General features: G+C 64.6%; 103 protein-coding genes and 1 tRNA gene (1 of these 104 only partly in view). 55 read left to right on the top strand and 49 right to left on the bottom strand.

The genetic code is table 11. From position 1 onward, the window contains the following. Together sufU and RY1_RS02275 are read left to right on the top strand one after the other, a co-directional pair. Positions 1-38: the end of a Fe-S cluster assembly sulfur transfer protein SufU gene (gene sufU / locus RY1_RS02280; protein WP_072801869.1), read on the top strand. 442 nt of this gene lie to the left of the window's left edge; 38 of the gene's 480 nt are visible here — the last part of the coding sequence; its start codon lies beyond the left edge, outside the window; its stop codon occupies positions 36-38. Beyond that, on the top strand, positions 35-418 hold the full coding sequence (locus RY1_RS02275) for a metal-sulfur cluster assembly factor (protein WP_072801868.1): 384 nt from the start codon (positions 35-37) through the stop codon (positions 416-418). The genes sufU and RY1_RS02275 overlap by 4 nt, the downstream gene beginning before the upstream one ends. 14 nt (positions 419-432) lie before the next feature. Here RY1_RS02275 and ku read toward each other — a convergent pair whose 3' ends face one another. The 3 genes from ku to RY1_RS02260 are packed head-to-tail and all read right to left on the bottom strand — an operon-like array spanning position 433 to position 3,393. After that, positions 433-1,431 carry a non-homologous end joining protein Ku gene (ku, locus tag RY1_RS02270; RefSeq protein ID WP_072801867.1) on the bottom strand — a complete coding sequence of 333 codons (999 nt, stop codon included), beginning with the start codon at positions 1,429-1,431 and terminating at the stop codon, positions 433-435. Between the two features lie 52 nt (positions 1,432-1,483). Beyond that, the gene (locus RY1_RS02265; protein WP_072801866.1) at positions 1,484-2,608 is read right to left on the bottom strand and encodes a lycopene cyclase family protein; all 1,125 of its coding nucleotides are present in this window, start codon (positions 2,606-2,608) and stop codon (positions 1,484-1,486) included. Further along, entirely contained in the window at positions 2,605-3,393 is a 789-nt protein-coding gene (locus RY1_RS02260) for an SDR family oxidoreductase (protein WP_072801865.1), read from the bottom strand. Before RY1_RS02260 ends, RY1_RS02265 begins: the two co-directional genes overlap by 4 nt. A 156-nt stretch (positions 3,394-3,549) precedes the next feature. Between RY1_RS02260 and RY1_RS02255 the strand changes: the two genes are divergently transcribed. Together RY1_RS02255 and RY1_RS02250 are read left to right on the top strand one after the other, a co-directional pair. Next, positions 3,550-5,181: an ABC-F family ATP-binding cassette domain-containing protein gene (locus tag RY1_RS02255; RefSeq protein ID WP_072801864.1), complete on the top strand. Its 1,632-nt coding sequence runs from the start codon at positions 3,550-3,552 to the stop codon at positions 5,179-5,181. A 218-nt stretch (positions 5,182-5,399) separates the two neighbouring features. Further along, positions 5,400-5,627, top strand: a complete 228-nt coding sequence (locus tag RY1_RS02250) for a helix-turn-helix domain-containing protein (protein WP_072802257.1) — start codon at positions 5,400-5,402, stop codon at positions 5,625-5,627. On the opposite strand, the gene RY1_RS02245 is transcribed toward RY1_RS02250, so the two are convergent. Both RY1_RS02245 and acnA read right to left on the bottom strand, forming a co-directional pair. Beyond that, positions 5,624-6,199, bottom strand: coding sequence for a TetR/AcrR family transcriptional regulator (locus tag RY1_RS02245; protein ID WP_072801863.1), 576 nt, complete (start codon positions 6,197-6,199; stop codon positions 5,624-5,626). The two genes, RY1_RS02250 and RY1_RS02245, sit on opposite strands and share 4 nt — an antisense overlap. A gap of 145 nt (positions 6,200-6,344) precedes the next feature. Further along, positions 6,345-9,149 carry an aconitate hydratase AcnA gene (gene acnA / locus RY1_RS02240; protein ID WP_072801862.1) on the bottom strand — a complete coding sequence of 935 codons (2,805 nt, stop codon included), beginning with the start codon at positions 9,147-9,149 and terminating at the stop codon, positions 6,345-6,347. Positions 9,150-9,497: 348 nt separating this feature from the next. Between acnA and RY1_RS02235 the strand changes: the two genes are divergently transcribed. The 8 genes from RY1_RS02235 (at position 9,498) to RY1_RS02200 (ending at position 18,184) form a co-directional block, all read left to right on the top strand. After that, positions 9,498-10,037 (top strand): Rv1476 family membrane protein, encoded by a 540-nt coding sequence (locus tag RY1_RS02235; RefSeq protein ID WP_072801861.1) that lies wholly within the window; start codon positions 9,498-9,500, stop codon positions 10,035-10,037. 473 nt (positions 10,038-10,510) lie between these two features. Further along, positions 10,511-11,977 carry an NlpC/P60 family protein gene (locus RY1_RS02230; protein ID WP_174565322.1) on the top strand — a complete coding sequence of 489 codons (1,467 nt, stop codon included), beginning with the start codon at positions 10,511-10,513 and terminating at the stop codon, positions 11,975-11,977. Between the two features lie 223 nt (positions 11,978-12,200). Continuing rightward, entirely contained in the window at positions 12,201-13,349 is a 1,149-nt protein-coding gene (locus tag RY1_RS02225) for an AAA family ATPase (RefSeq protein WP_072802256.1), read from the top strand. Next, positions 13,346-14,338, top strand: a complete 993-nt coding sequence (locus RY1_RS02220) for a DUF58 domain-containing protein (protein ID WP_072801859.1) — start codon at positions 13,346-13,348, stop codon at positions 14,336-14,338. Before RY1_RS02225 ends, RY1_RS02220 begins: the two co-directional genes overlap by 4 nt. Beyond that, a complete protein-coding gene (locus RY1_RS02215; protein ID WP_072801858.1) occupies positions 14,335-15,327 on the top strand; it encodes a VWA domain-containing protein in 993 nt (330 codons plus the stop codon). The genes RY1_RS02220 and RY1_RS02215 overlap by 4 nt, the downstream gene beginning before the upstream one ends. A 66-nt stretch (positions 15,328-15,393) precedes the next feature. Continuing rightward, on the top strand, positions 15,394-16,116 hold the full coding sequence (fabG1, locus tag RY1_RS02210) for a 3-oxoacyl-ACP reductase FabG1 (RefSeq protein ID WP_072801857.1): 723 nt from the start codon (positions 15,394-15,396) through the stop codon (positions 16,114-16,116). Between the two features lie 47 nt (positions 16,117-16,163). Then, positions 16,164-16,988 (top strand): NADH-dependent enoyl-ACP reductase InhA, encoded by an 825-nt coding sequence (gene inhA, locus RY1_RS02205; protein ID WP_072801856.1) that lies wholly within the window; start codon positions 16,164-16,166, stop codon positions 16,986-16,988. A gap of 131 nt (positions 16,989-17,119) precedes the next feature. Continuing rightward, a complete protein-coding gene (locus RY1_RS02200; RefSeq protein WP_072802254.1) occupies positions 17,120-18,184 on the top strand; it encodes a ferrochelatase in 1,065 nt (354 codons plus the stop codon). 12 nt (positions 18,185-18,196) lie between these two features. Here the strand turns inward: RY1_RS02200 and RY1_RS02195 are convergent, their stop codons facing one another. After that, the gene (locus tag RY1_RS02195) at positions 18,197-19,018 is read right to left on the bottom strand and encodes an Rv1486c family protein (protein WP_072801855.1); all 822 of its coding nucleotides are present in this window, start codon (positions 19,016-19,018) and stop codon (positions 18,197-18,199) included. A gap of 75 nt (positions 19,019-19,093) precedes the next feature. On the opposite strand from RY1_RS02195, the gene RY1_RS02190 reads away from it, so the two are divergent. The 3 genes from RY1_RS02190 to RY1_RS02180 are packed head-to-tail and all read left to right on the top strand — an operon-like array spanning position 19,094 to position 21,586. After that, positions 19,094-19,903, top strand: coding sequence for a DUF3097 domain-containing protein (locus RY1_RS02190; RefSeq protein ID WP_072802255.1), 810 nt, complete (start codon positions 19,094-19,096; stop codon positions 19,901-19,903). Between the two features lie 41 nt (positions 19,904-19,944). Then, positions 19,945-20,376, top strand: coding sequence for an NfeD family protein (locus RY1_RS02185; protein ID WP_072802253.1), 432 nt, complete (start codon positions 19,945-19,947; stop codon positions 20,374-20,376). Between the two features lie 4 nt (positions 20,377-20,380). Next, positions 20,381-21,586 carry an SPFH domain-containing protein gene (locus tag RY1_RS02180; RefSeq protein WP_072801854.1) on the top strand — a complete coding sequence of 402 codons (1,206 nt, stop codon included), beginning with the start codon at positions 20,381-20,383 and terminating at the stop codon, positions 21,584-21,586. Positions 21,587-21,600: 14 nt separating this feature from the next. On the opposite strand, the gene RY1_RS02175 is transcribed toward RY1_RS02180, so the two are convergent. The 3 genes from RY1_RS02175 to RY1_RS02165 are packed head-to-tail and all read right to left on the bottom strand — an operon-like array spanning position 21,601 to position 23,539. Next, positions 21,601-22,119 (bottom strand): hypothetical protein, encoded by a 519-nt coding sequence (locus RY1_RS02175; protein ID WP_072801853.1) that lies wholly within the window; start codon positions 22,117-22,119, stop codon positions 21,601-21,603. Then, on the bottom strand, positions 22,116-22,730 hold the full coding sequence (locus tag RY1_RS02170) for a hypothetical protein (protein ID WP_072801852.1): 615 nt from the start codon (positions 22,728-22,730) through the stop codon (positions 22,116-22,118). The genes RY1_RS02175 and RY1_RS02170 overlap by 4 nt, the downstream gene beginning before the upstream one ends. A gap of 59 nt (positions 22,731-22,789) precedes the next feature. Continuing rightward, entirely contained in the window at positions 22,790-23,539 is a 750-nt protein-coding gene (locus RY1_RS02165) for a TVP38/TMEM64 family protein (protein WP_174565299.1), read from the bottom strand. Between the two features lie 167 nt (positions 23,540-23,706). Between RY1_RS02165 and RY1_RS02160 the strand changes: the two genes are divergently transcribed. Genes RY1_RS02160 through meaB form a run of 3 tightly spaced genes read left to right on the top strand, consistent with a single transcriptional unit; the run spans position 23,707 to position 28,840 of the window. Continuing rightward, on the top strand, positions 23,707-25,566 hold the full coding sequence (locus RY1_RS02160) for a methylmalonyl-CoA mutase family protein (protein WP_072801851.1): 1,860 nt from the start codon (positions 23,707-23,709) through the stop codon (positions 25,564-25,566). Between the two features lie 2 nt (positions 25,567-25,568). After that, the gene (gene scpA / locus RY1_RS02155) at positions 25,569-27,839 is read left to right on the top strand and encodes a methylmalonyl-CoA mutase (RefSeq protein WP_072801850.1); all 2,271 of its coding nucleotides are present in this window, start codon (positions 25,569-25,571) and stop codon (positions 27,837-27,839) included. A gap of 2 nt (positions 27,840-27,841) precedes the next feature. Then, a complete protein-coding gene (meaB, locus tag RY1_RS02150) occupies positions 27,842-28,840 on the top strand; it encodes a methylmalonyl Co-A mutase-associated GTPase MeaB (RefSeq protein ID WP_072801849.1) in 999 nt (332 codons plus the stop codon). A gap of 7 nt (positions 28,841-28,847) precedes the next feature. On the opposite strand, the gene RY1_RS02145 is transcribed toward meaB, so the two are convergent. After that, positions 28,848-29,873 carry a nucleoside hydrolase gene (locus tag RY1_RS02145; RefSeq protein ID WP_072801848.1) on the bottom strand — a complete coding sequence of 342 codons (1,026 nt, stop codon included), beginning with the start codon at positions 29,871-29,873 and terminating at the stop codon, positions 28,848-28,850. 263 nt (positions 29,874-30,136) lie between these two features. On the opposite strand from RY1_RS02145, the gene proP reads away from it, so the two are divergent. Beyond that, positions 30,137-31,654, top strand: coding sequence for a glycine betaine/L-proline transporter ProP (gene proP, locus RY1_RS02140; protein ID WP_245819462.1), 1,518 nt, complete (start codon positions 30,137-30,139; stop codon positions 31,652-31,654). 27 nt (positions 31,655-31,681) lie between these two features. Here proP and RY1_RS02135 read toward each other — a convergent pair whose 3' ends face one another. From RY1_RS02135 to RY1_RS02115, 5 genes are all read right to left on the bottom strand, one after another. Continuing rightward, on the bottom strand, positions 31,682-32,920 hold the full coding sequence (locus RY1_RS02135) for a saccharopine dehydrogenase family protein (protein ID WP_072801847.1): 1,239 nt from the start codon (positions 32,918-32,920) through the stop codon (positions 31,682-31,684). A 57-nt stretch (positions 32,921-32,977) separates the two neighbouring features. Then, a complete protein-coding gene (locus RY1_RS02130) occupies positions 32,978-33,355 on the bottom strand; it encodes a DUF2784 domain-containing protein (RefSeq protein WP_072801846.1) in 378 nt (125 codons plus the stop codon). A 16-nt stretch (positions 33,356-33,371) separates the two neighbouring features. Then, positions 33,372-34,868, bottom strand: a complete 1,497-nt coding sequence (locus RY1_RS02125) for a glutamate-cysteine ligase family protein (RefSeq protein ID WP_072801845.1) — start codon at positions 34,866-34,868, stop codon at positions 33,372-33,374. A gap of 91 nt (positions 34,869-34,959) precedes the next feature. Then, positions 34,960-36,435: an SDR family oxidoreductase gene (locus RY1_RS02120; RefSeq protein ID WP_084727132.1), complete on the bottom strand. Its 1,476-nt coding sequence runs from the start codon at positions 36,433-36,435 to the stop codon at positions 34,960-34,962. A 154-nt stretch (positions 36,436-36,589) separates the two neighbouring features. Next, positions 36,590-36,678 (bottom strand) — tRNA-Leu (locus RY1_RS02115). 146 nt (positions 36,679-36,824) lie between these two features. On the opposite strand from RY1_RS02115, the gene RY1_RS02110 reads away from it, so the two are divergent. Then, positions 36,825-38,189, top strand: coding sequence for a M20/M25/M40 family metallo-hydrolase (locus RY1_RS02110; protein ID WP_371829430.1), 1,365 nt, complete (start codon positions 36,825-36,827; stop codon positions 38,187-38,189). Between the two features lie 31 nt (positions 38,190-38,220). Beyond that, the gene (locus RY1_RS02105) at positions 38,221-38,748 is read left to right on the top strand and encodes a YbhB/YbcL family Raf kinase inhibitor-like protein (RefSeq protein ID WP_072801844.1); all 528 of its coding nucleotides are present in this window, start codon (positions 38,221-38,223) and stop codon (positions 38,746-38,748) included. A 47-nt stretch (positions 38,749-38,795) separates the two neighbouring features. On the opposite strand, the gene RY1_RS02100 is transcribed toward RY1_RS02105, so the two are convergent. Genes RY1_RS02100 through RY1_RS02090 form a run of 3 tightly spaced genes read right to left on the bottom strand, consistent with a single transcriptional unit; the run spans position 38,796 to position 41,225 of the window. Further along, positions 38,796-39,863, bottom strand: coding sequence for a quinone-dependent dihydroorotate dehydrogenase (locus RY1_RS02100; protein ID WP_072802249.1), 1,068 nt, complete (start codon positions 39,861-39,863; stop codon positions 38,796-38,798). A 27-nt stretch (positions 39,864-39,890) separates the two neighbouring features. Next, positions 39,891-40,139 (bottom strand): DUF5703 family protein, encoded by a 249-nt coding sequence (locus tag RY1_RS02095; protein ID WP_072801843.1) that lies wholly within the window; start codon positions 40,137-40,139, stop codon positions 39,891-39,893. Between the two features lie 54 nt (positions 40,140-40,193). Continuing rightward, the gene (locus RY1_RS02090; protein WP_072801842.1) at positions 40,194-41,225 is read right to left on the bottom strand and encodes a YncE family protein; all 1,032 of its coding nucleotides are present in this window, start codon (positions 41,223-41,225) and stop codon (positions 40,194-40,196) included. A gap of 172 nt (positions 41,226-41,397) precedes the next feature. Here RY1_RS02090 and RY1_RS02085 point away from each other — a divergent pair, with 172 nt between their 5' ends. Beyond that, positions 41,398-41,790: a hypothetical protein gene (locus tag RY1_RS02085; RefSeq protein WP_072802248.1), complete on the top strand. Its 393-nt coding sequence runs from the start codon at positions 41,398-41,400 to the stop codon at positions 41,788-41,790. Here RY1_RS02085 and RY1_RS02080 read toward each other — a convergent pair. The 4 genes from RY1_RS02080 to RY1_RS02065 all read right to left on the bottom strand — a co-directional run bounded on the left by RY1_RS02080 (position 41,787) and on the right by RY1_RS02065 (position 45,652). Continuing rightward, positions 41,787-42,626: a heme ABC transporter ATP-binding protein gene (locus tag RY1_RS02080; protein ID WP_072801841.1), complete on the bottom strand. Its 840-nt coding sequence runs from the start codon at positions 42,624-42,626 to the stop codon at positions 41,787-41,789. The two genes, RY1_RS02085 and RY1_RS02080, sit on opposite strands and share 4 nt — an antisense overlap. Further along, on the bottom strand, positions 42,623-43,672 hold the full coding sequence (locus RY1_RS02075; protein WP_072801840.1) for a FecCD family ABC transporter permease: 1,050 nt from the start codon (positions 43,670-43,672) through the stop codon (positions 42,623-42,625). The genes RY1_RS02080 and RY1_RS02075 overlap by 4 nt, the downstream gene beginning before the upstream one ends. Next, positions 43,669-44,643, bottom strand: coding sequence for a heme/hemin ABC transporter substrate-binding protein (locus RY1_RS02070; protein ID WP_072802247.1), 975 nt, complete (start codon positions 44,641-44,643; stop codon positions 43,669-43,671). The genes RY1_RS02075 and RY1_RS02070 overlap by 4 nt, the downstream gene beginning before the upstream one ends. 76 nt (positions 44,644-44,719) lie before the next feature. Next, entirely contained in the window at positions 44,720-45,652 is a 933-nt protein-coding gene (locus RY1_RS02065) for an aldo/keto reductase (protein ID WP_072801839.1), read from the bottom strand. A gap of 231 nt (positions 45,653-45,883) precedes the next feature. On the opposite strand from RY1_RS02065, the gene RY1_RS02060 reads away from it, so the two are divergent. From RY1_RS02060 to mshC, 5 genes are all read left to right on the top strand, one after another. Beyond that, positions 45,884-46,726 carry an undecaprenyl-diphosphate phosphatase gene (locus tag RY1_RS02060; protein ID WP_174565321.1) on the top strand — a complete coding sequence of 281 codons (843 nt, stop codon included), beginning with the start codon at positions 45,884-45,886 and terminating at the stop codon, positions 46,724-46,726. 40 nt (positions 46,727-46,766) lie between these two features. Then, a complete protein-coding gene (locus RY1_RS02055) occupies positions 46,767-47,492 on the top strand; it encodes a histidine phosphatase family protein (protein ID WP_072801838.1) in 726 nt (241 codons plus the stop codon). 77 nt (positions 47,493-47,569) lie between these two features. Next, the gene (locus RY1_RS02050) at positions 47,570-48,163 is read left to right on the top strand and encodes a DUF3090 domain-containing protein (protein WP_072801837.1); all 594 of its coding nucleotides are present in this window, start codon (positions 47,570-47,572) and stop codon (positions 48,161-48,163) included. Between the two features lie 35 nt (positions 48,164-48,198). Continuing rightward, positions 48,199-49,053 carry an SCO1664 family protein gene (locus tag RY1_RS02045; RefSeq protein ID WP_072801836.1) on the top strand — a complete coding sequence of 285 codons (855 nt, stop codon included), beginning with the start codon at positions 48,199-48,201 and terminating at the stop codon, positions 49,051-49,053. 24 nt (positions 49,054-49,077) lie between these two features. Further along, the gene (gene mshC, locus RY1_RS02040) at positions 49,078-50,319 is read left to right on the top strand and encodes a cysteine--1-D-myo-inosityl 2-amino-2-deoxy-alpha-D-glucopyranoside ligase (RefSeq protein WP_072801835.1); all 1,242 of its coding nucleotides are present in this window, start codon (positions 49,078-49,080) and stop codon (positions 50,317-50,319) included. Here the strand turns inward: mshC and RY1_RS02035 are convergent. The 5 genes from RY1_RS02035 to RY1_RS02015 form a co-directional block, all read right to left on the bottom strand. Further along, positions 50,296-51,555, bottom strand: coding sequence for a DUF2399 domain-containing protein (locus RY1_RS02035; protein WP_245819461.1), 1,260 nt, complete (start codon positions 51,553-51,555; stop codon positions 50,296-50,298). The genes mshC and RY1_RS02035 overlap by 24 nt on opposite strands. Further along, a complete protein-coding gene (locus tag RY1_RS02030; protein ID WP_072801833.1) occupies positions 51,545-55,807 on the bottom strand; it encodes a TIGR02680 family protein in 4,263 nt (1,420 codons plus the stop codon). Before RY1_RS02030 ends, RY1_RS02035 begins: the two co-directional genes overlap by 11 nt. Then, positions 55,808-57,205 (bottom strand): DUF2398 family protein, encoded by a 1,398-nt coding sequence (locus RY1_RS02025; RefSeq protein ID WP_072801832.1) that lies wholly within the window; start codon positions 57,203-57,205, stop codon positions 55,808-55,810. Next, the gene (locus RY1_RS02020; RefSeq protein WP_072801831.1) at positions 57,202-58,716 is read right to left on the bottom strand and encodes a TIGR02677 family protein; all 1,515 of its coding nucleotides are present in this window, start codon (positions 58,714-58,716) and stop codon (positions 57,202-57,204) included. The genes RY1_RS02025 and RY1_RS02020 overlap by 4 nt, the downstream gene beginning before the upstream one ends. Before the next feature lie 93 nt (positions 58,717-58,809). Further along, positions 58,810-59,046 carry a hypothetical protein gene (locus tag RY1_RS02015; RefSeq protein ID WP_072802245.1) on the bottom strand — a complete coding sequence of 79 codons (237 nt, stop codon included), beginning with the start codon at positions 59,044-59,046 and terminating at the stop codon, positions 58,810-58,812. A gap of 124 nt (positions 59,047-59,170) precedes the next feature. Between RY1_RS02015 and RY1_RS02010 the strand changes: the two genes are divergently transcribed. Next, positions 59,171-59,701, top strand: coding sequence for an NUDIX hydrolase (locus RY1_RS02010; RefSeq protein WP_169914545.1), 531 nt, complete (start codon positions 59,171-59,173; stop codon positions 59,699-59,701). A 15-nt stretch (positions 59,702-59,716) separates the two neighbouring features. On the opposite strand, the gene RY1_RS02005 is transcribed toward RY1_RS02010, so the two are convergent. The 5 genes from RY1_RS02005 to RY1_RS01985 form a co-directional block, all read right to left on the bottom strand. After that, positions 59,717-60,016, bottom strand: coding sequence for a Rieske (2Fe-2S) protein (locus RY1_RS02005; RefSeq protein ID WP_072801829.1), 300 nt, complete (start codon positions 60,014-60,016; stop codon positions 59,717-59,719). Then, the gene (nirB, locus tag RY1_RS02000; protein WP_072801828.1) at positions 60,013-62,502 is read right to left on the bottom strand and encodes a nitrite reductase large subunit NirB; all 2,490 of its coding nucleotides are present in this window, start codon (positions 62,500-62,502) and stop codon (positions 60,013-60,015) included. Before nirB ends, RY1_RS02005 begins: the two co-directional genes overlap by 4 nt. Beyond that, positions 62,502-62,849 carry a molybdopterin oxidoreductase gene (locus RY1_RS01995; protein WP_072801827.1) on the bottom strand — a complete coding sequence of 116 codons (348 nt, stop codon included), beginning with the start codon at positions 62,847-62,849 and terminating at the stop codon, positions 62,502-62,504. The genes nirB and RY1_RS01995 overlap by 1 nt, the downstream gene beginning before the upstream one ends. Before the next feature lie 90 nt (positions 62,850-62,939). After that, complete coding sequence (locus tag RY1_RS01990) at positions 62,940-64,103, bottom strand: MFS transporter (RefSeq protein ID WP_072801826.1); 1,164 nt, start codon at positions 64,101-64,103, stop codon at positions 62,940-62,942. Beyond that, positions 64,100-65,014, bottom strand: a complete 915-nt coding sequence (locus RY1_RS01985) for a PAC2 family protein (RefSeq protein WP_072802244.1) — start codon at positions 65,012-65,014, stop codon at positions 64,100-64,102. The genes RY1_RS01990 and RY1_RS01985 overlap by 4 nt, the downstream gene beginning before the upstream one ends. Positions 65,015-65,210: 196 nt before the next feature. Here RY1_RS01985 and metH point away from each other — a divergent pair, with 196 nt between their 5' ends. Genes metH through hisG form a run of 4 tightly spaced genes read left to right on the top strand, consistent with a single transcriptional unit; the run spans position 65,211 to position 70,690 of the window. Continuing rightward, a complete protein-coding gene (gene metH, locus RY1_RS01980) occupies positions 65,211-68,780 on the top strand; it encodes a methionine synthase (protein ID WP_072801825.1) in 3,570 nt (1,189 codons plus the stop codon). A 37-nt stretch (positions 68,781-68,817) separates the two neighbouring features. After that, entirely contained in the window at positions 68,818-69,510 is a 693-nt protein-coding gene (locus tag RY1_RS01975) for an HAD family hydrolase (protein ID WP_072801824.1), read from the top strand. After that, positions 69,507-69,788 (top strand): phosphoribosyl-ATP diphosphatase, encoded by a 282-nt coding sequence (locus RY1_RS01970; RefSeq protein ID WP_139279696.1) that lies wholly within the window; start codon positions 69,507-69,509, stop codon positions 69,786-69,788. Before RY1_RS01975 ends, RY1_RS01970 begins: the two co-directional genes overlap by 4 nt. Positions 69,789-69,838: 50 nt before the next feature. After that, positions 69,839-70,690 (top strand): ATP phosphoribosyltransferase, encoded by an 852-nt coding sequence (hisG, locus tag RY1_RS01965; RefSeq protein ID WP_072801823.1) that lies wholly within the window; start codon positions 69,839-69,841, stop codon positions 70,688-70,690. Between the two features lie 21 nt (positions 70,691-70,711). Here the strand turns inward: hisG and RY1_RS01960 are convergent, their stop codons facing one another. Both RY1_RS01960 and RY1_RS01955 read right to left on the bottom strand, forming a co-directional pair. Next, the gene (locus RY1_RS01960) at positions 70,712-71,545 is read right to left on the bottom strand and encodes a thioesterase family protein (protein ID WP_072801822.1); all 834 of its coding nucleotides are present in this window, start codon (positions 71,543-71,545) and stop codon (positions 70,712-70,714) included. Continuing rightward, positions 71,542-72,396 carry a RecB family exonuclease gene (locus tag RY1_RS01955; RefSeq protein WP_072801821.1) on the bottom strand — a complete coding sequence of 285 codons (855 nt, stop codon included), beginning with the start codon at positions 72,394-72,396 and terminating at the stop codon, positions 71,542-71,544. The genes RY1_RS01960 and RY1_RS01955 overlap by 4 nt, the downstream gene beginning before the upstream one ends. A 230-nt stretch (positions 72,397-72,626) precedes the next feature. Here RY1_RS01955 and RY1_RS01950 point away from each other — a divergent pair, with 230 nt between their 5' ends. Then, positions 72,627-73,490, top strand: coding sequence for a tRNA (adenine-N1)-methyltransferase (locus tag RY1_RS01950; protein WP_072802242.1), 864 nt, complete (start codon positions 72,627-72,629; stop codon positions 73,488-73,490). 44 nt (positions 73,491-73,534) lie between these two features. On the opposite strand, the gene RY1_RS01945 is transcribed toward RY1_RS01950, so the two are convergent. Next, positions 73,535-74,026 (bottom strand): WKL family lipoprotein, encoded by a 492-nt coding sequence (locus tag RY1_RS01945; protein ID WP_072801820.1) that lies wholly within the window; start codon positions 74,024-74,026, stop codon positions 73,535-73,537. Positions 74,027-74,211: 185 nt separating this feature from the next. On the opposite strand from RY1_RS01945, the gene arc reads away from it, so the two are divergent. From arc to prcA, 5 genes are all read left to right on the top strand, one after another. Continuing rightward, complete coding sequence (arc, locus tag RY1_RS01940) at positions 74,212-75,984, top strand: proteasome ATPase (protein WP_072801819.1); 1,773 nt, start codon at positions 74,212-74,214, stop codon at positions 75,982-75,984. A gap of 127 nt (positions 75,985-76,111) precedes the next feature. Continuing rightward, entirely contained in the window at positions 76,112-77,611 is a 1,500-nt protein-coding gene (dop, locus tag RY1_RS01935; protein ID WP_072801818.1) for a depupylase/deamidase Dop, read from the top strand. Between the two features lie 96 nt (positions 77,612-77,707). Further along, a complete protein-coding gene (locus RY1_RS01930) occupies positions 77,708-77,902 on the top strand; it encodes a ubiquitin-like protein Pup (RefSeq protein WP_072801817.1) in 195 nt (64 codons plus the stop codon). Continuing rightward, positions 77,899-78,774, top strand: coding sequence for a proteasome subunit beta (gene prcB, locus RY1_RS01925; RefSeq protein ID WP_072801816.1), 876 nt, complete (start codon positions 77,899-77,901; stop codon positions 78,772-78,774). The genes RY1_RS01930 and prcB overlap by 4 nt, the downstream gene beginning before the upstream one ends. Further along, positions 78,771-79,493 carry a proteasome subunit alpha gene (gene prcA / locus RY1_RS01920; RefSeq protein ID WP_072801815.1) on the top strand — a complete coding sequence of 241 codons (723 nt, stop codon included), beginning with the start codon at positions 78,771-78,773 and terminating at the stop codon, positions 79,491-79,493. Before prcB ends, prcA begins: the two co-directional genes overlap by 4 nt. A 28-nt stretch (positions 79,494-79,521) precedes the next feature. Here prcA and RY1_RS01915 read toward each other — a convergent pair whose 3' ends face one another. Further along, complete coding sequence (locus RY1_RS01915; protein ID WP_072802241.1) at positions 79,522-80,934, bottom strand: bifunctional phosphatase PAP2/diacylglycerol kinase family protein; 1,413 nt, start codon at positions 80,932-80,934, stop codon at positions 79,522-79,524. Between the two features lie 143 nt (positions 80,935-81,077). Here RY1_RS01915 and pafA point away from each other — a divergent pair, with 143 nt between their 5' ends. From pafA to RY1_RS01880, 7 genes are all read left to right on the top strand, one after another. Beyond that, positions 81,078-82,436 (top strand): Pup--protein ligase, encoded by a 1,359-nt coding sequence (gene pafA, locus RY1_RS01910; RefSeq protein ID WP_174565298.1) that lies wholly within the window; start codon positions 81,078-81,080, stop codon positions 82,434-82,436. Positions 82,437-82,467: 31 nt separating this feature from the next. Further along, positions 82,468-83,457, top strand: a complete 990-nt coding sequence (locus tag RY1_RS01905) for a helix-turn-helix transcriptional regulator (protein WP_072801813.1) — start codon at positions 82,468-82,470, stop codon at positions 83,455-83,457. Beyond that, positions 83,454-84,422 carry a helix-turn-helix transcriptional regulator gene (locus tag RY1_RS01900; RefSeq protein WP_072801812.1) on the top strand — a complete coding sequence of 323 codons (969 nt, stop codon included), beginning with the start codon at positions 83,454-83,456 and terminating at the stop codon, positions 84,420-84,422. The genes RY1_RS01905 and RY1_RS01900 overlap by 4 nt, the downstream gene beginning before the upstream one ends. A 120-nt stretch (positions 84,423-84,542) precedes the next feature. Next, on the top strand, positions 84,543-84,800 hold the full coding sequence (gene tatA / locus RY1_RS01895; RefSeq protein ID WP_072801811.1) for a Sec-independent protein translocase subunit TatA: 258 nt from the start codon (positions 84,543-84,545) through the stop codon (positions 84,798-84,800). A gap of 68 nt (positions 84,801-84,868) precedes the next feature. Continuing rightward, positions 84,869-85,813 carry a twin-arginine translocase subunit TatC gene (gene tatC / locus RY1_RS01890; protein WP_072801810.1) on the top strand — a complete coding sequence of 315 codons (945 nt, stop codon included), beginning with the start codon at positions 84,869-84,871 and terminating at the stop codon, positions 85,811-85,813. Between the two features lie 9 nt (positions 85,814-85,822). Then, complete coding sequence (locus tag RY1_RS01885) at positions 85,823-88,552, top strand: DEAD/DEAH box helicase (RefSeq protein ID WP_072801809.1); 2,730 nt, start codon at positions 85,823-85,825, stop codon at positions 88,550-88,552. Positions 88,553-88,606: 54 nt separating this feature from the next. Beyond that, positions 88,607-89,443 carry a DUF4333 domain-containing protein gene (locus tag RY1_RS01880; RefSeq protein WP_072802240.1) on the top strand — a complete coding sequence of 279 codons (837 nt, stop codon included), beginning with the start codon at positions 88,607-88,609 and terminating at the stop codon, positions 89,441-89,443. 23 nt (positions 89,444-89,466) lie between these two features. On the opposite strand, the gene RY1_RS01875 is transcribed toward RY1_RS01880, so the two are convergent. Then, on the bottom strand, positions 89,467-90,441 hold the full coding sequence (locus RY1_RS01875; protein ID WP_072801808.1) for a 5'-3' exonuclease: 975 nt from the start codon (positions 90,439-90,441) through the stop codon (positions 89,467-89,469). Positions 90,442-90,468: 27 nt separating this feature from the next. On the opposite strand from RY1_RS01875, the gene RY1_RS01870 reads away from it, so the two are divergent. Beyond that, on the top strand, positions 90,469-91,614 hold the full coding sequence (locus RY1_RS01870) for a M24 family metallopeptidase (protein ID WP_072801807.1): 1,146 nt from the start codon (positions 90,469-90,471) through the stop codon (positions 91,612-91,614). A 2-nt stretch (positions 91,615-91,616) separates the two neighbouring features. Here RY1_RS01870 and RY1_RS01865 read toward each other — a convergent pair whose 3' ends face one another. After that, positions 91,617-92,030 carry a TIGR03618 family F420-dependent PPOX class oxidoreductase gene (locus RY1_RS01865; protein ID WP_072802239.1) on the bottom strand — a complete coding sequence of 138 codons (414 nt, stop codon included), beginning with the start codon at positions 92,028-92,030 and terminating at the stop codon, positions 91,617-91,619. Between the two features lie 31 nt (positions 92,031-92,061). On the opposite strand from RY1_RS01865, the gene dprE2 reads away from it, so the two are divergent. From dprE2 to RY1_RS01850, 3 genes are read left to right on the top strand one after another with little or no spacing between them, the layout of a single operon-like run. Continuing rightward, on the top strand, positions 92,062-92,814 hold the full coding sequence (gene dprE2 / locus RY1_RS01860; RefSeq protein ID WP_281249936.1) for a decaprenylphospho-beta-D-erythro-pentofuranosid-2-ulose 2-reductase: 753 nt from the start codon (positions 92,062-92,064) through the stop codon (positions 92,812-92,814). Next, a complete protein-coding gene (cbiE, locus tag RY1_RS30415; RefSeq protein ID WP_072802238.1) occupies positions 92,814-94,031 on the top strand; it encodes a precorrin-6y C5,15-methyltransferase (decarboxylating) subunit CbiE in 1,218 nt (405 codons plus the stop codon). Before dprE2 ends, cbiE begins: the two co-directional genes overlap by 1 nt. After that, positions 94,028-94,774, top strand: a complete 747-nt coding sequence (locus RY1_RS01850; protein ID WP_245819460.1) for a cobalt-precorrin-6A reductase — start codon at positions 94,028-94,030, stop codon at positions 94,772-94,774. Before cbiE ends, RY1_RS01850 begins: the two co-directional genes overlap by 4 nt. Positions 94,775-94,798: 24 nt before the next feature. On the opposite strand, the gene cobJ is transcribed toward RY1_RS01850, so the two are convergent. Genes cobJ through cobG form a run of 3 tightly spaced genes read right to left on the bottom strand, consistent with a single transcriptional unit; the run spans position 94,799 to position 98,080 of the window. Continuing rightward, positions 94,799-96,292: a precorrin-3B C(17)-methyltransferase gene (gene cobJ / locus RY1_RS01845; RefSeq protein WP_072801804.1), complete on the bottom strand. Its 1,494-nt coding sequence runs from the start codon at positions 96,290-96,292 to the stop codon at positions 94,799-94,801. After that, the gene (locus tag RY1_RS01840) at positions 96,289-96,915 is read right to left on the bottom strand and encodes a precorrin-8X methylmutase (protein ID WP_072801803.1); all 627 of its coding nucleotides are present in this window, start codon (positions 96,913-96,915) and stop codon (positions 96,289-96,291) included. Before RY1_RS01840 ends, cobJ begins: the two co-directional genes overlap by 4 nt. A 31-nt stretch (positions 96,916-96,946) precedes the next feature. After that, positions 96,947-98,080: a precorrin-3B synthase gene (gene cobG / locus RY1_RS01835; RefSeq protein ID WP_072801802.1), complete on the bottom strand. Its 1,134-nt coding sequence runs from the start codon at positions 98,078-98,080 to the stop codon at positions 96,947-96,949. 289 nt (positions 98,081-98,369) lie between these two features. Between cobG and cobN the strand changes: the two genes are divergently transcribed. Further along, positions 98,370-102,080, top strand: a complete 3,711-nt coding sequence (gene cobN, locus RY1_RS01830) for a cobaltochelatase subunit CobN (protein WP_072801801.1) — start codon at positions 98,370-98,372, stop codon at positions 102,078-102,080. A gap of 26 nt (positions 102,081-102,106) precedes the next feature. Beyond that, positions 102,107-102,484 (top strand): PPOX class F420-dependent oxidoreductase, encoded by a 378-nt coding sequence (locus RY1_RS01825; protein ID WP_072801800.1) that lies wholly within the window; start codon positions 102,107-102,109, stop codon positions 102,482-102,484. Here the strand turns inward: RY1_RS01825 and RY1_RS01820 are convergent. Continuing rightward, positions 102,471-103,286: a helix-turn-helix domain-containing protein gene (locus RY1_RS01820; RefSeq protein WP_072801799.1), complete on the bottom strand. Its 816-nt coding sequence runs from the start codon at positions 103,284-103,286 to the stop codon at positions 102,471-102,473. The two genes, RY1_RS01825 and RY1_RS01820, sit on opposite strands and share 14 nt — an antisense overlap. A 114-nt stretch (positions 103,287-103,400) precedes the next feature. Here RY1_RS01820 and RY1_RS01815 point away from each other — a divergent pair, with 114 nt between their 5' ends. Further along, positions 103,401-104,408 carry an iron-siderophore ABC transporter substrate-binding protein gene (locus tag RY1_RS01815; RefSeq protein WP_072801798.1) on the top strand — a complete coding sequence of 336 codons (1,008 nt, stop codon included), beginning with the start codon at positions 103,401-103,403 and terminating at the stop codon, positions 104,406-104,408. Between the two features lie 31 nt (positions 104,409-104,439). Next, positions 104,440-106,059 (top strand): amidohydrolase, encoded by a 1,620-nt coding sequence (locus RY1_RS01810; RefSeq protein ID WP_072801797.1) that lies wholly within the window; start codon positions 104,440-104,442, stop codon positions 106,057-106,059. On the opposite strand, the gene RY1_RS01805 is transcribed toward RY1_RS01810, so the two are convergent. Beyond that, on the bottom strand, positions 106,051-106,668 hold the full coding sequence (locus RY1_RS01805; RefSeq protein ID WP_072802237.1) for a TIGR03086 family metal-binding protein: 618 nt from the start codon (positions 106,666-106,668) through the stop codon (positions 106,051-106,053). The genes RY1_RS01810 and RY1_RS01805 overlap by 9 nt on opposite strands. Positions 106,669-106,761: 93 nt before the next feature. Between RY1_RS01805 and RY1_RS01800 the strand changes: the two genes are divergently transcribed. After that, positions 106,762-107,733 carry a helix-turn-helix transcriptional regulator gene (locus RY1_RS01800; protein ID WP_072801796.1) on the top strand — a complete coding sequence of 324 codons (972 nt, stop codon included), beginning with the start codon at positions 106,762-106,764 and terminating at the stop codon, positions 107,731-107,733. Here the strand turns inward: RY1_RS01800 and RY1_RS01795 are convergent. The 3 genes from RY1_RS01795 to RY1_RS01785 form a co-directional block, all read right to left on the bottom strand. Continuing rightward, entirely contained in the window at positions 107,687-108,136 is a 450-nt protein-coding gene (locus tag RY1_RS01795) for a helix-turn-helix transcriptional regulator (RefSeq protein ID WP_072801795.1), read from the bottom strand. The genes RY1_RS01800 and RY1_RS01795 overlap by 47 nt on opposite strands. Next, a complete protein-coding gene (locus RY1_RS01790; RefSeq protein WP_072801794.1) occupies positions 108,133-110,517 on the bottom strand; it encodes an ATP-binding cassette domain-containing protein in 2,385 nt (794 codons plus the stop codon). Before RY1_RS01790 ends, RY1_RS01795 begins: the two co-directional genes overlap by 4 nt. A 125-nt stretch (positions 110,518-110,642) precedes the next feature. Then, on the bottom strand, positions 110,643-111,053 hold the full coding sequence (locus RY1_RS01785; protein ID WP_072802236.1) for a VOC family protein: 411 nt from the start codon (positions 111,051-111,053) through the stop codon (positions 110,643-110,645). Positions 111,054-111,229: 176 nt separating this feature from the next. Here RY1_RS01785 and RY1_RS01780 point away from each other — a divergent pair, with 176 nt between their 5' ends. Then, positions 111,230-111,655, top strand: coding sequence for a VOC family protein (locus RY1_RS01780; protein WP_072801793.1), 426 nt, complete (start codon positions 111,230-111,232; stop codon positions 111,653-111,655). A gap of 16 nt (positions 111,656-111,671) precedes the next feature. Here the strand turns inward: RY1_RS01780 and RY1_RS01775 are convergent, their stop codons facing one another. From RY1_RS01775 to RY1_RS01765, 3 genes are read right to left on the bottom strand one after another with little or no spacing between them, the layout of a single operon-like run. Beyond that, on the bottom strand, positions 111,672-113,033 hold the full coding sequence (locus RY1_RS01775) for a metallopeptidase TldD-related protein (RefSeq protein ID WP_072801792.1): 1,362 nt from the start codon (positions 113,031-113,033) through the stop codon (positions 111,672-111,674). Next, positions 113,030-114,586 carry a TldD/PmbA family protein gene (locus RY1_RS01770; protein ID WP_072801791.1) on the bottom strand — a complete coding sequence of 519 codons (1,557 nt, stop codon included), beginning with the start codon at positions 114,584-114,586 and terminating at the stop codon, positions 113,030-113,032. Before RY1_RS01770 ends, RY1_RS01775 begins: the two co-directional genes overlap by 4 nt. Continuing rightward, on the bottom strand, positions 114,568-115,335 hold the full coding sequence (locus RY1_RS01765; protein ID WP_072801790.1) for a TSUP family transporter: 768 nt from the start codon (positions 115,333-115,335) through the stop codon (positions 114,568-114,570). Before RY1_RS01765 ends, RY1_RS01770 begins: the two co-directional genes overlap by 19 nt. Positions 115,336-115,343 lie beyond the last annotated feature (8 nt).

Raw genomic sequence — 115,343 nt, 5'->3', positions numbered from 1 at the left:
CCGTAGAGACCGCACGATCCGGAGGACTACAAGCATGACCGAAACACCCGTGACAGAGACACCGGCAGCCGAGTCGGCGCCAGTCTCGCTCACTGCCGACGAGATCAAGGTGCTCGAAGATCTCGAGGAGGCGATGCGTGACGTCGTCGACCCCGAGTTGGGGATCAACGTCGTCGACCTGGGTCTGGTGTACGACATCAAGATCGACGCCGACGACATCGTCACGATCGACATGACTCTGACGTCGGCGGCATGCCCGTTGACCGACGTGATCGAGGACCAGGCACGGGGCGCTCTGGTGCGCAGCGGTCTGGCGTCGGATCTGAAGATCAACTGGGTCTGGATGCCGCCATGGGGTCCCGACAAGATCACCGACGACGGACGTGAACAGCTGAGGGCTCTCGGCTTCACCGTCTGAGTCACACGCCCGAGTCACGCACCTTTGCGGGCTCGGGCGCCTTCGTCTGCTGTCTTCTCCGCAGGGGTACTCTTCGCGGCGGCCTTCTTGGCCGCGGCCTTTTTCGCGGGTGCCTTCTTCGCTGCGGCCTTTTTCGCAGGAGCCTTCTTCGCCGCGGATTCAGAAGTCGCCGATCCTGACGCCCCTGATCCTGACGACCCTGATCCTGACGGCGAGCTCTTGGCGTTCTTGCCCGCAGCTTCCACGCTGCGCTGCAGCGCAGCGACCAGATCGACGACCTCGGCGTCCTCGCCCTCGTCCGACGTCGCGTCCTCGGTCTGGATGACCTTCTCGCCGCCGTTGGCGATGGTGTCGTCGATCAGTTTGCGGAGTTCGATCTGATAGTCGTCGGTGTACTCGGTCGGATCGAAGTCCGAGGACATGCTCTCGACCAGTGACGTCGCCATCTTGACTTCCTGCGGACGCGCCTCGGGGGCGTCGTCGAGCGACGGGAACTCTGCGGCTCGAACCTCGTCCGGCCACAGCAGTGTCTGGATGACCAAGGTGTCGTCTCGCACTCGCAGCGCCGCAAGGCGGGTTTTCTGACGCAACGTGAAGTGAACCAGCGCCGTGCGCTCCGTCTCGAGAAGCGTTTGGCGCAGAAGAACGTAGGCCTTCGGCGACGACGAGTCCGGTTCGAGAAAGTAGCTCTTGTCGTACAGGATGGGGTCGATCTGGTCGGTAGGCACGAATTCGAGTACTGGAATCTCGTGCTTCTCCGCAGCGGGCAGCTTGTCGAAGTCCTCGTCCGTCAGCACGACCCTCTCCCCGTCGGGAGAGTCGTATGCCTTGTCGATGTCGGCGAACTGTACCGACTTACCGCATTCGGAGCAGATGCGGTCGTACTTGATCCGGCCGCCGTCCTTGGCGTGCACCTGGTGGAACCGGATGTCGTGGGTCTCTGTCGCCGAGTAGACCTTCACTGGGACGTTGACCAGCCCGAAGGCGATCGATCCCTTCCAAATGGAACGCATGGGGTTCATGATTGCCGAGAAACGTCCGATCTGTCGAGCGTAAGCCGATATTTCAGATGCCGACCACTGTTCTGGCGATCGCGAGACGCGCGGCCGTGGGCAGCGTCGGGAACATTCGAGTCATCGCCGATACCGTTCCTCGCAGGTCGCCCCTGCCCGAGAGGTACGACGTCTGCAGTGACACCGGAAGTTCGAAGAAGCTCGCGAAGAAGTGTGGGATCTGCTCGCTGTCGAGGTTGAGTGCAGTCCTGAGACCGAGGTTGCGCAGGCGCTGTACCGCCCACACGGACAGCGGCGACGACGAGTTGCCGTCCGCGAGTCCGGCGACGAGGAGATCCGTGGTTGCCAGGGATGCCGCGACGCTGTACCCGGTGGCGGGGTGCATCAGATGCGAGCGGGCGCCGAATCTTACGATTCCGCGATCGCCCCTCGTCCTGGCCGGCGGCTGGACCGCGAACTTCACCCTCTCGACAGGCTCCTGTCCGGTCGGAACAAGGCCTCTGCTGCGCAGCCTGGCGACGAGCCGGGGACGCAGCACCGACGGTTCGAGCGCCGGAGATCCGACCAAGCAGGTCTCCTCAAGGAGGATTCGGTCGTCGCCGAGTGGGACCGCGTACAGAAAGCTGGGGATATCGCCGCGCTCGGCTCCATTGTCCGTGCGCCAATCCATGAACCATGCACCGACGCCTTCGAGCAAGAACTCGCCTACGTCCCGTTCCACGATCACACCGAACGCCGTCTGTTCCGCAAGTCCGGTAAGCCCTGTCGACCCGCGGGCGTCGACGACCGAGCGGCCCCGTATCGACCTGCCGTCGGTCAGGGTCACCACGTCCCGTCGAACTGTCGATGCGGTGGCCGCAAGGACTCTCGCGTTGCCCACGGTGAGGACCGCCTGGAGTGCTGCGGTGTCGAGCACGCAGTACATGCGATCGATGGATTGGCGCCGAGTGGTCCAGACAGCGGGGTGGGCAGTGGACGCTGCGACGACCGAAGGAGGGAGCCACCCGGGCAGCTCGTCGCTCCAGGCAGAATACGTCGGCGTCCAGTGCCGGTCCGGGTGTGGGTCGACGGCGATGACATCGAGCCCGGCCGCGGATGCACGATGCGCGATCGCGCGTCCGGCAGGACCCAATCCGACGACGACGACATCGGCGGACAGTCCGGCGGAGTGGTTCACAGCCCGCCGGTTGCGAGCAATCCGCCGTCCACCCGGATCGTCTCTCCGGTGATCCACGAGGACTTGTCCGATGCGAGAAATCCGATGAGCGATGCGACATCCTCCGGTGTACCGAGTCGCTTCATCGGATATGCCGCCGACGCCGCATCCTCGCCTCCAGCAACGAGTGCCTCGGCGAACTTGGTCTTGACGACGCCAGGGGCGACAGCGTTGACACGGATGGACGGCCCGAGCTGCCAGGCGAGCTCCTCGGTCAATCGAATCAGCGCTGCCTTGGAGGCACCGTAGGCGGCGATGACGCCGGTGGATCTGATGCCGGCGACACTCGCGAGGTTGATCACGACGCCGCCGTGCTCTCCCATCCACGCCTTGAACGCTTCCTGGACGAACCCGAGGGTGGCGACGACGTTGGTGTCGAAGATCTTTTTGACGCCGTCGAGATCGGCTTCCATCAGCGAGCCGTACACAGGGTTGATGCCCGTGTTGTTGATCAGGATGTCGAGCGAACCGAACTCGGCGATCGTCCGTGCAACGGCGTCACGACGCGAATCCGCGTCCCCCGCGTTGCCGGGGATCGTCAGTACCTCGGCTCCGGAACCTGCGCCCGAGCGCAGATCGCGGGCGGCGTCGGCGAGCGGCTCCGGCTTGCGCGCGGTGATGGCAACCTTGGCGCCACGGGCCAGGAACTCGGCGGCAACAGCCTTTCCGATGCCTCTGCTGGCTCCTGTGACGAGTGCAACTCGACCGGTCAAATCCTTGTCCTGCGCGGGGTTCTCGGAGGTCATGAGCCAGACGTTACCGGTGTCGCCGCGCTCGGTGGCAGGAGCACTCTCCGCGAGAGGTTAAAATAAGTGGTTGCTCGAGCCGTACCCGAGCATCATTCACCACGTAGCCGACCCGGCTCGTCACGAAACCTGTACGCAATCGCTAGGAGCTCATGCGTGATCACCGCCACCGACTTGGAAGTTCGTGCCGGTGTCCGCACGTTGCTCTCTGCCCCCGGCCCTGCTCTCCGCGTGCAAGCAGGCGATCGAATCGGGCTGGTCGGCCGTAACGGAGCAGGCAAGACCACGACACTGCGCATCCTGGCGGGGGAGGGCGAGCCGTACGCCGGACATGTGGTGCGAACGGGTGACCTCGGCTACCTGCCGCAGGATCCGAAGGAAGGCGATCTCGACATCCTCGCCAAGGATCGAGTGCTCTCTGCGCGCGGGCTCGACACGCTGCTGAACAAGATGGAGAAGCAGCAGGCCCTGATGGCGGAGGTCGCCGACGAGGATCGTCTCGACCGAGCTGTCCGCAAGTACGGCGAGCTCGAGGAGCGGTTCGCGTCGCTCGGTGGTTACGAAGCCGAGAGCGAGGCTGCACGTATCTCGAACAGCCTCGGTCTGCCGGATCGAATTCTCGGCCAGGCGCTGCGGACGCTGTCCGGTGGGCAACGCCGCCGCGTCGAGTTGGCTCGCATCCTGTTCGCCGCCTCAGACGGCAGCGGTGGTAGGTCCAACACGACGCTGCTGCTGGACGAGCCGACCAACCACCTCGATGCCGACTCGATCACGTGGCTTCGTGGATTTCTGCAGAACCACGAGGGCGGATTGATCGTCATAAGCCACGACGTGGAACTTCTCGGTGACGTCGTCAACCGGGTGTGGTTCCTCGACGCGGTTCGAGGTGAAGCCGATATCTACAACATGAACTGGAAGAAGTACATCGATGCGCGCGCGACCGACGAGCAGCGTCGACGCCGCGAACGCGCGAACGCGGAGAAGAAGGCGGGCGCACTCCGCGTGCAGGCGGCCAAGATGGGTGCCAAAGCAACCAAAGCCGTTGCGGCACAGAACATGGCGAAGCGTGCCGACAAGCTGATGGCCAACCTCGACGCCGAGCGTGTGTCCGACAAGGTCGCGCACATCAGGTTCCCCGAGCCTGCGCCCTGCGGAAAGACGCCGCTGATGGCGAAGAACCTCACCAAGATGTACGGATCGCTGGAAATCTTCGCCGGAGTCGACCTGGCCATCGACCGCGGTAGTCGCGTCGTCGTTCTCGGGCTGAACGGCGCGGGCAAGACGACGTTGCTGAGGATTCTTGCCGGAACCGAGAAGTCCGACTCGGGTCAGATCGAGCCTGGCCACGGATTGCGCGTCGGATACTTCGCGCAGGAACACGACACCCTCGACGACAATGCAAGCGTCTGGGAGAACATTCGGCACGCAGCACCCGATACAGGAGAGCAGGAACTGAGGTCGCTTCTCGGGGCCTTCATGTTCACCGGGCCTCAGCTCGAGCAACCCGCAGGTACATTGTCCGGCGGTGAGAAGACACGTCTTGCGCTGGCAGGGCTGGTCTCCTCGGCCGCCAACGTCCTTCTTCTCGACGAGCCGACGAACAACCTCGACCCGATCTCGCGCGAGCAGGTACTCGATGCACTGCGTAGCTACAAGGGTGCAGTCGTGTTGGTGACCCACGACCCGGGCGCCGCGGAGGCCCTGTCGCCGGAGCGTGTGATCCTGCTTCCCGACGGCAACGAGGATCATTGGTCGCAGGACTACCTGGAATTGATCCAGCTGGCCTGACCCAGCCCGTGCGACCGAGGCTGGCTGATTCGGCTGTTCTCCGTTGGACGAGCGAGGCAGTCCACTACCCTGAACGTGCGGGGGGCATTCGGTGAGTGCTGAGTTTGCGGATCGCTCCGCCGGCTCCGCTCCACAGTCATCGTTGACTGGAGGAACCCATGGCGCGTGTGGAGACTCGATCGGCCGACCGTGAGCTGGGCGGGGTACCGGGACCGTCGATCGCAAAAGGCGCACGGATAACCAAAGGCGCACGGATAACCGGAGATTCGAGGGATCGACTCCGATCCACCCTCGAAGAGCAGTACGCGGCCGGTGCAAGCATCCGGTCGCTGGCGCAGCAGACCGGCCGCTCCTACGGCTTCGTGCACAAAGTACTGGCGGAGTCGGGCGTCGCACTTCGTGGGCGAGGTGGGCCGAACCGAAAGAAAGCCAGCCGGCCCAGCTAGCCCGCGGATTCGCGCTTTCGAACCGATTCCTCGACGAGGTCGAGAACAGCGGACAGATTGTTGCCACCCTGGCCGGACGCGATACGCGCGACGAGGCCGTCGAGGACCAGATCGAGATAGTCGACCATCACGTCCTGCGGTACGTCGTCCCGTAGTCGGCCTGCGGTCTTCTGCCGTTCCAGTCGAGCCATCGTCGCGTCGGTCAGATCGGCTGACTGCTCCGACCAACTGTCACGAAACTCCGAGTCCGTTCGCAGTCGACGCGCGATCTCGAGGCGCGTGCCGAGCCACTCGTATCGATCCGGTTGCTCGAGGATGTCCCGCATGACCTGCACGAGACCCTGATTCGCTGCGACCTCGGCCATGCGCCGCGCATCTTCTTGCGCGAGGGCGAGAAACAGGCCGTCCTTGTCCTTGAAATGGTGAAAAATGGCGCCGCGCGACAAGCCGGTTGCTTCTTCCAGTCGCCGAACGGTTGCACCTTCGTAGCCGAACTCACCGAAGCACCGCCTGGCGCCGTCGAGGATTTCGCTTCGCCTCGCAGCCAACTGGTCTTCACTGACCTTGGGCACTTGTGTCGTTCCTACTTTCGCTGACGGTTCTCGAACGACGATGGACCCGGAAACAAGAGTTGCTTCCGAGCCCATCCCCGTCGGAGAAGATCAGTCACTGGTCATGTCGCGGGATCAGGTCCTGCGAGCTGGACGAGGAAACAGATCAGCCGTTGATCATGTTGCGAAGCACATACTGCAGGATGCCGCCGTTGCGGTAGTAATCTGCTTCACCCGGCGTATCGATGCGGACCACGGCCTCGAACTCGACCTTGGACCCGTCCGTCTTCGTCGCGGTGACCGACATCGTCTTCGGCGTGATGCCGTCGTTGAGCTTCTCGATACCGACGATGTCGAACGTCTCGGTGCCGTCGAGCTTCAGCGACTTCGCGCTTTCACCGACCGGGAACTGAAGCGGGACAACGCCCATGCCGATGAGGTTGGAGCGGTGAATGCGCTCGAACGACTCGGTGATGACGGCCTTGACGCCGAGGAGCGAGGTGCCCTTGGCGGCCCAGTCACGCGAGGACCCCGATCCGTACTCCTTGCCACCGAGGACGACGAGCGGGATGCCCGCGGCCTGGTAGTTCTGCGACGCGTCGTAGATGAAGGCCTGTGGGCCGTCGTCCAGGGTGAAGTCGCGGGTGTAACCACCCGAAACGTCGTCGAGGAGCTGGTTCTTCAGACGGATGTTCGCGAACGTGCCGCGAATCATGACCTCGTGGTTGCCACGACGCGATCCGAGGGAGTTGTAGTCCTTGCGCTCGACGCCGTGCGAGTCGAGGTACTGCGCTGCCGGGGTGCCGGCCTTGATGGGTCCTGCAGGGCTGATGTGGTCGGTGGTGACCGAGTCGCCGAGCAGGGCCAGAACGCGAGCGCCCTTGATATCGGTGACCGGAGCTGGATCCATCGTCATGCCGTCGAAGTACGGAGGCTTCCGCACGTAGGTCGACTTCGGATCCCACTCGAAGGTGTCGCCCTCGGGAGTGGAGAGGTTCTGCCAACGGCTGTCACCGGCGAAGATGGTCTCGTAGGACTTGCTGAACATGTCGCGGCTGATCGACGACTGGATCGTCTCTTCGATCTCCTGCGAGGACGGCCAGATGTCCTTGAGGTACACGGGGTTTCCCTCGTGGTCCTCGCCGAGCGAATCGGTCTCGAAGTCGAAGTCCATCGTTCCCGCAAGGCCGTAGGCGATGACGAGCGGCGGCGACGCCAGGTAGTTCATCTTGACGTCGGGGGAGATGCGACCTTCGAAGTTGCGGTTTCCCGAGAGCACGGCAGTGACCGACAGGTCGTTGTCGTTGATCGCCTTGGAGATCGGCTCGAGCAGAGGGCCGGTGTTACCGATGCACGTGGTGCATCCGTAGCCGCCGAGGAAGTAGCCGAGCTTCTCGAGGTACGGCCACAGGCCTGCCTTCTCGTAGTAGTCGGTCACGACCTGCGAACCGGGAGCCATGTTGGTCTTGACCCACGGCTTGGTCGACAGGCCCTTCTCGACGGCGTTGCGAGCGAGCAGCGCTGCGCCGAGCATGACCGACGGGTTCGAGGTGTTGGTGCAGGACGTGATGCCTGCGACGACAACCGCGCCATGGTCGAGCACGAACTCGCCTGCTTCGTCGGTGACGACGCGCGCGGGCTTGCTCGGGCGACCCTCGGAGCCGTAGGCGGCCGACTGGACGTCGACCGCGCCGTCGTCCGCGAAGGAAAGCGTTGCCGGGTCGGATGCCGGGAAGGACTCTTCGACTGCCTCGTCGAGCTGCGTGTGCTCGGTCGGGTAGTTCTCCTCCACGTAGTTGTGGATGTCCTTGCGGAACGCAGTTTTGGACTCGGACAACAGGATTCGGTCCTGCGGACGCTTCGGTCCCGCGATGGACGGTACGACCGTGTTGAGATCGAGCTCGATGTACTCGGAGTAGACCGCCTCGTTCTCGGGGTCGTGCCACATGCCCTGTTCCTTGGCGTACGCCTCGACGAGAGCGAGCTGCTCGTCGCTGCGGCCGGTCAGGTGCAGGTAGTTGATGGTCTCCTCGTCGATCGGGAAGATCGCTGCGGTGGAACCGAACTCGGGGCTCATGTTGCCCAGGGTCGCGCGGTTGGCGAGGGGAACCTCGGCGACGCCCTTGCCGTAGAACTCGACGAACTTGCCGACGACGCCGTGCTTGCGCAGCATCTCGGTGGCGGTCAGCACGACGTCCGTCGCGGTCACGCCGGGCTGGATCTCACCGGAGAGCTTGAAACCGACGACGCGGGGGATGAGCATCGAGACGGGCTGGCCGAGCATGGCTGCCTCGGCCTCGATGCCGCCGACGCCCCAACCGAGAACGCCGAGGCCGTTGACCATCGTCGTGTGCGAGTCGGTGCCGACGCAGGTGTCGGGGTATGCCTGACCCTTGCGGGTCATGACCGTCGGTGCCAGGTACTCGATGTTGACCTGGTGGACGATGCCCATGCCGGGTGGGACGACCTTGAAGTCGTCGAATGCGCCCTGGCCCCAACGCAGGAACTGGTACCGCTCGCCGTTGCGCTCGTACTCGAGGTCGACGTTGCGCTCGAGGGCGTCGGCGCGACCGAATACGTCGAGGATGACCGAGTGGTCGATGACCATGTCGGCGGGGGAGAGCGGGTTGACCTTGTTCGGGTCGCCGCCGAGAGTCGTGACGGCTTCACGCATGGTGGCGAGGTCGACGACACAGGGGACACCGGTGAAGTCCTGCATGATCACGCGTGCAGGGGTGAACTGGATTTCGATGCTCGGGTCCGCGGAGGGGTCCCATGAGGCGATCGAACGGATGTGGTCGGCGGTGATGTTGGCACCGTCCTCGGTGCGAAGGAGGTTCTCCGCGAGGACCTTCAGCGCGTAGGGCAACTTCTCGGCACCGGGCAACGCCGACAGGCGGAAGATCTCGTACGAGTTCTCTCCGACTTCGAGGGTGCCCTTTGCACCGAATGAATCATTACTGGCGGTCACTTCAGCTCCACTCGTCTATGAGGCACACCGCCGACGGGGCTGTGTCGACGGTTGAAGCGAGACGTACTGCGCGCCAGGTCGGCGCGTGAACGTCTCGAACTCGAGTCTAACAGTACGCTTGTCCTGTTGGAAACGAAGGGCAGCCTACATCTCTGTGAGCGCACCCTGCACGGTCGATCTTCGTGCAGTCCGGGTGCCTTCGCAATGCAGGGGAACCTCAGCCGACGCGTCGAGGCGGCGCGGCGCGGTCCGTCGTCGATTCGGTGACGTAGGGTTCTTTCCGGCGAGTTCGTACTGTGCGGTAACGATCGCCCACCGAAGACGCTGCTATTGCCGACTGGACGAGAAATGCCTGAACCGATCCTTGCCTTTGTTCCACTCGCCGCCGAGGTCCCACCCGGTGTCGACGTCGACGAGATCGTGTCCGAGGTCGCCTCCACCGGTGTGAGCGCGCCGGCGTCGATGGAGGACGCGCTGCTCTCGGCCGTCCATCGCGCCGAGGAGCACGGAATCGATCTGAGCATCGTCGTCGTCGACGCGGATCCGTCACACGATTCACAGCTGCGCGATCTCGCGACCGCCGTCGGTACGCAGGACGGGGGCACGGTCCTGGTTCTCAGTCCGGGGCAGGTCGGTTCGTTCAGCGACACGGTCAGCCGTGTGGATCTCGAATCGGGGCAGGACACCACCTACACGGGAGATCCTGTCAGCGCGGCCGACAACTTCGTCGACACTCTCGTCGGCCCACAGACTCCGTGGGCGGGGATCACGGCCGTGATCGTCCTCGTGGTCGCAGGCTGCGCCGCAGCCACCGCAGCGGTGAAGGCTCGCAGACGACGATCCGAGCAGAACGCGCGTACACGGGTGGACGTCGGTTCGAAGGACTGATTTCCCGACACCTCCGACGGATGCCCCGACCCGATGGTCGGGGCATTTTTCGTCGGCACCCGAAAAAAGTCGGAAAAACTGTTTTCGGCATCCGCCGTGTTCAGACATTTGCGCAGGCCGAATTACAAATGTGTTCTTTGTGACCGGAGTTTCATTAGTGTGCAAAGTGTCGTACGGTGCCATTGGCACTGCTGGGGAAGGAGTGTCGCAGAGGGCAGAGGTCTACCCGTGGGGATACGGGTGACTGATGCTTCGGGTGTGGCCGATGTGGTCGACACCTGTCGTGTTGCTGCGCGTCTTCTCCCTGCCCGGTGAGCGTGACGGCAGCACCCGACGTGGGTGCAACCCATCCACTCGACCGGTGCCTACGACCGTTCTGGTCGTGGCGAGTGCCGGAACCGAGGGAGACTTCTGTGAGGCGACGAGCACTCCGCGGCACTCGCCGCAGCGCGTTCTCCAACTCTGTGCGACTGATGATCGGGGCCGGACTGGTCGTGGCCCTGATGAGCACGATGGGTGGCGTTGCCGCCGCCGTGCCTCCGCCACCTCCCAATCCGTCCGATTCCGACCTCGCTGCCGCCGGATCGCGCGTGGACAGTCGACTCGGGGCGGTCGGCGAGCTGATCAACCAGGTCGCCGCTGCCAATCAGCAGCTGGCGCAGCTCGACAACGAGGTGGCGATCAAACGAGAAGGTGTCAACAAGGCCCTCGTGGATTTGCAGAACGCCCGTGATGCAGCTGACGTGGCAGCGCAGATCGTTGCCGTCGCGCAACAATCGCTCGCGGATGCAGGTACGCAGATCCAAGCTGCTCAGCGCAAGTTCGACGAGTTCGCGAAATCGAGCTACACGCAGGGGACCGGTGTCGCCTCGGTCGCGTCGTTCCTCGGTTCGAGTGGCCCCGACGACGTGCTCGATCGTGCCCAGGTGTTGAAGGTTCTCTCCAACAGCCAGAACGCGGTACTCGACGGGCTTCAACGCGCGCGTACCGAACAGGCGAACAAGGACTCTGCAGCACGCGAGTCCAAGCAGCACGCCGACGCTGCGTCCGCCGAAGCGGAAGGCAAGAAAGCCGAAGCAGAACAGGCGATCGCCACCGCGAGGGCAGCTCTACAGGCCCAGGCGGAACAGAAAGCTGCGATCGAGGGCCAGCGTGACTCGGCACAGAGCCAGCTCGACGCAGCTCGCTCGGACGTCGCAGGTCTGCAGGATCAGCGTGTCGCGTACTCCGCCTGGGAGACGCAGAAGGCAGCAGAGGATGCGGCCATTGCCGCGGCCGCCGCTGCCGCGCGGGAAGCCGCGGTACAGGCTGCGGCACGCGTCGCCGCAAACCAAGCAGCATCGGCCGCCGCTGCAGCCGCAGCCGCCGGCCAGCGCTCGCACACGGACATCGACGACTCGGACAGTGACAGCTCGGACAGCTCGGACAGTGACAGTTCGGCCGGCACCTCGGGCACAACGGCGACGCCGCCGAAGAAGCCGCGAACCTCCGGGCAGTCCAACCCGTCGTTGACCGGCAGTGCCGCGATCGAGTTGGCCATCGACCGAGGGATGTCCCAGCTCGGTGTTCCGTACTCGTGGGGCGGGGGAGATGAGAACGGACCGACGAAGGGCATCCGCGACGGAGGCGTCGCCGACAGCTACGGCGACTACAACAAGGTCGGATTCGACTGCTCGGGCTTGATGATCTACGCCTTCGCCGGCCTCGGAATCTCACTGCCGCACTACACCGGTTACCAGTACACAGCAGGCAAGCAGGTTCCGTCCTCGGACATGAAACGCGGCGACATGCTGTTCTACGGCCCGAACGCGAGCCAACACGTCGCGCTGTATCTCGGAGACGGCAAAATGCTGGAAGCACCACAATCGGGTGACGTCGTGAAGGTCTCCTCCGTTCGGTACGACGGTATGACGCCGTACGCCGTGCGTATGGTGTCCTGAGTACGAACTCGTACGCCACTGGCCTCGAGGCGGTCTTGCTCTCGCGCGCGGTCGTCACCTGGAATAGTGGGCGGGGGACAGCACAAGGTGCACGGGCAACGATGTAAGTGAAAGCGGTGAATTCTTGGTGACATCACGTGACGGCGGCGAATCGAACGGCAGTGCGGCTGGTGGGGGCGGTTCGAGCCGGACGGACGGTGCCGGGCTCGCCCAGGACGTTCAGATCCTGGAGAAGGCTGTCTACGAGGTCAAGCGTGTGATCGTCGGGCAGGATCGGTTGGTCGAACGCATTCTGGTCGGGCTGTTGGCCCGGGGACACGTTCTGCTCGAAGGTGTACCAGGAGTGGCGAAGACGCTCGCGGTGGAAACGTTCGCCAAGGTCGTCGGCGGATCGTTCTCGCGTGTGCAGTTCACTCCTGACCTCGTGCCGACGGACCTGATCGGTACTCGCATCTACCGTCAGGGCCGCGAGGAGTTCGACACCGAACTCGGTCCGGTCGTCGCAAATTTCGTGCTCGCCGACGAGATCAACAGAGCGCCCGCGAAGGTGCAATCCGCCCTGCTCGAAGTGATGGCGGAGCGGCACGTGTCCATCGGTGGCAAGACATTCCCGATGCCGGATCCGTTCCTGGTGATGGCAACCCAGAACCCGATCGAGAACGAGGGCGTCTACCCGCTCCCCGAGGCGCAACGGGATCGCTTCCTGTTCAAGATCGTCGTCGACTACCCCTCCGTCGAGGAGGAACGCGAGATCGTCTACCGGATGGGCACTGCCGTGCCGACACCGAAGCAGATCCTCGACCCGGTCGAACTCGTCCGTCTGCAGAACGTGGCGAGTTCTGTGTTCGTCCACCACGCGCTGGTGGACTACGTCGTCCGAGTCATCTCGGCAACGCGGACGCCGGAGACCTTCGGTCTCGACGACGTGGCGAGCTGGATCGCCTATGGAGCGTCACCGCGCGCAACGTTGGGGATCATTTCCGCTTCGCGCGCGCTCGCTCTGCTCCGCGGCCGTGACTACGTCGTCCCTCAGGATGTACTCGAGGTGATTCCCGATGTGCTCAGGCATCGTCTCGTGCTCTCGTACGACGCTCTGGCGGACGAGGTGACGCCCGAGGACGTCATCACGCGTGTCCTCCAGACCGTGGGACTGCCCCAGGTTGCGCCGCAGGCAGTCGGGGTGCAGCACAGTCCAGCTCACCAGCAAGGACCGGTACAGCAGGGATCGGTACAGCAGGGACCGCCCCAGCAGGGACCGGTACAGCAGGGTCCGGCGCCGTACCCCGGCAACGGCCAGCAGTCTGGTCCGCAGGCCCCGTCGCTGGACAAGTCACCAGGCACCGCACCGGCCGTGGGTAGCCAGAAGCAGTGAAGGGGCGATCAGCCGGGGCAGCCGACCACGCGGTCGATGCTCGTCCGCCCTCGTTCCACAGTGGTGAACTTCGAGATCCGTCACTGGCTGCGGCTCTCCGAACGCTGGAGCTGACGGTCCGACGCCGACTCGACGGAGTTCTCCACGGTGATCATCTCGGGCTGATACCCGGCCCCGGTTCGGAGCCGGGTGATGCCCGCGAATATCAACCGGGCGACGACGTTCGGCAGATGGACTGGTCGGTCACCGCACGTACGACGCATCCACATGTCCGTCAGTCGGTCGCCGATCGTGAGTTGGAGACGTGGATGGTCGTAGATCTGTCTGCGAGCCTGGATTTCGGAACCACCGGTTGCGAGAAGAGGGACCTCGCGGTCGCGGCAGCAGCAGCGATCACGCATCTGACGAGCGGCGGCGGCAATCGAATCGGTGCTGTCGTGGCGACGGGGGCTGCCACGACGCGAATCCCTGCACGCGGTGGTCGGATTCATTCGCAGTCGATGTTGCGCACGATAGCGACGACGCCGAGTGCCGCGGACGGTGTCCGAGGGGATCTGCTCGGCGCGATCGAATCATTGCGCCGACCACAGCGCAGGCGCGGGATGGCTGTCGTGATCAGTGATTTTCTCGGCGACATCGATTGGGAACGCTCGCTCCGTGCCATTGCGGCGCGTCACGACATCCTGGCCATCGAAGTGCTCGACCCCCGAGATCTCCACCTGCCGGACATCGGTGACGTCGTGCTGCACGACCCCGAATCGGGACGCACCAAGGAGTTCAGCGTGACGCCGCGTCTGCGTGCGGACTTCGCCGAGGCCGCCGCGCAACACCGCGACGACGTCGAACGTGCGCTGCGCCGGTGCGGTGCACCGCGACTGACACTGCGCACGGACGGCGACTGGATCGCCGACGTCGTCAGATTCGTGTCCTCGCGTCGGCACACACTCGGTGCCAGCGCCGTCAACACCGCTCGGGCCGGCCGACGATGAGCCTGTCGGAGTTCACCTCCCCGTGGTGGTTGCTTTTCCTGTTCGTCGTCGTGGGTCTCGTTGTCGGTTACGTCGTGGTGCAACGCAGGCGCCACAAGCACACACTCCGATTCTCGAACATGGAACTGCTCGAGAGGGTTGCGCCGACGAGGCCCGGATACTGGCGCCACGTTCCGACCGCACTCGTCCTCGTCGGGCTGTTGCTGCTCACGGTCGCGCTGGCGGGACCGACTGCGGACCAACGAGTACCGCGTAATCGCGCGACGGTGATGCTCGTCATCGACGTGTCGCTGTCGATGGAAGCAACCGACGTCGAGCCCTCCCGGTTGGCCGCAGCGCAGGAGGCAGGAAAGTCGTTCGCCGACGGCCTGACTCCCGGTATCAACCTCGGGCTCGTCGCATTCGCCGGTACCGCATCGGTTCTCGTGTCGCCGACCGCCAACCGCGAGGCGACGAAGGCCGCCATCGACAAACTTCAACTGAGCGAACGTACCGCGACCGGGGAGGCGATCTTCACGTCGCTGCAATCGATCGACACACTCGGTGCAGTTCTCGGCGGTGGCGACGCCGCACCCCCGGCCAGGATCGTGCTCCTGTCGGACGGCAAGCAGACCGTGCCCGAGAGCCCGGACGATCCTCGCGGCGGTTACACGGCCGCGCGTGCTGCGAAAGACAAGAACGTCCCGATCTCCACGATTTCGTTCGGTACCAGTTACGGAACCGTGGACATCGAGGACGAGTCCGGTGTCGAGCGGGTTTTGGTTCCGGTCGACGATCCCTCGCTGCGTGAGATCGCGAACCTGTCCGGGGGAAGCTTCTTCACCGCCTCCTCGCTCGAGGAGCTGCGCGCGGTCTACGACACTCTGGAAGAGCAGATCGGCTTCGAGGTCACTCGCGGCGATGCGAGTCGGCCGTGGCTGATTCTCGGAGTCCTCTTCACCGCAACAGGATTGGGAACCGCTTTGGTTCTTCGGCAAAGATTGCCCTGAATTCCTGTTATTACTCACCAGTAAGTCTCGCTTTGTCATTCCAGGACGAACAGATAGGTTGCAGGCATGTCCAAACCCGACTTCATCGCTCGATCGGTACTCGTCACCGGAGGTAACCGAGGCATCGGTCTGTCCATCGCGCAGCGTCTCGTCGCAGACGGGCACAAGGTCGCCGTCACTCACCGCGGATCCGGCGTCCCCGACGGCCTGTTCGGAGTCGTATGCGACGTCACCGATTCGGAGTCGGTGGACGCTGCCTTCACCGAGGTCGAGAAAGTTCAGGGACCGGTCGAGGTTCTGGTCTCCAACGCAGGAATCACCGACGACACGCTGATCATGCGTATGAGTGAGGACCAGTTCGCGACGGTGATCGACGCTAACCTCACGGGCGCGTTCCGTGTCGCCAAGCGGGCAAGTAGATCGATGCTACGAGCACGGTATGGGCGGTTCATTTTTCTGGGATCGGTCGTCGCGCTCGCGGGTACACCGGGCCAAGCGAACTACGCCGCGTCCAAGGCTGGAGTCATCGGACTTGCTCGCTCGCTCACCCGTGAACTCGGGTCGCGTTCGATCACGGCCAACGTCGTCGCGCCTGGCTTCATCGACACGGAGATGACGCAGGCGCTTGACGAGAAGTACCAGGAGATGGCCGTCAGTGCGATCCCCCTCGGCCGCAAGGGTAAGACCGAAGAAGTTGCAGGTGTGATCAGCTGGCTCGCGTCCGAGGACGCCGCGTATGTCTCCGGTGCTGTCATCCCGGTCGACGGTGGCCTCGGTATGGGGCACTGATTTTTTCTCGTTATTCCTCGTTTCGATCCGATCGGTAAGGAAGACACATGGGCGGACTGCTCGAAGGCAAGACAATTCTCATCACCGGCATCATCACTGACGCCTCCATCGCATTTCATGCTGCGGCCGTGGCACAGGAGCAGGGTGCCAAGGTCATCATCACCGGGTTCGACCGGTTGCGTCTGATCGATCGCATCGCGCAGCGCCTCCCCAAGGAGGTGCCGCCTGCGATCGAACTCGACGCCACCAACGAGGAGCATCTCGCCGCCCTCGCCGATCGGGTGCGCGCGGTCGCTCCGGAAGGTGTCGACGGCGTTCTGCATTCCATCGCGTTCGCACCGCGCACCCTGATGGGTCCGGATGCAAAGCCGTTCCTCGAAGGTCCGGGACCCGATGCAGCCAAGGCGTTCGAGATCTCGGCGTGGAGCTACGCATCGCTGGCCCGTGCGGTGCTTCCCGTCATGAACGAGGGTGGCTCCATCGTCGGAATGGATTTCGATCCGCGCACGTCGATGCCGTTCTACAACTGGATGGGTGTCGCCAAGGCCGCGCTGGAGTCGGTCAACCGATACGTCGCACGCGAAGTAGGCGCGGCAAAGAAGATCAGGTCCAACCTCGTCGCTGCGGGACCCATCAAGACTCTCGCGGCGAAAGCCATCGCGGGTACCGCAACCGGTGATGCAACCAAGATGAACCAGCTCAACGACTACTGGTCCGGCGCGGCACCTATCGGGTGGGACGTCGACGACCCGACAGTGGTGGCCAAGTCCATCGTGACTCTTCTGTCCGACTGGTTGCCGGGTACGACCGGTTCGATCATCTACGTCGACGGCGGCGCCAGCCACAACACGTGGCTCCCCGACTCGCTGTAGCTGTCAGCACCGCTCGCACGGCATCGGCCCCGATCGAGAGACACTTCTCGATCGGGGCCGATGCCGTGTCACGAAGTGTCGCTCACCAGGCGAGTTCGAGGTCACACGTGGGCTCGGCGCACAATGGAGAGATGACGACGTCCCCGGGCTACGACGCCCTACTCGTACTTTCGTTCGGCGGCCCGGAAGAACCTGCGCACGTCAGACCGTTCCTGGAGAACGTCACTCGTGGCCGCGGGGTGCCCCCGGAGCGTCTGGATGCGGTTGTCGAGCACTACATGCACTTCGGTGGAGTGTCTCCGATCAACGCTCTCAATCGCGACATCATCGCCGAGATCGAAACCGAGCTCGCGGCGGCAGGTATCGACCTTCCGATCTATTTCGGCAACCGGAACTGGCATCCCATGGTCGAGGACACCGTAGCGAGCATGCGCGCCGACGGGGTGGAACGCGCGTTGGTGTTTCCGACGTCGGCGTGGGGGGGATACTCGGGCTGCCGGCAGTATCACGAGGACATCGCGCGAGCCCGTGATGCAGTCGGCGACGGTGCTCCCGATCTGACCAAAATCCGTCAGTACTACGACCATCCGCTGATGATCGGTGCTTTCGCCGACGCCATCGCCGCAGCGGCAGCGGAGCTGCCCGAGCCCGTGCGTACACAGTTCCGTCTGGTGTTCACCGCACACTCGATTCCGAATGCCGCGGACGCCAATGCCGGTCCTCCGCAGGACGGTGGTCAGCTGTACAGCCGACAGGTCGCCGAGGCGTCGCGGCTCGTTGCGGCTGCCGCAGGCATCGACGATTACGATCTGGTCTGGCAATCGCGCTCCGGTCCTCCTCAGGTGCCGTGGCTAGAACCCGATATCTGTGACCATCTGGACGCGTTGTCGGACAAGGGTGTCGAGGCGGTCGTCGTGTGCCCGATCGGATTCGTCTCGGATCACCTCGAGGTCGTCTGGGATCTCGACACCGAAGCGGAGGAGAAGGCGCGAGAGCTGAACATGGCGTTCGCGCGCGCCGCTACCCCTGGAACGGACACCAGGTTCGCGAAGATGGTCGTCGAATTGATCGGTGAACACCTCGGGGACGGCACCGTACGTGGAACAGGTTCGGTACCGCGCTACGGATCGACGCTCAACGGTGCCCGTTGCGCACTGCACTGCTGCGAGCAGCCGACACGGCCTTCCCGCCCGTGAGATCGAGCCCGGTCACCGCCGCGGGACGCTGGATTCGATGCTGGCCGACACGGCGCCCAACCGTGCGGATCGAACGGCGTTCCACAACGGCCTGATCAACTCCTCGCGCGCCGCGGCCGAGCCTGCGGTCGGCTCCTCGGTCGGCGATGAGTGCTGTGCGACGGACAGAATCGCAGCTACCCGATCGGCGGACTCCAGGACGCGCAGTGCGCGTTCGGACATCTCCGAGGGGTATCGGTGCCGGGTCAGTTCTGCCAGTTCTGCAGCGATTCTGGTGCGCGGGTCACCGAGTGCAGTTCGAGTGGGTAGCGATTGCAGCGAACCCAGGGCGTCGGCCGCGCCGCGGACGGCCTCGCGCATCGCGTATTCGGCTTCGCCGAGGCCGAAATCGCGCACGGCTCGCGGCGGCACGTCGATCGCGAACACCGTCCAGCGGAGGACATCCGGTCCTTCGGTGGTGGGAACGAGCCCGAGTCCAGGACCTTCTGGATCACCGACGACGATGGCTTGGCCCGCGTGCACGGCGTGACGCGCGAACTCGGTGCCGCGCGGCAGTTCGGTCGTCGCACCGGGCCTGGGCAACAGCAACTCGATACCCGGTCCTTTGCGGTCCGTGGGGAGCAGCTTTCGGATCGTGGTGAGCAGGCTCGCCACACCGTCTGCCCGCGGACCGGGCCAGGCCAGGTCGGTGGCGTCGGCGGTGCCTTCGTCACCCGCCACCACGAGATGCATCGGGGCCCACTCGGACAGCGCGTCGATCACGTCGTCGGGCGCGCTGAAACCGGCCAGCCACGAACTGGCCCACACGGCAAGACTTGCACTGGGAGAACTCACGACTTACGAGCATAGGTCGGCGTGGCGAAGCGCGCTCGCTCGCGATCATGGCTAGCGTAGATTGCCGTGACGAACATGTACGGCGGAGACATACTTTCGGGGCACAGTCGGATGCGGAAAGTGCCTGCACCGCAGGTCCCTGCTGAGCGCGGACTTGTCGTCGAGGATTCGGCGACGGGCTTCTGCGGTGCGGTGGTGGGCTTCGAGCGCACCTACGACGGCGACTTCGTGCGACTGGAAGATTCGGCTCGTACGACCAGATTGTTCGCGCTTCGTGAAGCTGCGTTTCTGATCGACGGAAAGCGCGTCACTCTCGTTCGTGCCGTCGCAGCACCGAAGTCGCAGGCGTCGACGCGATCGGCATCCGGTTCGACCAAGGTCGAGGGGCTGCGCGCGCGAACCGCTCGCGCCAGCCGGATCTGGGTCGAGGGCGTGCACGATGCTGCTCTTGTGGAAAGCGTGTGGGGACACGATCTCCGGGTCGAGGGCGTTGTCGTCGAACACCTCGAGGGTCTCGACAATCTCGGTGAGCGACTGGCCGAGTTCGAACCGGGACCGGGGCGCCGGGTCGGTGTGTTGGTCGACCACCTGGTCACCGGTTCGAAGGAATCGAAGCTGACCGCCTCGCTCGGCCCGCACGTTCTCGTCACCGGCCACCCGTACATCGACGTGTGGGAAGCGGTGCGTCCGAAAGCCGTCGGAATCGAGGCGTGGCCGAAGATTCCTCGGGGCCAGGACTGGAAGACAGGGATCTGCAGAGAACTCGGGTGGGGGACTCCGAAGGAGGGGTGGCGGCACGTGTATTCGTCGGTGAGCTCGTTCCGAGATCTCGAGGCTCCGTTGATCGGAGCGGTCGAACAGCTGGTCGACTTCGTGACGGAGTGAGACCCGCCGCCCGATGTCCGATTTCTGGTTAGATGGACTGCGTGGCGGCGATAATCTGGCTCATCGCAGGAATTGCACTCGCGGCGGCCGAAGCGCTGACGGGAGATTTCTTTTTGCTCATGATCGCCGGTGGTGCTCTTGCCACTGCGGGAATTTCCGCCGTCACCGACTTTCCGGTGTGGGCCGACGCCGTGGTGTTCGGTGTGGTGTCGTTGGTGTTGGTTCTGGGAGTGCGGCCGATTCTGCTGCGGCGCTTTGCAGCTCCACCTCTGCTCGCTACCAACGCCGCCGCGCTCGCAGGCAAGAGCGCCGTTGTGCTCGAACAAGTTTCGGCCCACGAGGGCCAGGTGAAACTCGGCGGTGAGGTGTGGACCGCGCGTCCCCTCGACGAATCCGAAGTGTATGCGCCAGGAGTGACCGTGACAGTGATGGAAATAGACGGCGCTACTGCCGTCGTGTGGAGGGGACCGTAGTTCTATGGCAGCACTCATCGTTCTCGGCGTGATCGTTCTTTTCGTCGTCGTTCTCGTGGCCAAATCCGTCTCGATCATCCCGCAGGCCGAGGCCGCCGTGATCGAACGGCTGGGACGGTACGTGCGGACGGTGTCGGGGCAGCTGACGTTCCTCGTTCCGTTCGTCGACAGAATCAGAGCCAGGGTCGATCTGCGTGAGCGCGTCGTGTCGTTCCCGCCGCAGCCGGTCATCACCAAGGACAACCTGACGGTCTCGATCGACACCGTCGTGTACTTCCAGGTGACCAACCCGCAGTCCGCGGTGTACGAGATCAACAACTACATCGTCGGTGTCGAGCAGTTGACCACGACGACTCTCCGTAACGTCGTCGGCGGAATGACACTCGAGGAGACCTTGACCTCTCGCGATTCCATCAACGGTCAACTCCGTGTGGTTCTCGACGAGGCAACAGGCCGGTGGGGCCTTCGGGTCGCGCGAGTGGAATTGAAGAGCATCGATCCGCCACCGTCGATTCAGGAGTCGATGGAGAAGCAGATGAAGGCGGATCGTGAGAAGCGCGCGACCATCCTCACCGCCGAGGGACACCGGGAGTCGGCGATCAAGACTGCCGAGGGTGACAAGCAGAGCCGAATCCTTGCTGCCGAGGGCGGCAAGCAGGCGGCGATTCTGACGGCGGAAGGAGAGCGTCAGTCGCGCATACTGCGTGCCGAAGGTGACCGAGCCGCCAAGTACCTGCAAGCTCAAGGACAGGCAAAGGCGATCGAGAAGGTGTTCGCAGCGATCAAGGCGGGCAAGCCGACGCCGGAACTGCTTGCGTACCAGTACATGCAGACGCTGCCGCAAATGGCGCAGGGCGACGCCAACAAGGTGTGGATGATTCCCAGCGATTTCGGTGACGCGTTGAAGGGATTCGCCAAGACTCTCGGTAGTCAGGGCGAGGACGGTGTGTTCCGGTTCGAGCCGAGTGCGCACACCGCAGAAGAGCCGAAGCCACAGGACGACTCCAACGAAGTTGCCGCGTGGTTCGAGACCAAGACCGATCCTGCGGTCGCCGAAGCCGTGGCAGCAGCCGAGGCGGTGGCGCGTACGCCAGTCGACACTTCCCTCGCTCCGGATCCCAGCCTGTCCAAGCGTGCCGATGTCGGTCAGCTCTCTGCTCCGCAACCGGAAACCGGGTGGGCACCGCCGCCCGAGGCCGAACCGCAGTAGCGTCGACAGGTCTCTCAGGTAACCAACGCCTGCCCCACCCCGCAGACCGCGACGGCCCACATGACGCTGGTGAACGTGCCGATGATGAATTGTTCGGAGGCAGCCGACGCCTGTGAGCCACGCAGTTCCGGATAGCGGGCGAGCCCTTTGACCGCGAGCACTATTGCGATTCCCTCCGGCCAACCCGACAGTATCGAGGTGGCGACGGCGATGCGTTCGAGCACGCCGATCGTTCGACCTCCGTGCAGGGGCTCGTGTGCAGGATCGGGGGTCGGGCTGTCGGTGCGGCGCGCGAGTCGAAAGACTGCGGTCACCATCGGTGAGCCGCCGGTGACCGCCGCGAGGACGGCGAGCACATAGGTAGCGGCGAGGGCGAACCCCGTTGCTCGGTCGGTGTGTGCGCCCGCGGCCGCCGCCGCCGCGAGGAGCACCGCGGTGGCAGTGGCCGGAGCCCATGCGGGCAGTGGTGCTCGGGCCGGCACCAGTGCGGCCACGGACACCGCGCCTAGTAGGACCAACGTCACGACGGTCATGTGTCCCCCTGATGTGGTGCGGTGGCATCGAGTTCTTCGAGGAGATGTTCGGCGAGTGTTCGTCCGTTGGCCTCGATGCTCCACCGTGCCACCGACAGGCGTTGGGACATCGCTTGCTTGCTGATTCCGAGTAAAGCGGCTGCGCTCTTCTGGGTGTGGCCTTCTGACATGAGCTCGACTGCGGCATGGCCCTGATCGGTACGGTCGGTGATCAGTAGCGCCACGAGCGTCAGCGCGGTCTCGGCGTCCCGGCTGCGAGCACCGAGAACCGGATCTGCTGCAGTCACCGCCGTCGCCGCCGTGGCATTCTTCGCGCGGGTGACGGCGTCACGTGCGGCTTCGAATGCGGGACCACGGCCCGCCCTCGTGCTCTCCGGCAATGGTTGCTCCACCGTCCCGACGCCGATCCCGATGCTCCACGTTCCCCGGCGCGCCAGTGCCAGGGCGACGTCGACGACGGTGTGCGCGTCCGATGCCACGGCCTGGACCTCGTCTCCTGCAGTCCGTTCGAACTGCCGAAGCAGTGGGACCTGGTGCATATCCGCGAGCAGTTCTTCGACGCGGTCGACGTCTCTTCGGCTTCGACGCTGATCCACCGTGAGTACGAACATTCGACAAGGGTACTGGCTTGATTTCTTCAAGTCAATGTAAGGGGCTTGACTATCGCGAATCAAGCATCCAGGCTTTCCGGTGTCTCTTCGGTCGGTGTCTTTTCGGTCGGTGTCTCGTCGGCAGGTGTCACTTGGGCGGGTGGCACGCGAGCGGGGGTCGCCGCGCGACGAGCCCGCGACAACCTCCAGTCGACAACGAGGCCGATCACGCCGACAGCAATGCACACGCCCGACACGATCAGCAGAACCGGATCGGTGTGGCCTCCGAGCGCATCACCCAGCACGACGATGCCGACGGTTCCGGGCACAACCCCCACCACCGTTGCGAGTGCGAACGGAAGAATGCGAATCGAGGACACGCCGCAGCAGTAGTTCACGACCGAGAACGGGACAGGAGCGATCAGGCGCAACGACCCCACCGCCAACCACCCGCGCCGGATCAGACTGTCGTCGATCGCACGCACAGCCGGGTGAGTCATACGTGCAGCGCACCAGTCACGTCCCAGTGCGCGTACCAACAACAGGGCGAGCACGGCGCTGACCGTGGACGCGCCGACCGAGACTGCGATTCCGAGTGCGGGACCGAACAGCACACCCGCGGACAGGGTGAACAGCGTGCGGGGCACGGGGGCGATGGTCACTACCGCGTGCACGCCGAAGAAGGCGAGCGGAAACAACGGTCCGATGGACTGAGACCACTGGCGGACCTGCGCAATCGACGGATGCGGCGCCAGTACAGCCGCGATTCCGAGAGCGACGAGAACGACGACGAGACCGATCAACCGGGGATCTCGCAGACGGCTCGCCACGAACGCCGAGCTTACCGGCGTCAGCGGGGTGGTGATCCACCGCGCGAAACGGCCTCCCGTGCAAACGTGAGGTGATCCTCACGATATTGTCGAAGCAGTCGTGTTCACATCACAGAAGTCGTCAATCGTCGATCGGCTCTCGTCGATCGAGTCGAGGAGCAGTCATCGTGCCCATCGCTTCACAGGAGGACGCGTCGCGTAGCGCGTATGCGGCCTGGCAGCAGGCCGTCGCAGGAGTGCTTGCCAAATCGCGTCGTGTCGACGTCGCAGATCTTCCACCCGAACCGGAACATCTACTCGATACGACGACGTACGACGGGGTGACGGTGTCGCCGCTGTACGGAGCGTGGGGCGAGGGTGACGAGAATCCGCTTCCAGGACAGTTTCCGTTCGTACGCGGTCGAGATGCAGCACGCGACGTCAATGCCGGGTGGAAGGTCAGTGCGCGCTACGGATTCGGGCAATCGGACGCGACAATCGTCAACAGATCGATCCTGGACGGGCTGAACAACGGTGTCAGTGCGCTGTGGCTGAAAGTCGGGGACACGGGCCTTGCCGTCGAGGCGCTGCCGAACGCGCTCGATGGAGTCCTGTGGGATCTCGCACCCGTCGTTGTGGAGGCAGGTGCGCAGACGTCGGCGGCCGCTGACGTCGTATTCGGCATTCTCGATGGCGTCACGGTCGAGGATGCCTCATCGATCGACGTCCGATTGGGGGCGGCCCCGCTGACGGCACGCTTCGCCGGTGCCGAGTCCGTCGGGCTCGACGACGCCGTGGAACTGGCCCGCCGGTCGGTGGCACGGCCGGAAACCGTACGTGCCATCACCATCGACGGCACGGTGTTCCACAACGTGGGAGCAAGCGACGCACAGGAACTCGGAGCTGCCGTCGCGGCAGGACTCGAATATCTGCGAGCGGCGACCGCGTCGGGAATACCGGTCGGTGACGCTCTCGGGCAGGTCGAGTTCCGGTTCGCTGCGACGGACGATCAATTTCAGACGATCGCGAAGTTCCGCGCGGCGCGTGTGCTCTGGGCTCGGGTGGCACAGGTAGTCGGCGCGCCCGATTCGGGTGGAGCGCCACAGCACGCCGTGACATCGGAAGCGATGATGGCGCAGCGCGATCCATGGGTGAACATGCTTCGGACGACGTTGGCTGCATTCGGCGCCGGTGTCGGTGGGGCAGATGCCGTGACCGTTCTTCCGTTCGACGCTGCAATCGACGGCGGTGCCGCAGGCGTGTCGAAGACGTTCGCAGCGCGCATCGCTCGCAACACTCAGTTGTTGCTGCTGGAGGAGTCCCATCTGGGTCGTGTCCTCGACCCCGGCGCAGGCTCGTGGTACATCGAACAGCTCACCGACGACATCGCGTCGGCGGCGTGGAATTTCACGCAGGCGATCGAGGCGGACGGCGGCTACCTGGCGGCACTCGAATCCGGAACTCTTGCACAGGCGATCGCGGAGACGAAGGCCACCCGCGACGCCGACATCGCCCACCGCCGCACCCCGATCACCGGCGTCAACGAATTCCCGAACCTCGCCGAAGCGCCACTGGCTCCGAGTGCAACGACGTCCGGTGTCGCACGGTACGGTGCGGCGTTCGAGACGTTGAGAGACAGGTCCGATGCGTATCTGGCCGCGAACGATTCGAGGCCGCTCGCGCTGCTCGCGCCATTGGGTTCGGTGGCCGAGCACAACGTCAGGACCACCTTCGCGGCCAACCTCCTGGCCTCCGGCGGCATCCACACCGAGAATCCCGGTCCACTGACGGCATCGGCCATCGCAGACGCTGTCTCCTCGTCCGGCGCTCGTATCGCAGTGGTGTGCGGCACCGACAAGAAGTACGCCGAGGACGCAGGCGCGATCGTCGTCGCACTGCGGGACGCCGGGATCGAGCAAGTTCTTCTGGCCGGCCCGGAGAAGGTCTTCGCCGGCATCGACGGACCCGAGCGGCCGGACGACTTCCTCACCGCCAAGGTCGACGCCGTCGCCGTACTCACTGACCTTCTCGACACGTTGGGAGCGTAGACATGACCACGCAGGACTCGCGGACATCCCACGTCATCGGCAGTTTTGCCGATGTGCCGCTGAAGGATCCGCAGGACACCACTGCGACCGCTCCGACCGCCGAGGAGGTGGCAGCGCACATCGAGGCGGGCGCGAAGGCGAACAACTACACCACCGAGCAGGTCGTGTGGTCCACACCGGAGGGCATCGACGTCAAGCCGGTGTACACCAAGGCAGACCGTGATGCCGCCGAGGCCGAGGGATATCCGCTCGACAGCTTCCCCGGTACCCCGCCGTTCGTTCGTGGTCCGTACCCGACCATGTACGTCAACCAGCCCTGGACGATTCGTCAGTACGCCGGGTTCTCGACGGCAGCGGAGTCGAATGCGTTCTACCGTCGAAACCTCGCCGCCGGCCAGAAGGGCCTGTCGGTGGCGTTCGATCTGGCGACGCACCGCGGGTACGACTCCGATCATCCGCGTGTGCAGGGCGACGTCGGAATGGCCGGTGTGGCAATCGATTCCATCTACGACATGCGCCAGCTGTTCGACGGTATCGACCTGGGCAGCGTGTCGGTGTCGATGACGATGAACGGGGCGGTGCTGCCCATCCTCGCGCTGTACGTCGCGGCTGCGCAGGAGCAGGGTGTGGGGCCGGAGAAGTTGGCAGGCACCATCCAGAACGACATCCTCAAAGAGTTCATGGTCCGCAACACCTACATCTATCCGCCGAAGCCGTCGATGCGCATCATCTCCGACATCTTCGCGTACACCAGCGCCAAGATGCCGAAATACAACTCGATCTCGATCTCCGGCTATCACATTCAGGAAGCCGGAGCGACGGCCGATCTCGAGTTGGCGTACACACTCGCCGACGGTGTCGAGTACATCCGGGCCGGGCTCGATGCGGGCATGGACATCGACACGTTCGCTCCGCGTCTGTCGTTCTTCTGGGCGATCGGGATGAACTTCTTCATGGAGGTCGCCAAGCTGCGCGCCGGTCGACTGCTGTGGTCGGAACTCGTGCAGAAGTTCGAGCCGAAGAGTGCGAAATCCCGGTCGCTGCGTACACATTCGCAGACGTCCGGATGGTCGTTGACCGCGCAGGACGTCTTCAACAACGTCGCGCGCACCTGTGTGGAGGCGATGGCTGCGACACAGGGACATACGCAGTCGCTGCACACGAATGCGCTCGACGAAGCGCTTGCACTGCCGACCGATTTCTCGGCGCGCATAGCTCGTAACACGCAGTTGCTGATTCAGCAGGAGTCCAACACCGTCCGTCCGATCGATCCCTGGGGCGGCTCGCACTACGTCGAGTGGCTCACCCATCAACTCGCGAATCGTGCGCGCGCGCACATCGCCGAGGTCGAAGCAGCGGGCGGTATGGCCCAGGCCATCGGTGAAGGAATCCCGAAGCTCCGCATCGAGGAGGCCGCGGCGCGGACGCAGGCGCGTATCGACTCGGGGCGTCAGCCATTGGTCGGCGTCAACAAGTACGTACCCGACGAGCCGGACACCATCGAGGTCCTCAAGGTCGAGAACTCCAAGGTGCGCCGCGAACAGATCGAGAAGCTCGAGCGCCTGCGGGCCGAGCGCAACACCGACGAAGTCGAGGCGGCGCTGGCGAACCTGACCCGCGCGGCGGCGTCGACCGAATCGGGCATGGAGAACAATCTGCTGAATCTGGCGATCGATGCAGCACGCAAGATGGCTACCGTGGGGGAGATCTCGGACGCACTCGAGAAGGTCTACGGGCGCCATCAGGCAGAAATCCGGACAATCAGTGGTGTGTACCGCGACGAAGCAGGCAAATCGAAGAACCTGACCAGGGCCACCGAGCTGGTCGAGCAGTTCGCCGAGGACGAGGGTCGCAGGCCTCGCGTGTTGGTCTGCAAGATGGGCCAGGATGGTCACGACCGCGGACAGAAGGTGATCGCCACCGCATTCGCGGACATCGGATTCGACGTCGACGTCGGCCCGCTGTTCCAGACACCCGAGGAGGTCGCCCGGCAGGCGGCCGACAACGACGTGCACGTCGTCGGTGTGTCCTCGTTGGCCGCGGGCCACCTGACCTTGGTCCCGGCGCTCCGCGAGGCTCTCGCTGCGGTGGATCGCCCGGACATCATGATCGTCGTCGGTGGTGTCATTCCGCCCGGTGATTTCGAGGAGCTCTATCAGGCGGGCGCGGCGGCGATCTTCCCTCCGGGAACCGTCATCGCGGATGCCGCCATCGGGTTGGTCGAGAAGCTGTCGGTTCAGCTCGGTCACACCCCACGTGAGGCCTCCGCCTGAGCATGAGTTCTCCCAACAGGATCGCCGCGATCGATATCGACGCCGTCGCGAAGTCCGTACTGGCCAACGAGCGATCGGGACTGGCACGCGCGATCACACTCGTTGAGTCGACGCGTACCGATCACCGTGACCTCGCGCAGCAGCTGCTTCTTCGGTTGCTCCCGAAGGCGGGCGGATCCCACCGTGTCGGGATCACCGGCGTTCCGGGTGTCGGGAAATCGACGTTCATCGATGCACTCGGGATGCACCTGATCGAGAAGGGCCATCGCGTGGCGGTGTTGGCCGTCGACCCGTCGTCGACGCGAACCGGTGGTTCCATCCTCGGTGACAAGACACGGATGGCGAACCTGGCCGTGCAGAAGGACGCCTACATCAGGCCGTCGCCGACATCAGGAACCCTCGGGGGAGTGGCGCGGGCGACACGCGAGACCATCGTGCTGCTCGAGGCGGCGGGCTTCGACGTCATTCTCGTCGAAACGGTGGGCGTGGGGCAGTCCGAGGTGACTGTGGCGAACATGGTGGATTGTTTCGCGTTTCTGACGTTGGCGCGTACGGGCGACCAGCTGCAGGGCATCAAGAAGGGCGTGTTGGAACTCGCCGACCTCGTCGCGGTCAACAAGGCAGATGGCAAACACGCCATCGAGGCGAAGAGCGCAGCGCGTGAGCTCGCAGGCGCTCTTCGCATGATCTACCCGCACGATGCGATCTGGCAGCCGCCAGTGCTGACGATGAGTGCACTCGAGAAGGTCGGCCTCGACGAATTCTGGAGCACCGTCCTCAGACATCAGCAGGTACTGTCCGACGCTGGTGAGTTCGCGGAGAAGCGTCGAACACAGCAGGTCGACTGGACGTGGACGATGGTCAACGATCAGCTGCTGCGAAGGCTTGCCCAGAATCCCGAAGTGAAGGCCATCCGGGCGGGCGTCGAAGCTCGCGTGCGAGACGGTTCACTGACTGCAGCTCTTGCTGCACAGGAGCTTCTCGACGCTTTCGACGCCTGACGCAGGCCTACAGCCGCGCTGCCAGTGCGCCGACGCGCTCGATCAGGTCGTCGAAGAATGCGGCGGGATCGGTCGTGGTCGCGATAGCGGCGTTGTGCGGCCGACCCCACATTCCGCGGCGGTCGGCGACAGTGGTTCCGCGAGTGAGTGTTCCGTTCAACTCGACGTCGACCGTCGCGAGACGGTACGTCGCGATGTCGGGGTTCAGTGCCACCGCCGCCGCGAACGGATCGTGCATGTGCGCCAGGAATCCCTGATCGTGATCGCGGTGGAATTCCATGTAGAAGCGGACAGCGTCCGAGAAATGTCGCACGAGGGGATTCGACGCCGTCGACCGAGTAGCGGACGAATCCCTCTCGGCAATGAGCTCGCGTGGAATGCTGCCCGCACGCTCGGCGAGTCGAGCGATGTGGTCGGGGTACATCTCGATGGTTTCGGTGATGTCGAGTGGACACACGATCGGCAATCGATCCTGCGGTACGACGGAGAACGCTGCGAAGACCTCCGATGCGGCTTCCGGGTCGACGGCGATGTTCCATTCGCTCGTCGGCGTCGTATTGCCCGGGTGCTCGAATGCGCCGCCCATCAGGACCAGACGTTTCAGCAGTCGCGGTAACTCTGGGTCGATCCGTATCGCGTTGGCGAGGTTCGTCAGTGGGCCCGTCACGAGGCCGGTGACCTCGCCCGGGCGTCCGCGAACGATCTCCACCCACGCGGTCGCCGCATCACGCGCGGACAGTGGCCTTCTCGACACCGGAAGCTCCGCATACCCGATGCCTTGCGGGCCGTGTGTGTCCTCGGTCGTCATCAACGGGGCGACGAGTGGTGCCTGTGCGCCGAGTGTGACCTCGATGTCACCGGCGCCGCAGAGGTCCAGCCAGGCGAGGTTGTTGGCAGCGACCTGATTCACCGGGACGTTGCCTGCGGTCGATGCGATCGACAGAATCTCGGCCTCGGGGCTGGACAACAGATAGAGGAGTGCGAGCGAGTCGTCGATGCCGGTGTCGACGTCGACGATGAGAGGCACGCGCATGGCTGGCGGCAACGAATGGCTGTGAGTTCGCACCGACCCATCGTGCCCGTCGGTGCACGGCACTGCCCGGTCGGGGTGTCCGGTCGGCGTGGGCGGGCGCCGCCGCAACCCATGCGTCCGAAATGCCCGAAAAGTGCGAATTACCAACAGCGCGAACCGAGTTCGAAATACCGACCGGTGACCTGCGTGAACGCACACGATATCGAGGTTTCGACGCGGATGCAGTTTGATACGTGGTATTTATTTTGGCTAACGTTTGGTAAATGACGGTTGCAAAGGACTCGGATTCATCCCAGATGCCACCGGACGACACCCGGTGGGGACACGGCCATGTCCAACATCTTCGGCGCGGAGCGTTCGCCCGGCGGATGCATCGGAAGCCGACACTCACCGAGGATTCCATCACGGTCGTCGACCAGCCGATGCTCAAGCGTGCGGTGTCGGCAGCAGCTCTCGGCAACACCATGGAGTGGTTCGACTTCGGTGTCTACGGTTACCTCGCCGCGACGCTGGGCAAGGTGTTCTTTCCCGACGCATCACCCGGCGTTCAGCTGATCAGCACCTTCGCGACATTCGCCGCCGCATTTCTGGTGCGTCCACTCGGTGGTCTGTTCTTCGGGCCCCTCGGTGATCGGATCGGTCGGCAGAAGGTCCTGGCCGCCACGATGATCATGATGTCGATCGGTACGTTGGCCGTCGGACTCATTCCGAGCTACGCGACCATCGGTATCTGGGCTCCGATTCTGCTGCTGGTCGCGCGACTCGTTCAAGGGTTCTCCACCGGCGGTGAATACGGCGGCGCAACGACGTTCATTGCCGAATACTCACCGGACAAACGCCGCGGATTCCTCGGAAGTTGGCTCGACTTCGGCACTTTCGTCGGCTACGCCATGGGCTCGGGACTCGTCACGATCCTCAACGCCGTCCTCGGTGATGCGACGATGGTCGAATGGGGTTGGCGCATACCGTTCTTCATCGCAGGGCCGATGGGCATCATCGGCCTGTATCTGCGTCTCAAGCTCGAGGACACCCCCGCTTTCCGTAAGCAGCTCGACGACCACGAGAACAAGGTGAAAAAGCAGGAGAGCGGCGGCAAGGAGATCGGCAAGATCTTCACACAGCATTGGCGCGCGTTGCTGATCTGCATGGGAATCGTGCTGCTCTACAACGTGTCCAACTACATGGTCACGAGCTACCTTCCGACGTACTTCACCGAGGTGGTCGGCCGCACCCAGCTGAGCGCCGATCTTCTGGTGCTCTCCGCGATGGTCGTCGTCGTGTCGATCATCGTCGGCGTCGGACGCCTCACCGACTGGATCGGCCGAAAACCGGTCTTCGTCTTCGGTGCCGTGGCGCAGATCGTGCTCGCGATACCGTGTTTCGTGCTGATCCAGCAAACCGGGTTCGTCGGACCGCTGATCGGGTGCCTGATTCTGGGAGTCATCCTTGCCTGCTTCGCGGCGCCGAGCGCCTCGACGTTGCCCGCACTGTTCCCCACGAGAGTGCGTTATGCGGCGCTGTCCATCGGATTCAACCTCTCGGTGTCACTGTTCGGCGGCACGACGCCCCTCGTGACCTCGGCACTGGTCTCGACGACGGGTAGCACGATGATCCCGGCGTTCTATCTGATGCTCAGCGGCGTGATCGGTCTGGTGGCAGTCGGTTTCCTGAAAGAATCGGCCACGCAACCACTCGAAGGATCCCCTCCTCAGGTCGACTCGCCGACAGAGGCCAAGACGCTCTACGACGAGGTGTCCGCGCTTCCGGCGCCGGCGTCCTGATCGGCCGGTTCGCCGGTAGCGGCGTCGTCACACCTTCTTGGCCCAGATCTCGAAGCCTGCATCGGTCAGGCGCGTGACCAGAGCGTCGCCCAGCGCGGTGGCGGGGGTCAGTACGCCTGCGGCGTCGGGCAGATCGCTTCGATTGTGCACCAGCGCAAGCGCTGACTCGCCGAGCATGACCGAGGTCGCCTTGTATCCAGGATCTCCCTGGGCCTTCACGCGGGACCGATAGTGTGCCCCGGTGGTCGTGGTCGTGTAGATGTCCATGGTGAAGCGACCGGCCTCCTGCGCCTGCGCGCTCGGACCCGCGCCCGGCTTGGGGAGAATACGGTCGAGAAGCTTCTTCGGGGCCACCGTCATGACGACGATCGCTGCGCCCAGAGCTGCCGACACTGCTCCGGCGATCACGGGCGACGCGAAGGAATGACCGACCGACATCACCTCGCGATAGCGAAACTGCTTGCCGTAGGCCCAATCCCGCAGAGAATTGCTTCGTCGCACCACACGAGTGTTGTACGAGGCCATGAAGAACGGCGCTTTCCAGCCGTCGACTCCCGGCGCGATGTCCTTGCCGTTGACCAGTGCCACGTCCGACTGCCGTCCCAGGTCGGGTTCGAGACTGCGGTCCGGGCTCAACGAGTAGGGGCGCGCCGCCAGTCGACGAGCTCGGCTGTCGTTCTTGACCGTCTCGATCTGTGTGCGCAGCGAGTCGATCGTTCCACCGCTCGTGCCACCCTTGAGCGAGGTGACGACGAGCGTAGTGTCGGTGAGCTCGCCTGCATCGTCGGCTGCGACTGCTGCATGGAGAACGTGAACGCCGAGATCCGAGGGGATGGAGTCGAAACCACAGGAATGGACGATTCTGGCTCCGGTCCGCTGCGCGATCTCGTGATTGGCGTCGATGCTCTCGCGGGCGAACAGCACCTCGCCCGTGAGATCGACGTAGTCCGTGCCGGCTTCGGCGCATGCCGTGGCGAGGGGAAGTCCGTACTTGGCGTACGGACCCACCGTCGTGATGACGACACGGGTGCTCTCGGCGAGCGTGCGGAGCGCGTCCACATCGGATGCATCCGCCTCGAGCAGCGGCCACTCGCTGGCAGCTGCCGGCAACTGGCGACGTGTCGACTCGAGCTTGGTACGCGAGCGCCCGGCGAGCGCGATTCGTGTGTTCTCCGGAGCGTTCCTGGCCAAATAGTCTGCGGTGATGCTGCCGACGAAGCCGGTAGCACCGTAGACGACGATGTCGTATTCGCGTTGCGAAGTCATGTACTGGACAGTAACGCGGATGTCTGTCGGAGTCGACGAGCTCGGCTGCGCGTAGGGCTAGGACAGGCGAAGGGGCGACCGCGAGTGCGCGCGCAGATACACGTATCCGGTCCACGAGACGATGACGGCGCCGGCTGCAAGCAGGCGAACCAGGCCAACGGCGCTCTCGGGGTAGACGACACCGGTCAGGTAGTGCGCGATGAATCCCGTCGACGGAAGCGCGGAGTCGCCCGCCTGTGTGCGTGCCCAGTTCTCCAGTGCGGTCAGTGGACAGTCGATTCCGACGACGATCGAGGCGAAGCCCCACGCAGCCGCGCACAAGTGCAACCAGATGGTTCGCGGGAACCGCCACGCGAGAAATCCACCCGCCACGACATACGCGATGAATGCCAGGTGCACCACCACGGTCAGATCGGCGAGAGCTCGAAAGAGCATGGCTCGATCGTATCCCTCAGACTGCCCAGGTGTGCACCGGACTGCCCTCGTCCATCAACGTGACGTAGTCGCCCAACATGCCGGCCAGCGCTGCATCACGTGAGTCCCCGGCGCGTTCTCGGTCCACCACCGCGTTGCGCTGCCAGACCGAGCCGGATACCTTGCGCAGGCATCGGCCCTCGATCACGCCGAGGTAGCGATCACGAACGCTGCTGTCGACCCCGTATGCAGCTAGACCCGCGTCGGCCATCGGCAACAGACGACGCAGGACGAGTTCCTGTGGGCTCACCCATCCGACCTCGGGCCAGTACAGACGTGCATCGAAGCCGCTGCGTGCCGCCGAGTGAAGATTCTCGACGGCGGCGTCGTACGACATCTGGGTCCACAGCGGCCGATCCGCCTCGGCGAGGGTGCGCAGCGTCCCGTAGTAGAACGCGGCATCGGCGAGGGTGTCGACGACCGAGGGGCCTGCTGGAAGCACTCGGTTCTCCAACCGTATGTGGTGACCGCCGCCCGTCCGATCGTAGATCGGCCTGTTCCAGCGGTACACCGTTCCGTTGTGCATACGGAGCTCCGACAGATCGGGGGTTCCACCCTGTGCCAGAACCTCTTTCGGGTCCTCGTCGCTGCAGACCGGCAGGAGCGCGGGGAAGTAGCGCGAATTCTCCTCGAACAAATCGAAGATCGACGTGATCCAACGCTCCCCGAACCAGACCCGCGGTCGCACACCTTGGTTCTTGAGCTCCTGCGGCCTCGTGTCCGTCGCCTGTTCGAACAGCGGTATTCGGGTTTCGTGCCACAACGCGCGGCCGGCCAGGAACGGTGAGTTCGCCGCGAGCGCCACCTGGACTCCCGCGAGAGCCTGCGCACCGTTCCAATATGCCGCGAACTCGTCCGGTGCGACCTGCAGGTGCAGCTGAACCGATGTACATGCCGCCTCGGGGAGGATGGTATCGGTGATGGTCGACAGATCCTCGGGTGCGGCGGCACCGGGGAGCCGGACCCCCGAGATCTGAAGCTCGATGTCCTCACCGCGCGCGGCGAAAATCTGTTGATTGAGCAGGTCGTAACGGGGGTTCGCAGACAGCCACCGATGCTCGAAGTGCTTCTCGGTCAACGTCGGAAGCATCCCGATCATCACAAGCCTGCTGCCGGCCCTGCGTGCTCGCTCGTTCGCCGAGTTCAGCGACCGACGTAGATCGGCTTCCAGTACCGAGATGCTGTCGCCGTGCAGTGGTCGGGGTTCGACGTTGATCTCGATGTTGAACTGGCCGAGCTCGGTCTGATAGTCAGGATCGGCGATGGCGTCGAGGACGGTTGCATTCGCCATCGCCGGCGCCATGTCGTCGTCGACGAGATTGAGTTCGACTTCCATGCCGATCTTGGGCTCGCCCACGTCGAAGGTGTTGTCGGCGAGCATCGTGCCGAGCGCGTCCAGACAATCCTGGACCTTCTGCCGGAATCGGTGACGATCCTGGCGGGTGAATTTTCTCTGCTCGACGTCCTCGCCCATCGTGACCGCCCTGTGTCCTCGCCCCGTGTGTTGCTCGAACTCACTCGTATATCCGTGAGTATCGCAGGACAAACGTGGGCGGGGGTGTCAGTCACCAGGGAGAGGGCTGATAGTCCTTGAGGAACTGGCCGTACAGGTCGACTCCGAGCTCGCCCTGCACGATCGGGTCGTAGACGCGCGCAGCACCGTCGACCAGATCCAGCGGCGCGTGAAAGCCCTCGTCTGCCAGGCGCATCTTCGTCGGATGAGGACGCTCGTCGGTGATCCACCCGGTGTCGACCGCGCTCATGAGGATCCCGTTGTCGAGCATTTCCTTCGCGCTGGTTCGAGTCAACATGTTCAATGCTGCTTTCGCCATGTTGGTGTGGGGGTGACCAGGGCCCTTGTACGCCCGGCTGAACTGACCTTCCATCGCCGAGACGTTCACGATGTATTTCCGACGTGCCGACGACGCCTCCATGGCGCCTCGCAACCGGCTGACGAGGATGAACGGGGCGACCGAGTTGCAGAGCTGCACCTCGAGCAGTTCCACCGGATCCACCTGTTCGACCGTGTGAATCCAGCTGTTCGATCCAGCCAGGTCGGGTACCAACCCGCCCGCGTCGATCGCGATTCCCTGCTCGATTCTCTCGGCGGTAGCCGAACCGGCAACGAGCGCAAGGGAACTGACGGCTTCGGCGGTCAAGGCTTCGGTGCCGGGAACCGCACCGACGGCGGTGCCGGGCAGCGAACTGGCCAGGGACGCCGGATGCGCGTCGCTCGTCTTGCCGAACGTGATCACGTCGGGTCGAGTTCCGGCCGGAAGTGCTTCGGTTTCGGCGTCGATCAGAGCGCTGTAGGAACCGGCGGAGCGCTTGACCGTTTGCGCGGCGTTGTTGATCAGGATATCGAGTGGACCTTCGGCGGCGACGGAGTCGGCAAGTGCCACTACCTGTGCCGGATCTCTGAGATCGATGCCGACGATGCGTAGCCGGTGCAGCCACCGATCGCTGTCCTCCATCGCGCTGAAGCGGCGGATCGCGTCGTTGGGGAACCGCGTGGTGATGGTGGTGTGCGCGCCGTCGCGAAGCAACCGCAGCGCGATGTACATGCCGATCTTCGCGCGCCCTCCGGTCAACAGTGCACGGCGACCGGTCAGATCGGTGGTCGCATCCCGCTTGCTTCGGTTCATCGCCGCGCAGTCGGGGCAGAGCTGGTGGTAGAACGCGTCCACCGAGGTGTACCGCTGCTTGCAGATGTAACAGGGCCTCGGTCGGATGAGCGTGCCCGCGAATTCCCCGGTCGTGCGTGCGGTCAACGACAGTCCGGCTGTTTCGTCGTCGATTCGATCCGGCGAGCCCGTTGCAGTCGCAGCGACGACAGCACGATCGGCTTCGGATTTGGAGTTGCGGGCGGCGATGCGCCTCGATCGCTTCAGGTCCTTGAAAAGCTGTCCCGAGGCGCGTTGAACGACAATGGAATCAGGATGATTTTTATCCAGGGTTCCGGCCAGTTTCAACACTCGAAGGCACGTCTCGAGATCGGCCGAATCGATACCGGTCGTCTCGACGTCGTCGTCGTTCATCATTCGTCTCCTTCCGGACCGAGCCTCTTCTCGACGAGACTCGGCACGCCCTACAGAGCCGCTCAGGGCCCTACAACGACGTAGACCCCGATTCCAGAGGAATCGGGGTCTACGTCGTCTGTCTCAACTCAGAACTACTCGATCTATGATCGATCTCTGGTGTCCGAGGGGGGACTTGAACCCCCACGTCCGTTAATAGGACACTAGCACCTCAAGCTAGCGCGTCTGCCATTCCGCCACTCGGACCAGTTGTGCACGGGCATGCACGTACATCTGTTCTGTTGTTCGCACGCCTGCTCGCTGCGTGCTGGATAAAGATATCCGATAGGTTCCCGATCGCCCAAATCCGCACGTCAGTTCAGCCGCGAGCCCGGACTGGGTGGTAGGAAAGTGTGGTGTCTTCAGCTGAGAACTCCGCAACTGCACCTGTCCGTACGACGGCGCTGAACGAGGTCGTCGACCTGGTCAGCGCCTTGATTCGATTCGATACGTCCAATACCGGCGAACTAGAGACGACCAAAGGGGAGAAGGAGTGCGCCGAGTGGGTGGCGCAGAAGCTTCAGGAGGTCGGGTACGAGACCGTCTACGTCGAATCGGGTGCCCCGGGCCGCGGAAACGTGTTCGCCACCCTTCCCGGATCCGATCCCGCCCGCGGAACCCTGCTGATCCACGGTCACCTCGACGTCGTACCGGCAGAACCTGCCGACTGGAGCGTCCATCCTTTCTCCGGCGCAGTCGAGGACGGGTACGTGTGGGGCCGCGGCGCGGTCGACATGAAGGACATGGTGGGCATGGCGCTCGCCCTGGCCAGGCAGTTCAAGTCGAACGGGACCGTCCCGCCGCGCAACATCATGTTCGCGTTCCTCGCCGACGAGGAGAACGGTGGCAAGTGGGGCTCGCAGTGGCTCGTCGACAATCGGCCCGACCTGTTCGAGGGCGTCACCGAAGCAGTCGGTGAAGTCGGCGGATTCTCGCTGACCGTCGCGCGTCCGGACGGCACCGAGAAGCGCTTGTACATGGTCGAGACCGCGGAGAAGGGGCTCGGCTGGATGAAGCTGACGGCGAAGGCCCGCGCCGGGCACGGATCCTTCCTTCACGACGAGAACGCAGTCACCTACCTGGCAGAGGCGGTTGCGAAGCTGGGCAATCACACGTTCCCACTGGTGATCTCGGATTCCGTCGCCGAATTCCTGTCCGCTGTCGCCGAGGAGACCGGGTTGGATTTCGATCCGAAGTCCCCAGATCTCGACGGCACACTGCAGAAGCTCGGGAGCATTGCGCGAATAGTCGGCGCGACGTTGCGGGACACCGCGAACCCGACGATGCTCAAGGCCGGTTACAAGGCCAACGTCATCCCGCAGACAGCGGAAGCGATGGTCGACTGCCGCGTCGTGCCTGGCCGCCAGGCCGAGTTCGAGCGTGAGGTCGACGAACTGATCGGACCGAACGTCGAACGCGAATGGGTCACCAAGCTCGATTCCTACGAAACGACGTTCGACGGGCACCTCGTGGATGCGATGAACGACGCCGTCCTCGCGCACGACGAGAACGGACGCACGGTGCCGTACATGCTGTCCGGCGGTACCGATGCAAAAGCATTCGCGCGGCTGGGAATTCGATGCTTCGGTTTCGCGCCGCTGAAGCTGCCGCCGGAGCTCGACTTCGCCGCACTGTTCCACGGCGTGGACGAGCGGGTTCCCGTGAGTTCGCTCGAGTTCGGTACACAGGTGTTGGAACACTTTCTGCTCCACAGCTGATAGCGACTGTTTCCTCGAAAGGACTTTCTCGATGACGCACGACCCGTACGACGCACTACCCGAACTGCCGTCCTTCGATCTGACGTCCGAGGACGTCAGGGACGGTGCGACACTCGACACCCAGCAGGTCAGCGGAATCATGGGGGCGGGTGGCCACGACAACTCGCCGCAGCTGTCGTGGTCCGGATTCCCCGAAGGCACCAAGAGCTTCGTCGTCACGGTCTACGACCCCGATGCGCCGACGGCCTCGGGGTTCTGGCACTGGGCGGTGGCGAACATCCCGGCGACGACGACGTCGCTGGTGTCGGGCGCAGGCGACGACGGGGGGACCGGCGTGCCGAGTACGGCCGTCACCCTGAAGAACGACGCCGGACTGTTCCGCTACATCGGTGCTGCACCGCCCGCAGGCCACGGCCCGCACCGCTACATCTTCGCGGTACACGCCGTGGACGTGGAGAGGCTGGAGGTCGACGAGACGGCGACACCTGCCTACCTCGGATTCAACTTGTTCTCGCATGCGATCGGCCGTGCCAAGCTGACTGCCGTGTACGAGGCGTGATCGACGGTGAAGGTCGAGAGGCACATCGCGCCTGTCGACCTTCACCGCTATCGGGTTTCGGAACCGACGGCGTCGCTGATCGAGGTAAAACCCGATGCGCGCAGCCGGGCGGCAATTCCCCGGTTGATCGTGCGCATCCAGAACGGGCCACCGTAGATGAATCCGGTGTATCCCTGAACGAGCGACGCACCTGCGACGATTCTTTCCCACGCTTGGTCCGCTGTTTCGATACCACCCACCGAGATCAGTGCGATCTGCCCGCCGACGCGGCCGTGCAACCGGCGCAGCACCTCGAGGGACCTGTCCGCCAGTGGCGCCCCCGACAGCCCGCCCGCGCCTGCGGAGACCACGACGGTGGAGTCGGTGGACAGTCCTGATCGTGCGATCGTCGTGTTCGTCGCCACGATGCCGTCCAGGCCGAGTTCCACGGCGAGATCGGCGACCGCGTCCACATCGTCGTCGGACAGGTCGGGCGCGATCTTCACGAGCACCGGAACGGTCACCGCGTTCTGCACGGCCACCAGGATCGGTCGGAGCGACTCCACAGCTTGGAGGTCACGAAGACCTGGTGTGTTCGGTGAGCTGACGTTCACGACCAGAAAGTCGGCCAACGGTCCGAGAAGTGTTGCGCTCGCGGTGTAGTCGGCGGCCGCATCAGCTGCAGGTGTGACCTTGGTCTTGCCGATGTTCGCACCGATCGGGACGCCTCCGCGTCGGTTGCGCAGTACGCCCGCGGCAGCGCCGGCGCCGTGATTGTTGAAACCCATGCGATTGACGAGCGCCCGGTCGTCGGGAAACCGGAACAGGCGTGGTGCAGGATTGCCGGGTTGGGCCCGAGCGGTGACGGTGCCGATCTCCGCGAAACCGAATCCGAGTGGACCCCAGGCGTCGACGCCGTCGGCGTTCTTGTCGAAACCCGCGGCGAGTCCGAGGGGCGCCGGGAATTCGACGCCGAACACCGTGCTCTTCAGCGCCGGGTCGTCGACGACGAGGATTCGAGCCAGTATTGCCCGGAGGGGCGGAATGGATGTCACCAGTCGCATCGCGCCGAACGCGAGGTGATGAATCCTCTCCGGCGGGATGAGGAACATCAACCGAAGCAGTACGCGGTACAACGAATGACCCACAGTTCTTCTTTCCATCTAGATTCCCGGTTGCGGGACGTGATGTGCCGTCTTCTTGCGCTTGAGGAGAACTCGCCGGCTTCCGTCGGTGTACAGGCGTACGCGAGAGAGTTCCCATCCACCGAACTCCGCCTGAATTGCCAGGCGCATGGACGCCGTCACTCGGGTCACGTCAGGAGGGAGTCGAAGCGGGATGTACTCCCAGTCCTCCGAGGTCAGATCCCAATCGGACGGGATGCGTGTACGACCGTTGTTGTTGTTCGGCACCGTGGGAATCGCCTTTCTCCGTTGCCGGCGAGCGAAGCGAAATCCTCGCCTGCTCTATTGCCCTCCAGGAACCGAGATCCGCTGAAGTCCGTCTCCAGTGGCCGACCCGATGTACAGATCGCCGGTATCGCTGTCGACCGCTATCGAGTCCGGTTGTCGTACCGTCGGAAACCTGCTCACCTCGACAGGAATTCCCGTGTCCAACGTGTACCCGACGACCTCGTTGGTCGCGGGCAGGCTGATCCAGACGACATCGGAGTTGTCATCGTATGCGACGGCCCACGGCTGCGCACCGACCGGAAAGCGCTGTCGCAGGAGCAGGCTCTCGGACGAGTACACCAGTAGTTCTTCGCCTGCGGCATCGGTGACGAGGACCCTGCCGAATCGATCGGTGTCCAGCTCGGCTGCGCCTTCACCTGCGCGTAGCGCGAGGCCGAGAGAGTCGTCGTCGACCTTCACCTCGGTGAGCGAGGTCTGATGGCGGTCCAGCGCCGTCAGCCCGTACTGCGTCGACGCCAGCGAGTCCACCGACGTCAGACCGCTGATCGTGTGAGATTCACTACCGTCACTGCCCAGGACGTGCACGGTTCCGCGATCGTCGCCGGCAGCCAGTTGCCCGTCCGGAAGCTCGACGGCACTGAGCAGACGTGCGTCCACCGCGATGGAGTCGACACCGGATGTGCGGAGATCGACCTCGAGCAGCGCCTTGTCCGTGGGCAACAGGACGGTTCCGTCTCGGCCGTCGGCGATGCTCGTCGCCGCACCGGGCAGCTCGATCACACGGGGCACCACGGAGTCCGACGTCGCGTCGACCGGGAACACCAGAAGTGACGAGTAGTCGTCCGCGAGAGCGACGACGGAGCGCGTATCGGCATCGAATGTGGTGGAATGCATGCCGGAGGGGGAATCGGTGATCGTTCCGGCGGGGGCCGTCGCAGCGACGGGGGAGTCGATACCTGTCAGTGGCTCGACGCTGACCGTGTCGGTGTCATCCGAACTGTCGTCCGAGCATCCGGCGGCCATCAGAATTGCCGTAGTCGCGGCAACGACTCCGACCATCCTCCACGGCGTTCGTGCTTCTCTCATCGATTCGTCTGCTCCTGAGGGCGTTCGTGTGCTGGCGCGGGGCGTCGATCGAAACCGACTTTCTCGAGACCACACTGCCTGATGCCCCTGGAACGGGTCCCGGCGGACCACCCCAGTGGTTTCGGGAGCAGGTAGCGGTACCGTGTTCGCGGGGAAACAACGAGGAGTCGAGTTGGCAACCGAAGAGTGCTCGTCCCATACAGGCGCTTCACCCCGATCCAGCGCGTCGCAGTGTTTCGACGTCGAGCAGGTCACCACCGGATCCCATGCGAACGGCTTCGGTAGAACAGACGATCGACGCGCCTTCGCGTTCAGGGTTCACAAGAGCACCCTCTACGTCGAGATATACCGCGCGGATCTGCTCGATCCGGTTCCGGACAAGTCGGATGTCACCGCTGTTGCCGAGCAGTCGGTGACCGAGATCGATCTCACAGACGAACGCAGCGTCGTGGCCGTCGTCCGGGATGCGGTCCTCAACGCCGTCGAGCTGGACAGTTCCCAGCGTGACAGCTCGCCTGTCCGCTCGTTTCTGGGACGCGTCGGCTCGTTGATCGAACACATCTAGGTCCTGGGCGCCCGGGCATCGCGAACCGGGAGAACGAGAAGTTCGCCGGTGACCGGATGGTCGAACACTTCGATGGGATGGCCGTACACATCGGAGAGCAGAGTCGCGTCGAACACCGAACGCGGTTCGCCGGTCGCCACCACCCTTCCGCCGTTCAGAACCGTGACCCGATCGGCGTAGGCCGCCGCCAGCCCGAGATCGTGCAACACGACGGCGACGGCGCTCCCGCGGCGAGCACGGGTGCGCGCCACCTCCATCACCGTTTCCTGGTGACCGAGGTCGAGGGCGGCGGTCGGCTCGTCGAGCAGCAGGGACGCAGTGCCCTGTGCGAGCACTCGCGCGAGAGACACGCGGGCGCGTTCGCCGCCCGACAAGCTGGAGAACGGGCGCTGGGCGAACCGGAGGACATCGCACTCCGCCATGGCGGTGTCGATCATCGAATCGTCGTCGTCCTCGCGAGGTGTCCGATGCCACGGCGACCTGCCCATACGGACAACCTGTTCGACGGTGAACGAGAAACCGACGGTGTGCTGCTGCGGCAACACCGCGCGGCGACGGGCGATCGACGCGTCGGACCACGTCGCCAGCGGACGCCCGTGCAGTTCCACGATTCCTGCCGTCGGCTCGACCTCGCCGGCGAGAACGCCGAGCGCGGTGGACTTGCCTGCTCCGTTCGGACCGACCACCGCCAGAACCTCACCCGCCACGACGTCCAGGGTCACTCCGCTCAGCACAGTGCGGGAAGATCTCACAGCGTCGACGCCGGACGCACGAAGTGTGATCTCACCTGCGGTTGCCGGGGGAACATGGTCCTCGGTACGGCCGAACAGCCTCATGCCCACCCGCCTTGCCTGGCTCTCGTTCGACGCAGCATCCAGAAGAAGAACGGCGCGCCGACGAGCGAGGTGATCATTCCCAGCGGCATGTCCACGTTCGGCACCAGGTTTCGCGCGATGAGGTCCGAGCCCAGTAGCACGACCGCGCCGCCGAGAGCGCTGGCAGGGATCAACACCCGGTGTGCTGGACCGACCAGCATGCGCATCAGATGCGGGACGATGAGGCCGACGAACAGCACGATGCCGGTGAATGCGACCCCGGACGCGACGAGAACCGCCACAATGACGATCGCGAACTGCCGGAGCCTCTCGACATCGACGCCGAGATGACGGGCAACGTTCTCGCCGAGAGCGAGGAGATCCAATCGGCGTGCAATGGCGATCGATGCGGTGATCCCCACCACCGCCAACGGAGTCACGACGTACACGGCCTGCCATGTCGCTCCAGCGAGAGAGCCCAGCTGCCAGAACACGATCTGATCTCGGGCAGCGGGGGACGCGACGAAGGTGAAGAACGCGATGAGACCACCGGCGAAGGCATTGATCGCCACGCCCGTCAGGATCAACGTCACGACCTCCGTGCGGCCACCACCGCGGGCTAGCAGATACACCAGAACGGTGGTGATGAGCCCGCCGAGAAATGCCGCCGTCGCCACCGACCAGACTCCGGCGAATGCGCCGCCGAGAACGAACACCGACGACGCACCGACTGCTGCACCCGACGACACCCCGATGACGCCCGGTTCGGCGAGAGGATTGGCGAAGACTCCCTGCAGCAGTGCTCCCGCGCATCCCAGGCTGGCTCCCACCACTGCACCCAGAGCGATTCTGGGGAATCTGACCTGCCACAGCGTCACATCTCCACTGGGGTGCGCGGGCATGTGGCCGAAGTTCAGCCCGAGTCGATGGGCGATGCTGCCCAGTACTTCGAGTGGCGTCGTCGGCACCTGGCCGGTGCAGGCCGAGATCATCGCGAGCACGACCACCAGCAGCACGAGAACACCGAACACAGCCGACACACGGGTGCGGGAGTCGCCCGCCGTCATGAAGCCGGTGTGTAGACGGCTTTCGCCAACGCGTCCAGCACTTTCCCGGTGTTCGGACCAAAGCTGAGAATCACCCCGTCGGCCATGTCGACCACCCGTTGTGTTTGCCCCGCGGGTGTCTGTGCGATCCCCGGAACCTGCTCGAGACCATCGAGACCGCCGATCGAGTCGAGGCCCCCCGTCATCATCAGGATGACGTCGGGTGCAGCGGCGATGAGCGCCTCGCTCGTGATCGGGACGAACTGTTGGGTAAGCCCCGACGTCGTTCCCGCGTCCTCCGCGCCGAGGGCGGCCACCAGTGCATCGGCACCGGATCCCGGTCCCGCCAGCATCTTGATCGCAGGTCCTCGCATGTACAGGAACGCGATCTTCAACGGTTCGGCCTCGCGTGGCACCAGGGCCTTGGCCTGCTCGATCTCCGCGGACGTACGCTCCGCGAGACGGGTTCCCTCGTCGGGAACCCCGAGGGCCTGCGCGACCGCATCGATCTGCTCGCCCACCCCGTCGAAGGTCCGGCTCGGATCGAAGTAGACGACCGGAATGCCTGCGGCACGAAGTTGATCCTGCACCGCGCGCGGGCCGATGCTGGTGTCGGTGAGCACCACCGTCGGATTCAGGGCGAGAATGCCTTCCGCGCTCAGCGAATGCCCGCCGGGTGTGACGTCTGCCACCTCGGCGACAGCGGGAAATTCGGCCGAGGTGTCACGTCCGACCAGACGGTCGCCGAGGCCGAGTGCGTACACCGTCGTCGCGAGCGTTCCGTACTGATCGGCGGCCACGATGCGGCTGGTGTCGGTCACGGTGACGTCGACACCGTCGAAGCTCTTGGCAGTCACCGGAAGCGCGGATACGGGCGCTGCCGCGATGGGTTCGGGATCCGGGTTCTCGATCACTGCTGTCCGTGGGCCGATGGACTCGGAGTCGCCACCGGTCGCAGTGTCCGAGTCCGGGGCGCCGCACCCGACGAGCATCACCGACAGCGCCGCCGCGAGCGATCCGAGAGCGATCCTTTTCGCGTTCACGCAGACAAGGTTAGCCTGTGCAGGGTCAGCTGCTGACGTCGTCCAACGCCGAGGTGATCGCGGCGGGGAGCTCCAGATCCTCGGCGACCAGCACTCCGGTCAGCTGTGCCAGATCACGCGCTCCGACGATTGCCGAGCTGACACCGGGGCGGTCGCGGGCCCATGCGAGCGCCACGGCGAGCGGGGACGTCTTCAATCCGCTCGCCGCGGTCACCGCAGCGTCGACGACGTTCTCGGCAGCGTCGGTCAGGTAGTTCGCAATGGAGTCGGCGTGCAGATCGTCCGCGCCGCGCGAGTCCGCGGGCGTGCCTTTGCGGTACTTGCCGGTGAGCACCCCGCCGGCAAGCGGAACAGCCGCCAGAACTCCCACTCCGTGGTGCGTTGCCGCGGGGATCAACTCGTCTTCGATTCCGCGTGCGAGCAACGAGTACTCGGCCTGGGTGGCGACGACCCGTCCTGCACCTGCAGCCCCTGCTGCCGTGGCAAGTTGCCAGCCGAGATATCCACGGGCGCCGACGTATCGAACCTTGCCGCTCGACACGGCGTAGTCGAGCGTGGCGGCGATCTCGTCGACCGGGGTGGCCGAATCCCACGCGGCGACCTGCCAGAGATCGAGATAGTCCGTGCCGAGGTCGCGGAGGGTCTCGTCGAGCTGGGAGAGCAATGCTCGACGTGAACAATCTATGGAGAAGCTTCCGCCGCGTGAGGTGACACCGGCCGCGCCGCTGACGATGAGTTCACGCCGTGGAACGACGTCGTCGAGTACCTCCGCGAGTACTCGTTGGGCTCGACCATCGCCGTACGCGGGCGACGTGTCGACGAGCGTTCCGCCCGCTTCGGCGAACGCCGCGATCTGGCCTGCCGCGTCGTCTCCGTCGGTACCGCTGCCCCAACCGAGTGTGCCGAGCCCGAGTCTCGACACACGAAGGCCGCTTGAGCCGACAGATCTCTGCTTCATATCGTTCGAGGTTTCCTAACATCAGTAGTCCGAGCAGTGCCGCCCGAGGTTCGAGAGCATCATCGGCGCCAGGTGAGCAGAGTAATGCGCGCGCGGCGGCGGTGCGAGTGTCGGTCGGCCGCGGCGCGGCGCGGCGGGTACGGTCGTGCCCGTGATGAAGGTCGGCGGCTCGAACCGCACTCGTGATCAGACCCTACGGTCCGCTGCCGCGGCGACGGAGTTCGCTCGGTGATCGGCGAGTCGATGACCTGGCTCCAGGCAATCGTTCTCGGTGCAGTTCAAGGCGTCACCGAGTTCCTGCCGATTTCGTCCTCCGGACATCTGCGCATCGTGTCGAGCGTCTTCTTCGGCGACGATGCGGGTGCATCCTTCACGGCGGTGACGCAGCTCGGAACCGAAGCCGCAGTTCTGCTGTTCTTCTGGCGCGACATCGTTCGCATCGTCCGCGCATGGTTCGCCGGTATTCGCGATTCCGCCAAGCGCGACCTCGACTACCGCCTCGGCTGGTACGTGATCATCGCCACCATCCCGATAGGCGTGCTGGGATTTCTGTTCAAGGACCAGATACGCACAGGAGCCCGCAATCTGTGGCTGATCGCCACGATGCTCATCGTGTTCGCGATCGTCATCGCGGTCGCCGAGTACGTCGGCACCAAGCGTCGTCCACTCGAGCAGATCACCACGAGGGATGGCCTCGTCATGGGCGCCGCACAGTGCCTTGCGTTGATCCCCGGAGTCTCGAGATCGGGTGCCACGACGAGCGCTGGACTGTTCACGGGCCTCGAACGTGAGGCCGCCGTGCGGTTCTCGTTCCTGCTCGCCATTCCGGCCGTGACCGCCTCGGGTCTCTTCTCGCTACCGGACGCCTTCGAACCCGTGGGAGAAGGTCTGAACGCGTCGGGTGCTCAGCTGCTGGTCGCCACGGTGGTGGCGTTCGGTCTCGGCTACGCGTCGATCGCCTGGCTGCTGAAGTTCGTGGAGAACCACTCGCTCTACTGGTTCGTCGGCTACCGCATCGTGCTGGGTGTCGGAGTGATGGCATTGCTGTCGGCCGGCGTCGTCTCGGCGACGTGACCGTCGTCCACTCGTCGGAACCCACTACTAGGCTTGCGGCATGACGGTGATCTTGCTTCGACACGGCCGGTCGACTTCCAACACGGCGGGCACGCTTGCGGGTCGTTCGGTCGGAGTGAGTCTCGACGACCGAGGAACGGAACAGGCAGCGCTCGTCGCCGAACGTCTGGGATCGCTGCCGATCGAGGAGATCGTCCGGTCGCCGTTGCAGCGGTGCGAGCAGACCGTCGAGCCGCTGGCGTCACGTCGTGGGCTGACCCCGGTCGTGGAGGACAGGTTGCTCGAGGTCGACTACGGATCGTGGACCGGGCGGCCAATCAAGGAGCTTCTCGGTGAGCCGCTGTGGAAGGTAGTACAGCAGCACCCATCCGCCGCGGTGTTTCCCGGCGGCGAAGGGCTCGCGCAGGTCCAGGCGAGGGCAGTGGCCGCGATTCGTGAGCACGACGCACGTCTGGCCGAGGAATACGGTCGTGACGTTCTCTGGGTGGCGTGCACCCACGGCGACGTCATCAAATCGATTCTCGCCGACGCACTGGGGTGTCATCTCGATTCGTTCCAACGGATCGTGGCCGATCCGGCATCTGTGAGCGTTGTGCGGTATACCTCGACCAGGCCGTTCGTGCTCCGTACCAACGACACAGGGCTCGATCTTTCCGGGCTGGTACCGGCGACCCCGGCGGCTGCGACAGCAGGTGCCGAGACCGGACCGGAATCTCAGGCAGGCTCGGACTCCGACGCGGTTCCGGGCGGAGGTTCCGGAACGTAGGCGAGCCGATAGCGGATAATGAAGGTGAAGGATCCGAAACTGCGGTTCCTTGTACGTTGCGAAACCCAGGAGGTGCAATGCCACGCGCAATACATGTTTTCCGCACCCCTGATCGATTTGTCGCGGGGACCGTGGGTGAACCGGGCGACCGATCGTTCTTCCTCCAGGCCGTTCACGAGGCCCGCGTCGTGTCGGTCGCGCTGGAGAAGCAACAGGTGCAGGTCCTCGCGGACCGCATGGGTCTGCTGTTGGACGAGGTCCACCGTCGATTCGGCGCCGATGTGCCGCCCGAGGAGACATCGTTGGGCGATACGAGTCCGCTGTTGACTCCGATCGACACCGAATTTCGGGTGGGGACGATGGGGCTCGGGTGGGACGCCGACGCCAATGCCGTCGTCGTGGAACTGCTGGCGGTCAGTGAGACCGAGGTGGACGAGTCGGTCGTACTCGACGACACCGACGAGGGCCCCGATGCCGTTCGCGTCTTCCTCACCCCGATCCAAGCCCGCGAATTCGCGCTGCGTTCCGAGCGCGTCATCGCGGCAGGGCGCGCACCGTGCCCGCTCTGCGGCCAGCCCCTCGCGCAGGAGGGGCACACCTGTGTCCGCTCGAACGGGTATCGACGGGACGCGTCGTTCGGTTCGCCGTCGGAATTGGGCGACGAGCTTTGATCGAAGACAGGCCGCTGTTCGCGGGGCGCTCCGTGATGGAGAACGGTGAGCTGACCGTCATCGGACGAGTGGTGTCCGCAAGCAACGCGACCCTCGTGTGCGAGGCGGTGCTGAACGACGAGGCGGTGCTGAACGACGAGGCGGTGCTGAACGACGAGGCGGTGCTGAACGCAGACGGGTCGGCGGAACCGTCGGCGCCGGTGCGCTGCGTGTACAAGCCGATCCGTGGTGAAGTTCCGTTGTGGGACTTTCCCGACGGAACACTTGCCGGTCGGGAGATCGCCTCGTTCGAGATATCCGACGCGCTCGGGTGGGGTGTCGTTCCCACGACGATTCTGCGGGACGGTCCCTTCGGGCCCGGCATGGTGCAGCGGTGGATCGATACTCCCGAACGACACGGTGAAGACGGCTCGCGTATCGATCTCGTCGATATCTGCCCGCCCGACCTGGTGCCATCGGGCTGGATTCCGGTCCTTCAGGCCTACGACGGTGACGGCGAGGAAGTGGCGCTGATCCATGCAGACGACCCACGGTTGCAACGCATGGCGGTCCTCGACGTCCTTCTCAACAACGCCGACCGCAAGGGCGGTCACGCACTCGAAGGTCTCGACGGGTACGTCTACGGGGTCGATCACGGCATCTGCCTGCATTCCGAGGACAAGCTGCGAACGGTTCTCTGGGGCTGGGCAGGGGCAGCCGTCGACGACGCACTGATGAGCGATGTCGTCGTGTTCGTCGATTCGTTCGCCACCGCGGTGGAACCTCGTCTGCGCGATCACATCACCGAGCACGAGATCGAGGCTCTGCTCGATCGTGCCCGAGCGTTGATCGCGAAGCCCGTCATGCCCGAGCCTCGATCCAGCAGGCCGATACCGTGGCCCGCTTTCTGATTCGTCTCCGATAAGCTCATCTCCATGCAGTCTTGGTCCGACACAGCCGTTCCGTCGATTCCCGGTCAGGGACCTCCGCTCCGGTTGTACGACACAGCGGATCGGCAGGTGCGCCCGGTCACACCGGGTGCCGAAGCGAAGATGTACGTCTGCGGTATCACGCCGTACGACGCCACGCACCTCGGCCACGCCGCGACGTATCTCACCTTCGATATCGTCAATAGACTGTGGCGCGACGCCGGACACGAGGTTCACTACGTCCAGAACGTCACCGACGTCGACGACCCGTTGTTCGAGCGTGCAGATCGCGACGGCGTGAACTGGATCGACCTGGGCAACCGCGAGATCGCACTGTTCCGCGAGGACATGGAAGCGCTCCGGGTGCTGCCGCCTCGGGACTACATCGGCGCAGTCGAATCGATCGACGAGGTCATCGAACTGGTCGAGAAGCTCCTCGCGTCGGGAGCGGCCTACGTCGTCGACGACTCCGAGTTCCCGGACGTCTACTTTCGGGCCGACGCCACCGAGGAGTTCGGATACGAATCCGGCTACGACCGAGCCACGATGGACACGTTCTTCGCCGAGCGCGGAGGTGACCCCGATCGTGCAGGCAAGCGCAATCCTCTCGATGCACTGCTGTGGCGTGCGGAGCGAAAGGGCGAGCCGTCGTGGCCGTCGCCGTTCGGACTCGGCCGACCCGGGTGGCACATCGAATGTGCGGCAATTGCGTTGAACCGCATCGGAACCGGCTTCGACGTCCAGGGCGGCGGAAGCGACCTCATATTCCCGCACCACGAGTTCTCGGCTGCGCACGCCGAGGCGATCTCGGGTGACGGACGGTTCGCCCGTCACTACGTCCACACCGGGATGATCGGTCTCGACGGTGAGAAGATGTCCAAGAGCCGCGGCAACCTGGTATTCGTATCGAAACTGCGCGCCGACAATGTCGACCCGGCCGCGATACGCCTCGGCCTGCTGTCGGGGCACTACCGCCAGGATCGGGCGTGGACGGACGAGGTCCTCGAGCGCGCACACACCCGGCTGAAGCTGTGGCGCGGCGCCGCAGCGCTCGAGTCGGCGGTCAGCGCCGACGACGTCATCGTGCGACTGCGGCAGCACCTCGCCGACGACCTCGACACACCGAAGGCACTCGATGCGCTCGACGCATGGGCGAGTTTCGCTGTGGAGCAGGGCGGTTCGGACGCCTCGGCGCCCGGCGCGTTCGCCGATGCAGTCGACGCGCTACTGGGAGTGTCGCTGCGCTGACTCGTCGGGAAGGGTCAGGTCGCTCACGAGCTGGGGGACGAGCCGCTCTTCCATGACGGCACGCCCCTTCTCGTGCATCGCGACGGCGAGAGCGGGGTCCCACGCACTCGGTCCCTGGTACCCCTTCAACGGTTCGGAGTTCCTGGCGTCGAGGGCGCCCAGGTAGGACTCGGTGTCCATCCGCCAAGGACGCGCGCCGTAACGCTGGACAGCGCGAGTCGTCATCTGCAGGCCCGGCCAGTCGAAGTCGTTGCGCCACAGTAACTCGGTGCCGGGTCCGATACCCGCCAACAGCTTGTGCAGCGCCGCCGACGGCTGGCCGTCCGTGCAGACGATCGTGGACGAGCGGCTTCCGAGTGTGCGGGCCGCGGCCGCAACGACGGCGATGTTCTCGCACACGTGAATCCGGTCTGCGGTGTTGGTCAGTGCGCCGCGGACGAGCATGTCCAGGGTCAGCGGAAACGGGATGCCGTCGTCCGCAGCGTCGTTCAGCCACTGCGCAATTCGGTGGTCCTCGTGCACTCGATAGCCGAGGACGACCACGCGGCTCGACAACGCGTCGACCGACACTCCTGCTGTCTCCCACAGAAGCCTCACTCCGACCGGGTCGACGGGTCTCGGTACGCCTTCGCGCAACGAGAGCGCATCGAGCACGAGCCGCGGCGCCCCGCCCGAGGACAACGCTTTGGTGTCCCCGCATGCGAGTTCGGCGAGTTCGGTCAGTGACAGACCGTCGACTGGAAGGACTGCCAGTACCTTCGCCGCGACGTCGAGCGCTTCGACGGCGACTCGACCGCCGAGCGTCCCGTCTTGGTTGAGCAGCGAAGACAACCAGTGGTTTGCCCAGTCGCCGTGCGTCGTGGCGGACAGCAGGTCCCGTGCATCGGCGAGTGCGTGTGCCTTGACGTCTGCTTTGTCCGCGGCGATCCGCTTGCGATCCTGCAGTGGCGCAGCCTCGTCGAGAGTGTCGATCAGGCCTTTTCCGCCGTTCAGAGGGTGTGCGAGCCACTCGTCGAAACGCGCGAGGTCGAGCCGCGTCGATTTCGCCCGGCTGTGCAAGCCCGCATTCGATCGCGAGATTGCACTGCACAGTCGCCACAGTTCGGGGGGATCGCCGAGGTGCACCGTGATGTTGCCGCCGACTGTCAGCCAGTTCGATTCCAGTTTCTTGCGCGCAGCGCTCAGCAGCGTGTCGAGTTCGGGAGTGCCGCGCCAACTACCGTCGTCACTGGGCAAATTCCAGCCCACCCTCCGCGCGGGTCGGCACCCGCCGAGTCAGCGGCGAGCCGAGTGCCGCAGCGAGGTCTGTCCCGTCGTGTTCGGCGAACAGTTCTCCGTTCTCCCAGACCAACAGAGCTGCACTGACGGTGTTCTCGGCCGTCGAGTGCGCGAGGTCGTAGTGGGCGCACCCGGGAACGTGGGAGTACGTGATCCAGAGGTCGTAACCGGTCATGAACAGGTCGAGGTCGAATTGCACACTCAGGCCGAGCAATTCGCTGCGTCCGTTGTCGTCGACACCCGCGAACGCCTCGTCCAGTGCCAGAAGTCTGGGCGAGTGCGGGTCGGCGGAGGACAGCATGACGTGAGCGGCTGCGAACAGTGGCAGGTGGAGCGAGACCGACTGCTCACCGCCGGACAGTGCACTGTGCCGGGCGACCGTCAATCTGTCCTCGGTCCCATCGCCCCGAATGAGGGTGAACGAGAAGACTCGCCATCGCCGGTAGTCCAGAGTCGTGGCGAGAATCTCCGGGTACGACCGCTCGGGATGTGCGGCGCGCGCGATCCGGATCTCCGACGCGAAATGGGCCCGCATCGACGCGAGATCGTCCGCGTTCAATCCCGATGCGTCGCGATCGAGCAGCTTCGAGATCGAACGTGCACCGTCGTCCAGGTTGTCCGCGAGCACCCAGTGGACACCGATGGTGTTGCCCGAGGACATCTTTCGCTGCTTCATCTCGGTGGACATCTGAGCGATCAACTCGCGAGCGTCGACGGTCCGCTCGTGAATCTGCTGCGCCAAACCGGTGAGCAGTGCGTCCTCGAGGATCCGGCGTTCGTGTTCGGTGAGCAGCAGTTCCTGGTTGGATCGAGCGTCACCGATTCGGTCCGCGAACTCTCCGACCGAGGAGTACCCCTGCTCGTCCTGGACACGCACGACGGTCAATCCGTCCGGAGCATCCCACTGCAGGCGGTAGTCCTGACCCGACGCAGCGAGCTGGGAGTCGAACTCCTGCAAAGCGCCGGTCAACGCGGTCCGCGTGCTCTTCCGGTAGGTGTCGCTCGCCTTGACCGATGCGGTGGCGACATCGAGTGCGCCGTGCAGTTGGTGCACCACGGTCGGGAGCACCTGAAGTTCCTCGTCAGGAGACGTAGCGCTCTGGATGCGGTACAGAATCTGATCGACGGTGAGCCATGCGGAATCGCTCGCCGGCCACGAGTACACCTGCTGCACACCCAGGATGGTGAGCAGATCCTTGCGCGCATAGGGCGCGAGGCGTGCGGTGTCGCCGAGTGTTTCGGTCAGGGCAGCGCGCAGGCTCTCCTGAGCCGTGTTGCACGCGCCCTCGGCCTTGCCGATCGCTTCGCCTGCATCCTTGTCGGCTTTGCGCGCTGCGCGCTGCTCGACCTTGCATTTCTCGATACGCTCTCGCGCTTGCTCGAGGTCGGCGTTGATCTGATCCGCCGTCGCACCGAGCTTCTCGCTCAGTATCTCCAGCCGCTGAACCTGCTGAAGATGGTTCTCCTCGGCGATCGCTGCTTCTTCGGCGAGCTCCTCGGCGAGGCCCGTCGTCTCCTCCAGTCGGTTGAGTGCCTCGCGGCCGCGCTCGGTTTCGCGGACGTGTTCGCCGCGACGGCGGAGCACGAGGGCGCCTTGATTCTCGAAATGTCGGATCGCCGCTGCGAGTGAGTCGATGTCGCGGGACGTGTGCGGCGTTCTGTGGGCAACGGCAGTGGTGCGAAGGTGCTTCTCCTTGGCGGAGAGCTCCGCGATCGCCTGATCGAGTTCGCCGTCTGCTGCCGTCGAACCGGCCGAGGACGTGCGTAGTGCACCGGCCGACTCGGTGACCGACTTCTGCGCCTTGACGATGCCGGTGACCTTCGGCAGCGCCTTGGCTGCGGCGGCGAGCCCCCGCAGCAGCTCGGCTGCCGAACGGTCTTGCTCCTGTGCCGCAACGAGACTCGCTTCGGTCGAGGTGATCGACGCATCGAGTTCGGCGATACGGGCTGCGCGACGGCGCGCACGCGCCGTGGCACCGATGTACTCGGCATCGGTCTTGACGTGCCGTCCTCGCTGTACGCCCTGCCAGAAGCGACCGTCCACTCCGATCGACACGGCCGCGGCCTCGGGCTCGCCGTGCTCGCGATGCAGAGCGATCGACTCCAGAATCGCGCGGACCGTTCCCTCCGGTACAGCAGTTCCCGGTTCGATCTCCAGGACGTCGGCAACCGTCGACCCGGCAGGACGTTCGGACTCGGGGGAGGGGACAAGGAACTGGTCCGATTCCATGGACTTGGGCACCGCGGCCGAGGACTTGGGCACCGCGGCCGAGGACTTGGGCACCGCGGCCGAGGACTTGGGCACCGCGGCCGACTCGGGGATCGAGGCAGACGAGACCCACCCGTCCAGCAGGTTGGCGGCATGCAATGCGGCCTCGACTCCTGCAGCCTCGGCGGGATCGACGCCGTCGGCGAACCGCACGAGCTGCCACAGCGGAGCGCCTTCGAGCCCGTCACGCGAGGACGTACGCGCCGCGAACGCCGGGGGAGCATCGTCGTGCTGCGCGCTGACCGACTGTCGCTCTGCCCGCATCGACGTCAACTCTTCGGCCAGAGTCGTCGCTGTGACCGAGGCCTGCGTTCGGCGTGCTCGGACCGATTCGAGTCCGTCGGCGGAGGCGTCGGCGAGCACCGAGTCGAGACTGGGAGCGTCGTCCTCGCCGATGTGGGGGACGGCCGCATCGAGGGCCTCGAACGCGGCAACGGTGATGTCGGCGGACGCGTACGACCCCGAGTGCTGAGACCACCACGCCCGGAGTCCCGACGCGTACTGCGCCCGCGCTAGTTCTACGGTCGCCTCTGCCTCGGAGACGGCGGCGCGTGCTGCGTCGAGGAGTTCTCGTGCGCGGGATGCGCTCTTGTCCGCTCGTGCTCGTTCGGTGGTTGCTTTCTCGACCGTGCTCAGCGCCTCCCGGACTGCCCGGACGTCACCGTCTCGTTCTTCGGCGTGTCCCCGAAGTGCCGTGCTGAACTGATCGCTTCGCGCACTCGCAGGTGTCGACGTCCAGACGATTCCTGCATCTTCCGCGGCCAGCTGCAGATCGTCCTCGGCGCGGGTCAGAGCTGCGACGGAATCACGGAGTGCTGCCTCCGCGAGCGCAGACTCGGTGGATCGCTGTTCCAGATCCGATTGCGCCTTGCGGGCACGTTCGGTCTGCTGAGCCGCGGACACCTTCAGTTTCGCGGCGGATTCGGCAAGATCGTCGAGTTGCTGCTTGCCCTCGTAGGCACTCGAGCGCTGCAGAGTCTCGCGGTCTGCGAGGGCTTGATCGAGGGCGCGCTCAGCGTCGTCGAATCGCTTCTCGGCGGCGGCGCGTTCTCCCATTCGACGTTCCTTCAGCGCTGCTGCCGCGAAATGAGCCGTCGTCGCGTGGGTGACGGATTCGAGCCGCCTCGACACCGTCTCGACATCCGATCGTGCCTGCACTCGAAGGTATTTCGAGTAGACGGATACGAAGTTCTTCGCAGCCTGATCGGCCTGGGCAAGCCCTTCGAGGGCGCGGCCGACTTCCTCCATGTCGCTGAAGGAGCGAGCGGCTTCGAGGACGAGTTGGTCGTCGAGCGGACGCAGACCGTCGGTCAGCGCCTGCGACAGACCCTTCGGATCGAGGTTCTTGGCGAGCTGTGGCCGCCGCAGAGTCAGAATCAGGTTGATCAACTGGTCGTACCGCTGCGCGCCGAGGCCGAACATGCGAGCGTCGATCGCGGCTCGATAGTCGACGGGGCGATCGGTGATGGCATCGGTGCCCAATTGCTCGGCGAGTTGCTTCTTCGTCAGCGGGCGATCGTCGGATCCTAGTAACGAGAAATCGACCCCCGCGCGGCCGTCGGCGACGAAATACCACCTCGTGACCTTGTCGTTCTGCTTGCTCGCACGCATACCGATGCCCACGGTGACCGACTCGGGGGACTCGCGCGAGCCTCGCCCGAACTCCATCCAGACATACGAATGTGCGCTCTCCTGGCCGCGATAGAGGAGGTTGGACTTCATGGTTCGTTCTTCGCCCGCGAACGGGTTGAGACGACGGGGTTCGATTCGGCCGTCGAGCACGAACGGAAACAGCACTTCGAGGGCCTTGGTCTTGCCCGACCCGTTGGGGCCACGCAGCACGAGCCGACCGTCCGCGAAGGAGAACTCCTGATCGCGGTAGTCCCACAGGTTCACGATGCCGGCGCGGGTGGGGCGGAAGCGCTGAGTATGTGCAGTCATCTAGTGCGCCTCGAATTCTGTTGTGTCGCCGGCTGTTGTCTCGCGGGAGTTGTGGAACAGGGAATCCTGGGGTGCGCGGTCTCGCACGCTCACCATGACGTCTCGGTAGCGCGCGATGACCGGAAGGACGAGAACTCCGCCGGAGATGCTGTGTACCAATCGAAGTCGGTGCAGCAAGGTCGTCGCACGCTCTCGCAGTCCATCCGGATCCGCTTGCCACTGGGCGGCGAACGTTCGGCCGAACCGCTCGACGAGATCGGCAACGGTGCTCGCGAGCCAGCTGTTCTCGATGAACGGATACAGCGCAGGCGCAGCCTGGTCCTCGGAGTGTGTTGCGGTCGAACCGAATTCGGCCAGGTCGTCGAAGATCCCACCGCCGGGGATAGCCGCATCGAGCGTGTCGATCAGGTCGGTGTCATCGGACAGTGCATGGTGAGCAAGTTCTCCGGCATCGGGATCGATCACCCGATCCGAAATCTCGCCCGCAAGCAATAGCGCGACCTGGGCGATGGTTCCTGTACTCGGAAAACGTATGTCCGACAACCGCCCCGAGGTGTCGATCAGTGCGACACCTTCACCGCGGCGTTCGGACACCAGCCCGGTCAGCATCTCCACATCGGCTACGGTCCGCTCGGCGGCCAGCGCGGATCGCCCGTCGCGGTCGAGGTCGTCGAAGTAGACGACGGGACGCTCCACGAGTGCACGCCGGACCTGTCTCAAGGTCTCCTTCGGGTCGACCTGAACGGGAGTGTCGTCTTCCTCGTCGACGATGGTGTCCGACCCGGCGAGCAAACCGGTGACCGAACGCAGATGTTGCACCGCGCGCGGTGGACGGAACATGGCCACGACGACGGATCGTTCGATGTCGTACAGCGCTTCACCGGCCGACGGGTTGTTCGCCCATCCACCTGCATCGCCGTCGGCAAGGGAGATCGCGCCGCGGGCACCGAGCCAGCCGACGGCGTCGACGAACGCGTCGCGGTCCGCTGCGCGGTCGGTGGCCAGTTCGACGCCGTCGACCTGTCCGGCCTCGGCGGCGACGTGATCGGCCAACTCGGACAACGTGATCTGGTTGCCTGCCCGGCCGAGCGCGGCCAGCGCGAGCGCCAGGTACGCGTAGCGGCGTCGGTCGAAGACGCGGTCGGACGCCGTTCGGGCGGGCTGAGTCGCATCGAGTGCGTCCAGGACCGGGAACAGTCGGGCAGTGGTCTCGGTGACCTCGAGGCGGTAGCCGAACAGCTCCAGCAGGTCTTCTCGAAGCTCGGTTGCCCAGCGCCGCAGCAGCGGCAGCGCGATCCGATCGGGATACGTCGTCGTCACGAGGTGATTGGCAAGAGCCACACGTGCGGCCCGCTGGTAGGAATCGAGTGCAAGGGTGGGGATGTCGCGTGCTCTCATCGGCGTGCCACCTCGGCTACCTCGAGGTGAAGGCGGTCCAGATGCAGGCGACCGCGTGCGGTGTGGACCACCGTCGAGCTGTCACTGTCGCTGAGAGTCAAGCGAACTCCGCTATCCGAGCCCGTCGATCCCGACGTCCTTCCGCTCACTCGTACTCGCGCCGTCAACGCCGCGTTGAGAAGGCTCAACAGAACCTCGGTCTCCTCTTCGGTGAGCGTGCGTTCGTACACCCCGACCGACGCCAAGGAACGTGCCGCGGAGCTACGTGAGCGCTGGGCCTCCAACTGCTGCTCGCGGAGGCGTCGAACACCGCCGTCGTTGCGCTGGAGCCGGCCAGGAAGTCCCGGTGACGGGGTGCGTCCGGTCTCTGCCAAAGTGCGGGAGATCTCCACCGGCGGCGCTTGCCACCAGGTTCGCGATGACGGAATGATGTCGGCGTCCGGGTGAACCATGGAGAGATGTCGAGGGCGACCGAGCCCGAAGACCGCGTGGAACAGCGCGTGGGCGCTGTCCTCGGTGGGGGCCGCGGCGAACCAGCCTGCGAGATGGCGCAGCTGACTTTCTCTACTTACTCCGCCCTTACGCGTCTCGGTCACTCGTCGCAGTAGCGACAGCACCGCTGCGATTGCACTCATGGTGCCTTCGCGGAGCCGTTCCGACTCACTGAGTTCGGCCTCGGCTGCGACGAACCAGTGCGAGAGGCCGGACCAGCGGGCACGCCAATCTGCACGGCGTTCTTCGACGTCGAGAAATACGCGTTCGTCGCTGACGGCGGCACGGTCGATGAGTTCCGAGATACCGGTCTGTTCGACGACAGCGATGGCCTCCGCCAGTTTGGGGGCGTAGCGCGTCAGATCGGAGCTGAACTCACGCATGTGCGTGAGGAGCGCGTCCTTGTGGACGAGGAACGATTCGGGAGTGATCTCGGTGGTGCGAACGAGGTCGCCGAGCACGAGGTAGAAATGCGCAGCACGGGTCGCCATCTCGGACAGTGTCGAGTCGAGGCGGCTGAGCTTGCGGTAGATGCGGTCACCGTCGGCCTGCCGATTCGCCTCGGCGAGCTCGTGCATGTCGGCCAGCAGTTCGGGAAGGACGAGCCGCGAGAGTGACGCGTCGTCGAGCCGGGCGCCGAGAACGTCCTCCACCGCGCGGAACGCCTTGTAGCCGGCCTGGCTGAACTGGTATACGAAATGTCTGTTTCGATACTCGGCCAGCGTCGCCGCTCGCGAACCGTCGTAACTGCGCTCCAGGAGCTCCCAGGAATGCAACTGCTCCAGTAGCGGTCCGATCTCCGCGGCACTGAGCTGCGCGTCCTCCGGAGCGTTGCGCGCCAGCGTGTCCGCTATCTCCGCGGCATGGAGCAACACGACGTAGTTCGCCCGGGCGATGTCGAACGCCCTGAGCACCCACAAATACTCGTGATGCTTCTCGGCCACGGTGAACGCGAACAGTTTGAGGCGATCTTCCTGCATGAACACAGTCGCAGCACTGTGCCGGGCGCCGTCGGCCATCGGCTCCGCTCCTGATTCGCTCACTGCAACAGGGTAGGCGTTGGCCAGGTGTGAGCGAAAATGTGCGCCGGCGGGGCCGGCACTTCGTTCGAGTCACCCGTCGGAGTGTTCCTCGTTCGCCCGCTCCTCGAGCCAGTCGATCGCCTCATCCGAGAGTTCGAGCCGTCCGCCGGTGGACGGCCCGGTCCACCACCGCGGGTCGATGCCTTCGGTGGAATGGGCGGCTGCGATCTCGGCACTCACTGCCTGATCCAACGGCTCTCCGTTGTGCTCGACGAGCCACTCGCGCGCCTCCTTGCTCAGCTTCGGCCAAATCTGTGCGATGTTCACGGACTCGATTGTCGATGTCCGATGCGACGACCGCATCAGGGAACACCCTGATCTGTCGGTCCTGGTCGATACCCTTCGAGCCATGTCAGCCACCTCGGAATCTGTTGTGCGCATCGTGTCCGGCATGAAGCCCTTCGATGACCTGGAACGAGTTCATATCGAAGGCACTCTCAGGTGGCTCGAAGGCACCGATGATGTCTATCGCAGGATCAAACCTGCAACGCCGCCGCAGCATCTGGTGTCGTATGTCGTTGTCGTCGAACCGGACACCCACGAGGTGTACCTCGTCGATCACATCAACGCAGGGCTGTGGTTGCCGACCGGTGGGCACGTGGAACCCGGTGAGGATCCTGCGCACGCTGCCGCGCGCGAGCTGAGAGAGGAACTCGGCATTGAGGCAGACTTCGGGCTGGTCGGGGCGAACCCCTTGTTCCTGACCGTGACCCGGACAGTCGGAATCGACAGTGGCCACACCGATGTCAGCCTGTGGTACGTCGCGGCAGCACCGATGGACAGTAGGTTTCAGCTCGACCCGGACGAGTTCCGGGAGGGCCGCTGGTGGTCACCGGCGGACATCGCTGCGGCTCCGGCAGGGACGTTCGATCCGCACTACCCTCGGTTCGCTGCGAAACTCTCGGCTCGGCTGCGCACCTGAACACCATCCTGTGGTTCAGACGTCGACTGTGACCTTTCCGTCGACCACGGCGGCGGGATAGGTTCGGACCGAGTCGATTCCGCTCGGGCAGGTGCCGTCGTTCAACGAGAACGCGTACTGATGCAGCGGACACATGACCACCGCGCCATCGATCTGCCCGTCGGCGAGGGGGCCGCCCTTGTGGGGGCACACTGCGTCCATCGCCCGGACCGTACCGTCGCCGAGGAGGAACACCGCCACCTGTTTGCCGTCGACCACGTAGGCCCGGCCTTCGCCCGGAGTGAGGTCCTCTATCGCTCCGACGGGGATGCTCATCGGACCGGTACCCGAGGAAGCGGAAGCAACGGAAGTGACGACGTGAACTGAGCAGGGGACTTCGGCTCGGCGCGATCCTGCCACGGATCACGGTAACCGTCGACGGACGTCTGCATACGGTCCTCCAACCCTCCGACGATGCCGTCGGCATCGTCGATCAACATTCGTTGCAGTTCTTCGAGACCGATGCGCGGCACCCAGGCGTACGTGCGTTCGAGCCACTGCGCGGTCTCGCGGTAGTGCTGGATGAAGATGCCTGCAACCCGGATCACCTCGGCGGCGCCGACCACCGTCGCGAGCAGGTCGCCCTTGCGTATGTGTGCGCCTGCTGCGCCGCCCACATAGATTTCCCACTTGTCGTCGCCGACGGACACGACTCCGAGGTCCTTGCACAGTGCCTCGGAGCAGTTTCGCGGGCAGCCTGCGACGGCCAACTTGAGCTTCGCCGGTGTTTCCAGGCCCTGGAAACGCTCCTCCAGGGCAATCCCCAACGCCGTCGAATCGCCGAGCCCGAATCGGCAGAAGTCGCTGCCGACACAGGTTTTGACCGTACGCATGCTCTTGCCGTATGCGAATCCCGACGGCATGTCGAGGTCACCCCACACCCTGGGGAGGTCCTCCTTCTTGATTCCGAGGAGGTCGATGCGTTGTCCACCGGTCACTTTCACCAGCGGCACGTGGTACTTGTCCGCCACATCTGCGATCTTGCGAAGTTGGTCCGGCGTGGTCACTCCGCCCTTCATCTGCGGGACCACCGAGAATGTGCCGTCACGCTGGATGTTGGCGTGCACACGGTCGTTGATGAACAGAGCGCCGCGCTCGTCGACCCAGTCCTGTCCCCATATCGTCCGTAGCAACGACGCCAACGGCATCTTCGACGGCGCGTCCTCGCGGCCGCCGGTGGCGAGTTCGGTGAACACCTGGGACACCGAACGCAGATCACGCTCTCGAATCGTCTCGATCAGCGCGGGCTTGGACAGCGGGATGGACGGTACGTACCAGTCGGCAGCCGGATCGGCCTCGACGGCGCCCCCTGACGCGCAGGCCAGGATGTCGGCAACCAAACCCTTGCACGATCCGCAGCCCTTACCGGCGCGAGTCGCGGCCGTCACGTCACCCATCGACTTGGCGCCCGCGTGTACGCACGCCACGATGGCGCCCTTGGTCACCCCGTTGCAGTTGCACACCTGCACGTCGTCTGCGAGTTCGGCGGCTCCGGTCGCCGCGGTGGGAGTGCCCATGTCGAACAGCATGCTGATGCGCTCGTCCGGCAGTGGCACCTTCTCGTCGAATGCCTGAGTGAGGAAATTGGCCTTGCTGATGTCGCCGAGGAGCGTTGCGCCGATCAGCTTTCCATCGCGCACGACGACGTTCTTGTACGTCCCGCTCCGCGGTTCGTAGAACTGGACGAACTCGTCGTCGTCACGTTCGGGGCCTTTGACGCCCATCGACGCGACGTCGACGCCGGCGACCTTCAGCTTCGTCGTCAACCGCGAACCATGATATGCGGCGGACGGATTCGATCCGGTGAGATGCTCGGCCAGTACCACCGCCTGCTCCCACAGCGGCGCGACGAGTCCGTACACTTCTCCGCGATGCTGGCAGCATTCACCGACGGCGTAGATGGATCCTTCGTCCTCGCAACGCAACTGATCGTCGACGACGATTCCACGTTCGACGACGAGCCCTCCACCTCGCGCGAATTCGACGTTCGGGCGGATGCCTGCCGTCACGACGATCATGTCCGCGGGCAGCGAGGTCCCGTCGTTGAAACCGACCCCCGATACCGTGCCGGACTCGGTGCGCAACACGGCCGTCGTCCGCTTCGACGTGTGCACACCGACGCCGAGCGACTCGATCTTGTTGCGCAGCAGGCGCCCGCCACGCTCGTCGAGCTGTTGGTTCATCAGATGTCCGGGGGAGTGCACGACATCGACATCGAGTCCCTGAGTGCGCAGACCGTACGCGGCCTCGAGCCCCAGCAGACCGCCCCCGATCACCACTGCCCGAAGCTCGTCCTGGGACGTGGCCATCTGCAGCATGCCGTTGGTGTCCGCGATGGTTCGAAAACCGAACACGCCTCTGGCCAAGCGGCCGTCGGGCTCACGCAGACCGTCCATGTTGGGAAAGAAGGTGTTGCTTCCGGTCGCGATGATCGCGATGTCGTAGTCGACCTCGCGTCCACTCTCGCAGCGGACCGTCTTCGCGAATCTGTCCAGCGCGACAGCCCGATCTCCGGCGTGCAGTGTCACACCGTTCTCGCGGTACCAGCTCATTGGATTGAGGAGAAGATCCTCGTCGTCGACTCCCGTCTCCCCGGCCAGTACGTGCGACAGCATGATGCGGTTGTAGTTGCCGTACGGCTCGTCACCGATCATGGTGATGTCGAACAGGTCGGCGCCCCGTTTGAGTATCTCCTCGACCGTGCGCGCCCCCGCCATACCGTTACCGATCACGAGCAGACGCTGTCGTATCAACGGCGTCATCAGATCAACACCATGCCGAAGTCGACGACCACTTCACCGGTCGTACCCTCCGGGGCCGCAATCACCAGTTCGAGTACCGAATCGGGATCGACGTCCTCGACGACGCGCAGCGCGATGTTGACCCCACTCTTGGCACCCATCGGGAACATACGCATCGGGCGGCCGTCCCGCAGGAGCGTCACGACGACGAGTTCGTCGCTGGAATTGCCGCCGCGGAAGTAGAGCGGTTGCGCGATGGATCCCGACGGCACCACGAACGTGGTGGACGCATCCACTGTCTCGGGTTTGCTCAGACCGTGCCCGGTGAACGGAAAGACGCCCTGCAGGAACCGCGGTGTGCTTGCCATGGACACAGCGTGCGGCGGGTGGGTGACACCGCCGATGCGTCCGGGTTACGGCCGAGTCAGGAAGATCTCACAGCCGCAGCGGTGCCGTTGTCAGGGGGCCATCCCCTGGCGGGAAGTGCGCGGCATTGCGATCGGCGCGATCACCGCGAGCAGCAACGCAGGCACAAGGAAACCGGCCTGCGGGTGCACCAGGTAGAGCGGTGTCAGTGCGAGCGGTGCGAACGCTGCGCCGGAGAAACGGAAAGCCTGAACGACCGAGACCGCTCCACCGCGGTTCGAGCCGCCGGCGAGAGCTGCTGCGTTGACGCCGACCAGCACGAACTGCGACGCGACACCCGCGAGCGCCCACGCGAGAGCAACGGCCCACACCGTCGGAACGGACCCCACGACGGCGACGAGAACGGCGCCGACAACGGCACCGACGAGCACCGTGCGGCGCGCCCCGAGACGGTCGATCAACCGGCCTACAGCGCGAGCGGTCACAATGCCCGCCAGCCCGAAGCAGGTGAGTAGCAACCCTCGCTGCGGCGCCGAGAGACCGAACACGTCCTCGGCGCGATATGCGAGCAAGAAGTTGAGCCCACCCAGTGCGCCCCATCCGAGCAGCGCGACGAGACCGATCCGGAGCACATGCGGTCGCATGGCGTCGCGCAACCGTTCACGCGGGTTCGTATCGGTGGCGTCCTCGGAACGGGGTAGGCCGACAAGCCCGAGAACTGCAGACACGATCGCGAGTACGACGAATGCATAACGCCAGTCGAATTCTGCTGCCAACCCGCCGACGAGTGGTGCACTGGTCTGCCCTGCGGCCTGCAGCGCTCCGAACGTTCCCAGCACCCGGCCGAGTCGCGCTCGTGGTGTGGAGGCCGCAAGGGTGGCCAGCAGCAGCGGCGTCGTGAACGCGTTACCGCATCCCTGCACCACGCGAGCAGCGAGCAAGATCTCGAGCGTCGGCGCGACGGCACACGCGATCGAGGCCACGGTGTACACCGCGTATGCGATCCGCACCGTCCGCAGTCGACCCCACCGTGCACCGAGCGTTCCCGACACGAGCATCGTCAGGGCGAAGGGAAGTAGATACGCGGTCAGCGACGACGACGCCGAGCCTGCGGACACGCCGAGCGAGTCGCCGATCTCCGGGAGCATCGACGCCACCAGTGCGCCGCCGAACGGGCCGAGGAATCCGCCTGCGTACAGAGCCGAGGTGCGCAGGCGTTCGTTTCGAGTAGTGGGTTCGGTTCGAGTACTGCTCACAAACCGAAGCTGCCGGGGCCGCGTCGGCGGAGGTAGCGCTCGAACTCGGCCGCGATGGCGTCCCCATCGATCTTCGAGATCGCTTCCGAGATGTTGACCTCGGCGTCACCGCGTTCCTCGAGTGTCCGGACGTACTCGCTGATCTCCTCGTCCTCCTTGGTCATCTCGGTGACCGCTTCCTCCCAGTCCTCGGCCTGGGTGGGCAGTTCGCCGAGCGGGACCTCGATGTCCAACACGTCCTCGACGCGCTGGAGCAACGCGACGGTGGCCTTCGGATTCGGCGGCTGCGAGACGTAATGGGGGACCGCCGCCCAGAACGACACGGCGGGCACGCCTGCCTTGACGCATTCGTCCTGCAGAACGCCGGTGATACCGGTGGGCCCCTCGTATCGGGTCTGTTCGAGATTGAAGCGCTCGGCAGCTTCCACGCTGTAGGCGCTTCCTGTGACCGGAACCGGGCGCGTGTGCGGCGTGTCGGCGAGCAGCGCGCCGAGGATGACCACGGTGTCGACGCCGAGTTGCTCGATGAACTCGAGAAGGTCGTCGCAGAAGCTTCGCCAGCGCATGTTCGGCTCGATCCCGCGGAGCAGGACGACGTCACGCGAACTCCCCGGAGGCGAGCAGACGGAGAGTCGTGTCGACGGCCATGCGATTTCCCGTGTCACACCGTCGACTTGCCGGATGGTCGGTCGATTGACCTGGTAGTCGTAGTAATCCTCGGAATCGAGCTCGGCCAGTGGGCTCGCGTCCCAGATCAGTTCGAGGTGCTCGACGGCCCCGCTTGCAGCGTCGCCCGCATCGTTCCAACCCTCGAACGCTGCGACGAGAATGGGCTCGCGCAGAGTGGGGAGTTCGAGTTCGTCGTCGTCGTCGAGTTCGGAAACCGAAGAAAAAGGTGTTGCGTTCGACACAGCGCTCGATACCGCTTCCAGCAGTGCTTCGGCCGCACTGTCGGGCGCGGTGCCGGATTTGTCGCGTTCTGCATCGTTGTTGTCGGCGGGTAGGTTGCCGTCGCGGTTTCTGGGACTCACCACGACAGACTACGACCAGCCTGTGGTGTCTTGGTCACTGTCTCACTCTCTACCTCGTGCCCACTAGTCTGTAGTGATGCCTGCGCTACACAAGACCAGTCTGCTCGATGCGATTCGCTCTCGCGTTGTGATCGGTGACGGCGCCATGGGGACGATGTTGCAGGACGCCAACCTCACCCTCGACGATTTCCTCGGTCTCGAAGGCTGCAACGAGATCCTCAACGACACTCGACCCGACGTGCTCCGCGAGATCCACCGCGCATATTTCGATGCGGGCGCAGACGCTGTCGAAACCAATACGTTCGGCTGCAACCTTCCGAATCTCGCGGACTACGACATCGCCGATCGCATCAGGGAGCTCTCCGAGAAGGGCACCAGGCTCGCGCGCGAGACGGCTGACGAAATGGGTCCCGGCCGCGACGGAATGGATCGCTTCGTCCTCGGCTCGATGGGCCCCGGCACCAAGTTGCCTACCCTCGGGCACGCCCCCTTCGCGAGCCTGCGCGATGCGTACACCGAGGCGGCCCTCGGCATGATCGACGGCGGCGCCGATGCGATCCTCGTCGAGACGTGCCAGGACCTGCTTCAGGTAAAGGCAGCCATCATCGGTAGTCAGCACGCGATGGACCGGCTCGGTGTTCGGATCCCGATCATCACGCACGTCACCGTCGAGACAACGGGCGCGATGCTTCTGGGTAGCGAGATCGGTGCGGCGCTGACTGCGCTCGAGCCGCTCGGCATCGACATGATCGGGCTCAACTGTGCGACCGGCCCCGCCGAGATGAGCGAGCACCTACGCCATCTGTCCAAGCATTCGACGCTCCCGGTGTCGGTCATGCCCAACGCCGGACTTCCGACACTCGGCGCGAACGGAGCCGAATACCCTTTGACCGCTCCCGAGTTGGCTCAGGCGCTCAGCGGGTTCGTCTCCGAATACGGACTTTCGCTCGTCGGTGGTTGCTGCGGTACCACTCCGGAGCACATCCGTCAGGTTGCCGACCTGGTGCACGGGGCTACGCAGGCGCAGCGCGTCCCTGAACCCGAACCGGGTGTGGCATCGCTGTACTCCTCGGTTCCGTTCGAGCAGGACGCCAGCATCCTGATGATCGGCGAGCGCACCAACTCCAACGGCTCCAAGGCGTTTCGCGACGCCATGATCGCCGAGGACTACGAGAAGTGCCTCGATATCGCCAAGGACCAGACACGCGACGGCGCGCACATGCTCGACCTCAACGTCGACTACGTCGGCCGCGACGGTGCCGCGGACATGTCCGCGTTGGCGTCGCGGTTGGCGACCGCGTCGACGCTGCCGATCATGCTCGATTCCACCGAACCGGCCGTCCTCGAAGCAGGTCTCGAGCATCTGGGTGGCCGCAGTGCCGTCAACTCCGTCAACTACGAGGACGGCGACGGGCCCGAATCGCGCTTTCAGAAGATCATGACACTGGTCAAGGAGCACGGCGCTGCCGTCGTCGCATTGACCATCGACGAGGAGGGTCAAGCGCGCACCGCCGAATGGAAGGTGCGTGTCGCGGACCGCCTCATCGAGGACATCACCACCAACTGGGGTCTGCGCCACGAGGACATCATCGTGGACACCCTCACTTTCCCGATCTCGACGGGACAGGAGGAAGTGCGCCGCGACGGAATCGAGACGATCGAGGCCATCCGTCAACTCAAGGCAAAGTACCCGAAGGTCCACACGACGCTCGGACTCTCCAACATCTCGTTCGGGCTCAATCCCGCTGCACGCCAAGTACTCAACTCGGTGTTCCTGCACGAATGCACCGAGGCCGGTCTCGATACCGCGATCGTGCACGCGTCGAAGATCCTGCCGATGAACAAGATTCCGGATGAGCAGCGAGACACGGCACTCGATTTGGTCTACGACCGTCGTTCCGAGGGGTACGACCCGCTGCAGAAGCTGATGCAGCTGTTCGAGGGTGTGTCGGCGGCGTCGGCTCGTGAGTCGCGCGCGGAGGAACTCGGACGGCTGCCGCTGTTCGAGCGGCTGGAGCGGCGCATCGTCGACGGCGAGCGCAACGGTCTCGACACCGATCTGGATTCGGCCATGGAGGAGAAGCCGCCGCTCGAGATCATCAATGAGACACTGCTGTCCGGCATGAAGACCGTCGGTGAGTTGTTCGGCTCCGGCCAGATGCAGCTGCCGTTCGTTCTCGCGTCGGCCGAGGTCATGAAAGCGGCTGTCGCGTACCTGGAACCGCACATGGAAGCGACGGACGACGACGGAAAGGGCCGAATCGTCCTGGGCACCGTCAAGGGCGATGTGCACGACATCGGCAAGAATCTCGTCGATATCATCCTGAGCAACAACGGCTACGAGGTCGTCAATCTCGGTATCAAACAACCGATCGCCACCATTCTCGAAGCGGCGATCGACAAGCGCGCCGACGTGATCGGTATGTCCGGACTGTTGGTCAAGTCCACGGTGGTCATGAAGGACAACCTGATCGAGCTCAACAACAAGGGAGTCGCGGAGCAGTTCCCAGTTCTCCTCGGTGGTGCAGCCCTGACGCGCGCGTACGTCGAGAACGATCTGCAGGACGTGTATCAGGGCGATGTGCACTACGCGCGGGACGCCTTCGAGGGTCTGCGGCTGATGGACACCATCATGACCACCAAGCGCGGGGGCGGTCCGGCACCGGACAGTCCCGAGGCTCTCGAGGCGAAAGCGAAAGCGGAGGAGCGCAAGGCGCGACACGATCGATCGAGGCGAATCGCCGAGCAGCGCAAGGCCGCCGAGGTTCCCGTCGTGGTGCCGGAGCGATCGGACGTTGCCTCCGACATCGAGATTCCGGTTCCGCCGTTCTGGGGAACCCGGATCGTCAAGGGTGTCTCCCTGTCCGAGTACTCCGGGCTCCTCGACGAGCGTGCATTGTTCCTCGGCCAGTGGGGTCTGCGCGGAGCCCGTAAGGGTGAAGGCGCGACGTACGAGGATCTGGTGGAGTCGGAAGGCAAACCGCGCCTTCGGTACTGGCTCGACAGGCTCAGCACGGACGGGATCCTGGCACACGCGGCCTTGGTCTACGGATACTTTCCTGCGGTCTCGGAAGGAGACGATGTCGTCGTACTCACCGAGCCGCGGCCGGATGCGGCCGAGAGGTTCCGTTTCACGTTCCCTCGTCAGCAGCGCGATCGGTTCCTGTGCATCGCGGACTTCATCCGTTCGCGTGAGTCCGCTCGCGAGAGCGGTCAGGTCGACGTGTTGCCGATGAATCTCGTGACCATGGGTCAGCCGATCGCCGATTTCGCCAATGAGTTGTTCGCCGCGGATTCGTACCGCGATTACCTCGAAGTACACGGGATCGGTGTTCAACTCACCGAGGCTCTCGCCGAGTACTGGCACCGCCGTGTCCGTGAGGAGCTGAAGCTCGCAGGCGGACACAGTGTCGCCGCGGAGGACCCCACCGATCCCGAAGGCTTCTTCAAGCTCGAGTATCGCGGTGCGCGGTACTCGTTCGGCTACGGCGCGTGCCCGGACCTCGAGGATCGAATCAAGCTGGCTGCGCTCCTGGAACCGGAACGGATCGGTGTCAAACTGTCCGAGGAGCTTCAGCTCCATCCCGAGCAGTCGACCGACGCATTCGTACTACACCACCCAGAGGCCAAGTATTTCAACGTCTGACCTGACACCGATCGCATCCGAGAGATCTGGAACGTGAATGTCTGATATTTCCACGCTGTCCGGTGTCCTGTGGGACATGGACGGAACACTGCTAGATTCGGAGAAGATCTGGGACGTCGCCGTCGCGGAGCTCTCCCTCGAACTGGGCCGCGAGCTGACTGCGGAGGTCCGCGAGACCACCCTCGGTAACTCCATGCAGGATGCGTTGCGGAAAGTGTTCACACATGCCGGCGCCGAGGCAACCGATACGTCCTTGACCTGGGGACGTGACTGGCTCACTGCGCGTGTGTCCGAGCTGTTCGCGGAAGGGATTCCGTGGCGGCCGGGCGCGAAGGACGCGCTGCAACTCGTCCGCGACGTCGGCTTGAAAACCGGGCTCGTCACCAACACCGAGCGTGGTCTCGTCGAGACGGCGCTCGGCACGATCGGACGCGACTACTTCGACATCACCGTCAGCGGCGACGAAGTCGACGAGGGCAAGCCGCACCCTGCGCCGTACCTGCGGGGAGCGGCACTTCTCGGGCTCGATCCGAGTTCGTGCCTGGCAGTCGAGGACTCGCCGACGGGCTCGCTCGCAGCACATCGCGCCGGATGCTCGGTTCTTCTGGTGCCGTCGGAGATCGCTGTCGCTGCGACGCCGGGATACGTCGTCCGGGGTTCTCTGGTCGGATTGACGGCCGAGGACCTGCACTCGGCGTGGTGCGATGCACGGGCATCGTCCGCGTCATGAAAGAATCGGTGACCGTGAAGACCTTCGATTCCTTGTTCGCCGAGCTGACCGACCGCGCTGCCACCCGCCCCGAGGGCTCCGGCACCGTCGCTGCGTTGGATGCGGGCGTACATGCGCAGGGCAAGAAGATCATCGAGGAAGCAGGCGAGGTCTGGATCGCCGCCGAGCACGAAGGCGACGAAGCGCTGGCCGAGGAGATCTCTCAGCTGCTGTACTGGGTTCAGGTGCTGATGGTGGGGCGCGGTCTGTCGCTCGACGATGTCTACCGACATCTGTGAGTCGGCACTGCACTCACCTCACCGAACGTATATGACCTAAGGACCTCGCAATGTTGCGTGTAGCAGTTCCCAACAAGGGTGCTCTTTCCGAATCCGCTGCCGAAATTCTCCGAGAGGCCGGTTATCGGCGTCGCAGCGATTCCAAGGACCTCACCGTTCTCGATCCTGCGAACGGTGTCGAGTTCTTCTTCCTCCGTCCCAAGGATATCGCTATCTATGTGGGCTCCGGCCAGCTGGACCTCGGCATCACCGGTCGCGATCTCGCGCTCGATTCCGGAGCGCCGGTAGGGGAGCTGCTCGGGCTCGGCTTCGGGCGCTCGACCTTCCGCTACGCCGGACCGCAAGGCCGCGAGTGGTCGACGGACGACCTCGGTGGACTTCGGATCGCGACGTCGTATCCGAACCTGGTCAAGGCCGATCTGGCATCGCGCGGATTGGAGGCCACCGTCATTCGTCTCGACGGGGCCGTCGAGATCTCGATCCAGCTCGGTGTCGCCGACGCCATCGCCGACGTCGTCGAGTCAGGCAGGTCGCTGCGGCAGAACAACCTGGTCGCCTTCGGCGAATCGCTGTGCGATTCCGAAGGTGTTCTCATCGAACGTGCCAACAGCGGCAGCACGGACAGAACGCGAAAGCAGCTGATCGCGCGCGTCCAAGGCGTTGTCTTCGCGCAGCAGTACCTCATGCTCGATTACGACTGCCCCAAGGCAATTCTCGACGAGGCCGTCAAGATCACCCCGGGGATCGAGTCGCCGACGCTGTCTCCGATGGCCGACGAGAACTGGATCGCGGTGCGCGCCATGGTCTCTCGCAAGGTCCACAACACCGTCATGGACGATCTCGCCGATCTCGGAGCCAAGGCGATCCTGGCTTCCGACATCAGGTCCTGCCGAGCGTTCTAGATAGCTGGGCCGGACGGGCGGTCAGGCCGACGGGCGGGGTCGCACCAGTACCGTCTGTGCGATCCGTCCGACCGGTCCGAGCTCGTCGTGCAGAACTCCCGCCGATAGTGCGAATCCTTCGGGTCCAGTGGATGTTTCGGCCGACAGACCGACCCACTCGCCGACCGGTTCACGGAACACGTGCACCGTCAAATCGGTGTTGAGGAACGTCCACCGTTTCAGGTCGAGTGTGGCGCCGATGCCGTTCGCGATGTCCGCGATCGAAAACAGACGTTCGAGTGGTGTCATCGACTCGCCCTGTACGAGTGCGGGTTTGGGGCGAGCCCACACCTGGCCGACGCCGGCGCCCAGCTCGGTGAGCGCTCTGATCTCCACGCTGTCGAGATACCCGGACCTCCACATCCGCCCCCACACGTGGTCCAACGCTTCGGACAGTGGACGCAGGGGCGGGTCGGCTGCGTGCGCGACATCGACGGTATCGGCCGTGGCCAACCGCCACGCGGTCCCGCGAGCGACAACGCGGTCGACGCCCTTCGTCGAACGTGCCCACAGCTCGGCAACCACCAGCTCGATGTTGGTACCAGGGCGTTCGACCCAGGATCTGACCTCGATGTCGGCAATCGGCACAGGACCGAGAAGTTCTACGACGACGCGTGTGATACGCACGTCTGGCCGTGCACCGACGCGTTCGAGGGCCCGCACCAGCAACGCAGACGGCGGCGCGCCGTGCTGCATGGTCGGGGCCCAGACACTCACGGTCCGTTGTGTGGTCGCGAAGATTTCGTTTCCCGCGGCGTTCGCTCCGAGCGGGATGTAGAACGCGTCGGCCTCGGCGGTGGCCACTGGGTCGGTCATCGAGTGCTCACGGCCGGCCAGCCCGGGTACGCCGGGGGTGTACCGCCGAACTCGGGGCACAGCGCCTGATGATCGCACCAACTGCAGAGTTTGGTTCGCTTCGGCTGGAAATCGCCGGTTTCTCCTGCGGACAGTATGGCTTTCCAGATTGCCGACAGCATCCGCTCGAACCGCTGGAGCTCGCCTTCGTCCGGTGTGTACGTCAACGATTGTTTGTCGGCGAGATACATCAATTTGAGCTGAGCGGGAACGATTCCCCGCATCCGCATGATCACGAGCGCGTAGAACTTCATCTGGAACAGGGCTTTTGCCTCGGTGAACTCGCGGGGAGACTTACCGGTCTTGTAATCCACCACGCGCACCATTCCGTTGGGTGCCACGTCGATCCGATCGATGAACCCGCGAAGGGGAGTGCCGTCTTCCAGTTCGATCTCGACGCGTTGTTCGCACGATTCCGGGTCGAAGCGCGTCGGATCCTCCATCTCGTAGTAGCCGTGGACGAGCTCGCGTGCCTGATCGAGAAGTGACGCCCGTTCCTCCGGTGCCAGTAGCTCTTCCAGCTCGGGGGACTCTGCTACGACGCGATCCCACGCGGGGTCCACGAGATCGACTGCAGTGGCGAAACTTCGCGTCGCGGTGGGCATTCCATACAAGGCCTCGAGAGCGGCGTGGACGACGGTTCCCTTGACCTGCGCCTTGGTGGACTTCTCCGGTATGCGGTCGACAGCTCGAAACCGGTACAGCAGAGGGCACTGCTTGAAATCGCTCGCCCGTGACGGGGACAGCGCGGGAGAACTGCGCACCGCCGGTCTTGTCGCGGATGAAATCGACGGTGATTCGGTGATACTCACATCAGGCAGACTAAGCCCGTGGTCCGACACGATCGTGGAGGCACGTAGTCTGGGCGATCGAGTCTTCGCCCACATCCAGGTGAACGACCCCGCTGAGAACGACGAAAGTGAGAACTGCTGTGTCTTCGGACGAGAGCGTGTCTTCGGACGAAAACATCGACAGTATCGATATCCCGGACGTCACCGAGCCTGCCGTTGCCACCCGACCCACCGTCGCCACCCAACCCACCGTGGTCGACGCGGAACCGACGGGACCTGCGCGCAGCGGTCCGTTTCGGATCGGTGACCGTGTTCAGCTCACCGACGGCAAGGGCAGGCATTACACCGTCGTCCTCGACGCGGGCAAAGAGTTCCACACTCACCGTGGTGGCATCACCCACGACGCTCTCATCGGAGCCGACGAGGGAAGTGTCGTCACGTCGGTCAACGGCACTCCGTATCTCGCGTTGCGCCCACTGTTGACCGACTACGTGCTGTCGATGCCGCGCGGCGCCCAGGTCATCTATCCCAAGGACGCGGCCCAGATCGTCCACGAGGGAGATGTCTTCCCGGGTGCTCGGGTACTCGAAGCCGGGGCAGGTTCGGGTGCGCTGACGTGCTCGTTGCTTCGGGCTGTTGGCTCGACGGGCACCGTCATCTCCTACGAGATCCGTCAGGACCACGCGGACTACGCGATCAAGAACGTCGAGACGTTCTTCGGCGAGCGCCCGGACAACTGGGACCTGACGGTCGCGGACATCGACACCTTCGCCGTCGATCATCCGGGTGAGACCGTCGATCGTGTCGTACTCGACATGCTCGCGCCGTGGGACGCACTTCCCGCCGTCGCAGATGCGCTCGTTCCCGGTGGTGTGTTGATCGTCTACGTCGCCACTGTCACGCAGCTGTCCAAGGTCGTCGAGGCACTGCGCGCGCAGGAGTGCTGGACCGAGCCGCGCTCGTGGGAGTCGATCGTTCGAGGCTGGCATGTGGTCGGGCTCGCCGTCCGCCCCGAGCATCGGATGCAAGGGCACACTGCATTCCTGATCAGTGCCCGGAAATTGGCCGCAGGCACGGTCACCCCCAAGCCGCAGCGGCGCTCCGGCAAGGGGTGAACCACGTGACGGCCGTCTAGACGCAGCCGTCTAGATGCAGCCGTCTAGACGCAGGGGGCCTGGCCCATGGCCAACAGTTGGCATGCGCTCGTGTCCGAGAGCTTCCAGTCGCCATCGACCAGCACCCAGGTGTTCGGCGTCGGCGCTGTGGCTCCGCGTGCGGTGGCGATCGTGACCGGTGCAGTCGTGGTTTCGCCCTCGACCGTCGGCGTGTCGACGGTGAACGTGATCTCCCCGTAGTTGGCGAGGGCTGCAGTCATCGTCTCGAGATTCGCGAGCCGCGCCTGACCGTTCTCGATCGCGTCGGCCTTCGTCGCCGCGTCGACGGTGGGATCGACGACGAGGTCGAGCGATTGCGTGAGCTCCTCGGCCGTCGGCGCCGCGACCGCTGTTTCGGTGGTCGCGGCCGCTGCGGAGGTGGACGCGGTGACGGATTCCGAACTGTGACCTGCGTGATCGGAATCGTCGTTCGAGCTACATCCGGCCACGAGAACGGCCATTGCAGCAGCTGCTGCGAACGCTGTGAATTTCCGCATTTTCACTGGTGAAGCCTCTTTCTGGAGAACGGGAGAAGCCGCTTTGGTCAGGTGAGGCTAACATGGCTCGGCTCACGGTTCGATCGGCCGACAACGGGTAGCCCGACACCACGACCGAAGTGTCCACACGCACTTTTGCCTCTCGCCCGGTAGCGTTGACAGATCTTCATTGGGAGGAGTCGCTCATGAGCTCAACAGACAATCCGGATTCGGCTGCGGCCAGAGCGGAACTCGAGGAACTGCGGGTCGAAGCCGCGTTGCTGAGGCGTCAACTCGGCCAACTCGGTGATTCCCCGGAGAACGTTCGCGAACTCGAGTCACGCATCGACTCCTTGTCGCTGCGCAATTCGAAGTTGATGGACACACTCAAGGAAGCTCGCCAGCAGCTCATCGCGCTGAGGGAGGAAGTGGACCGACTCGGCCAGCCGCCGAGTGGCTACGGCATCCTCGTCGCCGTTCACGAGGACAGCACCGTCGACGTGTTCACCTCCGGACGCAAGATGAGACTGACGTGCTCGCCGAATGTGGAAGCGGACACGCTTGCACCGGGTCAGACCGTTCGCCTCAACGAGGCGTTGACCATCGTCGAGGCAGGCTCGTTCGAGCAGGTAGGTGAAATCAGCACGCTGCGTGAGTTGCTCGGAGACGGGTCTCGTGCACTCGTCGTCGGGCACGCCGACGAGGAGCGTGTGGTCTGGCTGGCCAAGCCGCTGTTCGACATGGCCAACGACGAGGGCCCGGAGGATCCGGACGAGCCGTCACGGAAGTTGCGGCCCGGTGACTCGTTGTTGGTCGACACCAAGGCGGGCTACGCATTCGAGCGTGTTCCGAAGGCCGAGGTCGAGGATCTGGTGCTCGAAGAAGTGCCGGACGTCGGATACGAGGACATCGGCGGCCTGGGACGTCAGATCGAGCAGATTCGCGACGCCGTGGAACTGCCGTTCCTGCACAAGGACCTGTTCCGCGAGTACTCGCTCCGGCCTCCGAAAGGCGTGCTGCTCTACGGTCCTCCCGGCTGCGGTAAGACGCTCATCGCCAAGGCTGTCGCCAACTCGTTGGCAAAGAAGATCGCCGAGGCGCGCGGTCAGGATGCGAAGGAAGCCAAGTCGTTCTTCCTCAACATCAAGGGGCCGGAGCTGCTGAACAAGTTCGTCGGTGAGACCGAGCGTCACATCCGGATGATCTTCCAGCGCGCCCGCGAGAAGGCGTCGGAGGGCACTCCGGTCATCGTGTTCTTCGACGAGATGGATTCGATCTTCCGAACGAGGGGATCGGGAGTCTCCTCGGATGTGGAGACGACGGTCGTCCCTCAGCTGCTCGCCGAGATCGATGGCGTCGAGGGGCTCGAGAACGTCATCGTGATCGGTGCCTCCAACCGCGAGGACATGATCGACCCTGCGATCCTTCGACCGGGTCGGCTCGATGTCAAGATCAAGATCGAGCGCCCCGACGCGGAATCGGCTCAGGACATCTTCTCGAAGTACCTGACCGATTCTCTGCCGGTCAACGCCGACGATCTGGCCGAGTTCGGTGGGGATCGGACCGCGTGTGTCCGCGCGATGATCGAGCGCGTGGTCGATCGGATGTATGCGGAGAGCGAGGACAATCGATTCCTCGAGGTCACCTACGCCAACGGTGACAAGGAAGTTCTGTACTTCAAGGACTTCAACTCGGGAGCGATGATCCAGAACATCGTCGACAGGTCCAAGAAGTACGCGATCAAGTCGGTTCTCGAATCGGGCACTCCCGGTCTGCGGGTGCAGCATCTGTTCGATTCCATCGTCGACGAGTTCGCCGAGAACGAGGATCTGCCCAACACGACGAACCCGGACGATTGGGCGCGTATCTCGGGCAAGAAGGGCGAGCGCATCGTCTACATTCGCACGTTGGTCACCGGCAAGAACGCGAGCGCATCGCGCGCGATCGACACCGAGTCCAATACCGGGCAGTACCTGTAACCCGCACGCTGCCCGGTGAGAGGGCCGAAATTCGGCCTGCTCGCCGGGCAGTGCTGTATCCGTACGGCCCGCCTGCGACCGATCCTCGGTTCGGATTCGTGGGCGGCGATAACCTAGGCTCGGCACTATGCAGCGCATCATCGGTATCGAGGTCGAGTACGGAATTTCTTCTCCGACCGAACCGACCGCCAACCCGATCCTCACCTCCACTCAAGCGGTTCTGGCGTATGCCGCCGCAGCGGGTGTGCCTCGTGCGAAGCGAACCAGGTGGGACTACGAGGTCGAATCGCCTCTGCGTGACGCGCGCGGATTCGACCTCGGACGATTCAGTGGACCTGCGCCGGTGATCGATGCCGACGAAGTCGGCGCCGCCAACATGATTCTGACCAACGGCGCCAGGTTGTACGTCGACCATGCACATCCCGAATACTCGGCGCCGGAGGTCCGTGATCCCCTCGACGCGGTCATCTGGGACAAGGCAGGCGAGCGGGTGATGGAAGCTGCTGCCCGTCACGCGTCGAGTGTTCCGGGTGCGCCGCGCCTGCAGCTCTACAAGAACAACGTCGACGGCAAAGGTGCCTCGTACGGCACCCACGAGAACTATCTGATGTCGCGTGCGACCCCGTTCTCGGCCGTCATCGCAGGCTTGTCGCCGTTCTTCGCCTCCCGTCAGGTCATCACCGGCTCGGGCCGCGTCGGCATCGGCCAGTCCGGCGACGAAGCGGGTTTCCAGTTGTCGCAGCGCGCCGACTACATCGAGGTCGAGGTAGGCCTGGAAACGACGCTCAAGCGAGGCATCATCAACACTCGCGACGAGCCGCACGCCGACGCGGACAAGTACCGCAGGTTGCACTGCATCATCGGCGATGCCAATCTGGCCGAGATGTCGACCTATCTCAAGGTCGGGACGACAGCGCTCGTGCTCGACATCATCGAAGCAGGCGTCGACCTGTCCGATCTGCAACTGGCCCGACCGGTGACCGCGGTCCACCAGATCAGCCACGACCCGACGCTGCGGCAGGCCGTCGCGCTGACGGACGGACGTGAGTTGACCGCGCTGGCGTTGCAGCGGATCTATCACCAGCGAGTGGCGAAGTTCGTGGCCAGCGAGGGTAACGACGATCCGCGAGTGGCGGACATTCTCGACAAGTGGGCCATGGTCCTCGACCTTCTCGAACGCGATCCGATGGAATGCGCGAATCTGCTCGACTGGCCTGCCAAATTGCGTCTGCTCGAAGGGTTTCGGCAACGTGAAGGCCTCGGTTGGTCGGCGCCGCGTCTGCACCTCGTCGATCTGCAGTATTCGGATGTGCGACTGGACAAGGGCTTGTACAACCGCCTTGTCGCGCGTGGGTCGATGGAGAGGCTCGTCACCGAACAACAGGTGCTCGACGCGGTCTCGACACCCCCGTCGGATACGCGGGCCTATTTCCGGGGTGAAGTACTTCGCAAGTTCGGTGCCGACATCGCGGCCGCGAGTTGGGATTCGGTGATCTTCGATCTCGGTGGTGATTCGCTCGTGCGGATACCGACCCTGGAACCACTGCGCGGGAGCAAAGCACACGTCGGTCAACTCCTCGAAACCGCGGAGACCGCCGCGGAACTCGTCGAGCAACTGACCACCTGACAGATATACGTAGTGTCTTGACACCCCTACGGGAGTCCTAATCGGTAGGGTGAAGGTCCGAGCAGGTACTGCGAATACGTAAGGAGGTCGGCGACTATGGCTCAAGAGCAGACACGGCGCTCTGGCGGTGGCGACGGCGACGACGAGGTTCCCGGCGAGGCCGGTGCCGGTCAGGAACGGCGCGAGAAGCTGGCGGAAGAGACCGACGACCTCCTCGACGAGATCGACGACGTGCTCGAGGAAAACGCTGAAGACTTCGTGCGTGCCTACGTTCAGAAGGGCGGCCAGTGACGGTGAATCGCGCGACCGGCAGCTCTCCCGACGATCTGCTGCCCACGTTCGGCTCGCATCACTCCTCGTTCACCGACCACCTGCGTGACCACGCCCCGCACCTGCTTCCGGAGAGTCGTATGACAACCCCGGGAGCAGGTTTGTCGGACGTGGCACCACACGGCACGACGATCGTGGCAGCGACCTATGCCGGCGGTGTGCTCATCGCCGGGGACCGGCGCGCGACGCAGGGCAACCTGATCGCCAATCGCGACATGCAGAAGGTGTTCGTCACCGACGAATTCTCTGCAGCGGGCATCGCAGGCACTGCAGGAATTGCCATCGAACTCGTGCGATTGTTCGCCGTCGAGCTGGAGCACTACGAGAAGATCGAGGGCGTGCCGCTGACCTTCAACGGCAAGGCGAACAAGCTGTCCTCCATGGTCCGTAGCAACCTCGGTGCGGCGATGCAGGGCCTGGCGGCCGTTCCGTTGCTGGTCGGGTTCGACATCGATGTCACCGATCCGGACCGAGCCGGTCGCATCGTGTCCTACGACGTCGTGGGCGGGCGGTACGAGGAACAGTCCGGTTACCACGCAGTCGGTTCCGGTTCGTTGTTCGCCAAGTCGGCGCTCAAGAAGCTGTTCACACCTCGTTCCAGCGAGGATGCGGCTCTGCGTGCCGTCGTCGAGGCGTTGTTCGACGCCGCCGACGACGACTCGGCAACCGGTGGTCCCGATGTCACGCGGGGGATCTATCCGACTGCAGTCACGATCACGAGCGTGGGTGCGACCGAAGTCGACGAGTCGCGTATCGCCGCGGCCGCGCAGGAGATCATCGCCGAACGCGCCGCCGCCGCCCGGGCCGAACACGACAGGGGGACTGCGTCATGACCATGCCGTACTACGCGTCGGCCGAGCAGATCATGCGCGATCGCTCGGAGCTCGCACGCAAGGGCATCGCCAGGGGGCGCAGCGTCATCGTCCTCACCTTCGCCGACGGTGTGCTGTTCGTCGCCGAGAATCGGTCGACCGCGCTGCACAAGGTGAGCGAGCTCTACGATCGCCTCGGGTTCGCGGCGGTCGGTAAGTACAACGAGTTCGAGAACCTTCGCAAGGCGGGCATTCTGCATGCCGATACGAAGGGGTACACCTACGATCGTCGGGATGTCACCGGCCGGTCGCTGGCGAAGACGTACGCTCAAGCGCTCGGAACCATCTTCACCGAGCAGTTGAAGCCGTACGAGGTGGAGATCTGTGTCGCGGAGGTATCCCACTCCGACGAACCGTCGTCGACACAGCTGTACCGGATCACCTATGACGGCTCGATCGTGGACGAACAGGATTTCGTGGTGATGGGTGGCACCACCGAACCGATCGTCACCGCTCTGCGCGAGTCCTACCGCCCCGGCCTCGATCTCGGTGCCGCGGTGAAGATCGCGGTTGCTGCACTCACCGATGGTGCTGCGGCAACCGGAAACGGATCGGCGGAAGCCGACAAGAAGGTGCTGGAAGTCAGCTCACTCGAGGTTGCGGTACTCGACCAGGGGCGTCCGCGACGGGCATTCCGAAGGATTGCCGGCCCGGCTCTGGAGGAGCTTCTCCCCGCCTGATCTTCCACTGGACGAGCGGCCTCGTGCTCTACCTGTCGCGGTAGAGCACGAGGCTGCTGTCGTTGGAGAACTCGAAGGTCCGGCCGTCGGCGGTGACTTCGCCATCGGTGGCGAGCGCGACTTCGGGTCCGGCCACGTCGACCTTCAGTGAACGCGACACCTCGTGCACATAGGTCGCCGATGATCCGAGCGTCCCGGTGATTGCAGCGATCGACAGACGAGTCCGAGACAGAAACGGCTTCGACGGCAGATACCGGATGTCGAGCGTTCCCGACGCGATCGAACTCCGAGACATCGGCACCTGGTCGCTGGGGGAGTACTGCCCGTTTCCGACGAACAGCATCCACACTGCTCGGTGTCTGCCGTCGAGTTCGACATTCAGCGGTTCGGCAGCGGCGAGCACTCGGATCATGGCGACCGCCGCAGCAGGCCACTTGCCGATGCGGCCCTCCAACCGTTCGCGCAAGCGCACCGAGTCCGGGTAGCCACCGAACGTCGCGGTGTTGACGAACGATACCGAGCGTGACCCGTCGACGAGCACCGAGGCGACGTCGACGAGTGCCGCACGGCCCTTCTCGACGGCAGCCGCGGTGGACTCGATGTCGACGACGCCTGCATCTCTCGCGAAGTGGTTCAGTGTCCCACCGGGAAACACCGCCAGCGGAAGCTTGTGGCGAACAGCAGATTCCGCCACGCTGACGATCGTGCCGTCACCGCCGCACACACCGAGCGCACGGGGCGCGGACTTCGCAATGCGGTCCTCCAGCTGCTCGTTGAAGTCGCTGTCCGGGTCCGGCTCGAACAGCTCGGCTTCGGGTAGGTGAGCCCTGATCTCGTCGGATGTGTTCTCGTCCGAGCCCGAACCTGGATTGATCAGCACGAGCACACCCTGCCCTCGGGGCAGCGACGGCGCATCGCATTCACCTCCGAGTGCGGCGGGCTCCTCGGTGCGCACTGCCCACCATCGTCTGGTCGAGAGCGCAATCCCGGTTCCCAAGGCCGCTCCGGCGATGACATCGCTCGGCCAGTGCACGCCCGTATGGACCCTGGAGTAGCAGACGGCCGCCGCGATCGGAGTCAGAAGCGCGGCTGCGCCCGGTGATTCGAGCGCTACACCCGTGACGAACGCGGCCGCCGATGCCGAGTGACCGGACGGGAACGACGACGACCGCGGGGGAGAGAGCAGTCGTCGGACGAGCGGGGTCGAGTCGGTACCGGGTCGGGTCCTCGGGAACAGTGGCTTGAGAACCCCGTTCGCCAGCGCACTGGCCGCACCGACGGCAAGCAGACCTCGCACGGCACCGCGCCGTGTCGGACCTGGCCTGGCAGCCAGAATGCCGGCGGACACTGCCCAGAGAAGGCTGTGATTCGCCGCCGTGGTGAGCGCGCGTAGCGCCGGGTCGGCAACGGTTGCGCGGCTGGCGGCGGTGCGGTCGAACATGCGCACGTCCCAGGCGTGAACGAGGTCGGTGAGCGAGTCACGGCGGTTGTTCATCGCCCGAGCGTATGCGGCAACAACGGACACGTGTGGAGTCGGTGTGCGCGAACCCATCATCGGTGCCGTCATCGTTGTAGTGTCGAAGTGTGCAACGACGAATTATGGGCATCGAGACCGAGTTCGGTGTCACCTGTACTTTTCACGGGCACAGGCGACTCAGTCCGGACGAGGTGGCCAGGTACCTGTTCCGCAGAGTCGTGTCCTGGGGCCGTAGTTCCAACGTGTTCCTGAGAAACGGGGCGCGGCTGTACCTCGACGTCGGATCCCACCCCGAGTACGCCACCGCCGAGTGCGACAGTCTGTTGCAACTCGTCACGCACGATCGGGCCGGCGAGCGAGTGCTGGAGGATTTGCTCATCGACGCCGAGCAACGTCTCGCCGAGGAGGGAATCGGCGGCGACATCTATCTTTTCAAGAACAACACCGACTCGGCAGGTAACTCGTACGGCTGCCACGAGAACTATCTCGTGCAACGCGCAGGAGAGTTCTCCAGGATCTCCGACGTCCTGCTTCCGTTCCTCGTCACCCGCCAGCTCATCTGCGGTGCAGGCAAAGTTCTGCAGACGCCGAAGGCCGCGACCTTCTGCCTGTCTCAACGGGCCGAGCACATCTGGGAGGGCGTGTCCTCCGCTACCACGCGCTCGCGTCCCATCATCAACACGCGAGACGAGCCGCACGCAGACGCCGAGAAGTACCGTCGGCTGCACGTCATCGTCGGGGACTCCAACATGGCCGAGTCCACCACGATGCTCAAGGTCGGTACCGGGGCGTTGGTGCTCGAGATGATCGAGGCGGGCGTGTCGTTCCGAGACTTCGCCTTGGACAACCCCATTCGTGCAATTCGTGAGGTCAGCCACGACCTGACGGGACGCCGCCCCGTGCGACTGGCAGGCGGTCGACAAGCGAGCGCACTCGAGATTCAGCGCGAGTACTACGCGCGCGCCGTCGAGCACCTGAAGACACGGGAGCCGAACACGCAGATCGAACAGGTCGTCGACCTGTGGGGCCGCACTCTCGACGCCGTCGAGGCTCAGGACTTCGCCAAGGTCGACACCGAGATCGACTGGGTGATCAAGCGCAAGTTGTTCCAGCGGTATCAGGATCGGTACTCGATGGAACTTTCCGACCCGAAGATCGCGCAGCTCGATCTCGCCTACCACGACATCAAACGGGGTCGCGGGGTGTTCGACCTTCTGCAGCGCAAGGGTCTGGCCAAGCGAATCACCGAGGACGACCAGATCGACGAGGCCGTCGACCTGCCACCGCAGACGACGCGCGCGAAGCTGCGTGGTGAATTCATCACCGCGGCCCAGGAAGCAGGGCGAGATTTCACGGTCGATTGGGTGCACCTCAAGCTCAACGACCAGGCACAACGCACCGTACTCTGTAAGGATCCGTTCAGATCGGTCGACGAGCGCGTCGAACGGTTGATCGCGTCGATGTAGCGCAACGAACGGCGACCACTAGGCTTCGAGGGTGGCGATCACCAAAGTCGAGCGGTTGATGAATCTTGTCATCTGTCTGTTGTCGACGCGTCAGTTCGTGACTGCGGAGCGGATTCGCGACAGCGTGGCCGGCTACGGTGACAGCGGTAGCGACGAGGCGTTCAGCCGGATGTTCGAGCGGGACAAGAACGAACTCCGCGATCTCGGGGTCCCGCTGGAGACCGGCTTGTCGATCGGTACCGGTGGCGTCGAGGGATATCGCATCAACCGAGATGCCTACGAGCTACCCGACATCGATCTCAGCCGCGAGGAAGCGGCGGCAGTGGCGGTTGCGGTCCAGCTGTGGGAGTCCCCCGAGCTGACCTCCGCTGCGCAGAGCGCCGTGCTGAAGCTGCGAGCTGCGGGAATTCAGGTGGAGCAGGACGATTCGGCGGCATCGGTGACGGCGGTCCCTGCGCGCACCAGAGGGTCCGAACCAGCGCTCGGCGCGCTGCTGGCTGCAATCGATGCGGGCAGGTCGGTTCGATTCGAGCATCGGAGTTCGACGTCGGATCCTTTCACGACGCGGACGGTCGAGCCGTGGGGCGTGGTCACCTTTCGCGGCCGTTGGTACCTCGTGGGTCACGACCTCGACCGCGACGACACACGGACGTTCCGGCTGTCGCGGATAGGCGACGAGGTCGCAACGTTCGGAAAGGCCGGTTCGGTGCGCAAACCGGACGGTGTCGACCTGCAGGAGATCGTCGAACGGGTGGCCGGTACCGCCGAAGTCAGCGGTAGCGCCACCATCTGGGTTGCTCGAGATCGCGCGCTCGAGATACGCCGACTCGGCGACGTCGTCGAAGAACGCGCAGTCGGTGGACGCGACGGCTCGGTTCTCCGCATACCGGTTCGGTCGTGGGAGTGGGTAACCCGGTTGGTAGCCGGTCACGGTGCCGACGCTCTCGTCCTCGATCCCGTCGAGCTGAGAAACGACGTCGTCAGCACACTCCGATCCGCTGTGGTGGGGGTGATTCGATGAGTGCACGACTATCGGTGCGACTGGCGCGACTGCTCAACATGGTTCCGTTCTTTCTCGCGAACCCCGGCATGAGCGCCGCCGAGGCCGCGCACGAGCTCGGCGTCTCCACCTCGACCTTGATGACCGACCTGAATCAACTGTGGATGTGTGGGCTACCCGGTTACGGGCCGGGTGACCTCATCGATCTGTCTTTTTCGGAGGAGAGCATCGAAGTCACGTTCTCGGCAGGCATCGATCGTCCCCTTCGGCTGACCTCCACCGAAGCGACAGCGCTTCTGGTCGCACTGCGGACACTGACGGCGATGCCGGGGATGGTCGATCCATCCGCCGCGCAGCGTGCCATCGCAAAGATCGAGGGCGCCGCGGGTGCTGCCGCTGCGCACGTTCCGCAGTCCTCCGACGGTCACCGGGATGCACCGGACGTCGAAAGCGTCGCCGCCGCCGCGGTTCGGTCTGCGTCCAGGCACCAGCACGCACTCGCGCTGACGTACTACTCTGCATCGCGCGATGCGGTGTCCGAACGCGTCGTGGACCCGATCAGAACAGTGCTGATCGACGACCACAGCTATTTGCAGGCATGGTGTCGTCGCGCGGAGGGAGTGCGGTTGTTCAGATTCGACCGTATCGACCACGCAGTCGAGCTCGACGAACCGTCCAGGCCACCGGAAGGTCTCGCGGAGGAGGACAGTTTCGAGATCTTCAACGACGATCCGGCGCTACCGCAAGCGCGGCTCAGGATTGCTCCTGGCTATGCGTGGGTGATGGACTATTACCCGATGACGCAGGTGGCGGCGGAATCCGACGGCGCTGTCACGGTGACGATGAGATTCGCCACGCTGGCATGGATGACGCGTTTGACCTTGGGATTCGGCGAGGGTGTCACCGTCTTGGGCCCGCCTGAACTGCAGGCGAGTGTCAGTGACCGGGCGCAGGGCGCATTGTCGGCATACGCCGATCTGGGCTGACGGCCCCAATTGTTTCGTTGCGCTTAAGACCTGTGAACGTACAGGAAACGTACGGGTTCACCGGAGCAACCATGCCAGGTTCTCGGGTACGCTCGAACCATCTGATCTTGGGAGGTACACATGGGAGCCATGAGCGTGTGGCACTGGGCGATCGTAGCCTTGGTGGTCGTCATTCTGTTCGGTTCGAAGAAGCTGCCGGACGCAGCTCGCGGACTCGGACGTTCGCTTCGCATCTTCAAGAGCGAAGTAAAGGAGATGCAGAACGACGGCAAGCCCGACGCCACTGCAGCAACTCCGCCCGCAACACCGGCGCATCTCGATCCGTCTCCGTCGATCGAGGCACACGCCCACGTCCAGCCGGACTCCAAGTCCGCCTGAGACAAAAACAACGTGGCAAACCGGGGTGCTGATCTGCACCCCGGTTCACTGCTGAGCGAAGACAGAGAATGCGAATCCCGTTCGATCCACGGCGAAGCAAACGCCGCCTGAATCCCGACGGCACCATGTCGTTGGTCGATCACCTATACGAGCTGCGGACCCGGTTGATGTGGGCGCTGCTTGCTGTTGCCGTCACCACGGCCTTCGGTTTCTTCTGGTACTCGCACACGCTGTTCGGAATCGAGAGTCTCGGTGACATCCTGCGTGGGCCGTACTGCTCACTGGATCCGAGCCTGCGCGCCAACCTGAGCGGCGACGACGAGTGCCGGTTGCTCGCGACGGGCCCGTTCGATCAGTTTCTGCTCCGATTCAAGGTCGCCTTCACCGCGGGTGTCGTGATGGCATGCCCGGTGTGGCTGTACCAGATCTGGTCTTTCGTCACTCCCGGTCTGTACTCGCAGGAGCGCAGGTACGCAGTCGGATTCGTCTCTTCGGCGGCTGTTCTCTTCGTTGCCGGTGCCGTCCTCGCGTACTACATCGTTGCCAAGGGCTTGCACTTTCTGCTGTCGATCGGCGACAACGTCCAGATCACCGCTCTCAGCGGTGACCAGTACTTCGGGTTCCTCATCAACCTGCTGATCATCTTCGGTGTCAGCTTCGAGATCCCCCTGCTGGTCGTGGCGTTGAACTTCGTCGGGGTGCTGACCTACGAACGCTTGAAGGCGTGGCGTCGTGGTCTGATATTCGGCTTGTTCGTCTTCGCCGCGATCGCGACTCCAGGCCAGGACCCGTTCTCGATGCTCGCGCTGGCCCTGGCGCTGACTCTTCTCTTCGAATTCGCCGTCCAGATCGCGCGAATTCACGACAAGCGTAAATTGCGGAAGAGAAACGACGAATGGGGTGATGTGTCCGATGACGAAGCAACGTCCATCGACTCCGCAGGTTCCATCGAACCCCCGGTATCGGCTTCGCCGCCCGTACCGCGCGAGAACGATTTCACCGACACGATCTGATGTGAACGAGTGACCGTCGGAGTATCGGAGCTTCAGCGCTTCGCCGGCGAACTCGACTTTCCGCTCGACCGGTTCCAAGTCGATGCCTGCGCTGCTCTCGAGGCCGGACATGGTGTGCTGGTATGTGCTCCGACGGGTGCAGGAAAGACGGTCATCGGTGAGTTCGCCGTCCACTTGGCTCTCTCGGCGGGACGGAAGTGCTTCTACACCACCCCGATCAAGGCACTGAGTAATCAGAAGTTCGCCGAACTCACGGCGCGGTACGGGCGCGCATCGGTCGGTCTGCTGACCGGTGACTCCAGCATCAATCCCGATGCCCCGGTCGTGGTCATGACGACCGAGGTCTTGCGGAACATGCTCTACGCGTCCTCGGACGCACTACGCGGGCTCTCGCATGTGGTGATGGACGAGGTCCACTATCTTGCCGATCGCTTCCGAGGCGCCGTGTGGGAGGAAGTCATTCTGCACTTGTCCCAGGACGTCAGGCTGGTCAGCCTGTCGGCGACGGTGAGCAATGCCGAAGAGTTCGGTGCCTGGATGGAGACGGTTCGCGGCGATACCACCGTGGTGGTCGACGAGAATCGGCCAGTACCGTTGTCGCAGCACATCATGGTCGGTCGACGCCTGTTCGATCTGTTCGACAGCAGGGCTCAGTCGGGCAACGGGGCGGCCAAACTCGTCGTCGATCGGGACCTCGTCCGGCACGTCAAGCAACGTCAGGCACTCGACCAGGCCGACAAGTGGCAAGCGCCACACAGTCGTGGGCGTGGCCGCGGTGGCGGCGGGTACAGCGCGAGTGCGAACAACCGCCCACTTCCACGGCCGGAGGTGATCGCTCGACTCGACCAGGAAGCTCTGCTTCCCGCGATCACTTTCATCTTCTCCCGGGCGGGGTGCGATGCGGCGCTCACGCAGTGTCTTCGTTCACGGCTGGTTCTCACCACACCGGAACAGGTCGAGGAAATTCGGTCCATCATCGACAAGCACACCGCCGAACTCCCACGACAGGATCTCGAGGTTCTGGGGTTCTGGGAGTGGCGTGAAGCGCTCGAACGTGGCCTCGCAGCCCATCACGCGGGAATGCTGCCGGTTTTCCGGCACACGGTCGAGGAGTTGTTCGTCAAGGGACTGGTACGGGCGGTGTTCGCCACCGAGACACTGGCGTTGGGGATCAACATGCCTGCCCGCACGGTCGTGCTCGAGAAGCTCGTCAAGTACAACGGCGAAACACACGCGGAACTCACACCGGGTGAATACACCCAACTCACCGGCCGGGCAGGTCGACGCGGAATCGACATCGAGGGCCATGCCGTCGTGTTGTGGCAGCCGGGGACCGAACCCACCGAAGTAGCGGGATTGGCCTCGACCCGCACTTTCCCGTTGCGCAGCTCGTTCCGGCCCGCGTACAACATGTCGATCAACCTCGTGGAGCAATTCGGGGCCGCAGACTCCCGCGCACTGCTCGAGCAATCGTTCGCGCAATTCCAAGCCGACAGGTCGGTGGTCGGGCTCGTCCGCGGAATCGAACGCAACGACGCCACACTGGCAGAGCTCGGTGCCCGACTCGGCGGTCCGGACGGGGAGTACTTCGAATACGCACGCCTGCGGGAGAGGCTCAAAGAGCGCGAGAAGACGCTGGAACGGCAGGGCAGGCAGGATCGGAGGAAGAACGCGGTCGACTCCCTGCGTGAGCTCAAGCGCGGCGACGTCGTATCGGTGCCGAGTGGTCGCCGCAGCGGTCTCGCCGTGGTTCTGGAACCGGACATCGATGCCAGCGATCCACGGCCGCTCTTCCTGACCGAGGACAAATGGGCGGGACGTCTGTCGGCGGCGGACTTCCCGTCACCCGCTGATTCTCTCGGCCGGATGCGCCTTCCGCGACACGTGGATCACCGCACGGCCAGCACCCGCCGGGACCTCGCAGCTGCCCTACGGTCGTCCGGGATTTCGGCTCCGTCCGATCGGCGACGCCGCAAGTCCACCGCGGCGGACGATCGCGAACTCGCCACATTGCGACGGAGCATCAGGTCACATCCGGTTCATTCGCGGCCCGATCGCGACGAACTCGGCCGAATCGGCGAGCGCTACAACAGAATGGCCCGCGAGAACGAGACGATGCGCCAGAAGGTGTCGGCAACGACCAATTCGCTTGCCCGGACATTCGATCGAATCCTGGCGCTGCTGGCCGAACGTGAGTACATCACTGCAGGGAAGGCTCCGACGGTCACCGAGAACGGGGCACGGCTCAGCCGAATCTATTCGGAGTCGGATCTGCTCGTCGCCGAGTGTCTTCGGCAGGAGCTGTGGCGCGGACTGTCGCCGGCGGAGTTGGCTGCAGTGGTGTCCGCGGTCGTGTACGAGTCGCGTCAGGATGGCGATGTGACCCCGCAGGGCCCGACTGGTCCGATCCGGCACGCGCTGGGGGAGACGGTACGAGTGTGGTCGGAGTTGCGCGCTGACGAGGCCAGGCACAAATTGCCGCCGACTCGCGAACCCGACATGGGATTCGTCAAAGCTGTCTATCGGTGGGCGAGCGACAACAGTCTCGTCGATGCGCTCCTTGCTGCAGGTGATCATGGAAAGGCGCTGTCGGGTGGTGATTTCGTACGGTGGTGCAGGCAGGTGATCGACCTTCTCGACCAGGTTCGGCTCGCATCGCCGGATCCGGAGCTGTCCAAGACCGCGGCGCGGGCGGTCTCGGCCCTGCGCCGAGGAGTCGTCGCAGTCGATGCCGCTTGATGGCGCGTGGCGGGATACGGTATCGGTCGACGAATCGAATCGAGTGGAGGCGAGATGAGCGGCCCTTACGGTCCGAACAATCCTGACGATCAGTGGTCACGGAATCAGGGTCGATCTGACGGCGACACGTCCGAAGCTCCACAGCCGGAAGCGAATCAGCCCGACACTCAGCAACTCGGTCAGCAGGCGTGGGGTCAGTATCCGCCGCAGCAGCCGTATTCTCCGGGCGACTATCAGGGGCAGTACCCGCAGCAGGGGCAGTATCCGTCTCAGCAGGGGCAGTACCCACCGCAGCAGGGGCAGTATCCCCAGCAAGGTCAGTATCCCCAGCAAGGTCAGTACCCGCAGCAGGGGCAATATGCATCTCAGCCGTCGCCCGGCCAGCCCCAGTACCCTGGCCAGTCGCAGTACCCTGGCCAGCCGCAATTCCCAGGCCAGTCCCAATATCCGGGCCAGACCCAGTACCCTGGCCAGTCGCAGTACCCGGGCCAGTCGCAGTACCCGGGCCAGCCCCAGTATCCGGGTGGTCAGTATCCACAGGGGCAGCAATGGACCCCCGGTCAGCAAGCGCCGCAGGGAAGCAAGTCGAAGACTCCGCTGCTGCTGATCCTCGGGCTCGTCGTTCTGATCGTGGTCGTCGTCGTAGTTCTCTTCGCCACAGTGGGTGGGGGCAAGACACTCGATCGAGCCGCCGCAGAATCAGGCGTCGAGCAGATCGTCACCGGTACCTACGGCTCGTCCGGGGTCACCGACGTGTCGTGCCCGGACGGGCAGAAAGTCGAGAAGGGTGGCTCCTTCGACTGCTCACTCAATGTCGACGGTATCTCCAGGACCGTGACCTTGACGTTCACCGACGACAACGGAACCTACGAGGTATCACGTCCGCGGTGATCCGGCCGTGATACCTCGCGACGTCAGTGCGCGCAGTGGGTCGACAGAGCAGTGACCAGTCGATCCACGGCGTTTGCTATCCCGAGTTCCGAGGCGAGCTCGGACAGCCTCGCCTCGTCGGCCGGTGTGCTCGGAATGATGTCCGATCGTGAGAGGTGCACATCGGCGTCGGTGACGACCCGCACTACGGGCAGAGCCGCGTCGAGGTAGTCGCTCGCCGCGGCGAGCTTGGCTCTGATGCCCTGCGCCAGATCGGATTTCGGATCGAGCACCGCCTCACGGAGCGCGGCCACCGAGCCGAACCGCAGCATCAGCGTCGACGCAGTCTTCTCACCTACTCCCTTCACTCCGGGAAGCCCGTCGGACGCGTCGCCGCGTAGCAGTGCCAGCTCGGCGTACGCGTCTCCGGCGCGGTGCAGAGGCACGCCGTACTTCTCCGCGACCTCGGCGGGCCCGAACAGTTCGGCTTTCGCAAGCCCACGACCGACATAGAGAACCCTGACCTCGTTGGGTTCGTCGGCCGCGACCTGAAGCAGGTCCCGATCGCCACTGACGACGACGACCGGATCCTGGCGCTCGCGAGCGGCGAGCGTGCCGAGCACGTCGTCGGCCTCGAGGCCGTCCGCGCCCGCGGTGGCGATGCCAGCGGCGGCAAGCACGTCCATGATCATGTCGACCTGCGGAGTCAGGGTCTCGGGCACTTCCTCGCTCTCGGCGTCACCCGGCACGGCCTCGGCGACGCGATGTGCCTTGTACGACGGAACGGCGTCCACTCGGAACTGTGGCCGCCAGTTGAGGTCGAGGCAGACGGCGAGCCGTGACGGTTCGGTCCGTGCCATCAACGCTGCCATCATGTCGATGAACCCACGGACGGCGTTGACCGGTCGGCCGTCCGGCGCCGTAATCGATTCGGGCAGTGCATAGTAGGCGCGAAACCACAGGCTGGCTCCGTCGAGAAGGAGCAGAGGCGACTTTCCCGGGGCTGTCATGGCCATCATCTTGCCAAACGCCGATAGCCTGGAGTCATGAGTTCCGATTCCACCTCGCCCGCCACCCGTTTCTCGTCCGAGATCTACGCGTCTCGGTTGTCTCGTGCCGCTCGGTACGCAGGCGACGCAGGTCTGGACGCGCTGCTCATCACGCCAGGGCCCGATCTGCAGTATCTACTCGGCTCCCGCGCGAGTTCGTTCGAGCGGCTCATCTGCCTCGTGGTTCCTGCCGACGGTTCGACCCCCACCGTCGTCGTTCCCCGACTCGAGTTGGCGGCGCTGACCGATTCTGCAGCAGGCGAGCTCGGCCTACACATCACCGATTGGGTCGACGGCGTCAGCCCGTACGGACTGGTGGCGTCGATTCTGCCCACAGGGGCGGCCACTGCCGTCGACGACGCGATGCCTGCCCTGCATTTCGTTCCGCTCGCTGCGACAGTGGGCAAGGTTCCCGTTCTCGCGACCGATGTGTTGAGAAAACTTCGGATGCTGAAGGACGACGCCGAGATCGAGGCGCTGCGGCGCGCTGGGCGGGCGATCGACCGCGTGCACGAGCGGATGAGCGATTTCCTTCGAGTGGGACGCACAGAGGCGGCCGTGGCCGCCGACATCGGCGCCGCGATCGTCGAGGAGGGGCACACCGCCGCCGCATTCATCATCGTCGGATCAGGGCCCCACGGCGCCGATCCTCACCACGAGGTGTCGGATCGTGTCATCGAGGCAGGTGACGTCGTCGTCATCGATATCGGCGGACCGGTCGCACCGGGATACAACTCGGACTCGACGCGAACCTACGTTCTCGGCGAGCCGTCCCCGCAGGTCGCGGAGCAGTACGCAGTACTAGAGCGTGCGCAGCAGGCCGCGGTCGACGCAGTGAAACCGGGAGTGACGGCGGAGTCCATCGACGCGGCAGCGCGCGACATTCTCACAGCTGAGGGTCTCGGGGAGGCATTTCTGCATCGGACCGGCCACGGAATCGGTCTGTCGGTCCACGAGGAGCCGTACATCGTCGCGGGAAACGACATCGAGTTGGCCGAGGGCATGGCGTTCAGTATCGAGCCGGGGATCTACTTCCGCGGTCGGTGGGGCGCTCGGATCGAGGACATCGTCGTGGTCACCGCAGGCGGCTGTGAGTCCGTCAACCTCCGGCCGCACGGACTGACGGTGCTTCCGGTCGGCTGACCTCAGCGCCCGAGAAGGGACCTCGAGCCGAGAATCCGTTGCACGGCGATGGTGATGACGACACGTTCGGGATTCTCCCGCGGAACCCGATAACGCTGTGCGTACCGATGCTCGGCGTCCACGACGTCGTCACGCAATGTCAGCACGGAACTCGGGCCTTCCAGGGTGAGCCAGCGCGCGCCGTCGACCTGGCTCACCGCCGCATACCCGCCGCGCGCGGCGTTGAGCGCCTTCTGGGACTTTCCGCTGGTGATGACCCGAACAGTCGCGCTGTCCTGGTCCCATGTGAATCCGACGGCAACCACGTGCGGAGTTCCGTCCGGGCGCAGCGTGGTCAGGGTTGCCAGGTGCCGGTCGGTCAGAAATTGCACTGCTTCCGCGGTGAGTGCGGCGGGTGCGACGGGGGTGGTGGCCATGTCGCCCACGGTAGTCGGCGACACTGTCAGTGTGACTGGCACCGATGACAACAACACAGTTCTCGTGCTCGGCGGGCGGAGCGAGATCGGTATGGAGGTCGCGGTTCGGCTTGCGCCCGGCCGTACCGTCGTACTGGCGGCTCGGCGCAGCGGGGATCTGTCGACGCAGGTCGAGCGCGTGCGTGCGTCCGGTGCCCGCCGAGTCGAGACCGTCGAGTTCGACGCCGACGACCTCGGTTCGCACGGCACTCTCTTGGCCGATGTCGCGGCCGCCTATGGGCCGTTGGGCACCGTGGTTATCGCGTTCGGAATTCTCGGCGATCAGAAGCTCGCGGAGTCGGATGCGGCGCACGCCGTCGCCGTCGTGCACACCGACTACGTCGCGCAGGTCTCGGTCCTGACGCATGTCGCCACCGCGCTGCGGGCCCAGGGGCACGGCCACATCGTGGTGTTCTCCTCGATCGCAGGTATGCGGGTCCGCAAAGCGAACTACGTCTACGGGTCCGCGAAGGCGGGTCTCGACGGATTCGCCTCCGGACTGACCGACGCGTTGCACGGGTCAGGAGTGTCGCTGCTTCTCGTGCGTCCCGGATTTGTCATCGGCTCGATGACCGAGGGAATGAAACCTGCGCCGTTCTCGAGCACACCCGGCGAGGTCGCCGACGCGACGGTCCGCGCTCTGGCCCGCGGGAAGGCGCGCGTGTGGATCCCGGGCATCCTTTCGCCGATCAACATCGTCATGAATCTGTTGCCTGCGTGGCTGTGGCGAAAGATGCCGCGCTGATGGCAGTTCCTATCGACGTGGTGGGTATCGGTGCCGACGGTTGGGGCGGCCTTGCCGGGACTGCTCGCGCTGTAGTGCAGGCCGCGGACGTGGTGTTCGGATCCGCCAGGCAGCTCGAATCGGTGCCGGTCGCGGGCGCGCGCAAGCATGTGTGGCCCAGTCCGCTGTTGCCGACGCTGCGCAGCTCGATCGACGAGTTCGACGGTCGCCGGGTATGCGTGCTGGCGAGTGGTGATCCGATGTTCCACGGGATCGGGGTGACGCTGGCCCGCGAGTTCGGCGCAGCCCGCCTTCGTGTGATTCCTGCACCGTCGTCGCTGTCGCTCGCGTGTGCCCGGCTGGGATGGGCGGTGCAGACCACGACGACGGTGAGCCTCGTCGACAGTCCGGTGGACTCGCTGCGACCCGCACTCGCCGACGGGGTGAAGATTCTGGTGCTCTCGCGCGGCCGCGACACCCCCGCCTCGGTCGTGGGCGTGTTGCGCGATGCGGGGTTCGGGCGGTCACGGGTCACGGTTCTCGAACGGTTGGGCGCCGACACCGAGCGCTCGGTGTCGGCTACCGCGGACACATGGACCGAGCCTGCGGGCGATCCACTCAATGTCGTCGCGATCGAATGCATCTCGTCCGCAGAGCTCAGACTCACGCGGGTACCCGGCTTGCCCGATGCGGCGTTCGGCGGTGACGGCCAGTTGACCAAAGCCGAGGTGCGGTCACTCACCCTCAGCGCTCTGGCGCCCTCACCGGGCGAGATGTTGTGGGATGTGGGCGGGGGATCGGGATCGATCGCCATCGAATGGATGCGGACCGATCCGCGATGTCGTGCAGTGGCATTCGAGTCGCTCGATCGCCGTCGAGCACAGATCGAGTCGAATGCGTCCGCTCTCGGTGTGCCTGCGCTGCGGTGCCTCGGCACCGCGCCTGCATCGTTCCCCGACGTCACGGAAGATCCGAAATTCGCCCCCGACGCCATCTTCGTCGGTGGCGGCCTCACCCGCAGCGGCATGATCGACGCGTGCTGGGACCACGTGCGCCCCGGTGGACGGATCGTGGCGAATGCGGTGACGGCCGAGTCGGAAGCGGCTCTGCTCGGGTGTGTTTCGCGCTGGGGTGGAACGTTGCGAAAGTTTCAGATCTATCGAGCAGAGCCCCTGGGTTCGTTCACGGGGTGGCGTCCGCATCTTCCGGTGGCGCAGTGGGTCGTGGTCAAGCCGTGAAGGTGCTGATCCTCGGCGGCACCTCCGAGGCGCGGTTGCTCGCCGAGGCGGTGAACTCCGACAAGCGGTTCGACGTCGTGTCCTCGCTCGCCGGCCGCGTACGGGACCCGGTGCTACCCGCCGGGGCGTCCCGCGTCGGCGGTTTCGGCGGCGCCGTGGGCATGACCTCCTGGATACGAGAGAACGGCGTCGTGGCGGTCGTGGATGCAACGCATCCCTTCGCCGAGTCGATCTCCCGCAACGCATCCGCGGCGGCAGCGCAGGCGTCCGTTCCGATCGCTGTCCTGCGTCGTCCGCAGTGGACGCCGGGAGCAGGGGACAACTGGATCGCTGCGCAGTCGACGGCCGACGCTGCAGCGATTGTCGCCGCGAAGCGGCAGCGGGTCTTTCTGACGATCGGGCGTCAAGGAGTCGACGCGTTCGCGGGCAACACCGTGTCGTGGTTTCTCGTTCGGAGCATCGATCCGCCTACCGGCGCCCTTCCCGCGCACCACGAATTATTGTCGGCGCGAGGACCTTTCGCTGTGGACAGCGAAAGGGCGCTGATGCGTACACGCGAGATCGACATGGTCGTCTCCAAGAACAGTGGGGGAGCGATGACGGAGGCGAAGCTGGTTGCCGCACGAGAATTGGGACTTGCGGTCGTCATGATCGATCGACCGCACACCCCGCCCGCGGATGTGGTCACGGACTCGGTGTCCGATGTCGTGACCTGGCTCGGGGCCCTCGCCCGAGGCACGTAACTCGATCGAACACCGAAGTGGCGGCTACGACTGCGGGTACCGACGCGATGTGAACACCTGTGCACCGCTACCGGTTTCGACGACGACGGTCTGCGACGATCCGACGATGAGCAAGCACCGCATGTCGATCTCCGAGGCATCGAGGTCCGCGAGACGGACAGTGCGCACTGTTTCGTCGTCACTACCGACGGCTCGGCCGATGACGACGGGTGTATCGGGCCCGCGGTGCTCGAGCAGCAGATCGCGCATCGCAGCCACCTGCCATGTCCGCGACTTCGACGCCGGGTTGTAGATCGCGATCGCCATGTCGGCTGCGGCCACCGCCGACAGTCGGGTAGCGACGATGCCCCAGGGCTTCAACCGATCGGACAGTGAGATGACGGCATAGTCGTGTCCGAGGGGCGCGCCCACCCGGCTGGCGACGGCATTCGCCGCGGTCATGCCGGGAACGACCCGCACGGTGACGTCGGACCACTGTGGTTCTGCGGCGACCTCGACGACGGCGGCGGCCATCGCGAACACCCCCGGATCTCCGGACGAGACGACGGCGACGCGCCTGCCGCGCTTGGCGAGATCGAGCGCGAAAGCCGCTCGCTCCGATTCGACCTTGTTGTCGCTCACGTGTCGAATCTGCCCTGCCCGCACTGGAACTCGGTCGACATAGGTGACGTATCCGACGAGATCGGTGGCCTCGGCAAGCTCGTGACGGACCTCGTCGGTGGTCCATCGATCCGCGCCTGGGCCGAGGCCGACAACGACGACCTGACCGGTCGGCTTCGCAACATCGCGGTTGTTGGAGGGGCTCGGCACGATCGCGATCGAGAAGTACGGAACCTCGGCGATATCGACGTCGGATGCCGCAATCACGCGCTGTTGGGCGGTGCTCGCACGCTCGACGTATCGGGCCTCGTCGAGGCGGCCCGAGTCCTTCAGCGCGCGAAGAACATTCGGGTACGTTCGACCGAGCTTCATGATCGCTGCCGCGTCGGTGGCCCGTAGGCGCCGCGTCAGCTCCTCGACGGGGAGTGTGCCCGGCAGGACCGTGAACACTTCGTCGCGTTCCACGAGCGGAGTGCGCAGCGCGGCCGATGCTGCGCTGACAGAGGTGACACCGGGAACGATCTCGACGTCGAACCGGTCGCACAGTCTCTTGTGCATGTGCATGTAGGAGCTGTAGAACAGCGGATCGCCCTCTGCCAGAAGGGCGACCGACCTACCGGCGATGAGGTGGGCTGCGAGGCGCTCGGCGGCGAGCTCGTAGAACTCGTCGATCGCGCCCTGGTACCCACCGGGGTGGTCGGTCGTCTCGGTGGTGACCGGGTAGACGAGGTGCTCTTCGATCTGATCCTCACGCATGTAGCGAGCGGCGACGCCGCGCGAGATGCTGCGTCCGTGGCGTGCACTGTGGAAGGCCACGACGTCTGCCTCGCCGATGACTCGCGCTGCCTTCACCGTCACCAGTTCCGGGTCGCCGGGTCCGAGCCCGACACCCCACAGTTTTCCGGCTTCGCTGCTCATTCTTCTTCGCTCGCAATGGCGTTGACGGCCGCGGCGGTGATCGCGCTACCGCCGCGCCTGCCACGAACGACAAGATACTCGACGCCGACCGACGACGCGATCAAGTCTTCCTTGGATTCGGCGGCACCGATGAATCCCACTGGTCCGCCGACGATCGCGGCGGGTCGTGGTGCGCCCGCGGCGAGCATCTCCAACAGGTGGAACAGGGCAGTAGGGGCGTTGCCGATGGCAACGACGGCACCGTCCAAGCGGTCGCCCCAGAGCTCGAGCGCCGCGGCCGTGCGGGTGGTACCCAGTCGCGCGGCGAGGGCGGGAACGGAGGGGTCGGACAGCGTGCAGAGGACCTCGTTGTCCGCGGGGAGGCGGCGGCGAGTGACACCCGCGGCAACCATGTTGGCGTCGCAGAGAATCGGCGCCCCGGAGTTCAGAGCGGCGCGCGCATCGGCGACGACGCGAGGAGTCGCGGCGACGACATCGGTCAGATCGACTTCACCGCTTGCATGGATCATTCGTACGACGACCTGCGCGATATCGGGTGCGAATGCCGACAGATCCGCCTCGTCCCTGATGGTTGCAAAGGACTGTCGGTAGATCTCCGCACCGTCGCGGATGTAGTCGTACATGGAGTTCACGATAGGTCAGGGCGATGCGGCGTCAGGACACCCGGTAGCCGGTGGGGCCGGCGACGACGTCGAGCACGTCTCCCTTGGGCCGCCCACATCGGCGCTCGCATCCGGACCAGTGTTGACGTCGTCCCTGGGGGACCTGTCCCCGGTCGACGGCGTCGGTGAGGTCGCCGCGGACGTCGGCGTTCGACTTCTCGCAACCCGGCGAACCGGTGCACGCGCTGAGATCGACCCATGGTGAGGACGCGTCGAAGATCAGGCCCATCGGTGCCAGGACCCGGACCACTTGTTCCGCTGCCCCCTCGTCGAGGTCGCACACGATGATCCCGCGCCACGGCGTGACCACGATCGGGCGATCGATCGCGGCGAGGAACTCGGCGAGCCGCGCCTCGAGGACACCGAGTGCGAGCGCGCCGCCGAGAGCGACGCGGCCGTCGTCCTGCGTCAGCCAGCCGATCGGTGGTGTCGTATCGGTCGATTCGAGGGTTCGGGGCGTACCGGCGACGAGCCCGAGCCGGGTAAGGGTTCGGCTCGGCCCGTCGATCAGTTCAGCGAGCCGCCACTCGCTCTCACGAATGTCCACGAAGGCCTGCGCGGCATCGAGGAGTACCTCCACCACGTGAGCGGTGTCGACTCGGACTCCGGTATCCGCACCGGCAAGCACCAGCGCGAATTCCTCGGCCGCGAGAGCGTGAACTCCGAAGTCCGGTGTCGATGCCGTGACGTCGCCCCGCCCGTCGTCGAGCGCGAACAGCGTTCTACCCGGGAGCTCGGCCAACGACGGACGTGCGCACAATTCCCGGTCGAGGCGGTCGATCAGTCCACCGATGTCGGCCAGACCTCCGACCCGCCCGGACAACGGCGACGCCAGAATGTTCCGTACACGTTCATGTGAGACCGAAGGAAGCAGATCGGCCGCGGCGAGTCGTTCTGCGAGCCGGTCGCCGTCGGTGATGCCCCTGAACTGGACATTTGCCCGCGAGGTGAGTTCGAGCTTGCCATCGCCCAGTTCGGTGGCCGCGTGGGCGAGTACCAGTAGCTGGTCCGGGCGCACTCGACCTCCCGGTAGCCGCACCCGGGCCAGGCCGCCGTCCGCGGCCTGATGCATCGTCAATGCACCGGGGCACCGGTCGGGGACGTCTCTGGCATCGGTCGAGCTCATCGGTCAAGGCTACAAGTGCATCCTGCTCAGCCGCTGAAGACCTCGCCGGGCCTACCTCGCACGAGCGTCCGCAGCCCGGTTCCGACGAGACCATGAGCAGCATCCCTTCGCCGATGTGACGAGTGACCTGCTTCATTGGGTAACATTCGGACTCGTCAGGCTTCGGCCGAGAGGAAACCGGTGCAACCCCGGTGCGGTCGCGCCACTGTAGAGCCAGACCCTCTCCTTCGAATCCACGAGGAACCAGACGAGACGAGGGGCGCGAAAACCCTTCAGAAGGGCACTACCCGTGATCTTGCTGCTGTCCACATCGGACACCGACCTTCTCAGTGCGCGCGCAAGTGGTGCCGACTACCGCTGGGGTAATCCGTCTCGACTGCTCGCCGACGACGTCCCCGCCTTGGCGGACGGCGCCGATCTGGTCGTGCTGCGCATTCTCGGATCCAAGCGGTCATGGGAAGAGGGTGTCGACGCTGTTCTCGCCACCGGTCTACCCGTCGTCGTGCTCGGCGGCGAACAGGCACCCGACGCGGAGTTGATGGAACTGTCGACGGTTCCGGGGAACGTCGCAACACAGGCGCACAACTACCTCGCCGAGGGCGGGCCCGACAATCTGAACCAGCTCTTCGCCTTCCTGTCCGACACTGTTCTACTCACCGGCCATGGATTCTCGGCGCCACTGCACACCCCGACGTGGGGAATTCTCGACCGCCCAACCGCACCTCACTCCGCAGGCTCCGCTCCTGTTCATTCTGGTCACTCCGCAGGCTCCGCTCCTGTCATCTCTGGTCACTCCGCAGGCTCCGCTCCTGTCCCTTCTGGTCACTCCGCAGGCTCCGCTCCTGTCATCGCGATTTTGTACTACCGAGCGCAGCATCTGGCGGGCAACACCGCATACATCGACGCCCTCGCTTCGGCCGTGGAAGCTGCCGGTGCACAGGCGCTTCCGATCTTCTGCGCATCGCTTCGGACCGCCGAACCGGCACTGCTCGAAACGCTGAAGAAGGCCGACGCGATGATCGTGACGGTCCTTGCAGCGGGTGGAACCAAGCCTGCCGGAGCGTCCGCAGGCGGCGACGACGAAGCGTGGGACGTCGCAGAACTCGCGGCACTCGACGTGCCGATCCTGCAGGGACTGTGCCTGACGAGCAGCAGGGAAACCTGGGCGGCCAACGACGACGGTCTGTCTCCTCTCGATGTTGCCACTCAAGTAGCGGTACCGGAGTTCGACGGCCGATTGATCACGGTTCCATTCTCGTTCAAGGAGATCGACGGTGACGGTCTGACCACGTACGTCCCCGATCTCGAGCGGGCAGCGCGGGTGGCAGGTATCGCGGTGCGCCATGCGCGCCTTCGCCACATCCCGGCGTCCGAACGCCGGATCGCGCTGATGTTCTCCGCATACCCGACCAAACACGCACGCATCGGCAACGCGGTCGGTCTCGACACACCTGCGAGTGCGATCGCCCTCATGTCGGAGATGCGCACTGCAGGATACGATCTCGGCCCGGTCGACGGCCCCGACGCCATTCCTGGCCTGGCTGCGAAAGACGGCGATGCGCTGATCCATGCCTTGATCGCTCGCGGCGGTCAGGATCCGGATTGGCTGACCGACGAGCAGTTGGAGGGCAATCCGATCAGGATCTCCGCTGCGCTCTACCGAACCTGGTTCTCGCAATTGCCGAACGAGCTCACCTCCGCAGTCGAGGAACACTGGGGGCCTGCCCCCGGCGACATGTACGTCGACCGTTCTTCCGATCCGGATGGCGAGATCGTCATTGCTGCAATGCAATTCGGCAACGTGGTCATCATGGTGCAGCCGCCACGGGGCTTCGGTGAACGCCCGGTCGCGATTTATCACGACCCCGATCTGCCGCCCAGTCACCACTACCTCGCAGCGTATCGCTGGATTCAGGCGACGCAATCCGACGGTGGATTCGGCGCCGACGCGATGGTCCATCTCGGCAAGCACGGCAACCTCGAATGGCTGCCCGGCAAGACCCTCGGAATGTCCGCATCGTGCGGCACCGACGCGGCGTTGGGTGACCTCCCGTTGATCTACCCGTTCCTCGTCAACGACCCGGGCGAAGGAACACAGGCCAAGCGACGGGCTCATGCCACACTCGTCGATCACCTGATCCCACCGATGGCGCGCGCGGAGAGCTACGGCGACATCTCGCGGCTCGAGCAGTTGCTCGACGAGCACGCCAACATCTCCGCTCTCGACCCTGCCAAGCTACCGGCGATCAGACAGCAGATCTGGACGCTCATGACCGCAGCGCAGATGCATCAGGATCTCGGCCTCGAGGAACGCCCCGACGAGGAAGTCTTCGACGACATGCTGCTGCATGTGGACGGGTGGCTCTGCGAGATCAAAGACGTCCAGATCAGGGACGGATTGCACATTCTGGGGCAGGAGCCGGTCGGCGACGCCGAGGTGGAGCTCGTCCTGGCGATGCTTCGTGCCCGTCAGATGTGGGGCGGAGAGCAGTCGGTTCCCGGGTTGCGCGAGGCCCTCGGCCTGAGCGAGGACGGCGACGAGGAGCGAGTGCGGGTGGACGAGATCGAGGCCGTCGCACACGGGCTCGTCGCTGCCATGCAGGCAACGCAGTGGAATCCCGAGTCGGCCGACGACGTCGCAGCGGGACACGGACCGGTCGTCGCGGAGATTCTTCGGTTCGCAGCGTCCGAGGTGGTCCCTCGCCTGCGAGGAACCTCGCGCGAGATCCATCAGGTCCTCCATGCCCTGGACGGCGGTTTCATTCCGGCGGGCCCCAGTGGGTCACCCCTGCGCGGCCTGATCAACGTGCTGCCGACCGGCCGCAACTTCTACTCCGTGGATCCCAAGGCCGTTCCGTCGAAGCTGGCGTGGGAGACCGGGCAGGCGATGGCGGAGTCTCTCCTTGCGCGGTACAGGAAGGATCACGGCGAGTGGCCCAAGTCCGTCGGACTGTCCGTGTGGGGCACGTCCGCCATGCGCACATCCGGTGACGACGTAGCCGAGGTGTTCGCACTGCTCGGAGTGTCACCGGTGTGGGACGAGGCGTCGCGGCGCGTCACGACACTCGAGGTGATCGCACTGGAGGAACTGGGGCGGCCGCGCATCGATGTGACCGTACGCATCAGTGGATTCTTCCGCGATGCGTTCCCACACGTTCTGGCCCTGCTCGACGACGCGGTCAGGTTGGTCGCAGCGCTCGACGAGCCTGCCGAGAGCAACTACGTCCGGGCGCACGCGCAGGCAGATCTCGTCGAACACGGCGACGAGCGTCGTGCGACGACGCGCATCTTCGGGTCGAAGCCCGGAACCTACGGCGCGGGGCTGTTGCAGTTGATCGACAGCAAGACCTGGCGCAGCGACGAGGACCTCGCGCAGGTGTACACCACGTGGGGTGGGTTCGCGTACGGCCGCGGACTCGACGGCGTGCCGGCCTCGGACGATATGCGTACCGCGTACAAGCGAATCGCCGTCGCGGCCAAGAACACCGACACGCGTGAGCACGACATCGCCGACTCGGACGACTATTTCCAGTACCACGGAGGAATGGTTGCGACGGTCCGAGCGCTGACGGGCACATCACCCGAGGCATACATCGGAGACAGTACGAGGCCCGAGTCGGTTCGAACGCGAACTCTGTCGGAAGAGACGGCCCGAGTGTTCCGTGCCAGGGTCGTCAACCCGCGGTGGCTCGAGGCGATGCGCAGGCACGGGTACAAGGGTGCGTTCGAAATGGCGGCTACCGTCGACTACCTCTTCGGGTACGACGCGACAACCGATGTGGTCGCCGACTGGATGTACGAGAAGCTGGCCGAGACGTACGTGCTGGACGAGCAGAACCAGAAGTTCATGCAGCAGTCCAACCCCTGGGCGTTGCACGGCATCGCCGAGCGACTGCTGGAGGCGGCGGAACGGAAAATGTGGGCCGAGCCGGATCCGAAAATACTCGGCGATCTCCGGCAGGTGTATCTCGAAACCGAAGGCGACTTGGAGGGAGAGTAGCCACCGCGCGCCGTACTCTGGTGCCCATGGCCACATTCCAGGAGATCGCCGACGGAAAGTACGTCTCGCTCACGACGTTCAAGAAGGATGGAACGCCGGTTGCGACTCCCCTGTGGGGTGCGCGCGACGGTGACCGGCTTCTGCTCTGGACGACTGCCGATTCATGGAAGGTCAAACGGATCAAGCGCAACGGCACGGTGACGATCGCACCGTGCAGCGCCCGCGGCGCAGTCCAGGGCGACGCGGTGGCCGGCCTCGCCGAAATCCTCGACGGCACGGCCACCGAGCATGCCAGATCGGCCATCGCGAAGAAGTACGGAATCATCGGATGGCTCACCATCAAGGGCAGCGCGCTCCGTCGCGGGAAGTCCGGAACCGTGGGTATCTCGGTCAGTCCTGCGTGAGCGATGCACGTTCGGTGTATCGGCCCGGGGTGATTCCGAACTCGTCTCGGAACGCAGCGATGAATCCACTCGTCGTGCGGTAGCCGACATCGCCCGCGGTGTCGGACACCGTCGTTCCCGCCGACAGCATCGCAAGCGAGGCGTACATCCTTGCGCGCGTTCGCCACTGGCCGTACGTCGAACCGGTGTCGGCAACGAACGCGCGCATCACGGTTTTCGTGCTGACACCCAGTTCTCTCGCCCAATCCTCGAGACTGCGCGCATCCGAAGGGTCGGCGACGATGTGGTCCGCGATGTGCCCAGCGATCCCTTTGCGTGGGAGCGCCAGTACGTCGTGTCGCTCGGGCGCGGAGTCCAGTAGGTCGAACAACAGCTCCACGCACCGAGATCTGCGCCTGCTGCCGAGGTCTTCGTCTCTCATGTGCAGCAGCAGGTTCGCGGCGAGTTCGTCGACTTCGAAGACGTGCGGATGAGACCACCGCCTGCCGTCCGGCCGAAAATCGGGCTGAGCGTACGCGGTGACCAGCCGTCCCGCGGTGAGCAGCGTCATTTCGTGGAGCACGTTGCCGGGAATCCAGACCACGTGCTGCCGGTGCAGGTGCCACCGCGCGGTGCCGATGCGCAACTGCATCGTGCCCTCGCGCATCCACGCGAGTTGATGTTCGGGATGACGGTGAGCTCCATACGGTGTGACGGTGTCGACGACGTATTCATGGGCGTGAAAATCCTCGAATGTCACCTCGGGCGTATCGCGCCGCACATGCTGGGAGACCGGAGCTGATCGATAGCTCTCATCGGACACCGGGCGTCCTTCCTTCCGTAGTGCCGTCCATCGGGGCGCATGGACTGGATCAGGAGGCAAGGTTAGCCTCACTTGAATCAGTAACCATCCCCAGTTCCATGAAGGAGCCACTCCGTGCGCATTTCCCGCACACTTACACGCGTCACGGCATCGATAGCAACCGTGCTCCTACTCGGCGCTGCAGCTGCGTGCGGCGAGTCCGGCACCGACTCCGCCGCGCCTGCCTCGAACGATTCGAGCGGAGCGTTTCCCGTGACGATCGAACACGCTCGCGGATCCACGACCATCGAGTCCGAGCCACAGCGCGTCGTCACGATCGGATACACCGACCACGAGCCACTGCTCGCGCTCGGCGTGACTCCGGTAGGCGTCGGGCAGTGGTGGGGTTCGGGCATGGACGAGAGCTGGCCGTGGGTCGAGCAGTACTGGAAGGACCAGAAGCCGACTTACATCAATACTGCCGACGAGGTGAACTACGAGCTCATCGCATCGCTGGAACCGGACCTCATCCTCGCGTTGTACGCCGACGTGGACGAGGAGTCCTACTCCAGGTTGACGCAGATCGCACCGACTGTCGCCCAAAGCCCCGACTACGATGCCTATACAACGCCGTGGACCGAGATGACGCTGACCGCAGGTAAAGCGGTGGGCAAGCAGGCCGAGGCCGAGAAGCTCATCGCCGACACCGAAGCCGCATTCGCGACGGTGCGGCAGGAACACCCCGAATTCGCCGAGCAGACGGCAACGGTGGTCAACCTCGACACTCCCGAGGGGTATGTGTTCGCCTCCGGTGATCCGCGAGGACTCTTCATGACGTCGCTGGGATTTCAGGCCCCGGCAGACCTCGACGCCTATATCGGTGATGCATTCGGTGAGTGGCTGTCCAACGAGAGGTTCGACCTCATCGACCTCGATCGCATTCTGGTCATGGCCGATACCGAAGGAGCGAAAGAGCTCGACACCAATACCCTCTACCAGGGACTGAGCGTGGTGAAAGACGGTCGCGCGGTCGTCGTCCCGTACACCGAGTCACCCGCCATCGGTGCCGCGATGTCCTACAACACGGTATTGAGCATCCCGTACGCGATCGACGAGGCGACCGAAAGGCTCACCGCCGGGTAACTTTTCGCGCATACTGCTCGAGGAGGTGTGCATGTCGTCGAAAGCCGAACTTGTCATAGTGGGGACGGTCCTGACCGTCGATTCGAGGTATCCCACTGCCGAAGCCGTTGCGGTGCGCGATGGTCGGATCTCGGCGGTGGGTACTGCAGCAGAACTCGCAGCCGAGATCGGGCCTGACACCCGTGTTGTCGATATCGGCGACGGATGTGTGATGCCCGGTCTGGTGGAGGCACACGGTCATCCGCTGATGGAGGCCGTGGTTCTGTCCGACAGGATGGTCGATATCAGGCCGGTGACGATTCGCGACGCCGAGACGGTGGTGCAGGCAGTCCACGACGAGGTCGCGCGTCGCGGCGGCGACGGGGCATTTCTCAGCGGCTGGGATGCGTTGCTGCAGAAAGGGCTGCCTCAGCCGACGCTGCAGTGGCTCGATGCGGCCGCACCGAGCAGTCCGCTGGTGATCCTGCACAACTCGGGGCACCTCGCGTTCTTCAACTCGGCGGCGGCGCGCCTGCACGGCCTGGACCGCCACACTGCCGATCCCAAGGGCGCGGCGTACGGGCGCGACGAGGACGGCGAACTCGACGGGACGGCCCGCGAGACTGCCGCGGTATTCCCCTTGGTCGCGGCGGCGATGAATGCCGGTTCGTATCCTGCGATGTTGGCCGAGGAATGTTCTCGGCTGAACCGGGCAGGTCTGACGACGTGTTCCGAGATGGCATACGACCCGACATTCGGCCCGCTCGTCGATGCACTGAAGTCGACCGGTGCGCTGACCGTCCGCCTGCGGACCTACGAGATGTCGAACCCGCAGATGACCGCGCATTCCGCACCGGGAGCCGGTGACGATCTGGTCCGCAGCACCGGGATCAAGATCTGGGTGGACGGCTCGCCGTGGATCGGGAACATCGACCTGACGTTTCCGTATCTGGACACCGATGCAACCGCATCGATCGGCGTGGCGGCAGGGTCGTGTGGGCACGCCAACTACACACGCGAACAATTGACCGATATCGTGGGCGCCTACTTCCCGCTCGGGTGGCCGATGGCCTGTCATGTGATGGGAGACAACGGGATCGACACGATCCTCGACGTATACGAGAACGTCCTCGCACGCCATGGCAGACAGGACCATCGTCTGCGGCTCGAACACGTCGGTGCCATTCGTCAGGACCAGATCGAACGAGCAGTGTCGCTCGGAGTGACCTGCAGCATGTTCGTGGACCAGATCCATTATTGGGGTGATGTTCTCATCGACGGGCTGTTCGGGCCAGAGCATGGATCTCGGTGGATGCCCGCCGGATCCGCTGTGGCAGCAGGAATGCGGATCTCGTTGCACAACGATCCTCCCGTCACTCCGGAGGAACCGCTGCGCAACATCGCCGTCGCAGTCACGAGAACAACGCCGAGCGGGCGGGTGTCGGGTCCCGAGGAACGGCTCACGGTCGATCAGGCCATCCGAGCGCAGACGATCGACGCTGCGTGGCAACTGTTCTCCGACCACGAGATCGGCTCCATCGAGATCGGCAAGTACGCAGATTTCGTCGTCCTCTCGGCGGATCCGAGAACTGTTCCGCCCGAGGACATCGCCGATCTGGATGTCCTCGCGACCTATCTCGCCGGCGTCCAGGTGTACGACGCGTCAGCGTGATCCGGCCCGTCCATGCGAGGCTGCCGATGTCCAGGGAGTGCTGACGCGGCCGGACCAGTTGGCGAGTCGCTCCGTCGGCCCTGCCTGCGCGCCGGGCGCGACGACCTCGCCGAAGGGCATTTCGTCACGTGAGTCGCCCGGAATAGCCCGCGTCGCGGCGACGAGCACGGGGGAGACGAGGTCGGGATCCGCTTCGAACGGTTGGCCGGTGGACACGGCCAGGTCCCACCCGTGGACCAGTGTCTCGTTGATGTACGCCCATACTGCAGCACGCCCGGGGACCGTTCCCCACGGAGCGGTCACCGTCGTGGTGAGTTTGTCGTCGTCGTCCCACACCCCGAGCGCGAGATCGGCTTCCGCTCGATAGGCGGTGACAGGATCGCCGAAATCGGTGAGTACGAACGGCACTGTTCTCGCGTCACCGCCGAGGCCCATTGTCCGCGCTCGGCGGACTCCGGCGAGTTGATGTCCGAGCAAGGTCCTGACGTCGAAGTCGGGACACGGTGTCGGTAACCCCATCTGGTCCTGCGTCACACCGGCGATCAGGTCGGTGACCCAGGCCAACGCGTCGCGGTAGAGAGGTCGGGGGTCGAGTGTCGTAGCGGTCATGGTGGTGCCTTTCGGTCGCGTTCGTCGGTACGACAGCAAGTGAACTTCGAATACCTGACACCTTGTGTCGTGTATTTCTGAGACGATGTTCGAGTGCGCGCGGACAGGTTGATCTCGTTGGTGCTTCTCCTTCGACATCGCGGACGGATGTCCGCATCACAGCTGGCCGAAGAGCTCGAAGTATCGGAACGGACGGTTCTCCGTGACATAGATGCACTGTCGACGTCGGGTTTTCCGGTGTACGCCGAACGCGGGCGCCACGGCGGTTTCGAGCTGTTGCCCGGTTTCACCACCGACCTCACCGGATTGTCCGTCGAGGAGGCGACGGCTCTTCTGTCCGCCGACGCGTCGGCGTCACTGGGAATGTCGTCGGCATTCGCATCGGCGATGCGCAAAGTGGCGGCGTCGCTGCCGGACGAGCAGCGCAGGGTCGCCACGTCGGTCGCGGAACGGGTGCTGGTCCGGCCGGAGGGATGGTTGCGCGATACCGCGCCGGACGAGCATCTGGGTCTCGTCCAGCAGGGCGTGTTTCTCGGACGACGACTGCGTATCGACTACGAGGGGAGAAGCGGACCGTCACGGGTGAGAACGGTCGACCCGGTGGGGCTCGTTCATGCGGCTGGTCAGTGGTATCTGATGGCGACCGTGAACGGGGACGACAGGACCTACCGGGTATCTCGGATCAGAGAGGCCGAGCTACTGACCGAACCTGCTCGGCGTGACCCGAAGATCGACCTCGGCAAACTCTGGGATGCCGGTCGATCGCGTTTCAGATCCACGCGCGAGATGGTGCGCGTGCAGCTGCGGATTCGCGGCGAACATCTCGCTTCGGTCGAAGCCACCGCTGTCGAGGTGGAGATTCGGTCCGAGTCGGTGTCCGAGTCCGAGTCCGAGTCCGACGAGTGGATCGAGCTCGATGTGCTGTTCGGTGGTGTGGAGCATGCGTGTTCGACAGTCTGGATGTTGGGGGAGGACTGCGAAGTGCTCGGCCCGCACGACGTCAGATCGGCGGTATATCTCAGGGCCCGACAGGTGATGGCGCGACATGCGGCTGACGAGCCCTGATCGGCCTGGTGACCTGCTTCGACACGCACGACGGCATTTCGGCGGTCGCCGTCGCCGACTGTCGGCGGTAGACACTCGGTGGCACACCGACCAACTCGGTGAAGCGGGTGCTGAAGGTTCCCAGTGAGGAACATCCGACGGCGAAGCATGCATCGGTGACGCTGACGTCGCCGCGGCGAAACAGCGCCATCGCACGTTCGATGCGACGGGTCATCAGGTAGCTGTAGGGCGACTCACCGTAGGCGAGCTTGAATTCTCGGCTGAGGTGACCCGCCGACATGTGGACGCCGCGGGCCAACGCCTCGACATCGAGAGGCTGTACGAAATCGCGATCGATCCGGTCCCGAACACGCCGTAACCGGGCGAGATCGAGCAGCCGCTGCTCGTTCGTGGATTCGGTCACAGCCCGACGTACTCCGCGAGGTGCCGACCGGTCAGGGTCGACCGATCGGCGACCAGATCGGTGGGCGTGCCCTCGAAGACGACGAGTCCGCCGTCGTGGCCTGCGCCCGGCCCCAGGTCGATGATCCAATCGGCATGTGCCATGACGGCTTGGTGATGCTCGATGACGATGACCGACTTCCCCGAGTCGACGAGGCGGTCCAGCAGCCCGAGCAATTGCTCGACGTCCGCGAGGTGCAGGCCCGTCGTCGGTTCGTCGAGGACGTAGATTCCGCCCTTCTCACCCATGTGCGTGGCAAGCTTCAACCGCTGACGTTCACCGCCGGACAGGGTGGTCAGTGGCTGACCCAACTTGATGTAGCCGAGGCCGACGTCGACGAACCGGGTCAGAATCTTGTGCGCCGCAAGCAACTTCGACTCTCCTGCGCCGAAGAACTGCTCGGCCTCGGCAGCGGACATGGCGAGCACCTCGCTGATGTCCTTGCCGCCGAAGTGGTACTCCAGCACCGACGCTTGGAACCGCTTGCCTTCGCATTCCTCGCACGGAGTCGCGACACCCGCCATCATCGCGAGGTCGCTGTAGATCACGCCGTTTCCGTTGCAGGTGGGGCAGGCGCCCTCCGAGTTCGCACTGAACAGAGCCGGTTTGACGCCGTTCTCCTTTGCGAATGCCTTCCGGATGGGTTCGAGCAATCCCGTGTATGTTGCGGGGTTGCTGCGCCGAGATCCACGAATGGCACCTTGGTCGATGGCGACGACGTCGTCGAGCCCGGACAGTGAGCCGTGGATCAGCGAACTCTTGCCCGACCCGGCCACTCCGGTCACGACGACCAGAATTCCGAGGGGCACATCGACGTCCACGTCTCGCAGATTGTGCGAGTCGGCGCCCCGGATCTCGACGACCTCGGTGTAGTCCCGAACGGTGCCCTTCAACACTGCTCGGTCGTCGAAATGATGTCCGGTGATGGTGTCACTGGTGCGCAGTCCGTCGACGGTGCCCTCGAAACAGACTGTGCCGCCGTTGCTTCCCGCGCCGGGACCGAGATCGATGATGTGATCGGCGATGACGATCGTCTCCGGCTTGTGCTCGACGACCAAGACCGTGTTTCCCTTGTCGCGTAATTGCAGCAGGAGTTCGTTCATGTTCTCGATGTCGTGCGGGTGCAGACCCGTCGTCGGCTCGTCGAACACGTAGGTCACATCGGTCAGGGACGAGCCGAGGTGGCGAATCATCTTGGTGCGCTGCGCTTCACCGCCGGACAGCGTTCCCGCCGGTCGTTCCAGACTCAGGTAACCGAGTCCGATCTGCACGAACGAGTCGAGTGTGTCGCCGAGTGAATCGAGCAGCGGCGCCACGGACGGCTCCTTCAGGCCGCCGACCCATGCGGCCAGGTCGCTGATCTGCATCGAGCAGGCGTCGGCGATGCTGATGCCCTTGATCTTCGACGACCGCGCCCCCTCGTTGAGCCGGGTGCCGTCGCACTCGGGGCAGGTGGCGAAGGTGACCGCACGTTCGACGAAGGCGCGAATGTGCGGCTGCATCGCGTCGACGTCCTTGGACAGGAACGATTTCTGGATTTGGGGGACCAGTCCCGAGTAGGTCAGGTTGATTCCTTCGACCTTGATCTTGGTCGGCTCGCGGTAGAGCAGGTCGTTCAGTTCTCGTTTGGTGAACTTGGCGATCGGCTTGTCGGGATCGAAATAGCCGCACCCGCGGAAGATCCGGCCGTACCAGCCCTCCATGCTGTACCCGGGGATCGTGATGGCACTGTCGTTGAGCGATTTGGAGTCGTCGTAGAGCGCGGACAGATCGATGTCGCTCACCGAACCTCGACCTTCGCACCGCGGACACATGCCGCCGGTGATGGAGAAGGTCCGCTTCTCCTTGGTCTGGCGGCCACCCTTCTCGACGGTCACCGCTCCTGCGCCGGATACCGACGCGACGTTGAAGGAGAATGCTTGAGCACTGCCGATGTGCGGAGTGCCGACACGGCTGAACAGAATCCGCAGCATCGCGTTGGCGTCGGTCGCGGTGCCGACCGTGGAGTGCGGATTGGCGCCCATACGCTGCTGGTCGACAATGATGGCGGTGGTCAACCCGTCGAGAACGTCGACGTCGGGCCTGGCGAGTGTCGGCATGAAGCCTTGGACGAACGCGCTGTACGTCTCGTTGATCATCCTTTGGGACTCGGCCGCGATCGTGCTGAACACCAGTGAGCTCTTACCCGAACCGGATACGCCGGTGAACACCGTCAACCTGCGTTTGGGGATCTCCACGCTGATGTCCTGGAGGTTGTTCACTCGCGCCCCCTGCACGCGAATGAGGTCGTGACTGTCGGCGACGTGCAACTCGGGTGACACTGCGTCCATCCTCGTGGCCATTGAAATTTGTCTCTCCCTCTGTTCGCGGGTCCGTGCCGGCGGTCCGAAAATCGGTGCAGACTTCCGTTGCATCCAACCAGAGCTGCACCGAAAACGCGCCCCTCGGGATCAGGTCGTGAGCGGCTCTATCGTGATTCCTGGATTCGGATGAGGTTCCCTGCTGGATCCCGCACAGCGCAGTCGCGGACTCCGTACGGCTGCTCGGTCGGTTCCTGCACGATGTCGACGTCCGTTGCCTGCAATGTGGTGAAGGTGTCGTCGAGGTCCTTCGTGGCAAGCAGGATTCCGCCGTACGTTCCCTTGGCCATCATCTCGGTGATCACGCGGCGTTCGTCGTCGGTTATCCCGGGGTCGGCGGCCGGCGGGTGCAGGACGATGGACACATCGGGCTGATCCGTCGGCCCGACGGTGATCCAGCGCATACCGTTGAAGCCGACGTCGTTGCGGACCTCGAACTTCAGAGTGTCCCGGTAGAAGGCAAGAGCAGCGTCGGGATCGTTCTGGGGAAGGAAGCTGGATTGAATGGTGATGTTCATGACGATCACGTTAGTTCCGAGTTCGCCCGGACACTTCTCTATTCCTGATCGGTTCTGTGGCGTCCATCCCTGATCGGTTCTGTGGCGTCTCGATCCGATTCGACCGCAGCGACGAATGAGTACGGGAAACACAACCCGGTGACGCACAGACGTCATCAGATGAGGAGAAGGCAATCATGCCGATCGCAGTGACGGATTACCACCACGTTCGAATCACCGTTCGCGACATCGACGCCTCGCGCGCGTTCTACGACAGTGTCTTCGGTTTCGAGGTGGCCTACGCGTGGGATCCGGAGGCCGACGAGGAAACGAAGAAGGCACTGTGGTTCCTCTTCGGTGGCGTCATCTACACATTCGGCGGCGGACTGTTCGGCCTACGCCCGGTTGCACCGGGACAGGACACCTTCGACGAGGACCGTACGGGCCTGGACCATCTGAGTTTCGGAGTCGAGACCCATCAGGATCTGACGGATGCGATCGCCACGCTCGACACGCTGGGAATCGCACACGGTGGGATCAAGTCGGCAGGCCCAGGGCTTGCGATCGTGGAGTTCCGCGATCCCGACAACATTGCATTGGAGATCTCCGGACCTGCCGAGTAGCGAGAGCCGCTCCCGGCTACTGAGCCTCGCTCACCGAGGACATGTGGAAATCCGGAATCCGCAGCGGAGGCATCGCCGTACGGGTGAACCAGTCCTTCCACTCCCGGGGCAACGTTTTCTGCGTTGCCCCGGCCTCGGTGACGCGCCGCAGCAGATCCAGTGGGCTCTCGTTGAAACGAAAGTTGTTGACAGCGCCCGTGACCTGGCCGTTCTCGACGAGATACACCCCGTCGCGGGTGAGTCCGGTCAGCAGCAGGGTCGCGGGATCGACTTCGCGGATGTACCACAGCGTCGTCAGAAGCAACCCGCGTTCGGTGCGGGCGATCATCGCGTCGAGATCTGTGTCGGCCCCGCCGGTGAGCACGAGGTTGTCGCCGGGAACGACCGGCTCCGTGCCGTACTTCTCGGCGAGGAAGCGCGGATACGCGAGAGAACCGACGACGCCCTCCCTGACCCAGTCGACCCTGGCTGTCGACATGCCGTTGTCGAACAGCGAGACCGAGTCGTTCGAGGAACCGGTAGCGACGAACGGGCTGTACTCCAGCCCGGCCGCGTTCGGATCGGAGAACAACGTCAGCGGCAGGTGGCCGAGTCTTTCACCGACGCGGGTGCCACCAGGCCGGGACAGCGCAGTATGCCCCTCCTGCGCACCCCGGCCCTCCATGGTCCACATCAGATAGATCATCAGATCTGCCACCGCCGACGGCGGAAGAATGGTCTCGTATCGCCCTGCCGGAAGATCGATCCGGTTCGACGCCCAGTCCAGGCGGGTCGAGAGGTCGCCGAGCAGGGTGCTCACCGACACGTCGTCGAAGCCTGTGGTCGCGGCGCCGACCCACGCGCTCGATCCGCCGCGTTTACCGTTGATCTCGATCGAGCCGGTGGGTTGGGTGAAACGACGACGAATGCCCGACGACGATCCGAGCCACACGGTGTCGATCTGATGGTGCGCGAAGCCGTACAGCTGATCGGTGCCGTCGAATCCGACGGCGAGGTCGCCGGTGACGGGTTCGAAGATGTCGATGGTGGTCGGCCGGGACTGTGCGCCCCAGTCGTCCGGTTCGCGTGATCCTGCGATCAGCGGCATCGCGTCCTCGGCGGGTTCCGCTGCGCGAGCGGCGTTTTCGCACGTCGAGACGATGGCACCGATCTCGTCCGGATCCACGCTCGTCGAGGACAGCGTCGAGACCTTGGTTCCGTCGGAATCACGCACGATGGACACGACGGTCCAACGCCTGGACGATCCGACTCCGTTGGTGGTCATCGAGTTTCCGGCCCAGCGAAGCGACGCTTCGCTGGAATCGGTGACGATGACGAAGGTGTCGTCCACCGACGCAAGAGACAGCACGCGATCGACGACTTCGTGACCCGGCATCATTGTCCGGCCTCCGATCGTGTGTTGAGAACGTTCACTCCGCGGAAGACTGCCGCAGGACTTCCGTGACTGACCGCCGCAACCTGTCCAGGTTGCGCTTTGCCGCAGTTGAACGCACCCCCGAGACGCCGTGTCGACGCTCCGCCGACGAGGTCCATCGATCCCCAGAAGTCGGTGGTCGTCGCTTGGTACGCGACGTCGCGAACCTGGCCGTCGAGGCGCCCGTTCTTGATTCGGAAGAAGCGCTGACCCGTGAACTGGAAGTTGTAGCGCTGCATGTCAATCGACCAGGACTTGTCTCCGACGACGTAGATGCCGTCGTCGACCGATGCCACCAGGTCGTCGATGCTGCGATCGACGTCGGGGTCCGGCTGCAGCGACACGTTGGCCATCCGCTGGATCGGGACATGGTGTGCGGAGTCGGCATACGAGCAGCCGTTCGACCGCTCCAGTCCGAGGCGCGGCGCGAACACGCGGTCGAGCTGGTAACCGACGAGTACTCCGTCTCGAACCAGGTCCCAGGTCTGCGCCTCGACACCGTCGTCGTCGTAGCCGGTGGTGGCGAGCCCGTGTACTTCGGTGCGATCGGCCGTCACATGCATCGACTCGCTGCCGTATTTCAATGTTCCGAGCTTGTCCGGCGTCGCGAACGAGGTGCCTGCGTACGCGGCTTCGTATCCGATTGCCCGGTCGTATTCGGTTGCATGGCCGATGGATTCGTGGATGGTCAGCCACAGATTGGTCGGATCGATCACCAGATCGGTCGGGCCTGCGACGACGGTCGGCGAGGTGACCTTCTCGGCGAGCCACGTCGGAATACGAGAAAGTTCGTCCGACCAGTCCCACGTGTTGTCGGGACCGAGGTACTCCCACCCTCGGCTCACCGGAGGTGCGAGAGTCCGCATGGTCTCGAACGCGCCCGCCGAGGCATCCACGGTGGTCGCCTCGAGCTGTGGATGTAGCCGAACGCGTTGCTGGGTGATCGAACTACCCGCGAGGTCGGCGTAGAACGACTGCTCCTTCACCTGCAGCACGGACGCGGTGACGTGGTCGACACCGTCGGAGGCGCCGAGACGCGACGAATACTCGGCCAGGAGATCGATCTTGTCCCGGGTCGGTACGTCGAACGGGTCGACGTCGTATCTCGACACCCACACGACGTCCGAGTGGACCGGCTCGTCGGCGAGTTCGACGCGTTCGCGGTTGAGCGAACGAAGTGCCGTCGCGACCTCGACGGCGGCCCGCGCGGTTGCCACTGCTGCCGCGACCGACAGCTCGCTGTTGGACGCGAATCCCCATGTGCCCTCGACGACGACACGGACGGAGAGTCCGATCTCCGAGCCGTCGACGGCGGATTGGACGACGCCGTCGCGAAGATTCAGCGATTGAGTCGTCAGCTTGTGGATGCGAAAATCCGCGTGCGTCGCTCCTGCCCGGCGTGCCGTGTCGAGAGCGGCCGAGGCGAGTTCTCCCGACGGCAGCGCGAGGAAGTCCGGGTCTACGTGTCTGTCGGACGGCTGGGTCACGGGAATTGAGATTAGCCGAACTGTTGCCATCCGAGCCGTACAACCATGCCGACAACGACGACGAGCAGGACGACACGGACGAATCCCGCGCCTCGTGCGAGTGCTGTGCGTGAGCCGAGAACCGCGCCGATGACGTTGCAGACCGCCATGGCGGCACCGAGTTGCCACAGCACGTGTCCGGTGATGGCGAAGAACATCAGTGCGCCGATGTTCGAGCCGAGATTGAGGACCTTGGCCATCGCTGCGCTGCGCACGAACTCGGTACCGAGGAACGTCGCGAACGCGATGATGAAGAAGGTTCCGGTTCCCGGCCCGAGAATGCCGTCGTAGAAGCCGAAACCGCCTGCCGCCAGGAACACGACGGTCAGCACCTTGCGCCTGGTGGGCGGGTGCTTCGCCGCAACTGTTCCGATAGTCGGCCGCGCCGTCACCAACACGGCGACACCGATGAGGACGACCATGATGATCGGGATGAACAGCTCACGGTCGATGAGCGACACCGCCGCAGCGCCGGCGGCGGACGCTGCGGCGGCGAGCGTCGCAGCCGGCACCAGCACTCGCCATTCGAGAGCGACCTTGCGTGCGAACGTCACCACTGCCGCGAATGTCCCGAAGACGGCGGTCATCTTGTTGGTCGCCAGTGCTGCCTGCTGACTGAGCTGCGGTGCGACGAGGAGGATCGCGGGGAGCAGAATGAGTCCGCCTCCACCGACGACGGCGTCGACCCACCCTGCAGCGGTGGCGGCGACCATCAACAGCCCCCAGTCTGCTGCCGTCACCTGTTCAC

This window comes from Rhodococcus yunnanensis NBRC 103083, assembly GCF_001895005.1.
GTDB classification, from domain to species: Bacteria; Actinomycetota; Actinomycetes; order Mycobacteriales; family Mycobacteriaceae; genus Rhodococcoides; species Rhodococcoides yunnanense.
The sequence above is the reverse complement of the archived record's forward strand: the minus strand, read 5'-3'. Positions and strand labels throughout refer to the sequence as shown.

Bases quoted from the DNA above. Each gene is read 5' to 3' on its own strand.
- RY1_RS02190 (WP_072802255.1), top strand. From the start codon at position 19,094: ATGTACGGCGGAGACATACTTTCGGGGCACAGTCGGATGCGGAAAGTG.
- RY1_RS01805 (WP_072802237.1), bottom strand. From the start codon at position 106,668: ATGACCGCTACGACACTCGACCCCCGACCTCTCTACCGCGACGCGTTG.
- RY1_RS01775 (WP_072801792.1), bottom strand. From the start codon at position 113,033: ATGATGCCGGGTCACGAAGTCGTCGATCGCGTGCTGTCTCTTGCGTCG.
- fabG1 (WP_072801857.1), top strand. From the start codon at position 15,394: ATGTCCAAACCCGACTTCATCGCTCGATCGGTACTCGTCACCGGAGGT.
- RY1_RS02070 (WP_072802247.1), bottom strand. From the start codon at position 44,643: ATGCTCGTCGGGTGCGGCGCCCCGGACTCGGACACTGCGACCGGTGGC.
- RY1_RS02130 (WP_072801846.1), bottom strand. From the start codon at position 33,355: ATGCTCTTTCGAGCTCTCGCCGATCTGACCGTGGTGGTGCACCTGGCA.
- RY1_RS01810 (WP_072801797.1), top strand. From the start codon at position 104,440: ATGTCGTCGAAAGCCGAACTTGTCATAGTGGGGACGGTCCTGACCGTC.
- RY1_RS02175 (WP_072801853.1), bottom strand. From the start codon at position 22,119: ATGACCGTCGTGACGTTGGTCCTACTAGGCGCGGTGTCCGTGGCCGCA.
- RY1_RS02180 (WP_072801854.1), top strand. From the start codon at position 20,381: ATGGCAGCACTCATCGTTCTCGGCGTGATCGTTCTTTTCGTCGTCGTT.
- arc (WP_072801819.1), top strand. From the start codon at position 74,212: ATGAGCTCAACAGACAATCCGGATTCGGCTGCGGCCAGAGCGGAACTC.
- RY1_RS02050 (WP_072801837.1), top strand. From the start codon at position 47,570: ATGCCACGCGCAATACATGTTTTCCGCACCCCTGATCGATTTGTCGCG.
- prcA (WP_072801815.1), top strand. From the start codon at position 78,771: ATGACCATGCCGTACTACGCGTCGGCCGAGCAGATCATGCGCGATCGC.
- RY1_RS02025 (WP_072801832.1), bottom strand. From the start codon at position 57,205: ATGAGAGCACGCGACATCCCCACCCTTGCACTCGATTCCTACCAGCGG.
- RY1_RS02145 (WP_072801848.1), bottom strand. From the start codon at position 29,873: ATGCGCGTGCCTCTCATCGTCGACGTCGACACCGGCATCGACGACTCG.
- metH (WP_072801825.1), top strand. From the start codon at position 65,211: ATGCCTGCGCTACACAAGACCAGTCTGCTCGATGCGATTCGCTCTCGC.
- RY1_RS02080 (WP_072801841.1), bottom strand. From the start codon at position 42,626: ATGAGGCTGTTCGGCCGTACCGAGGACCATGTTCCCCCGGCAACCGCA.
- scpA (WP_072801850.1), top strand. From the start codon at position 25,569: ATGACCACGCAGGACTCGCGGACATCCCACGTCATCGGCAGTTTTGCC.
- tatC (WP_072801810.1), top strand. From the start codon at position 84,869: ATGCGAATCCCGTTCGATCCACGGCGAAGCAAACGCCGCCTGAATCCC.
- meaB (WP_072801849.1), top strand. From the start codon at position 27,842: ATGAGTTCTCCCAACAGGATCGCCGCGATCGATATCGACGCCGTCGCG.
- RY1_RS01790 (WP_072801794.1), bottom strand. From the start codon at position 110,517: ATGGCCACGAGGATGGACGCAGTGTCACCCGAGTTGCACGTCGCCGAC.
- inhA (WP_072801856.1), top strand. From the start codon at position 16,164: ATGGGCGGACTGCTCGAAGGCAAGACAATTCTCATCACCGGCATCATC.
- RY1_RS01880 (WP_072802240.1), top strand. From the start codon at position 88,607: ATGAGCGGCCCTTACGGTCCGAACAATCCTGACGATCAGTGGTCACGG.
- RY1_RS02105 (WP_072801844.1), top strand. From the start codon at position 38,221: ATGACGCACGACCCGTACGACGCACTACCCGAACTGCCGTCCTTCGAT.
- RY1_RS02005 (WP_072801829.1), bottom strand. From the start codon at position 60,016: ATGAGCATCCCCGTCGGAGCGATAGAGGACCTCACTCCGGGCGAAGGC.
- RY1_RS01970 (WP_139279696.1), top strand. From the start codon at position 69,507: ATGAAAGAATCGGTGACCGTGAAGACCTTCGATTCCTTGTTCGCCGAG.
- RY1_RS02135 (WP_072801847.1), bottom strand. From the start codon at position 32,920: ATGACTTCGCAACGCGAATACGACATCGTCGTCTACGGTGCTACCGGC.
- cbiE (WP_072802238.1), top strand. From the start codon at position 92,814: ATGGCAGTTCCTATCGACGTGGTGGGTATCGGTGCCGACGGTTGGGGC.
- proP (WP_245819462.1), top strand. From the start codon at position 30,137: ATGACGGTTGCAAAGGACTCGGATTCATCCCAGATGCCACCGGACGAC.
- RY1_RS02200 (WP_072802254.1), top strand. From the start codon at position 17,120: ATGACGACGTCCCCGGGCTACGACGCCCTACTCGTACTTTCGTTCGGC.
- RY1_RS02075 (WP_072801840.1), bottom strand. From the start codon at position 43,672: ATGACGGCGGGCGACTCCCGCACCCGTGTGTCGGCTGTGTTCGGTGTT.
- RY1_RS02065 (WP_072801839.1), bottom strand. From the start codon at position 45,652: ATGAAGCAGAGATCTGTCGGCTCAAGCGGCCTTCGTGTGTCGAGACTC.
- RY1_RS02125 (WP_072801845.1), bottom strand. From the start codon at position 34,868: ATGGGCGAGGACGTCGAGCAGAGAAAATTCACCCGCCAGGATCGTCAC.
- RY1_RS02010 (WP_169914545.1), top strand. From the start codon at position 59,171: ATGAAGCCCTTCGATGACCTGGAACGAGTTCATATCGAAGGCACTCTC.
- RY1_RS02170 (WP_072801852.1), bottom strand. From the start codon at position 22,730: ATGTTCGTACTCACGGTGGATCAGCGTCGAAGCCGAAGAGACGTCGAC.
- RY1_RS02090 (WP_072801842.1), bottom strand. From the start codon at position 41,225: ATGAGAGAAGCACGAACGCCGTGGAGGATGGTCGGAGTCGTTGCCGCG.
- RY1_RS01865 (WP_072802239.1), bottom strand. From the start codon at position 92,030: ATGGCCACCACCCCCGTCGCACCCGCCGCACTCACCGCGGAAGCAGTG.
- RY1_RS02030 (WP_072801833.1), bottom strand. From the start codon at position 55,807: ATGACTGCACATACTCAGCGCTTCCGCCCCACCCGCGCCGGCATCGTG.
- RY1_RS02020 (WP_072801831.1), bottom strand. From the start codon at position 58,716: ATGGCCGACGGCGCCCGGCACAGTGCTGCGACTGTGTTCATGCAGGAA.
- RY1_RS02120 (WP_084727132.1), bottom strand. From the start codon at position 36,435: ATGATGAACGACGACGACGTCGAGACGACCGGTATCGATTCGGCCGAT.
- RY1_RS01930 (WP_072801817.1), top strand. From the start codon at position 77,708: ATGGCTCAAGAGCAGACACGGCGCTCTGGCGGTGGCGACGGCGACGAC.
- RY1_RS01770 (WP_072801791.1), bottom strand. From the start codon at position 114,586: ATGGCAACAGTTCGGCTAATCTCAATTCCCGTGACCCAGCCGTCCGAC.
- RY1_RS01875 (WP_072801808.1), bottom strand. From the start codon at position 90,441: ATGATGGCCATGACAGCCCCGGGAAAGTCGCCTCTGCTCCTTCTCGAC.
- RY1_RS01995 (WP_072801827.1), bottom strand. From the start codon at position 62,849: ATGGCAAGCACACCGCGGTTCCTGCAGGGCGTCTTTCCGTTCACCGGG.
- dop (WP_072801818.1), top strand. From the start codon at position 76,112: ATGCAGCGCATCATCGGTATCGAGGTCGAGTACGGAATTTCTTCTCCG.
- RY1_RS01975 (WP_072801824.1), top strand. From the start codon at position 68,818: ATGTCTGATATTTCCACGCTGTCCGGTGTCCTGTGGGACATGGACGGA.
- RY1_RS02055 (WP_072801838.1), top strand. From the start codon at position 46,767: ATGACGGTGATCTTGCTTCGACACGGCCGGTCGACTTCCAACACGGCG.
- nirB (WP_072801828.1), bottom strand. From the start codon at position 62,502: ATGACGCCGTTGATACGACAGCGTCTGCTCGTGATCGGTAACGGTATG.
- RY1_RS01780 (WP_072801793.1), top strand. From the start codon at position 111,230: ATGCCGATCGCAGTGACGGATTACCACCACGTTCGAATCACCGTTCGC.
- cobJ (WP_072801804.1), bottom strand. From the start codon at position 96,292: ATGAGCAGCGAAGCCGGAAAACTGTGGGGTGTCGGGCTCGGACCCGGC.
- hisG (WP_072801823.1), top strand. From the start codon at position 69,839: ATGTTGCGTGTAGCAGTTCCCAACAAGGGTGCTCTTTCCGAATCCGCT.
- RY1_RS01840 (WP_072801803.1), bottom strand. From the start codon at position 96,915: ATGTACGACTACATCCGCGACGGTGCGGAGATCTACCGACAGTCCTTT.
- RY1_RS02235 (WP_072801861.1), top strand. From the start codon at position 9,498: ATGCCTGAACCGATCCTTGCCTTTGTTCCACTCGCCGCCGAGGTCCCA.
- RY1_RS02215 (WP_072801858.1), top strand. From the start codon at position 14,335: ATGAGCCTGTCGGAGTTCACCTCCCCGTGGTGGTTGCTTTTCCTGTTC.
- ku (WP_072801867.1), bottom strand. From the start codon at position 1,431: ATGCGTTCCATTTGGAAGGGATCGATCGCCTTCGGGCTGGTCAACGTC.
- tatA (WP_072801811.1), top strand. From the start codon at position 84,543: ATGGGAGCCATGAGCGTGTGGCACTGGGCGATCGTAGCCTTGGTGGTC.
- RY1_RS01900 (WP_072801812.1), top strand. From the start codon at position 83,454: ATGAGTGCACGACTATCGGTGCGACTGGCGCGACTGCTCAACATGGTT.
- RY1_RS02230 (WP_174565322.1), top strand. From the start codon at position 10,511: ATGATCGGGGCCGGACTGGTCGTGGCCCTGATGAGCACGATGGGTGGC.
- RY1_RS02045 (WP_072801836.1), top strand. From the start codon at position 48,199: ATGGAGAACGGTGAGCTGACCGTCATCGGACGAGTGGTGTCCGCAAGC.
- RY1_RS01785 (WP_072802236.1), bottom strand. From the start codon at position 111,053: ATGAACATCACCATTCAATCCAGCTTCCTTCCCCAGAACGATCCCGAC.
- RY1_RS01915 (WP_072802241.1), bottom strand. From the start codon at position 80,934: ATGTTCGACCGCACCGCCGCCAGCCGCGCAACCGTTGCCGACCCGGCG.
- cobG (WP_072801802.1), bottom strand. From the start codon at position 98,080: ATGAGCTCGACCGATGCCAGAGACGTCCCCGACCGGTGCCCCGGTGCA.
- RY1_RS01945 (WP_072801820.1), bottom strand. From the start codon at position 74,026: ATGCGGAAATTCACAGCGTTCGCAGCAGCTGCTGCAATGGCCGTTCTC.
- RY1_RS01960 (WP_072801822.1), bottom strand. From the start codon at position 71,545: ATGACCGACCCAGTGGCCACCGCCGAGGCCGACGCGTTCTACATCCCG.
- mshC (WP_072801835.1), top strand. From the start codon at position 49,078: ATGCAGTCTTGGTCCGACACAGCCGTTCCGTCGATTCCCGGTCAGGGA.
- RY1_RS02260 (WP_072801865.1), bottom strand. From the start codon at position 3,393: ATGACCTCCGAGAACCCCGCGCAGGACAAGGATTTGACCGGTCGAGTT.
- RY1_RS01825 (WP_072801800.1), top strand. From the start codon at position 102,107: ATGGCCACATTCCAGGAGATCGCCGACGGAAAGTACGTCTCGCTCACG.
- RY1_RS01870 (WP_072801807.1), top strand. From the start codon at position 90,469: ATGAGTTCCGATTCCACCTCGCCCGCCACCCGTTTCTCGTCCGAGATC.
- RY1_RS02275 (WP_072801868.1), top strand. From the start codon at position 35: ATGACCGAAACACCCGTGACAGAGACACCGGCAGCCGAGTCGGCGCCA.